This window comes from Variovorax boronicumulans (assembly GCF_029892485.1).
In the GTDB taxonomy this organism is placed as follows: domain Bacteria; phylum Pseudomonadota; class Gammaproteobacteria; order Burkholderiales; family Burkholderiaceae_C; genus Variovorax; species Variovorax boronicumulans_B.
The window spans coordinates 1-112359 of record NZ_JARXVG010000006.1; the positions used below are offsets into that span (position 1 = coordinate 1).

A 112359-nucleotide genomic window follows, 5' to 3' on the forward strand; every position below is an offset into this window, starting at 1 on the left:
CCCACCACCAGCATCTACGGCGAAGTGGGCAAGCTGTGGGCCGCGGGCGGGGCGACGGATGTGAAGTCTTCCGTGCAGGGCTCGCTGGGGTTGCGAATGAAGTGGTGAGGTGAGGTGAGGTGAGGCGCGGACACCAATCCGCGTCGCGCCCGCAAAGCCTAAACCGTGCGCCCGGCTCGCCGCGCGTCGATGCGCGGCGGGCGCCTCAGCGCGGACCGCGCTCGTCCATGCGCTCCAGCAGTTCGGATAGCAGGGCGCGTTCCGCGAGGCTCATGGGCGCCGGTCGACCGCTCTCCATGCTGGCTGCGACCGCTTCGGTCTTCTGTACCAGTTCGCGGCCCTTGCGGGTGAGGTGGATGCGACTCGACTCGCTGTCCATTGCATCGCGGTCCCGGCCCAGAAGGCCACGCGCTTCGAGTCGATCGGCGCTGAACGCCAGGCGAGGCATCGAGATGCCGAGCGCCCTGGCCAGCGGGGCGGGTGTGACTTCCTGGTTGGCGTTCACCAGCACCAGCATCAGCAACGAGTATTCGATGGTGGCCGGTTGAAGGGGTCTCACCGGCGGTCCAGCCTGGTTTCGAAATCGGGTTGGCTCGGCGGTTTCAAGAGGAAGCGGGAATGCAGAAGATTGCATGAGTTCTCCGGGTCGGCACCCGACGGTGCTGTCGTTTCCTTTTAAGCACGAGACCGGTTGTTGACCTAATCCATCAGTTCCTGCCGAAGGGATGTTGCCTCTCTGCATGGGAACAGGCGGCGTTTGTTCATGCCGTATTCATCTCCTGCTCAGCACCGCTTAATGCACGCTTCACGCCTCATGCATCTGGCGTTGGTGCAATGGAGCCCTCGGGTCAGGTATCTCCGGTGTCGATGGGAGGTATCGAGGAGAACAGCTTTGCGGACACGGTCCGCACTCCTATGCTTCGCCACTGTGTTGCATTAATCCGATAACTCCAACCACTCCAGACGGAATTGAAAATGAAGAAGATCACGCAAGTCGCCATCGCCAGCCTCCTGATCGCAGGCGCGATCCTGCCGGCTGCAGCCAGGCAGAAGGACATCGACCACAGCGTCACCGAGACCGAAGTCCTGGTGGCCCAGAAGGCCTGGTGCAAGGCGCTGCTCGACATCGGCGCCGCCAATGCAAGCGGTGGCCAGGAAGCGGCCAAGGCATTGGCCGAGAAGGTCATCGACAGCGCGTATGCCTATCAGTCGGGCGCGGTGCTCTTCAAGCCCACGCTGGCCGCATCGCCGCAGACCTTCCGCACCGCGCGCGATGGCGCACTGGCGTACTTCGTGGGCGGCAACCCTGCCTTTCCGAACGACACGGGTTTCGCGCTGAAGGGCTGGACCAAGTGCGAGATCGAGAACAGCGCCGTTCTCATCCACCGCGACACCGCCAGCACGATGGGCAACGTGCTGTTCACCGGCCCGGACGGCAAGGTCACCACGGTCGACAAGACCTGGAGCTTCGTGAAGGACGAGGCGGGCAAGCTGCGCATCGTCGTGCACCACTCGTCGCTGCCGTACGCCAGCCGCTGATCGGCACCTTCAGCCCGGCGGGGCCTGGTCCGGTTCGGCATCCATGCGCAGGACGGCTTCATGCATCAGTCCGCGCAGCCAGACCAGCCCCGGGTCCCGTGTGCGGTGCTTGTGCCACTGCTGCGTCTGTTGCATGAGGGGAATGGGCATCGGCAGCGGGAGCAGCGTGATCGGCAGCGATCGCTGGGCGATGCGAGCAAGCCTCACACGCATGGTGGCAATACGGTCGGTGCCCACCACGAGATATGGTGCGCCCATGAAGCTGAAGGTCGTGGCCTCGACGCGCCGCGCATTGCCGTGGAGCTGAATGAGCCCGTCCTCTGGCGTCGGCTTGTCCACGTCCGCAGGTTGCACCACGACATGGCCCGCCGTTTCGTATTGCTTGGCCGTCAACTCGACGGACCGCGCAAAGCGGCTCTCGTTCCAAACCGCGCAGCAGAACCCTTCTTCGAACAGCGTCTCGGCGGGATGGTCGGACAAGCCATAGGAGCGAGGAATCACCAGCAGATCCGCCTCGCCGTTCTCCAGCGCACGCTGTGGCCGTTCCAGCAACGGGATCAGGTCGAAACGCACGGTGCGAGACTGCTTCTGGGCCAGTGCGAGCACATGGGGTATCAGTGTGATCGCCGTGTAGTCGGAGACGATCAACTGGAAATTGCGATCCGACTCCGAGGGGTTGAATTCCGGCGCCGCTGCGATAGCGGTGTCCACGCGCATGAGGACGTCGCGCACCGCCTCTTTCAACACCTCGGCCCGGCTGGTGAGTTCGAGCTTGCGGCCCACGGGCACCAACAGGTCGTCGCCGAAATAGGTCCGCAACCGCGCGAGCGCACTGCTCATGGCGGACTGGCTCAGGTGCAGTTGCTCCGCCGCCCGGCTGATGCTGCGTTCCCGCAGGAGCGCATCGAGGGCGACCAACAGGTTCAGGTCCAACTTCTGAAATCGCATGCTTGTTCTTTTCTCCTGGATTCAATGGCGCGAGCTACCGGACGGCGCAGTCAATCGGTCAGGCTCTGGTCCGGTTCGGCATCCATGCGTGCAGCGGCGTCATGAAGCAGTCCACGCACCCAGATCAGCCCGGGGTCCCGGGTGCGGTGCCTGTGCCATTGCTGCACCTGCTCCAGCCGGAGCGTCGGGGCCGGCAGTGCGAAAAGCGTGACGGGCAGCGCCTTGCTGGCGAGTCGCCCGAGCCTGCGATGCATGATGGCAATGCGGTCGGTGCCCACCACGAGATAGGGCGCACTTACGAAGCTGAAGGTCGTGACCTCGATGTGCTTCGTCTTGACATAGCGATCCTTGAACCAGCTCTCCAGGCTCGGCTTGTCCATGGCCGGAGGCTGCACCGCGACATGGCCGGCTGCTTCGTATTGCGCGAGCGTCAACTCGCCGGCCCGCGCAAAGCTGCTGTCGCTGCACACCACGCAGCAAAGCTCCTCCTCGTACAGCTTCTCGGTGGGATGGTCCGTCAAGGCGTAGGGGCGCGAGATGACCATGAGGTCCGCGTCGCCGCTCTCCAGCGCCAGCTGCGGCCGGCCCGGCACCGGTATCAGGTCGAAGCGCACGGTGCGCGATTGCTTCACGGCCAGGGCGAGTACATGGGGTATCAGGGTTGCCGCCGTGTAGTCGGAGACGGCCAGCTGGAACTTGCGATCCGACTCCGACGGATCGAACTCCGGAGCCGTTGCAATGCTGGTGTCCACACGCATGAGGACGTCGCGCACGGCCTCCTTCAGCGTCTCGGCCCGGCTGGTGAGTTCGAGCTTGCGACCCACGGAAATCAGCAGGTCGTCGTCGAAATATGCCCGCAGCCGCGCCAGCGCACTGCTCATTGCGGACTGGCTCAGGTGCATCTGTTCCGCTGCCCTGCTGATGCTGCGCTCCCGCAAAAGCGCATCCAGGGCCACCAGCAGGTTCAGGTCCAGCTTTTGAAATCGCATGGTTTTCCTCCTAGTGGATCGATACACCAAGCCCGTTATGCGGGTTTGGCTGCACGACGCCTCCAAATCGATTCTCAGGTATCTCCAGCATCGATACGAGGTATCGAGCGAAACAATTTTGCGGATACATCCGGGCCTCCTATGCTTCGCCACTTTGTTGCATTACTCTTTGTTTCACATTCTCCCGCATGCGGTCTTTCCCCGATATCGCCCTTTGGCGAATCGACGGTCGACAAATCCTCTTCGCGGTTTCAGGCGATCAGGTAGCAAGTGGCACCGGCTCTTCTGAACCAGAGCTCCCGTATCCCGGTTGAGTCCGGCGCGGCGCCCCTGTTGCGCTCGCTCCGATGGCCGCCGCGTCGTGCGACACCGCCGGCGCCTGGAAGCCATCCAGAAGTCATTTCATTGCACAACGAAGAACAACAAGTGATCGATCGCCATATGCATCTCGAAGGCAACACATGCCCAGGTTGAGGCTTGGCTTGTTCAGGTTGCCGGCCGTCGAAATCGTCGTCGTCCAGACGATCGTTCGGCTGTCCGCGCAGAGCCGCTCGTTCCCATGGAAGCTGGTCGACGAGCCGCCGTTCGACGCATTGCTCGTCGACGGCACCTTGATCGAAGACCATCTGGCCGAGGTCGAGCAAATGGCCCCTGCGGTGCTGACCGTGACGCGCCTGCATTCGGAGGGCATGGCGAACACGCTGGAGCGTCCCATTCGCGCCGAGAAGCTCCAGCAGTGGTTGTTGAACACCGGGCGAGAACTGGTCGAAGCGCGGCGATGGGCGGCCCCCGCGAAGCTGGAGTCGGCCCTGTCGCAGGAGCTTCTGGACTCCGCCCGTTTCATGCTTCGCCGCTGGCCTCCAGTTGCGCTGATGGGCCGCGACGAAGACAACGACAGGATGGCGAACCTGCTCTGGCAGCGCCAGTTGAGCGCGAGCGAGTTGGCCGATCGCTGCGGTCAGTCGGTCTCCCGTTGCGTGGGATTCCTGCAGGCGTTGCGCAATGCAGGCGTGCTGGATGTGCAAGTGGGAACAACGCAGCCGGACGAGCCGCAGTCGCCGGCGACGCCGCAGTCCGAAAAGGAAAGCGCGGATCCAGAGCGGGGCGTGATCGACGGATGGGCTCGCCGGCTCGGGCTCCGCTCGGCATGACGCGGCGCAGGACGCGTGCCCACCGATCCCTCATTTGAACGATGCGTTTCAACAAACTTGATCTGAACCTGCTGGTGTCGCTCGATGCGATGCTCGTCGAGCGCAACATCAGTCGCGCGGCCGAGCGCCTGCATGTGAGCCAGTCCACGATGAGCAGCGCGCTGGGACGACTGCGGACGTACTTCGGCGATCCGCTGCTGGTTCAGGTCGGCCGCGGCATGGAGCTCACGCCGCGGGCGCAGACCTTGAAGGAAGACGTGCGCGACATCCTGAGCCGCCTCAACGCCGCGGTCGCCACGCAGCCGCAGTTCGACCCCGCGAAGTCGGACCGCGAATTTCGCCTGCTCGCTTCCGACTACACGCTGGTGACGCTGCTGCCGCATCTGCTCGCGCTGGTACGCCAGCAATCGAGCAGCGTGCGCTTTCATTTCTCCCCGCTGCCGCAACTGGACCGCCCGCACCGTGCCCTCGAAGGTGGGGAGGCGGACCTGTTGATCTGCCCGCACAACTACTGCTCGCGCGAGCACCCCACCGAGATCCTGTTCGAGGAAGAGTTCGACTGCGTGGTGTGGAACGACAGCCGCTTCGCGGAGCCCGGCGTCATGACCCTGGAGCGGTACATGGCCGCCGATCACGTGGTGACACAGCCCTCGGGGATCGACCGGACGCCGTTCGAGAGCTGGTTCATGGAACACCACGGCATCACCCGGCGCGTCGGCATCAAGACATTCAGCTTCGTGGCCGCGCCGTTCGCGGTCGTCGGTACCGAGTACGTGGCCACGGTGCAAAGGCGGCTTGCGCGATTCGCGCAGGGTGCCCTGCCGGTGACGCTGCTGCCCTTGCCCGTCTCGATTCCGAGGATGCAGCAGGCGATGCAATGGCACCGCAGCCGCACCCACGATTCCGGGATGGTCTGGCTCCGCAGGCTGCTGGGCGAGGCGGTCCGGCGGATGGATGGTGGCGAGGTCCGGGCAGCCGCCCGAACCTCGCCTGTTGGAAATGTCTGGCTTCAACCCTTCTGATTCATATGCGCGATTTTCCTGATGCGGTTGCCTTGCGCACCCCCCGTTCCATCGATGACCTGCTCCTCTACCGGATATGGCGCGCGGCGCGCGCGAGCAACGGCATGGTGACCCGCATGATCGAAGGCGGCTTCGGCATCACGCGCCGCGAGTTGGGAATGATGGGTGTGCTTGTGGAGATGGGCGAGATCACCGCCTCGCAGTTCGCGGAGCACCTGGATCTGGACCGTGCGAGCGCCTCGATCGCACTGCGCAGCCTCACCGGGAAAAAGCTGGTGGAGCGGCGACAGGACAGCGAGGACCGCCGTCTCGTGCATGTGCGCCTGAGTCCTTCGGGCCGGCAGCTTTTCGACGAACTGCTTCCTCGCCTCTCGCATCTCGATGTCGATCTTCTCGATGGCATCGACGCCGCACACCTCGAGGTTTTTCTCGATTGCCTGGAGCGTCTGGAGATGCGCGGCGACGAACTGGATGCGCGTCGCATCGCCCGCGAGAAGTGGCGCCCATCCATCGACCGGCACGTGTCATCGGCGGGCGGAGCGCAGCGTTCGGAGGCACAGGCATTCCGGTTGCGCTGAAAAATGAGTTGCTGAATTTCAGTTTAAGCACTGTTCGGAAGTACGCATGACTGAACACAATTCACGGCTTCGGCATTGCATGACATTTCCTTGCGCTCCTCATCTCTCATGAAGACCTTGCTGGTCCATCTCTCCGACCCGATGCTGGCGGATGGCGCCGATGGATGCATTCGTTGAACGCAACGCCTGCTCGACAGAGGGCTTCCCAGGGCCATCGCAGAGCCGGTTGATGCCCGAGGCCGGTGTCGAGCTCGAGCTCGCGCGTGCGGTCACGCTGGGTTATGAGCCGTCCGGGGAGGCCGGATTGATTCGCTGCCACTCCCACGGTTTTCCTTCGCCCCTGGCGCGCTGGCACTGCCATGCAGAGTACGAACTCCATCTGATTTCCGCCACCTCGGGCGAGGCCTTCGTGGGCGACTGGATCGGCACCTTCGACCCTGGTCACCTCGTGCTGTGCGGACCCCAGCTCCCGCACCATTGGCGTTCGCTCGATGCGCCGCCGGAAGGCGTGGCGCAGCGCGACCTCATCATCCACTTTTCGCAGGAGCCGATCTTCGAGGCCGCCGAGAAGATTCCGGAGTTCGTCGAGGCGGTCGACCTGTTGAAGCGTGCGCAATATGGCATCGAATTCTTCGGCATGGCCGAATCGGCCGAGAGGCACTGGAAAGCCATCGACAACGCGCGGGGACTCAAGCGGTTCAGCCTGTTCTGCGAGCTCCTCGCCAACCTTGCGCAGTGCACCGACTACCGGCTGCTGTCGGGCGTGCAGGCCAGCGGTGGCAACGACATCAAGGCCATCAACCATCTCGCGGCCCGCATCGCCCTGGATCCGTCGAGGGACATGAGCACGGCGGAGGTCGCGAGCGAACTGGGCATGGATGCGGGCCGCTTCGGCCGGCTGTTTCGCCGCGCGACCGGCTATGGGTTCGTGAATTACCTGAACCGCGTCCGTGTGAACAAGGCTTGCCTTCTGTTGATGCAGACCGAGCGCCAGGTGGTGTCGATCTGCTACGAAGTCGGCTTCAACAACCTCTCGAATTTCAATCGGCAGTTCCTCGAGATCAAGGGCATCACGCCCAAGGAATACCGCAAGCGAAGCCAGAGAAGGCTTGAAGCGGGCAGCGATCCTGCGATCTAGAAAAGGCGCCGATCTGCTGCCTGTTCAAAAGTTCGATCCCTATCAGGATCAGCAAAAAGTTTATCGGTTTAACAGGAAGCGTCCTCCTACGATTTGGGCGCGTTCCCTTCAATCAACTTCAAACTTTGAGGAGCTTTCAATGCAAGCCAATCGTCTGACAGTCATGAGCCGCCGTATTGCCGCGAAGATCAAGATCCGAGGACAGGGCATGACCGAGTACCTCGTGATCCTGGGCCTGATCGCCATCGCCGCGATTGCGGTGTTCAGCTTCTTCGGCCAGACCATGCGCAACCAGGTTGCCGGCATGGCGCAGGAAGTGGGCGGCAAGACCGGCTCGGCGGAAGTGACGAATGCGCAGGCCGCTGCCGCCAAGGCCTCCACCAACGCCGAAGTCAACATGAACATGAGCACCTACACCAAGGGCGGTGCCGACGGCGCCAAGTAAGCGCCACACAGCGTGAGACCGGCAGTGGTTGTCGCTCCAAGGTCCAACACGAACGCCGCCCGCCAGTCGGGGCAGGCGATCGTGTACCTGGTCGCGATGCTGCCGGTCATCTTTCTCAGCGTGCTCGTGGTCTACAACACAGCCCAGTCGACACGCGAGAAGATCCGGCTCCAGAACACCGCGGACGCGACCACCTACAGCGCCGGCGTCCTCACGGCGAGGACGCTCAACTACCTGTCCTATACCAACCGGGCGATGGCGGGCAACGAGGCGGGCATCGCCACGCTTGCGAGCGTGCAGACCTCCATCGGCGCCTTCGTCACCAGTGCGGCCAATATCCAGGAAGGCCTGGTCGTCGCCAAGGGGCTTCAGGGTGCCAACAACCTGGCGCGCAGCGCCAGGCCCATCGTAGGCATCGTCTACTACGCGCGCTGGCTGGGGAATGTCGGGCAGGCCTTCCGCCTGCAGCGCAAGGCCGACCGCATTGCCGACCTCGTCGAACCCCTGGCCAAGCCGACGCAGTTCGCAGTCGATGCGCTGCGTGTGCTCAACGAAGGCATTTCGCTCAGCCAGACCGCGATGCTCGCGAGCTCGGTGGCACAGATGCCGCAGCTCATTGCCGAGGTGCTGAAGTCCAACGACCCCGAGGCGTCGCTGCCGGCCAGCGAAACCGAGATCTTCGCCATCAAGTTCGTGGCCGACCTTGGCACTTATCTCGATTCCTACCATCAGTCCGGAAACGGGCCTTTCAACGAAGACGAATACAACGAGGTGATGCGCTTCGCGCACTCCGCGCAGGCCCTGCGCGACGACTGGACCAAGAAGCGCCGCTTCCTGCCCGACTGGGCCAGCTGGATCGGCGCCAGCCTCGCGGGCCCGTTGCAGGGCATCACGAAGGAGATGCAGAACGTGCCGCCCGGCTTCAGCAGCATCACCGGCCTGATCCTGAACGATCTCGTCGAGTGGAAGGGCGGCACGGAACTGGTTGCCACCGACGGCCCGGCCGGTGGCGAGATGGGCCGCATCCGCTGGCAATCGGCCGATTCCATCGAGATCAAGCTGCCGCTGGGTGTGCTCTATACCGACATCATCGGCGGCCTGGGCGACATCGCGCGGGGGCGCTTCGGCCTTGGCGCGGGCGCCGCGGCAGCGGGCGGGCCGCACTACATGAGCAGCTGGGAGGGGCAGCGCCTGACGCTGCGCAGCTATTTCCGCGAAGCGCGCGACTACGGTGGCCTCAACAGCAAGACCAACGATATCGCCCGGATCGAGCGCGGCTCCTTCCGCTATGCGGCGGACGACAGCAACGGCGGCCTGCTTCCCGCCACATGGCCGGTGCTGGTGTTCAACGCGAAGATGCACTACGGGCCGCGCACCGCGATCGGCAGCAAGCTCACGCAGGACTGGACGCTGCCGCGCTACGTGGACGTCAAGGAGCATCCGCCGATGGTGGCGCACGAGGCCGACAACTGGCTCGCGCAAAACGGCTTCAAGGGCAGCAATCCGCTCAAGTGGGGCAAGAACACCGACAAGGGGCCTGCGCTCACGCTGGTTGTGCAAAAGGGCGGCGACAAGGTGCGCACCGGCGAAGTCGCCGGCTTCGGCAATCCGAATGCGGACGGCCGTGTCGGCCTCCGCGACAACTTTGCCGGCCGGCAGATCAAGGCGGTGTCGACGGCGCAGGTGTACTTCCGCCGTCCGCAGGACCGTTGGGCGCGGCGCGACTTCTCGACGGACGATCCGCCGACCATCGGCAAATACAACGTCGGCTTCGCAGGCGGCTACATCGAGCATCGCAGCCTGTTCAGCCCCTACTGGCACGTGCACAACGTCGAGCCCTCGCTGTGGGCCCGTGCCGTCGCCGTGGGCGGAGCCGTTTTCGGCGCTTCGGCCGACGAAGACGGCGCCAATTGAGGCCGGGAGCACGCAGCTTGAAAAACAACCCGCTCTCGCGCGTGCGCTGCGCAATGCCCCGTATCCATGGCCATTCGATGACGGAGACGCTGCTCGCGGCGAGCTTTGCGGCCCTCACGTTCGCAGCGATTCCCGCCATAGCCGACTACGGCATCAAGGGCATGCAGACGGCGTCGGCCGCGAAGCTGCTCGCCTGGCAGCGCACCGTGTGGATGCCCGGCACGGACGCCATCAGCGCGGAGGAGGCCAAGGGTGCCTCCGGCGCCATCAAGAAGTCCGACGACGAAGTCACGCGCGACCTGCGGCGCCACATCTTCCGCGACCGCACGGCGCCCGGCATCTCGATCCATGCCCCCGAGATCGCGGAGTTCGAGCCGGCGCTCCCGCCCATCGACCCGAACACCGTGAGCGTGACCGCTTCGACCACGGCGGCCCCGCTGCCTTCGCTGATGAACGCCAGCGACATGCTGTGGGACCAGATCCGCACGGTGCAGGACAAGCTCGGGGGCAACGTGCTGACGGGGTCGCTCAGCAAGTTCGCCTTCGTCACCAGCGGCTACCTGCGCAATGAGGTGAATGTCACGCAGGCCAACGCCCAATTCACGCTGGTGCCGCAGATCGCGATCAGCGAGCAGGTGACCATGCTCACCGAGGCATGGAACGCCGGCGGCACCAACCGCGAAGACAAGAAGATCCAGGGCCTGATGCCGATGAAGCTGCTCGACAGCATCTACTACCAGCAGTTGCGCACCGGCCTTCACCAGACCGCCTACTCGATCAACCAGGTCTATCCCGGCTTCCCCAACTCGAATCTCAATTTCGGTTTCCTGCCGGGCGACCAGACCGAGAAGTCGCCGCTCGACCGCTTCGAGCGGATGCCGCCCACGGGCACCGCGGATGGCGAGACCGGCGGCGAGGGAGATGCGGTCGGTGCCAGCACGAAGGACAAGTTCCGGTACTACCGCTCCTTTCCACCGCCACCCGTGGTGAACACGCTGCCGTGATGCGCTTTCAGTGGCCCCTTCGATGGCTCGTCTGCCTTGCATGGCTCTGCATGGGCGGGCTCGCGGCCGCCGCGCCGCCGCCTCGCGACTGGCCGGCCATTCCGTCGCCCTCCGGTGCCAGGACCTACTGGATCGCAGAGTACATGGAGCACAACACGGTTCCGATGCAGATCCGCGGTTTCGAATCCGGCGAATCGATGCAGGAGATCTCCCGCTACTACGAGAAATGGTTCGCCGACAAGACCGGGTATGGCGTGAGCCATGTGGGTGAGACCCGCGTGCTCGGCGCCCGCTTCGGCGTGTACCAGGTGACGGTGCAGCTGCGCGCGGTTCCTTCGGGCACGGCCGGCCGGCTGGTCGCGGCCGTGGTCTATGAAGAGGGCGAGAGTGCTGAGCAGCGCGCCGAACGCGTCGGCAAGGGCTTTCCGCGACCGCCCGGCTCGCTGGTGATCTCCGACACCCTCTCCTACGACGAGGGCCAGCGCAATCGAACCATCATGGTCACCAACGGCATGAGTGTGGAGACCAATGCGCTGTACCTGCGCGAACAGATGATCCGCCTGGGCTGGTCGCTGCTGCAGGACCGCACCGTCGAAGGCGGAGAGCGCTCTGCGCTGGTGTTCCGCCGCGGCAGGGAAGAGATGGTCGTGACCATCGCCCGGCGCGACGACACCTACCTCGTCGTCGCGAGCCAGACCACCCCCGACTGACACCTTCGCCATGCATCCACGCCATCGCCATCGCCCGCTGCCGCCCCAGGCAAGACCTGCCGCGCAGCGCGGCCAGGTCATCACCGAATACCTGCTCGTCGCCGGCGTGCTGGCCTTCATGTTGTTCGCCACCTTTCCAGGCGCGGACCGTTCCGTGGTGGAGCTCCTCATCAAGGCTTACCGCGATGCCTGGTCGAGTTTTTCGTACGCCCTTTCCTTTCCTCTGTAGCCAGGCATGAAACCATCTCCGGGACTCCTGAAGTTCAAGCAAAGCCTCAAGCGGCTGTCTCCCCTGATCGGCGCGCTGCTGCTCGGTTTGATGGCCGCGGGCCTGGGCTGGTACTACCTGCGCGCCAGCGAGCGCGAGATCGCCGCCAGCCTCGAGAAGGATGCCGACAGCCAGCGCCGCGACGTGGTCGTGGCGCGCCAGCCGCTCGGCGAGGGCACGCTGGTGCTGCCGGGCATGGTGGCCAAGCGCTCGGTGCCCAACGAGTACCTGCACAACGACGCACTCACGCCCGAGACCTTCGCGCAGTTCGCGGGCCGCCAGCTCACCGTGCCGGTGGCACCGGGCAGGCCGCTGCTCGCGTCGTTCTTCTCGGCACCGCGCAAGGTCTTCGCGCAGGAGATCGAGCAGGGCGTTCGGGCCATCACCATTCCGGTGGACGAGATCAGTTCCATCTCGGGCATGCTGCGCGCGGGCGACCGTATCGACTTCATGTACGTGGTCGAGAAGTCCGCCGCCAACGATCCGTCGGTGGTGGTGCCGCTCCTGCAGGACGTGGAGGTGCGCGCCACCGGCCAGATCACCGCGGAGCAGTTCGCCGCGATGCGCAAACGCGCCGATGTCTCCGCCGACACCGATCCCTACGCGCGGCAGCGCTACGCCACCGTGACCGTTGCGATCCAGCCGCAGGATGCGCAGAAGCTCATCCTGGCGCAGCGGCTCGGAAAGATCATCGCCACGCTGCGCAATCCCGACGACCGCGCCACCATGACCACCGGTGTCGATGCGGTCGACCTGGACGCCATCGTCAGCGGCTTCCGCCCGCAGCGCGCGGGACCGGTCGCGGCCTCGCATGCGGCCGGCGGCTCCGGCGTCGAATACATCGTCGGCGGCACCGGCGGCACCGGCGGCCGGGGCGCGCCCATGGCGCCGGGCCTGGGCCAGGCCCGTCCGCTGGACGAAGCGTCTCCGCGCTGATGCACACCCAAGCCACGCTGCCCAGCCACTGGCTGCCCATTTCCTCACCTCTAGAAGAAGTTCGATGAATCTCGAGCGATATGTTTTGGCAGCCGCGATGCTGTGTCTTGTCCTGGATGCCGCGGCGCAGGATCCGCGTGCGGGACGCGGCGGCGACGGCGTCGATGCCGGCTCGTTCGTGGGTGCAGGCCGCGGCGCGGCGGTGGCACCGCCGGGCACCGCTTCGGCCTCCGGCGGCACCGAACGGTCGCCGGGCATCCGGGCCGCGGCGCCACCGCCGCAAGCCGTGAACGAGGCCGAGCTGCAGCGCATCGCCGCGCGCGCCACCGTGCTGCAGCGGCTGCCCGACACGCTCACGCTCTACGTGGGGCAGATGGTGCTGGTCAAGATGCCGGGCGTGGCCCGCGTGGCGATCGGCAGCGGCAAGGTGCTGGAGGCGCGCGTGCTCGACGGCGCCAACATGCTCATCACCGCGCAGGATGCGGGCGACAGCACGCTGCACGTCTGGGACAAGAACGGCACCGTGCGCAAGCTCAAGGTGCGCGTGAACGTGGTCGACCTGGACCGCATCGCCGACGAGTTGCGCGAGATCACGCACGGCATCACGGGCGTGAACATCCGCCGCATCGGCGAGCGCATCATCATGGACGGCAACAGCCTCGATCCCGCTGCGGTCGAGCGCCTGAACACCGTGGCGCAGCTCTATGCGCCCGCGGTGGTGTCGCTGGCCACGGCCGACCGCATCCGCGTGGACCGCATGGTGGACATCCAGGTGCGCATCGTCGAGTTCAGCAAGTCCGCGCTCGATGACCTGGGTGTGCGCTGGCAGAGTTCGGGCGACGGCTTCAACTTCGGGCTCTTCTCGGACATCGCCTCCAGCGGCAGCTACCGTGTCCTGCCCGACGGTTCCAACTTCAATACTTCCAATACCCCGAACCTGCTGAACCAGAACCGGCGCATGCCGCAGGCCTACCTGGGCATCGGCCTGAGCCTGGGCTCGCAGATCAACCTGCTGGTGCAGCGCGGCAATGCGTTCCTGCTCGCATCGCCGAACCTCTCCACGCGCAGCGGGGGCGAGGCCAAGTTCCTGGCCGGCGGCGAGATCCCGCTGCCCGCATTGAGCACGCAGGGCGCGGGCTCGGTGGAGTTCAAGCCTTATGGCGTGCGGCTGAACATCAAGCCCATTGCCGATGGCGAAGGCAACGTGTCGGGCAGCATCCTCACCGAGGTGAGCAGCATCGACCGCAGCGTGGCGGTGCAGGGCATTCCGGGTTTGCTGATCCGGCGCACCGACACCGAGTTCAACGTGAAGGCCGGCGAGACCATCGTGCTGTCGGGCCTGTTGAGCCGCGAATCCACACGCTCCAGCGATGGCCTGCCGGGCCTGCGCAACACACCGGTGATCCGCCGCGCCTTTCGCGCCGACAACGACACCGACAAGGAACAGGAAGTGGTGGTGTTCATCACGCCGCGCGTGGTCGATGCGGCCTGGAGCCGGCCGCGCATCGAGCGCGCACGCGGGATCGAGCAGGACATCGGCCGCAGCTTCGGCACGCTGACCGAGGACAGGTCCGACCCGAGCGCCTCGCGCCCGCCAGCGCCAGCGGCCGATATGGGTGGCATGGGCGGCATTCCCGCCGGCACACCCAGTCAGCCAGTCGCACCCTGAGGCCGCCGCCATGCACAAGGTCTTCGTCAATTCGCCCCAGCAGGCCGTGCGCGAGGTGGCGCTCGACATCCCCGAGGTGCAGATCGGCAAGGACGCGTCGAGCCACATCGTGCTGTCGGGCTGGAATGTCGCGAAGCTGCATGCGCAGTTCGTGGTGCACGACGAAGAAGTGTTCGTGCAGGACCACGGCAGCCTCTTCGGTACCTGGGTGGACGGCAACCGCGTGACGCGCTTCGGCCCGATGAAGGGCGGCGAGGAAATCATCATCGGCGGCCACACGCTGGTGGTATCGCTCGACGTGGCGCTGCGGCCTGCCAGTGCCAGCCCGCAGGATGCGGCCGAGGCGGCGCAGCTTGCCGAAACGGCGCTGGCCATCGAAGACCCTCTCTTGCAATGGCGCCGTTCGCTGCATCGCACGTTGCTGGAGCAGCTGGACAACCGGCGCATCGACACCGCGCAGATGAAGGATGAGGAACTGCGCTCGAACGTTCGCGCGCTGATCAGCGAGATCATTCGCGACTCGCGCGAGCTTCCGCTCGACATCGATCGCGCGCAGCTGAGCCAGCAGTTGCTGGACGAAGCCATCGGCCTGGGCCCGCTGGAAGTGCTGCTCAAGGACGAGAGCGTCTCCGAAGTGATGGTCAACCGCTTCGACGAGATCTGGGTCGAGCGCTCGGGGCGCCTGGAGCGCACCAACGTCGCCTTCACCAGCAACATCGCGGTGCTGGGCGCCATCGAGCGCATCGTGACGCCGCTGGGCCGGCGCATCGACGAGAGTTCGCCGATGGTGGACGCGCGGCTCAAGGACGGGTCGCGCGTGAACGCCATCATTCCGCCGCTCGCGCTGCGTGGCCCCAGCGTCACGATCCGGAAATTTCCGAAGAATCGCATGGGCCACGAAGGCATGATCCGCACCGGCTCCATCACGCCGCAGATGGTGGAGTTCATGCGCATCGCGGTGGAAGAAAAGCTCAACATCATCGTCTCGGGCGGCACCGGCACCGGCAAGACGACCTTGCTGAACATGGTGTCGAACTTCATCCCGCCCAACGAGCGCATCGTGACCATCGAGGATGCGGCCGAACTCTCGCTGGGCCAGCCCAACTTGGTGTCGCTGGAATCGCGGCCGGCCAACATCGAAGGCAAGGGCGCCATCGCGATCCGCGACCTGGTGCGCAACTCGCTGCGGATGCGGCCCGACCGCATCGTGGTGGGCGAGTGCCGCGGCGGCGAGGCGCTGGACATGCTTCAGGCCATGAACACCGGCCACGACGGCTCGCTGACCACGCTGCACAGCAACTCGCCGCGCGATGCGATGTCGCGGCTGGAAGTGCTGGTGACCATGGCGGGCATGAACATTCCGGTGGCCGCGATACGCGAGCAGATCGCCTCGGCGGTGGACCTGATCGTGCAGCTCACGCGCTTTCCTTGCGGCAGCCGCAAGGTCACGCAGATCACCGAGATCACCGGTTTTGCCGACGGCATGATCCAGATGCAGGACGTCTACCTCTTCCGCAAGACGGGGGTGGACGCCGAGTTCAAGACCGTCGGGCATTTCGCGGCCGCCGGCACAGTGCCCGACTTCTTCGCGCGGCTGCAGGAGCACGGGCTGAAGCTGGACCTTGAATACCTTTTCGGCACCACCGAGGCATGAAAGCGGCTCTTCTCATCGCCTCGGTGCTCTGCGGCATGGGCTTCATCATGGTGTGCGGCTATCTGCTGATGAAGCGCTCGCCCGAGCTGGTGGGCAAGATGATGTCGAAGCTGCAGGCGAGCGGCCGGCGCACGCTGAACCTCTCCGAATTCCAGGCCCAGCATGCGGTGGCGTTCGCGTCGGGGCACGCATTTCTTGTGGCGCTGTGCGGTGCGATCGGCTGGCTGATTTCGGGCAACCCGCTCGGCGGTGTGGCGGCGGCAACGGTGCTCTACCTGTTGCCCGCGCGCTGGTTCGCATGGCAGCGCAAGAAGCGCAGGCAGCAGATCGAATCGGAGCTGCCGGATGCACTGCTGTTCATTGCGAGCGCGTTGCGCGCGGGCAGCGCACTGTCGGTCGCGGTGCAGGTGCTGGTGCGCGACCAGCAGGGGCCGCTGGGCCAGGAGTTCGGCCTGGTGCTCAAGGAGCAGCGACTGGGCGTGAGCTTCGACGATGCGATCCAGAAGATGTCGCAGCGCCTGGGCATTCCGGACTTCGTGCTGGTGGTGGTGGCGCTGCGCGTATCCAAGGAAGTGGGCGGCAATCTCTCGGAGCCGCTGCAGGTGCTGGCTGAGACGCTGCGCCGCAAGGCCATTCTGGAGGGGCGCATCCAGGCGCTCACCGCGCAGGGCCGCATTCAGGGGCTGGTGATGACGCTGTTTCCGCTGCTGCTGATGGGCGTGCTCTACCTGATGCAGCCCACCATGGGGTTGCTGTTCTCCACGAAGATCGGCTGGGCCGTGCTGGTGGTGATCGGCGTGATGCTGTTCCTGGGCTACGCGATGATCCGCAAGATCGTGGCCATCGACATCTGAGGTTCCGATGCGCTCGCTGATCCTCCTGGCCATCATCTTCCTGTGCGCGACCGTGGGCGTGATCCTGCTGCTCTACATGATCTCGCTGATCCGCAAGGCCAGGCCTTCGGAGCGCACCCACATGGACCCGCTGCCGCGCATGCTGCGCCTGGTGTGGCCGGTGGTGAACATCCTGCAGTTCCATGTGTCGGAGATCGCACCGACCTCGATGCTGGTCAAGCGCAAGCGCCAGCTGCAGCTCGCGGGCCTGGAGTTCGTGCTCAAGGCCGAGGAATTCATCGCAGTGCAGGTGGTTTCGCTGGTGGTCGTGGCCCTGCTGGGGCTTTGGACCGCGGGCCTGCTCAACGCGATGGCGGGCACCAAGGTGTGGGTCACGCTGATGTCGTGCGCGATCGGTTGGTACTACCCCGTGCTGTGGATGCGCGACCGGCGCAAGAAGCGCGAAAAGAACATCCTGCGCACGCTGCCGGGCTACCTGGACATGATCACGCTGTGCTGCCAGGCGGGCCTGAGCCTGACGGGCGCGATCGCGCAGGCGGTGCAGAAGGGGCCGGGCGGCGCGCTGGGCCAGGAGTTCGACCGCATGATGCGCGAGATGCGCACCGGCGTGAGCCGCATGGACGCGCTCAACGCGATGGCCGAGCGCCTCGACAACAAGCACATCAAGAGCCTGGTCTCGAACCTCACCCAGGCCGAATCGCTGGGCGCGAGCCTGGCGGACACGCTCTCGGCCATTTCCGACCAGCGCCGCACCGAGCGCTTCCAGCATGCCGAGAAGCTCGCGATGGAAGCGCCCGTGAAGATGATCGGGCCGCTGGTGATCTTCATCTTTCCGGTGACCTTCATCATCATCTTCTTCCCGCTGGTGATGCAGTTTCTCCAAACCCAACGCTAACAAGAAGCTTCTGGCACCACCATGCGCATCGTCTCGCTCCGATCTACCCAGGACCGGCCCTTCGGCCCGGTGCGCGTGGCCGAGCGCGGCTGGGACCGCACGCGCGGGCTGCTCGGCCGGCCACGGCTGGCCGCAAACGAAGGCTTGCTGATCGCACGCTGCAGTTCGGTGCACACGGTGGGCATGCGCTATCCGATCGATGTCGTCTTCCTGGACCGGAACGGCCAGATCGTCCGCGTCGTCGAGCAGCTCAAGCCGATGCGCATGGTCTGGTGCCCGGGCGCTGCCAGGGTGCTCGAACTGGACGCCGGCCAGGCACGCCGCCTGGCGCTGCTGCCGGGCCTGAAGTTGTCGGGTTGGTAAGCGGAGCGCAGGAGAACGACATGCATCGCACCTCTCATCCCGTGCATTGTTCGGTGCAGCGCCGGCATCAGCGCGGTGTCTCGATGACCGAGACCCTGATCGCGCTGCCGGTGCTGGTCCTCTTCCTGATGTGCGTGGTGCAGTTCGGCCTCATCTACCGTGCCCGCCTCACGCTCGAATATGCGGCGCACGAGGCGGCACGCGCGGGCTCGCTCAACAACGGCATGCCGCTGCCCTTTGTCTTTCGTATCGGCAACTCGACCACGCCGGGCTTGAGCACGCTCAACAGCGCCATGCTGGAGCTCAGCACCAACGCGCTCACCCGCGGCAGCGTGTGGCAGGGCCTGGTGAAGGGCATGATGCCGCTGAACGTGATCGACCCGAGCGTCGGCGGCATGTTCAAGGGTTGGGTCGCTACCAACACCGACCTGATCGAGTCGGCTTGCATCGAATACCTGAACCCCACGCAGACGACTTTCATCGACTGGGCTTTCATCGAGAACTTCGGCGAGAACCGCTGGACCCTGCAGATTCCCAACGACACCATGCGCTACCGCAAGCCGCTGCCATACGACTACAAGGCCAAGGCCATGGGCAGCGCCGCAGGCATCAACGACCCGCTGCCGCCCGACGCCGAACTGCGCGGCAGCACCTCGAACAAGACGCTGGGTGAATCGAACGTGCTGCACCTTCGGGTGCACTACGGCTACCGGCTCGGGATTCCGGTGGCCAACAAGATCATCCTCACCGCGCTCAAGGGCTACAAGTACGTCGGCGAGGCCTGGTACAGGCTGCTGTCCACCGACGGTGCGACGGCGCCGGGCACCGACTTCCGCCTCAACCAGCTGGACGCCTACTACATCGCCAATGGCAAGATCCCGCTGGTGGCCGAGGGCGTGGTGGGCATGGAGTCGCCGATGTACTGGCATCCGTTCTATTCGTTCGGTCCCACGAGCGACCGCAGCATCGAGCTGCAGTGGGACCCGGCGTGGAGCAACAACCTGGGCAACAACGTGCTGGAGAAGCCGGGCGACGCGATGACCAACATCTTCGCCTTCGTGCGCAACAACAGCACCGAATGGGCCACGCAACTGCTGGCCCGCGGCGTCGACGCGCTGGCCGACAAGGTGGGCGACGGCAACTCCTTCTGCCCGGCGCTCTGGGACGGCGCGGTCAAGGGGCAGCTGGACAAGGTGCCGAACCCGAACCGGGAAGGGTCCTGATGACAGAAGCGAGAAGGGCAAGGGAAGGCGCCGGCGCGCTGGCGCTCTGCGCATCGACGATCTTCGTCTCGGCCTTTCTTCTCTTCCTGGTGCAGCCGCTGATCGCGCGGCAGATCCTGCCGTGGTTCGGCGGCTCGGCCGCGGTGTGGACGCTGTGCCTCGTGTTCTTCCAGGTGGTGCTGCTCCTGGGCTACTTCTATGCCGATCTTCTCTCGCGCCGGCCGCTGCGTACGCAGGCCATCGTGCATGCGCTTCTCTTGCTCGCGGCCTGCGCGATGCTGCCGGTGATCCCCGATGCCGCGTGGAAGCCGACGGGGCAGGGCGATCCCGCGACGGGCGTGCTCGCCGTGCTGGCCGCGACCGTCGGGCTGCCGTACCTCGCGGTGTGCACCACCGGGCCGCTGGTGCAGAGCTGGGTCGCGCGGCTGCATGCGGGCGATGCGCCGCGGCAGGCGAAGGTCTACCGGCTGTTCGCGCTGTCGAACCTCGCGGCGCTGGCTGCCCTCGTGGTGTATCCCTTCGTGCTGGAGCCGGTGTTCGCGCTGCGTGCGCAGGCCATCGCGTGGTCGGCGGGCTTCGGGCTGTTCGCGGTGTTGGCGATCGTGTCAGTGGTGGCTGTGGCGAAGGCGCGGCCAGTGTGGATCCGCGACGAAGCGGCCGCAACCACAGCGGCGCCGCTGTCGTGGTCCGACCAGATCCTGTGGCTGCTGCTCTCCGCGCTCGGCACGGTCGCGCTGCTCGCGGTGTCGGCCTTCATCACGCAGGACATCGCCTCGGTGCCGATGCTGTGGATCGTGCCGCTCGCGCTGTATCTCCTGAGCTTCGTGCTGTGCTTCGACAGCGACTTCTGGTACCGGCGCTGGCTCTTCTGGCCGGCCGTGCTGGTGCTCGCGCCGGTGATGGGCTGGTACCTCAACACGCCGCAGCGCTCGCTGCCGATTCCCGCGGCCATCGGGCTCTTCTGCGCCGGGCTGTTCGCGACCTGCATGTTCTCGAACGGCGAGCTCGCACGGGCGCGGCCCGGGGCGGCGCGGCTCACGCGCTTCTACCTGTTGCTCGCGCTCGGCGGCGCAGTGGGCGGCATCTTCGCGGGTGTCATTGCGCCGCACTTCTTCAACGGCTACTGGGAGCTGCCGGCGAGCCTGGCGGTGCCGGGGCTCATCGTCCTGTGGCTCGCGCGTGCACGCCAGCAGTGGGTGTGGTTTGCGTTCGCGCTCGCCGTCGTGGTGGGCTTCGCCGCGTTCCTGCGGATGGACGCGGTCGCGGTGTCGACGAATGTCTTTCACGCGTCGGTCGCCGCGCTGGCCTGCTTCGCGGCAGGCTACACCGCATGGCGCGCGCGCTCATGGGCCGCGGGCGCGGGGCTGGCGGGCGCGCTGGTGTCGGCGGCCGTGGCCTGGCTTTCCATCGCCAGCGTGCTCGAAACCGACAACCGGACGATGCTGCGCGTGCGCAACTTCTATGGTGCGCTGCGCGTGGAGCAGTTCGGCATTCCGGGCGGGTTGACCGCATCGCGCCGGCTGATGCACGGCGTCATTTCGCACGGCGAGCAACTGCAGGGTGCGGTGCAGCGGCGCCTGCCGAGCACCTACTACGGACCGGAATCGGGCGCGGGGCTCGCACTGCTCACGAACCGCGGTGCATCGCAGCGGGTGGGCGTGATCGGCCTGGGCGTGGGCACGCTGGCGGCCTTCGGGCGCAGCGGCGATACCTTCCGCTTCTACGAGATCAACCCGCGCGTGATGGCGGCGGCGCGCTCGCACTTCACTTACCTCGCCGACTCGGCTGCGACGGTCGAGATCGCGCAGGGCGATGCGCGCCTCCTGATGCAGCAGGAGCTCGATGCGCACGGCTCGCAGCGCTTCGATGTGATCGTGGTCGACGCCTTCTCGGGAGATGCGATCCCGATGCACCTGATGACGCGCGAGGCGCTGGCGCTCTATCGCAGGCACCTGCTGCCCACGGGCGTGATCGCGTTCCACATCAGCAACCGGCACCTGGTTCTCGCGCCGGTGGTCAAGCGCCTGGCCGACGATGCGGGCATGCAGGCGTTGCGCGTCCAATTCAAACCCGCGCCCGGCAATGCCACCCTGGAGCACACCTCGGAGTACGTGCTGCTGACGAACGACGCGCGCTTTCTGCAGGACCCCGTCGTCCTCGAGCGCGGCGAAGCCATCGATGCCGCCGGAGTGGCGACATGGACCGACGACCACAGCAACCTGCTGGCCGCGCTGCGGTGGACGACCAAGCCTTGAGCTGAAGCGCGGGACGCCGCCGTCATGCAGGAGACAGACGGACGGGACCGGGCCGGGCACCATGGCGCAACCGTTGCCCGACCCATCCATCCCAACCCGGAAGACATCCGCATGGAATTCGCCTACACGCCCAAGGTCCAGGATCTGCGCACCCGCCTGCTCGCCTTCATGGACGCGCACATCTACCCGAACGAGAAGCGCCAGGCCGAGGAGGCGCACCAGTCCTGGCTGAACGCGCAGAAGAGCGGCGGCTTCTACACCGGCTTGCCGCTGCTGGAAGAGCTCAAGGAGAAGGCGCGCGCGGCGGGCCTGTGGAACCTGTTCCTGCCCGAGACCGCACATGGCGCGGGTCTCACGAACCTGGAATACGCGCCGCTGTGCGAGATCATGGGCCGGCGCTACTGGAGCGCCGAGGCGTTCAACTGCAGCGCGCCGGACACGGGCAACACCGAGGTGATCGAGCGCTACGGCTCGGCCGCGCAGAAGGCGCGCTGGCTGCAGCCGCTGCTCGATGGCCAGATCCGCTCCGCATTCGCGATGACCGAACCGGCCGTGGCCTCTTCGGATGCCACCAACATCGCCTGCAGCATCCGGCGCGAGGGCGACGAGTACGTCATCAACGGCCGCAAGTGGTACATCACCGGCGCGATGAACGAGCGCTGCAAGCTCTTCATCCTGATGGGCAAGACCGACCCCGACAACGCCGATCGCCACCGCCAGCAGTCGATGGTCATCGTGCCCGCCGACACGCCCGGCATCACCGTGCTGCGCGACATGGCACTGGTCAATCACTACGACGCGCCCTTCGGACATCCGGAGGTGCTGTTCGAGAACGTGCGCGTGCCGTTGGACAACATCCTTCTGGGCGAGGGCCGCGGCTTCGAGATCGCGCAGGGGCGCCTGGGTCCGGGGCGCATCCACCACTGCATGCGCATGATCGGCATGGCCGAGTCGGCGCTGGAGATGATGTGCGAGCGCGTGGTGTCGCGCGTGGCCTTCGGCAAGCCGCTGGCCGAGCAGGGCGTGTGGCGCGAGCGCATCGCGAAGAGCCGGATGCTGATCGACCAGACGCGCTGGATGGTGCTGCACGCGGCCTGGCGCATGGACACGGTGGGCAACAAGGTGGCGGCCAAGGAGATCGCGATGATCAAGGTGATCGCGCCCAACAACTGCATCCAGGTGATCGACGACGCGATGCAGGCCTTCGGTGCGATGGGCCTGAGCCAGGACACGCTGCTGGTGAACTTCTGGGCCTACGCCCGCCACCTGCGGATGGCCGACGGCCCGGACGAAGTGCACCGCAACGCCATCGCCAAGCACGAACTCGCGGGCTATCGCCCGAAGCAGGTGGCTTGAAGCCCTTCAGATTCCCGCCAGCGCGGCGATTTCCGCCGCGCCGAGTGCGCCGCTGTAGATCCGGAAATCGTCCACGCGCCCCTGCAGATCGGGGTCGTCCGGAAACTGCGAGCGGCCGAGCCGGTTCTGCGTCGTCTCGCCGAGGTCGGCGGGCGTGAGCGTCATCTCTGCGTTGGTGCCGGCGACGATGCCGTCCACGTACAGCGTTCCGAGCGTGCCCGAGAGGGTGACCGCGACATGCACCCAGCGTCCGGTCGGAAGCGCCGCCGGACCGTCGATCACCTGCTCGTTGTAGCCGTGGACCGTGGAGATCGCGTAGCGGACCACGCCCTTTCCGTTGCGCGCCGTGAGCATCATGTAGCGGCGCGTGCCGGAGCCGAAGTCGAACACGCGCGCCCACGTCGCGGCGCTGTCCAGGAAGACCCTCACCGAGACCGTGAAGTCGGCGGCGTTCTTCGCAAGGCCCGTCGGAAGGCTGACGGGCGTGCGCGCGCCGCCATCGGGCTTCCACTGCAGCAGCAACTCGGGCGGCACGGACACCCGCGCTTCGCTGGACGGTGCGCTGTCGCCCGCGGCCGTGGCCGCGACGATCACGTAGTGGTACACGCCGGTCGCGCTGAGCGCGGTGTCGTTGAAGGTGAGCACGTCGGTGATGCCCGATGCGATCACGCTGTAGGGGCCGCCCGCCTGCTCCGCGCGGCGCACCGAGTAGCCCTGCGCGCCGGTGCAGCCCCACCATGACAGCACCACCTGCGTGCCGCGCAGGCGCGCGGTCAACCCGCTGGGCCGCCCGGCCGTCGGCAGCGGATCGCGCGTGAAGGTCAGCGTGCCGAAGCCCAGTTCATCGCCCTTGCCGCCGTCTCCCTCGGGGCGCATCTGGATGGCTTGCAGGGCGGTGTAGGGGGTCGCGATGCCCAGGCGATTGGCGTAGTGGTTGTGCACGCTTTCCCAGATGCCTCGCCGGTGGCCCAGGGCGCCCGTCGACAGCACGGACTGCGTGCCCTGCCGGTTGATGTTGGTGATGTACGGCACCGTGTAGAAGCCGCCATTGCCATTGGGAAGATTGGACTTCGCCACGTACTCGGCGCCGGCCAGGAAGCGGTTGTTCTCGTAGCCGTAGATGTCGTCGCCCTGGTTCCATGCCATCTCGCAGAAGGCGCCCGCAAGGCCGATGCCCAGCGTGCAGTGGCCCTGGTCGCGTCCGCTCTCCTGCCATTGGCCGAGGTAGCCGGGATGCACGTAGTAGACCGCCTGCAGGCCCGCACCGTTGCCCTGGCCTGCCTTGTAGTAGCTGATCGCCTCGTCGTAGATGTCCGGCCGGTCGCAGAGCACGCCAATGGCCAGCATCGAGGCCATGGTGCACTGGTCCCAGTTGGCCCAGTAGTTGGTGATGCCGGTGGCGTTGGTGCCGTTGTGGTCGGTGAGGAAGCTGTGGTTGAGCGGATAGAAGATGTCCAGCATCATGGTCTGGAAGCGCGCGAAATCGGCCGGCGCCCAGCCGTCGTAGGTGCGCATGATCTCGGCCGCGTTCGCGAACTCGTAGCCGTAGATGCCCGCTGCGAGAAAGCGGTCCGCATTGCCCGTGACCTCCTTCAGCGTGGAGGACCACTCGTTCAGGAAGACCACGGCAAGGTCGGCATAGCGCGTGTCCTGCGAGACCTTCCAGCGCAGCGCGAGTTGGTAGGCGCGCGCGACGTCGATGTAGAACTGCGCGAAGTTCTGGCCCGGGACGTCCCCCCGGATCACCGTGGCCAGCGGACGCGGCTTCGCACCGAGCTGCGCGCGGCCGTTGCCTGTCAATGCATTCCAGCCGGCGAGCCACGGTTGTGCCTGGTCCTTGACCTTCTGGCGCATGCGCTCGAAGTCGCTGTCGGTGTGAAGGAGGCCGGGGTGTACGAACTTGCGTGCTTGAGGAGACGGGGCCGGGGAGGGGGCCGGCGCGGGCGCGGGTGCGACGGCAGGTTCGCTGGAGGGATCGGCTGCCCCGGGAGGTGCTGCATCCGCTGCCGCGGTTCCCGCGGCAGTGATGCCGCCGAAGAAGCTGCCGCCTCCACCTCCGCAAGCTGTTGTGCCCAGAGCGGCAAGGCCGATCGCGCCGACGCAAAAAATTCGACGGTCCAGGGTGGTGTTGTTTTCGTTGTCCGATGAATGCATTGCAGAACCGTGTGAGTGAGTCGCGTCCGGTGCCGCAACATGCGTGCCGATCGCGCACACGGATCACGCACGGATCGCTCGCGCAGATCGATAAGGTGAAACGGTGCATGAAGCTTGCTCCGGGCGGCCAGAGCAAGTGGTCATCTGACATTTCGTGGCACATGCGCCATCGAGGCGCCACGAAATGTCAGCTCGCTCGCCCTCAGGCCATGCTGGTATGCCTTGGCCAGTGGTGGCGCGTGCCTCCTGAGCGGCGGTCGGCCTTCTCCGGAACGACCTGCCGCGCGTTCAGCACATTGCCGCGCGATTCGAGGCGGTACAGGCAATCGAGAAAGATCTCGTGATGCTCGGCATCGAGGCCCTTGAGCAGGTCGACGTTGAGATCGGCCATGCGCGGAAACAGATCCTCGAAGAGCTGCCATCCGGCATCGCTCAGTTGCACATGGACTTCGCGGCCGTCGTCTGCGTTCTGGCGCCTCTCGATCAATTGCTTCTCGAAAAGACTGCGCAGGCCGCGCGAGGTGCGCACGCGGTCCAGCTGCAACTGCTCGGCGAGGGCCGAGGGCCTGGTCTCTCCGATCTGCGCGAGCATGCCGATCATTCCCCACTCGCGATGCGTGATGCCGAAGCCTCCTTCGACGATGCGCGTCGCCATGGCCCTGCTGGTGCGCGTGGCACGCCACAGGCGAAAGAGGAGGAGGTCGTCCAGGGCGCGCGGCGCGCGCAATGCGGTCGTGTCGGGAAAGGCTTGCATGTGGATCAAGGCTCGTTGACGAGGCTGCCGGGTAGTTGATTAGGTCAATTGGTCGTTAAGTTTCTATAACCACCGAGAGCGACATGCTGCTGTAACTTGGATCGGACAGCGAGCTTTTTCTACAAAGCACATCGCGTTCCCGGGGATGTCAGCTGCTGTTCAGTGTGTGGATTGAGGGGCGTACCTCAATTCCGCCGCCGGTGGGCATCTGCAATGCATGCAATGCCCCTGATTGGTGCCTTTTGCGATATCAAAAAAGTGTTGGAGACATACCGAAAAAGAAAGCCGGCTCGAACCCGGCGATAACAACAGAAAGATTCCTTGTGCTCGATCTGAATGAAGTAGCGATGTTTGTGCAGGTGGCTCGCAGCGGCAGCTTCGCCGAGGCGGCGCGGCGGTTGAGCGTGCCCTCGGCCACGGTGAGCCGGCGTATCCAGCAACTCGAGGCGCGGCTGGGCACGCGGTTGATGCAGCGCTCGACCCGAAAGCTCACACTGACGAGCGCGGGCGAATCCTTCCACGAGCGATGCGGCCCGGCGGTCGAGGAACTCATCGAGGCCGGCCAGCTGCATGTTGCGGACAACGCCGAGCCCAGTGGCACGGTGCGCGTGGCCGCGCCCACCAGCTTCTTCGATTTCTTCCAGATGGAATGGGTCGAGGCGTTCCTGGCCGAGCATCCGCAGGTGCGGCTGGACTTCGTGCTCAGCGACCAGCTGGTCGACCTGATCGCCGATCGCATCGACATCGCATTTCGTGGCGGTCCCTTGCAGGACTCCTGCTATGTGGCGCGGCGCATCTTCGCCAGCTATGGCGAGCTGATCGCCAGCCCGTCCTATCTGGCAACGCATGGCACGCCCGCCACCCTGGAAGAACTGAGCGAGCACGAGTGCGTGGTGCAGCCCGATGCCAGCGGCAGTGCCACCTGGCGCCTGCAGGATGTGGAGGGCGTGGAGACGGAAGTGCGCGTCAGGGGGCGCTTCAACAGCAATGCACAGGAAGTGCTGCGCAAGGCCGCTTGCGCGGGACTCGGCATCGCCGCCTTGCCCTCGGTCCTGACGGCCTGCGACATCGCCGCCGGCCGGCTGGTGCGGGTGCTGCCCGAATACACGCGGGCCGGCCGTGGCCTGAGCATGGTCTATCCCAGCCGCCAGCAGCGTCCGCTGGCCGTGTCGATGTTCGCCGACATGGCGGTGGAGAAGCTCAGCGAGCAGGATTGGATGCCCTCATCTGGTGCGTAGATGGGCCGGGTGTCATTGCCCTGAAAAATGAGTGGCTTCATTTCATCCATCGATCTAGTCAAAAGCATTCATTGCTGCAAACAATTGTCACATCAGTTTCAATTTGATTCGCGTTGAAACAACATATTTGTGGCAGGGATGGACGGAATGCAAAGACTTTCGAGAACGGCAGGGCGGCGGCATGCGATGGCCGCCGCGGGCTCCAAGGGTGCCGGCTTCACGTTGATCGAAGTGATGATCACCGTGGCCATCGTGGCCATCCTCGCGTCCATCGCGCTTCCCAGCTACCGCGACTACGTGCTGCGCGGCCAGCTCGTCGATGGCACCAACGGCCTGTCGACGATGCGCGCCGACATGGAGCGCTACTACCAGGACAACCGGACCTATGACAAGGTGGGCAGCATCGTTCCGCCCTGTGTCTCCACGACGAGCAGGGCCAACGTTTTCGGCACGTTCCAGTTGTCCTGCGGCACGCCCCCCGGCGACAAGTCGACCACCTATCTGCTGAAGGCCGAAGGAAGCGGACCCACCGACGGATTCACTTTCACGGTGAACCAGCTCGGCATTCAAAGCACCACGGTCAACAACAAGACGGGCTGGACAGGCTGCGACAAGGCCTGGGTGACGCGGCGAGGCCAGTCGTGCCCCGCGTGAAGCGCCGCATGACCCGCGCGGCGGGCTTCACGCTGATCGAGATGATGGTGACCATCGCGCTCATGTGCGTCCTGATGATGCTCGCGATGCCGTCGTTCACCACCTGGGTCGCGAACAACAAGGTGCGCACCGTCAGCGATTCGCTGCAGAACGGCTTGCGCTTCGCACAGTCCGAAGCATTGCGCCGCAGCCGGCCGATGGTCTTCTCGCTCACCAACAGTGCCGCGCCAGACACGAGCCTGACTGCGGTGAGCAACGGCAGCAACTGGTCGATCAACGTGTCGAAGTCCAGCCTCGATGCGAAGAGCGTGTTCGTGCAGTCAGGTGTGCTGGGCGACGTTGCATCCGGTGTCGGCATCACAGGGCCCGCAGCCGTTTGCTTCAACGCCATGGGGCGCCTTGCCTCGAACACCGGCACCGGCGTGAACGGTGCCAGCTGCGACCCTGTTCCGCCTGTCGCTGTCTACAAGATCAATGCGACCAACTCGGACCGCCCGCTGCAGGTGCTCGTCGGATTGGGTGGGCAGGTCCGCATGTGCGATCCGGCCCGCAAGCTGGCGAATTCCCCGGACGGTTGCCCATGAGGAAAAGTCTGCGCAAAACCTACGGTAAGAGGCAGTCTGGCATCGCCTTGCTCGAGGTGCTCGTCTCCATCCTTCTTTTTTCCCTGGGCATCCTCGGGCTGATCGGCCTGCAGGCGCGGGCCATCAGCCTCTCGACCGACGCGCAGGACCGCAACCGCGCCGCCTTGCTGGCCAACGACGTTGCCAGCGCGATGTGGCTCGGCAAATCGGTGGCGGCGGTGGACACGGGCGCGGGTTCGGCCTGGCAGAAGCGCGTGAGCAATGCCGCGGGCGCTGGCCTGCCGAGCGGCTTGCTGACCATCACGCCGGTGACCGGCACCACCAACAGCGCCGAGATCCAGATCACCTGGCGAGCGCCCGATCGTGCGAGCACCGACCAGCAGCCCAGCACGCTCACCACGCGGGTGACCCTCCCATGAAGCAGCGCGGTCTCACACTCATCGAACTGCTCGTGGCGATGGTCATCGGCCTGATCGTGACGCTGGCCGTCACCAGCATCGTGGTGACGGGCGAGACGCACAAGCGCGTCACCACCTCGACCAACGACATGGAGCAGGCCGGTGCGTACGCGGCCTATGTGCTCGACCGCGCGGTGCGCAGCGCCGGCTCGAGCCTGGTCCAGTCCATCCAGCCGACCGACCGGGGCGTGTTCGGCTGCAAGCTCAACGCATCCACCAAGTTGCCGGCCAGCGACTTTCCCGCGCCGTTCAAGAAGGCCTTCCTGTCCAAGGCCGAGTCCGACCTGCGGGTGGCACCGTTGCTCATCGGCAAGAACCAGTCCGACACCGGCTCCGACGTGCTGGTCGTCATGGGCGGCGATGCCGTGGCCGGCGGCGTGCCGCGCGGCTTGACGGACCCTGGGAGCGCCAAGACGCTCGTGATGGACAACACCGTCGGCGTGTCCGTGGGCGACCTCGTGCTGGTCAGTCAGCAGGGCACGACGGACTGCCTGCTCGAGCCGGTTGCCGGCACCACGAGCAAGGCGCTGACCCTCAGCGACAAGGACTACACGGCCGGCAAGACCACCTCGCTGGAGACACTGGCGGCAAGCACCTCGACCTATGTCACGCCGCTGGGCAATCCCTCGAACGGCAATGTGCAGTTCCTGGTTTTCGGCGTGGGCGACAACCGCACGCTGGTCGGCTACGACCTGCTGCAAGGCGCCGGCGGCACCCCGCAGGCGCTCGCCGACAGCGTGGCCGAACTGCATGCGATCTACGGCGTGGACACCAATGGCGACGGCATCCTCGACAGCTGGGCGGACCCCGGCGCGAAGGGCTATGACATCGCGAGCGTCATGCAGACGCCGAAAACGATGCAAACCATCGTCGCGGTGCGCATCGCGCTGGTCATGCGCAGTGCGAGCCAGGAAAAAGAGGCCGTGTCGCCGGCCCAGCTCGAGCTGTTCGGCAACGACTTCCTCGACGCATCGAAGAACCCGATCACACAGACGGTGAAGCTGAGCGACGACGACCGGCGCTACCGCCAGCGGGTCGTCGAATTCACCATCCCGCTGCGCAACATGCTGCTGCTGCCATGAAGTTTCCCAGCGCCTCCTTTTCCTCCTCGCGGGCGCAAGGCCAGCGCGGCGTCGTGCTGCTGCTGTGCCTCATCGTGCTGGTGATCCTGCTGGCCGGCGGTGTCGCGGTGGTGCGTTCGATGAACACATCGCTCACCTCCGCCGGCAACCTGGCCTTCAGGCGCGACCTCGTGAACCAGGGTGAACGTGCCGTGTCCTTCGTGCTGGCCAACAAGATGGCCAGCGGCGGTCCGCTTGCGAACGCGACCAGCGACCTGCCCGGCGAGAACTTCAAGGCAACCAAGCTCGACACCAACACGCAGGGCGTGCCGCTCGCGCTGCTGGACGACAAGACCTTCGACACCGTAGGCAAGGCCGACAAGGACATCGTCGACGCGGCGGCGCAGGTCAGCATCCGCTATGTGATCGATCGCCTCTGCAGCAGCACCGGCCCGGCCACCAGCACCGGGTGCGTGCAGTCGTCCGCGGCCCCGGCCGGCGGCACCGGCGGAAGCGCGCGACCGTTGCCACCCACCGCAACGATCTACCGCCTGAGCCTGCGCGTTACTGGTCCTCGCGACACCCAGGTGTTCATGCAGTCGACGTTCACCAAGCCAGACTAGGAAAGATCCGCATCCCCATGACAAGCGTTTTTCGTCGACCGTCGGCCTTGGCCTCCGTTGCAGGCACGCTCGCGGGCGTGTGCCTGGGCCTGTCGTGCACCGTCGCGGTCGCGGCCACCGCGAAACTGTCGGACCAGCCGGTGTTCGCCTCGTCCGATGTGCCCGGCAATCTCGCGCTGGCGCTGTCGGTGGAATACCCCACCGCGATCAGCGTGGCGAACCTCAACGACTATGCCGATGCCACCGAGTACCTGGGCTATTTCGATCCCCGCAAGTGCTACACCTACCGGTATGTGAAGACGGCCGGCAAGAAGGGCGACGCATCCGAGAGTTACTTTCAGCCGGCAGGCGCGGCCACGGGCACCAGCAAGCACAGCTGCTCTGGCCAGTGGAGCGGGAACTTCATGAACTGGGCCACGATGCAGACCATCGACCCGTTCCGCTGGGCGCTCTCCGGTGGCTACCGCAGCGTCGACACGCTGGACGAGACCATCCTGGAGAAGGCGTGGGGCTCGAACCAGGGCACCTTCCTCAACTTTCCCTTGCGAGGGACCGACCAGCCCACCGGACACAACCTGCCCGGCGCACTGGTGTCCTCCGTCACCCCCTTCAGCAACTGGAGCAACTTCAACTCGAGCATCTGGTCGCGCGGCAATACCATGGTGTTCACCGCGACGGGCGACCCCACCGCCGCCGGGGAAGACCTGCGCAAGCTTGGCGACGCGAACAGTTCGGACAACGCGAAGTCGGTCTACAAGGTCTATGTCCGGGTGAAGGTGTGCGACACCGGCGCCGATGCCGGCGGGGTGGAGGCCAACTGCGTCAAGTACGGCAAGAACTACAAGCCCGAAGGGCTGCTGCAGCAGAACGCCAACAAGATCCGCTACAGCACCTTCTCCTTCCTCAACGCAGGCGGCGAGACGCAGCAGGGCGGCGTGATGCGCGCGCCGATGGGCTTCATCGGCCCGACGTACCCGCAGCCGCTGTCCACCTCGGTGATCGACAACGCCCGTGGCGAGTGGGATGCCACGACCGGCATCATGAATACCAATCCCGACAAGACCTCCGCCGATGCGAGTGGCGTCGCGCAGAGCGGGGTGATGAACTATCTCAACAAGTTCGGTGAGACCGCCCGGAGCTACATGACGAACGACAACGTCAGCGAGCTCTACTACGCCGCCTTGCGGTATTTCGAGAACCTGGACAACGTGCCCGAGTGGACCAACTCGGTGGCAGCCGGCGTGGAGGGCCGGGAGGCCCGGCTCGACGGCTTTCCCGCAGTGACGGGCTGGAAGGACAAGGACCCCATCGCCTACTCGTGCCAGAAGAATTTCATCCTCGGCATCGGCGACGACCACACGCACTACGACTACAACGTGGCAGGAAGCCGCGTCAGCCGGGACCGCCCCATTCCCGACGCTGTCAAGTTGGACACGTTCAACAAGGCAGATGCATGGACGAAGAACGTGCAGACGCTCGAAGGCCTGACGCTGACCCCCTGGTTGAAAAGCAGTACCGGTGCGACCAACTTCATGGCGGGCCTGGCCTACGGCGCGCACGTCAACGACCTGCGGGCGGACCTGGCGGGTTTCCAGAACGTCTCCACCTACTGGATGGACGTCATGGAGTTCCAGCGGGCCGAGGACCGGAATCCCTACTACCTGGCGGCCAAGTACGGCGGCTTCAGCCTGCCCGCGAACTACGACCCGGCCAACACCACCACGCCGCTGACGCAGGAGTGGTGGAACACCGCCGGCGACAGCATCGACATGAACGGCAACCGGCGCCTGCGGCCCGACAACTACTTCCTGGCCGGCAACGCCGGGCAGATGGTGAGCGGCCTGCGCGCCGCATTCACCGACATCGCCAACGCGATCAAGGCCTACAGCACCTCCTTCTCGCTCTCCTCCGCGCAGGCCGCCGCCACCGGAACCGCCTCGTATGCGTCGCAGTACGACACCAAGGGATGGACGGGCGTGGTCACCGCCAGCAGGCTCACCTTCGCCAGCGACGGCACGCCGTCCACCGCGCCGGTCTGGACCTCCAGCACCACGCTCGAAGCCCAACTGGCCAACGGCGGCTGGGACACGGCGCGCCGCATCGCGACATGGGACGGCAGCAAGGGCGTGGCCTTCCGCGCAGGCAGCGTGACCTCGGCACAACTGGCCGCGCTCGCGCCCGCCTACGCCACCACCACCAGCAGCACCGACTACCTCAACTATCTGCGCGGCGACCGCAAGAACGAGGCCACCTCGACGGTGGCCGAAAGCACCCGGGCGCTGCGCAGCCGCGCCCTGCTTCTGGGTGACATCGTCAACGCCAAGGTGACGCCCGTGGGCCCGCCCAGCACCGGCTATTCCGACAAGAGCAACCCGGGCTACGCGGCCTTCAAGACCAAGTGGGCCGCGCGTCCCACCATGGTCTATGTCGGTGCCAACGACGGCATGTTGCATGCGTTCAATGGCACGCTCGACGGCGCCACGGCCGGGACCGAGCAGTTCGCCTATGTGCCGGCCGCCCTGTTCCAGGGGGCGAACGGCACGCCGCAGGTGGATGGGCTCGCACAGCTGGGCAACCCCAAGTACGCCCACCGTTACTACGTGGATGCGACGCCGGTGGTCTACGACATGGACCTGAACAGCGCCGGCGGCGCATTCACCACCGCGAGCAGCGGCAACGGCGCCGACTGGCACAGCCTGCTGATCGGTGGCCTCGGCAAGGGCGGCAGGAGCTACTACGCCATCGACGTGACCGACCCCGCAAGCATGGACAGCGAAGCCGCGGTGGCAGGCAAGGTGAAGTGGGAGTTCACCGACCCCACCATGGGCTACAGCTACGGCGCGCCCACGGTGGCCAAGACCAGGAAGTACGGCTGGGTCGTGATCCTGACCTCGGGCTACGACAACAGCGACGGCAAGGGCCACCTGTACATCGTCAATCCGAGGAACGGTGCGCTGCTCGAGAAGATCGATACGCCCACGTCCTCCAATGGCCTCGCGCAGGCGTCCTCCTTCATCACCGACTTTGCCGACAACACGGCCGATGCCGTCTATGCGGCCGACCTCGATGGACAGCTCTGGCGCTTCGATCTCACAGCCGCCAAGGGCAGCAGCGCGGCCTACCCGGCGCCGACCTTGCTGGCCACGCTGGCCGATTCTTCCGGCAATGCGCAACCCGTCACCACCGCGCCGTTGATCGAGATCAACCCCGTCACGCGCAAGCGCTTCGTGCTGCTCGGAACCGGCAAGCTGCTGGACTCGTCCGATGTGAACTCGAAGGCTGCGCAGTCGTTCTACGCGATTCTCGACGGCACGGGTGGCAGCTTCAATGCAGTCAAGACCCCGATCACGCGCAGCCAACTCATGCAGGTGTCGGACCCGACCACGGGCATCACCTTGTCGAACACCTCGATGGGCTGGTATCTGGAGCTCGGCACCGACAGCACGGTCAGCTGGCGCATGGTCTCCACCCCGTCGGCCTTCAACGGCCTGGTGGCCTTCTCGAGCCTGCTGACCACGGGCGATGCCTGCAGCCCTTCGGGACGCAGCCGGATCTACATCCTCAACTACGGCTCGGGGCAGTCGGTGCTGCTGCCTGCCAGGACGGGCTATGTGGAGTCTCCCACCGCGGTCACGGAGCTGGGATTCGTCGACGTGACCCGGACCAATGGCGCAACCGGAGCAACCACTCGAGACGTCCGTGCCATCGCAGGTGCCAATGGAGGCCCCAAGGATGTGGACTACGACCCGAGCAAGGGCATCTCCCTGCGCCTCCTGAACTGGCGCGAAGTCCCGGCGGTGAACTGATGTGGAACTTGATGCGCAAAGGAGACGAGACATGTCGGTTCTGAGACTCGGGGTCTACAGGTTGCCCGCGCCCGAAGTGGCCGTGATCCGCACCATCGTCCAGCTGTATGCATGCGACCTTTCCTTTCCCTGGACGATGGTCAATGCGCCGCCCTACGACGCATTGCTGGTCGACGAGAGCGCGACGGCGAGCGAGCGCGCCGAGTGCGCCCGCATGTCCGGCGTCGTGCTTGCGCTCACGCGCATGCATTCGGGCAGCGCGCCCCATACGCTGGAGCGGCCGATACGCGCCGACAGGCTGCAGCAATGGCTCAAGAGCACCGAGCGCGCATTGCAGGCCGTGCGTCCCGCGCGGTCGATCCTGGAAGAGCGGGCCGCGCCGAAGGTCGAGGTTTCCGATTCGGTCCGCTTCACGCTGCGCCGCTGGCCCTCGGCCCTGCTGTTGCGCAACGACCCCGACAAGGTGCGCATGGCCAGCCTGCTGGCGCGCCGCACGCTGAGCGCGCTCGAGTTGGCCGAACTGGGCGAGATCCCGCTTCCACGGTGCGTCATGTTCCTGCAGACGCTGCGCTCGGCGGGCATGCTGGAACAGCACGTGGCACCGCCCGCGGCAAGGGCGTATGTGGAATCACCCGCGGCGAGGGCGTATGCGGAATCGCCGCGCGTGCAGAGACCTTCCGCCCCGGCGGGCGGCGAGTTCATGCGCGGCCTCATCGGCGGCATCCGCCGGCGGCTGGGCCTCGGAGCGGCGTCATGAAGGAATACAAGATCCTGTTCACCGGCTCCATGGGCGCCGGCAAGACCACGGCGATCGGATGCGTGAGCGATGTGGCGCCGGTCATGACCGACGTGCGCAACTCCGACGCATCGGTCGACAAGGAGCGCACCACTGTGGGCCTGGACTTCGGCATGCTCACGCTGGACAGCGGGGACCGCGTCCGCATGTACGGCACGCCCGGGCAGGCGCGCTTCGAGTTCCTCTGGAAGATTCTCGTGCGCAACGCGCTGGGCGTGATCGTCCTGACCGACAACTCGCGCCCCGATCCTCTGGCCGACCTGGCCGTCTACATGACCGGCTTTGCCGAGGCGCTTCGCACGATGCCGTGCGTCATCGGCGTGGGGCGGCTCCAGGCGCATCCGGTGCCAAGCCTGGACGACTACGCGGAAGCGCTCGCCGAGACCGGCCGGGTGCATCCGATCCTCGAAGTGGACGTGCGAAACAGGAACGACGTGGTCCTGCTGATCGACACGCTGCTGGTGCAACTCGAAGCTGATTGTGGGAGAGAGAGCAAATGATTGATCGACACGGCCTGTCCCGTACCGCAGCCGCGCACGCGCAGCGCGAGGCACGCAAGCTGATCGACGACCTGGACGGCGTGACGGCCGCGGTGATCGCGACCATCGACGGCTTCAACGTGGCCTCCGCGGTCATCGGCGATGCGGACCCCGTCCGCGTCGCGGCGATGGCCAGCTCCATCGTGGCCATTGCCAGCGTCGTCTCGGAAGAGGCGCACCTGGGCCGCCACAAGAGCGTGATCGTGCAGACGGAGTCGGGCTTCGCGGTTTTCTGCAGCGTGCCGCGGCGCGACGTCGAACTCGTCATCAATGTGCTCGCCCGCGACACGGCCGTGCTGGCGCTGGTTGCCTACAGGGCCGCGCAGCTGGCCAAGACCCTCACCGACGCATGACCCACCGAGCGGCAAGGCCGCATTTTCTTGAACCCTTTTTTTCACTGGAGAACAACTTGGCAACCATCAAACAGACCCTCGACGAAATCATGACCATCGACGGCGCCATGTGCGCGGCCGTGGTCGACTCGGCCAGCGGCATGATCCTCGGCTCGGTAGGCTCGGGCGTTGACATCGAGATCGCCGCGGCCGGCAACACCGAGGTCGTGCGCGCAAAGCTCAAGACCATGCGGTCCCTCGGGCTGAACGACGTGATCGAGGACATGCTGATCACGCTGGGCAAGCACTACCACATCATCCGCCCCTCGGCCTCCAAGGAAGGCGTGTTCATCTACGTCGTGCTGGACAAGGCACGCGCCAACCTCGCGCTGGGCCGTCGCAAGACGCAGGACGCGGACAAGCAGATGAATTTCTGAGGCCGGCGGCCTTCGATCTCATCCAGCCAACGGATCCACACATGCCCGAAAAGAATCGAACCTACCGATGCCGAACCTGAACAGGCGTTCCCTGCTGGCGTCCTGCGCCGCTGCCGCCTGCTCGCTTGTCGCGTTGCCCTCCCTTGCCAGGGACAAGGCCGCCGACGAGCCGATCGTGATCGGGCAGTCCGCGCCTTTCAGCGGCCCGTCCGCGCAACTGGGCAACGACTTCAACCTTGGCGCGCGCATCTACTTCCAGCAGGTCAACGAGAACGGCGGCGTCAATGGCCGCAAGATCGAACTGCGCGTCAAGGACGATGCTTACGATCCGGCCGTTACCGCCAGGAACACCACCGAGTTCCTGGAGCAGGACCAGGTGCTGGCGCTGATCGGCTATGTCGGCACCTCGACCACGCTGGCGGCGCTGCCCATCGTCACGGCCGCGCAGGTGCCGTTCTTCGCGCCGGTGACAGGGGCGAGCGCACTGCGCGAGCCTCTCAACCGCCATGTCTTCAACCTCAGGGCGAGCTACCTCGACGAGGCCGACTACATCCTCGATCAACTGGCGGTCACGGGCACCCGGAGCGTTGCAGTCTTCCACCAGAACGACGCCTATGGCAAGGCCGGGCTCGATGCCGTGCAGAAGGCCAAGGCCAAGCGAAGCCTGCAGGTGATCGCGACGGCGCCGGTGGAGCGGCACAGCACCGACGTGGTCGGTGCCAGCAAGACGCTGCTGGCGGCCAAGCCTGACGCCGTCATCCTGATCAGCTCCTACACGTCGAGTGCGGCGCTGGTCAAGGAGATGAAGAAGGACGGCTACACCGGGCGGTTCGTCAGCGTTTCTTTCGTCGGCGGCAAGGCGCTGGCGGACGAGCTGGGCAGCAACGGCCCGGGCGTGATGGTCGCCGAAGTGGTGCCTTTCCCCTGGAGCAAGGCCTCGCCCATCCAGAACGAATATGCCCAGGCCATGCAGAAGGCCGGCGTGCCGGGCATGAGCTTCGGCTCCATGGAGGGGTTCCTCGCGGCGAAGACCCTGGTCGAGGGACTGCGCCGGGCCGGGCGCGATCTCACGCGCGCCAGGCTGGTGACCGCGCTGGAGACGATGCGCAACTGGGATGCGGGCGGCTTCGTGGTCTCCTTCACGCCCGAGAACCACAACGGCTCACGGTTCGTCGAGATGACGATGATCGGCGCGGGCGGCCACTTCGTTCATTGAGGCCGGCGCGGCCTGCCCCTGCAGGCCGCATGTCGATCGCCGCGCATCGGCCATGGCGGCCCGATGCGCAGCCGACAGTCTCAGTTGGCGCAGCGCGCCTCGAGCGCGTCGATGAAGGCGCGGTCCCAGCGGCCTTCCTTCATCGCACGGATGGTCTCCGCTTCCGTCTCCAGGTGCGCCCGCGCCTTCTCGATCAAAAGCGCGGCCTCGTCCGGCGCGAAGGCCATCAGTCCGTCCTGGTCGCCGACCACGATGTCGCCCGGATTGACCACCATGCCGCCGACCGACACCGGCACGTTGATCTCGCCGGGGCCGTCCTTGTAGGGGCCGCGATGGGTCACGCCGCGTGCATAGACCGGAAACTCGCGCGCGCTGACCTCGGCCACGTCGCGGATCGCGCCATCGACCACGACGCCCAGGATGCCGATGTGCGCGGCGTAGAACGACAGGATGCCGCCGACCACCGCGTTGTTGAGGTCGCCGCCCGCATCGATCACCAGCACGTCGCCGGGCCGGCAGAACTCCAGGGCGCGCAGGTAGGTGAGGTTGTCGCCCCCGCGCGAGCGCGCGGTGACGGCGGTGCCCGCCATGGTCCGGGCGACCGGGCGATGGTAGGGATGCAGGCCGGTGCTGCCGATGTTGCGATGCATGTTGTCGCTCAGCGCTGCGACGGGAAGCTCCCGCAGCGCGGCGAGGATCTCGGGGGCTGCCGGTGCGGCAGACGGGTTCTTGCGGATGGCTTTGTAGGGCACGGGCGTTGTCCTCGTGGATTGTTGGGTAGCGAGCGCTTCAGCGCAGGGCAGCCACGGCCCGCGCGATGCGCGCGCAGCCTTCTTCCAGCGTCTCGATGGCGGTGGCAATGGAAAGACGGAAGTAGGGCGAGAGACCGTACGCGGTGCCTGCGACCACGGCCACGCCCTCGGTTTCGAGCAGGTACATCACCACGTCGCCGTCTTCGGCGAGGCGCTTGCCCTCGGGCGTGGTCTTGCCGATCAGGCCGCCGCAGTCGATGTACAGGTAGAACGCGCCGGGCGGCGTCGCGCAACTCAGTCCAGGGATCGCGTTGACCAGCGCCAGCGTGCGGTCGCGCCGCTGCTTGTAGACGGCCACGCTCTCGGCCACGAAGCCCTGGTCGCCGTTCAGCGCCGCGGCCGCGGCCGCCTGGCTCACCGAGCAGCAGTTGCCGGTGGACTGCGACAGCAGCGTGTCCAGCGCCTTGACAAGGTCGACCGGTCCGGCCGCATAGCCGATGCGCCAACCCGTCATCGCATAGGTCTTGGAGACGCCGTTCACCACCAGCGTGCGTTCGCGCAGCGCGGGTGCGGCCGCGAGGATGTGCGGCGTAGCCTCGCCATCGAAGCGGATGTGCTCGTAGATGTCGTCGGTCATCACCAGCACATGCGGATGGCGCAGCAGCACCTCGGCCAGCGCGCTGTACTCGGCGGCCGTGTAGCTCGCGCCGGTCGGGTTGCTCGGCGAGTTGATCAGCAGCCAGCGCGTGCGCCGCGTGATGGCTGCCTCCAGCTGCGCGGGCGTCAGCTTGAAGCCGTTGGCTTCGGGGCAGGCCACGGTGACCGGCGTGCCCTCGCAGGCCAGCACCATGTCGGGGTACGACACCCAGTAGGGCGCGGGAACGATCACCTCGTCGCCCGGCTCCAGCGTGATCGCGAAGGCGTTGTAGATCGCGCTCTTGGCGCCGCTGGTGGCGATGATCTCGTTCATCGCGTAGCGCAGGCCGTTCTCGCGTTCCAGCTTGGCGACGATGGCCTGGCGCAGCTCCACCGTGCCGGCCATCAGCGTGTAGCGCGTCGCGCCTTTCTCGATGGCGGCGGCGGCGGCCTGCCGGATGTGGGGCGGCGTGTCGAAGTCGGGCTCGCCCACCACGAGGTTCACGATCGACCTGCCCTGGCGGCGCAGTTCGTTGGCACGGTCGGCGGCCGAGGTGCTGGGCGAGGGCTTGATGCGCCGCACGCGGGCGGCAATGCGGGAGGGGGTCACATGTCTTCCTGGGTTGGAGATGGCATGGACCGAACGGTACGCACAACGCCCCGGCGAGGCCAAGACGAGATTGCACTGGTCGTATAGGCAGAGCTTATGGTGAGCCCTGATGGCTGCTGCGCGGGGGCGGTGCTAGGCTCGGCTTTTGCTTCGGGGAGAAGGCGTGAACCTGCGACGCCTCAAATATTTCGTGAAGATCGTGGACATCGGCAGCCTCACGCAGGCGGCCGAGGTTCTTTTCATCGCCCAGCCCGCGCTGAGCCAGCAACTGGCCACGCTCGAGGGCGAGGTGCGCCAGCAGCTGCTCGTGCGCACCAAGCGCGGCGTCACGCCGACCGAGGCCGGCAAGGTGCTGTACCGGCATGCGCAGATCATCCTGCGCCAGTGCGAGCAGGCGCGCGTGGACATGGAAGCGGCCGGCGAAGGCCTCTCGGGCCAGGTGTCGGTGGGCCTTGCGCCCGGCACCGCGGCCTCGGCGCTCTCGCTGCCGCTGCTGCGCACCGTGCGTGCGCGCCACCCCGGCATCCTGCTCTACCTGAACGAGAACTACGGCACCACGCTGAGCGAACTCATCATGAACGGCCGCATGGACCTGGCCGTGCTCTATGGCGACAAGGCCATCCATGGCCTGAGCTTCCAGCCGCTGCTCAAGGAGCCGCTGTTCCTGGTCGGGCCGGCCGCCATGCCGGTGCCGGCACAGCCGGTGAAGCTGGCCGACCTGCGCGACATCGAGCTCTTTCTTCCGCGCCCCTACAACGTGGTGCGCAAGCTGGTCGATGCGGCTTTCGTGCGCGCGGGCATGGTGCCGCGCGTGGTGGCCGAGATCGAATCGGCCTTCACGCTGACCGCGGCCATCGCCGACGGGCTGGGTGCCACCATCCTGCCGGCGTCGATGGCGCGCGAGGTGGTGGCGTCCTGCGGTGCCTGGCAGTTCCAGATCGTCGATCCGGTCATCGAGGCGCCGCTGGCGCTGTGCCAGTCAGACCACCTGCCGCTTTCGGAGCCCGCGCAGGCGGTCAAGAGCATCCTGCTGGAGCTCGTGGTCGACCTGGCCGGCACCTTCGCGGCAACGCCCGAGCCCGGCTTGGCCGCGCTGTCCTGAACCTTCCGTCATAAGCCGGCCTTATCCCGGCACAGTCATTCCGTCTTGGGCTTTGTGCCCGCGGCCCGTTACCTTTCATGCCTGCCGTTATGCGTTCGCGGAACGCATCGGTCACCAAGGATGTTCTGTCGCCACAGACAGCCCGGCATGAAGCAGGAACAGATCAAGACGCTCATCGACGCACTCGCCGCATCGGACCTCGCGGAACTGGAATACAGCGAAGACGGCAGCACGCTGCGGCTGGTGAAGCAGTCGGCGTTGTCGACTGCGCCCGCAGTGCGAAGCCCGGCGGTCGTGCGAAGGGCGTCTGCGGCATCCGCACAACCGGCATCGACCGTCGCAGCCGAATGCCTCGCACCGCTCTACGGCGTGGTGCACCTGCAGCCCGCACCGGGCGAGCCGCCCTTCGTGCAGCCGGGGCAGGCCGTCGAGGCCGGCCAGATGCTCTGCGTGATCGAGGCCATGAAGATGTTCAACGAAGTCCGCGCCGACACCGCCGCCACCGTGCAGGCCGTGCTCGTGCAGTCGGGCCAGGAAGTGGACGCGGGACAGCCGCTGTTCCGCTTCGGCTGAAGACGGCAGAGCGATGTTCGATACCGTCCTCATCGCCAACCGCGGCGAAATTGCCTTGCGCATCCTGCGCGCCTGCCGGGGCCTGGGCCTGAAGACCGTGGTCGCGCATTCCGAAGCCGACCGCGAGGCCAGCTACGTCGCGCAGGCCGACCAGGCGCTGTGCATCGGGCCTTCGGCGCCGGGGCAGAGCTACCTGAACCAGTCCGCGATCCTGTTCGCCGCCGAAGTCAGCGGCGCGCAGGCGATCCACCCGGGCTACGGCTTCCTGTCGGAGAACGCGGGCTTCGCGGCGCGTGTCGAAGAAGCGGGGCTCGTCTTCATCGGCCCCAGTGCCGCCTGCATCCGCACCATGGGCGACAAGGTCTCGGCCAAGCGCGCGATGCGCAAGGCCGGCGTGCCCTGCGTGCCGGGGCCCGACGAGGCGCTGCCCGAAGACCCGGCAGCCATCCAGGCCCTCGCCCGCGAGATCGGCTACCCGGTGATCGTCAAGGCCGCGGGCGGCGGCGGCGGGCGCGGCATGCGCGTGGTGCACGACGAAGCGGCGCTGCTCGATGCCATGGCGCTGACGCGCGAGGAAGCGCGCCAGGCCTTCGGCAACCCCGAGGTCTACATCGAGAAATTTTTGCTGCATCCGCGCCATGTCGAGATCCAGGTGCTGGCCGACAGCCACGGCAACGCCGTGTGGCTCGGCAGCCGCGACTGCTCGCTGCAGCGCCGCCACCAGAAGGTGATCGAGGAGGCGCCGGCCCCTGGCATCGACGATGCGCTGATGGCCGAGGTGGGCGAGCGTTGCGCGGCCGCCTGCCGGCAGATCGGCTATTGCGGCGTCGGCACCTTCGAGTTTCTCTACGAGAAGGGCGCCTTCTATTTCATCGAGATGAACACCCGCCTGCAGGTCGAACACCCGGTGACCGAGATGACCGCCGGCATCGACATCGTGCAGCAGCAGTTGCGCATGGCGCGCGGTGAGCGGCTTGGGCTGTCGCAGCGCGAGGTGCGCTGCCAGGGCCACGCGATCGAATGCCGCATCAACGCGGAGAACCCCGATACCTTCGCGCCCGCACCCGGGCGCATCACCCGCTGGCAGGTGCCCGGCGGCTTCGGCGTACGTGTCGATTCGCATGCCAACGCTGGCTACCGCGTGCCGCCTTACTACGACTCCATGATCGCCAAGCTGATCGTGCACGGCAGCACGCGCGCCGACGCGCTCGACCGCATGCGCCTGGCGCTCGCCGAGATGCGCATCGACGGCATCGCGACCAACGTGCCGCTGCACCGCGAACTGCTGTGCGACGAAGGCTTTGCCGTCGGCGGCGTGGACATCCATCACCTCGAACGCTGGCTGCAGCAACGGAGCGCGGCGTGAACACACAACGGCCATCGATCAGCCTGCTGGGCACGACCGCGCTGCTCCTGGAAGCGCCCGGCGAGATGAACCTCGGCGCGCAGCAACGCATCTGGGCGCTGGCGCGCGAGGCGCAGACCTGGCCCGAGATCCGCGAAGCCGTGCCGGGCATGAACAACCTGATGCTGACCTTCGCGCGCCCGCCGCGCGGCCCGGGCGCGCTCGAGGCCCTGGAGGCGCGCCTGTGCGATGCGTGGGATGCCGCCGTCGCGCAGCCGCGGGAAGGTCGCATCGTCGAGCTGCCCGTGGTCTACGGCGGCGGAGGCGGCCCGCACATGGCCGACGTGGTGGCGCACACGGGCCTGAACATCGACGAGATCGTCGAACTGCACAGCGCCCCGCTCTACCCGGTGTATGCGCTGGGCAGCCACCCCGGCTACTGCTACCTGGGCGGCATGGACGCGCGCATCGCCACGCCGCGCCGCAAGGTGCCGGTGCTCAGCATTCCGGGCGGCGCGGTGTCCATCGGCGGCGCGCAGACCGGCGTGTCGGCCTCGGCCGGTCCTAGCGGCTGGAACACCATCGGCAGCACGGCCATGTCCTTCTTCGATCCGGCACAGGACCCGCCTGCGATGCTGCAGCCGGGCGACATGATCCGTTTTCGCGTGGAGGGCATCGTCCGATGATCGAAGTGCTTTCATCGGCCGCCCTCGCCACCGTGCAGGACCTGGGCCGCACCGGCAGCCTGCGCTGGGGCGTAGGCACCTCGGGCGCCATGGACAACCTGGCGCTCGCGGCCGGCAACCTGCTGCTGGGCAATGCGCTCGGCGCGGCGGCGATCGAAGTGCCGGTGTTTCCCTTCAAGGTGCGCTTCGACGAGGACTGCGCGTTCGCGCTGACCGGCGCCGACTGCGCGGCCCGGCTGGACGAGCAACCGTTGCTCCCGTGGTGGGTTCACCAGGCACGGGCCGGACAAGTGCTGACGCTAGGCCTGCCGCAAGGCGGCGCCCACCGCGGCAGCCGCGCCATGCTGTGCGTGGCCGGCGGCGTCGATGTGCCCGAGGTGCTGGGCTCGCGCAGCACGCAGTTGCGTGGCGCCTTCGGCGGCCACGAAGGTCGCGCGCTGCGGCGGGGCGACGTGTTGCGCGCCGCAGGTGCGGGCCAGGCCTGCCGCACCGGTTTCGGCCTGGTGCCGCCCGCGCTCGCACTGCCGCTGGAGCGCGATGGCGTGGCCGCAGTGCGCGTGTTGCCCGCAGCCGAATACATGGGCTTCGAGCCGGCATCGCGCGACGCCTTCTGGGCCGGCGAATGGAAGATCACCTCCCAGAGCGACCGCTACGGCTACCGCCTCGAAGGTGAGGCGCTGCGCCCCATCGCACCGATGGAACTGCGCTCGCACGGCATCGTGCCGGGCGTGATCCAGGTGCCGCACAGCGGCCAGCCGATCATCCAGATGCGCGATGCCCAGCCCTCGGGCGGCTACCCCAAGTTCGGCACGGTGATCGAGGCCGACATGTGGCGGCTCGGCCAGGCGCCCATCGGCAGCCGCATGCGCTTCATCGAGACCAACTGGGACGAGGCTGTGGCCGCGCTTGACGAAGTGCGGGCCTGGCTCGACAAGGTGGCGCGGATGGTGGAACTGCATCGAGGTGCGCCTGTTTTCGTGGCGAGGCACTAGGATGAAAAGCTGCTCTTGTGTTCGTCGAGCTGTCGTGTTGGACGGTCGCTGTTCAGGGCGCGATCCCGCCGACGGGGTACCTTGCTCCGCGAATGTCCCCCGCCTTCGGCTCCTCCTTGATTTCGCTGCGCAAGGCACCCCATCGTCGTGCTCGTCACGCGCAGCGGTCGTCGATCGGCTGCGCACCAGCAGCGTGTCCGAGTGCACAGGGCATCGGGTGCTCCCCGCAGCGAAATCAAGGAGGAGGCCGAAGGCCGGGGGACATTCGCGGAGGGGAGTACCCGGTGGCCTGTGCACCCGCCCTGGACAACTGCGCCCCGAACACCAGCACCGGGAAAGAACCTGACATGCAGGACATCACCCTGCGCATCCCGCAACTGTCCGCCTGGCTGGCCGGCACCGACATCGGCCTGCTAGAACTGAACACGCCGCAAGGCACGCTGCGCCTCGGCCGGCGCGGCGACGACATCGTGGAACTGCCCGTCGAGCTGAGAGAAGCCGAGACCCTGCCAATCCGCGCCCCTTCGCTCGGCGTCTTCCTGCACAGCCATCCGCTGGCCGCCACGCCGCTGGTGCGCATCGGTGACCGCGTGGAAGCCGGCCAGACCGTGGGCCTGCTGAAGATAGGCCCGCTGCTGCTGCCGGTGACCGCGCCGCAGTCCGGCATCGTCGACGGTATTCACGCAGCCGACGGCGTGGCGGTCGGCTACGGCACGCCGCTGGTCGAACTGCATCTCCTCTGACGAGCAAGGACACTCCATGGACATCGACCTGAACGCAGACCTCGGCGAAGGCTTCGGCCCCTGGCGCATGGGCGAGGACGAGGCGCTGCTGGACATCGTCTCCTCCGCCAACGTGGCATGCGGGTTCCACGCGGGCGATCCGGTCATCATGGACCGCACCGTGCGCATGGCGCGCCAACGCGGCGTCGACGTGGGAGCGCATGTGGGCTTTCCCGACCTGCTCGGGTTCGGCCGCCGGCCGATGCAGATCGAGACGAAGGAGCTCGTCGCCTATGTGCTTTATCAGTTGAGTGCACTGGAAGGCATGGCGCGCACCGCCGGCCACCGCATGACGCACATGAGCTTCCATGGTGCGCTCGGCAACATGGCCGCGGCCGACGCCGCATTCGCCGAGCCGCTGGCGCGTGCGGTGGCGGACTTCGATCCCACGCTCACCATCAGCTCCTCCGCCAGCCGCGCCATCGAAGACGCCGCCGCGCGCTGCGGCCTGCGCGTGCGCACCACCTTCCTGGCCGACCGCGCCTGCGACGACGACGGCCTGCTGGTGCCGCGCAAGCTGCCCGGCGCGGTCATCCACGAGCGCGATGCGGTGCTCGCGCGCGTGCGCCAGCTGCTGGAAGACGGCACCGTCACCAGCAGCACCGGCAGGAAGATCCCGATGCGCGTGCATTCGATCCTGCTGCACGGCGACACGCCCGGCGCCGTGGACCTGGCCCGCGCCGTGCGTGGCGTGGTCGAGCAGGCGGGGCGCATCGTGCCCATCTCCAGGCAATCGACCTGATGCGGCCCGCATAAGGGCACGAACATGGTGCTTACCCTTACCCATATGCACGGATCGCGGGCGACATAAGGGCGCCTTATCGCTCCACAGCCAATCCGTCTTGGCGCAGCGAGGGGGCGCTCGCTACAGTGAATCAACGCAGCGACCTCCCGCTTCAACGAAAGAAAAAAGATGCCGTTTTCCGACTACAAGACCGCGCTGGTGACGGGCGCTTCATCGGGCATCGGTGCCGCCGTCGTCGAGCGCCTGTGCAAGGAAGGCCTCACGGTCCATGCACTCGCGCGCAGCGCCGACAAGCTGGCCGAGCTGGCCGCGCGCACCGGCTGCATTCCGCACGCCATCGACGTGAGCGACCTCGCCGGAATCACCCGCCTCACGCAGGAAATCGAATTCGACGTGCTGGTCAACAACGCCGGCGTGGACCGCCCCGGCTCCATCCTCAAGGCCGACGCCGAGGGCATCGACCTGCTCGTGGACGTAAACCTGCGCGCCGTGCTGCACCTGTGCCGGCTGGTGGTGCCCGGCATGGCCGCGCGCGACCGGGGCCACGTGGTCAACATCAGCTCGATTGCCGCGGCCTACAACTTCGGCGGCAACAGCACCTACCACGCGACCAAGGCGGCGGTGAGCATGCTGTCGCGCCAGTTGCGCATCGACTGCTTCGGCAAGCGCGTGCGCGTGACCGAGATCTGTCCGGGACGCGTGGCCACCGACATCTTCGCGCACGTGCACGGCGACTCCGAAGAGACCTACAAGCGCTTCGTCGAAGGCTACGAGTTGCCCCAGGCCGAAGACATCGCGAACGCCATCGCCTTCGCGATCGCGGCGCCCATCGCGGTGAACGTGGGCCACATGGAAATCACGCCGACGCTGCAGGTGCCCGGCGGCCTCTCGACCGCGCGGCCGGAAGCACCGCAGGCCTGAGCGGCCGGGCCCGCACGCCATGCAAAGGAACCGCGCATGAAGGACTTCGACCTGCTCGCGATCCTGCTGAAGCCGGAGTTCGGCGCCATGCTGCTGCACGGCGTGCAGGAGACGCTGAAGATCGCGGCCGGCTCATGGCTGCTGGCCATGGCCATGGCGGTCGTGCTGCTGGTCGTGCGCCTCACGCCGAACCGGCTGGCCGAGCGCGTGGTCGCAGGCTATGTCTCGTACCACCGCAACGTGCCGACCCTGGTGCAGCTCATGCTCTGGTACTTCGGCATCTTCAGCTTGCTGCCCGATGCGCTGCAGGGCTGGCTCTCGGTGCACAACGCCGAGACCATTCTCTCGATCGTCGCGCTCGGCCTCTGCCAGGCCGCCTACTTCAGCGAAGACATGCGCTCGGGCCTGCGCTCGATCCCGGCCGGGCAGGCCGAGGCCGCGCGCGCGCTCGGCCACGGCTACATCGGCTCGATGCGCCACGTGATGCTGCCGCAGGCCATCCGCAACGCGGTGCCGGCGCTGGTGAACCACAGCGTGTCGCTCTTCAAGAACAGCAGCCTGGCCATGGCCATCGGCGTGGCCGAGCTCACCCATGCGGTGAAGGAAATCGAGAGCCAGAGCTTTCGCACCTTCGAGGCCTACAGCGTGGCGACGGTGCTGTACCTGGTGTGCTCGCTGTTCATCATGGCCGTGGGCGGCTGGCTGTCGCGGCGCTACCGCATCGTGGGGGCGAGGTAAGCCATGTTCAGCGTCTATGAAATCCTTCGCGACAACTGGCTGTTGCTGCTCGTGGGCCAGTACCCCAGCGGTCCGCTCGGTGGCATCGTCGCCACGCTGATCCTGTCGGTGCTGGGCATCGTGCTGGCGTTTCCGTTGTCGGTGCTGCTGGCGCTCGCGCGGCTGTCGCCCTGGCGGCTGCTGCGCTGGCCGGCCACGGTGCTGGTCTACGTGGTGCGCGGCGTGCCGCTGCTCATGGTGATCCTGTGGGTCTACTTCCTGGTGCCCATCCTCATCGGGCGCGACGTGTCGGGCTTCACCACCATGCTGTGCACGCTGGTGATCTACGAGGGCGCCTACCTGTCGGAGGTGGTGCGCGCCGGCATCCAGGCGCTGCCCAAAGGCCAGACCGAGGCGGCGCGCGCGCTCGGCCACAGCCACCTGGGCACCATGTGGTTCGTGGTCCTGCCGCAGGCGCTCTACAACATGCTGCCCAGCATGCTGAGCCAGTTCATCTCCACCATCAAGGAGACCACGCTGGGCTACGTCATCAACGTGCAGGAGCTGACGTTTGCGGCCAACCAGATCAACAACCAGCTGCTGACCAAGCCGTTCCAGGTGTTCTTCATCCTTGCGATGACGTACTACGTCGTCTGCTTCAGCCTGACGCAGCTGGCGCAGTGGCTGGAGCGGCGCGTGGCCCACAAGCGCCTGGGCACGGTTGCACCGAAGACCTCTGGAGACGGCATCCCGCTGCCGCCGGCGGTCACGGCGAACCCCTGAGGCCGCGCACGACGGCCATCGACAAGAACACCCCGGAGACAGCAGCCCCATGAACCCCGTTCTACGCCCCAGAGGGGATGACACCATGATCCTGTTCTCCAACATCAACAAGTGGTACGGCGACTACCAGGCGCTCGCCGACGTCAATGCCGAGGTGAAGAAGGGCGAGGTGGTGGTGGTCTGCGGGCCTTCAGGCTCGGGCAAGTCCACGCTGATCCGCACCGTCAACCGGCTGGAAGAAGTGAAGTCGGGGCAACTGCTGTTCGACGGCCACGACATCCATGCGCCCATGGGCAGCGCGGCGTTGAACAAGCTGCGCAGCCGCATCGGCTTCGTGTTCCAGAGCTTCAACCTGTTTCCGCATCTCTCGGTGCTGGAGAACATCATGCTGTCGCCGATGCGCGTGCTGGGCGTCAAGCGCGCAGAGGCCAAGGCGAGGGCGGCGCAGCTGCTCGAGCGCGTGGGCCTGTCGAACAAGGCCGGGGCCTATCCGGCGCAGCTCTCGGGTGGGCAGCAGCAGCGCGTGGCGATTGCCCGCGCGCTGGCCATGGAGCCGCCCGCGATGCTGTTCGACGAGCCCACCAGCGCACTCGACCCCGAGATGGTGGGCGAAGTGCTGTCGGTGATGCGCAGCCTCGCCAACGACGGCATGACCATGATGTGCGTCACCCACGAGATGAACTTCGCCCGCGAGGTGGCCGACCGCGTCTGGTTCATGGACGCGGGCCGCATTCTCGAGAAGGCCGACCCCGAGACCTTCTTCAGCAGCCCGCAGCATCCGCGCGCGCAGCGCTTCCTGTCGGACCTGCGCGCGCACTGAGCCTTCGTTTTTTTCCTTGCACTTCTCCAGGAGTTCCCCATGCCGAACAGAACCGCTTTCCGTCTCACCGCCCTGGGCGCCTGTCTTTGCGCTGCGTCCTTCCTGGCGCATGCCGACCAGTGGAGCGACATCAGCCAGCGCAAGGAGCTCAAGTGCGGCACCTTCGCCGACGTGCCGCCGTTCGCGGCGCCCGATCCGAAGACGCGCGAGATGGTCGGCCACGATGTGGACCTGTGCAATGCGCTCGCCAAGGAACTCGGCCTCGCGGCCAAGGTCACGCCGCTGTCGGTGGAGGCGCGCGTGCCCGAGGTCAAGCTGGGCCGCGTCGACGTGACCGTCGCCAACCTGGCCTACACCAAGAGCCGCGGCGAGCAGATCCAGTTCAGCGATCCGTACTACGTGGCCAAGGAGATGCTCGCGGTGAAGGCCTCCGACCCCGGCACGGCCAAGGCGGACTTCAAGGGCAAGCGGCTGAGCTCGACCAAGGGTTCGACCTCGGAGCTGTCGATCAAGATGAACGGCTCGGAACCGGTCACCTTCCAGGACACGGGCTCGGCCTTCATGGCGGTGCAGCAGAACAAGTCGGTCGGCATGGTCGCGAACACCATGACCATCACCAAGCTGGTCAACCAGTCGAAGACCGACGGCGTGGCGCTGAAGATGATCAAGGACCCGATGGTGTTGCAGCCCATCGGCGTCGGCATGAAGAAGGACGAGCCGGCGCTGCTGGCCAAGGTGAACGACGCGCTCTACGCGCTGGAGAAGTCGGGCGAGCTCGACAGGATCTGGGCGAAGTGGCTCGGCCCGAACACCGAATACAAGATGGTGCGCGAAGAGAAGGTCACGCCGCTGGCGGACCTGAAGTTCGAACTGCTGCCCTGAGGAAGGGCAGCAGGATTTTTCTCAGGCCACCGGCGGCAGCCGGTCCAGCAGCTTGTCTAGCGTGATCGGATAGTTGCGCACCCGCACGCCTGTCGCGTTGTAGACCGCATTGGCCACCGCGGCCGCAACGCCGCACATGCCCAGTTCGCCCACGCCCTTGGCCTTCATCGGCGAGGAGATCGGGTCCGTCTCTTCCAGGAAGACCACGTCCTGATGGGGAATGTCGGCGTGCACCGGCACCTCGTAGCCCGCCAGGTCGTGGTTGACGAAGAAGCCGTGCCGCTTGTCGAGCGCCAGTTCTTCCATCAGCGCACCGCCGACGCCCATGGTCATGGCGCCGATCACCTGGCTGCGGGCCGACTTGGGATTCAGGATGCGTCCGGCCGCGCACACCGCCAGCATGCGCCGCACGCGGATCTCGCCGGTGGCGGCGTCCACGCCGACCTCCACGAAGTGGGCACCGAAGGTGGACTGCTGGTATTTCTTGTCCAGGTCGCCGTACTCGATGGCGTCCTCGGCCACGAGGCCGTTCGCGCCCGCCGCTTCGGCGAGCGGCACCGCGCGCTCGCCCACGCGCACCAGGCCGTCCGAGAACTGCGCCTCGGCCGCCGCAAAACCCAGCTTGCCCGCCACGGCTTCGCGCAGCTTCATGCAAGCCGCAAAGACACCCGAGGTCGAATTGTTGGCGCCCCACTGTCCGCCCGAGCCGGCCGACACCGGATGGGCCGAGTCGCCCAGGCGCACGAGCACCTTGTCGAGGGTCACGCCCATCGTCTCGGCGGCCGTCTGCGCGATGATGGTGTACGACCCGGTCCCGATATCGGTCATGTCGGTCTCCACCGTGACCATGCCCCGGTTGTCCAGTCGCACGCGCGCGGCCGACTTCGTCAGGAGGTTGTTGCGGAATGCCGCGGCGACCCCCATTCCCACGAGCCAGCGACCGTCGCGCTGCTGTCCGGGTGCCGCGTTGCGCCTGTTCCAGCCGAAGCGCTCGGCCCCTGTGCGCAGGCACTCGATCAATTTGCGCTGGGAATACGGGCGCTCCGGCTTCTCGGGATCGACCTGCGTGTCGTTGAGCACGCGGAACTCGACCGGATCGAGCCCGAGCTTCTCGGCCATCTCGTCCATGGCGATCTCCAGCGCCATCATCCCCGGTGCTTCGCCGGGTGCGCGCATGGCATTGCCTTCGGGCAGGTCCAGCACGGCCAGCCGCGTGGTCGTCAGGCGGTTGGCGCCGGCGTACAGCAGCCGGGTCTGGTTGACGGCCGTCTCCGCCTGTCCGCCCGGCAGGTCGCCGGACCAGCCTTCGTGGGCAATGGCGGTGATCCTGCCGTCCTTCGCGGCGCCGATGCGAATGCGCTGGATGGTCGCGGGCCGGTGCGTGGTGTTGTTCATCATCAAGGGCCGCTGCAGGGCCACCTTCACCGGCCGCTTCGCCGCCCGCGCACCCAGCGCGGCAAGCAACGCGTCCGCGCGCACGAACAGCTTGCCGCCGAAGCCGCCGCCGACGAAGGGCGAGACCAGGCGCACGTTTTCCTTCGGGATGCCGAGCGTCTTGGCGACATCGCCGACGCCCCAGTCGATCATCTGGTTCGACGTCCAGATGGTGAGCTTGTCGCCCTGCCATTGCGCAATGGAAGCATGCGGCTCCATCATGGCGTGCGACTCGTCGGGCGTGGTGTAGGTCGCATCGAGCTGCATGGCGGCCGCGGCGAACGCGCCCGGGAAATCGCCCGTCTTCGTTTGCGGTTCGCCGGAAAACGCATTGGGCTTGGGCATCTGCGCCGCATCCTTTTCGGCGGCGAGGTCGAACCGGCCCGGCGTGCGCGTGTACTCGATGCGCACCAGTTGCGCCGCAGCGCGCGCCTGCTCGAAGGTGTCCGCGACGACGAGCGCCACAGCCTGGTGGTAGTGATCGATGTCGGGCCCGCCCAGCAGCTTGGCCGTGTTGAAGTTGCCCTTGCCGAGCTTGCCCGCATTGCGCGCCGTGACGATGGCCAGCACGCCCGGGGCCGCACGCGCGGCATCCAGGTCCATCGCGGCGATGCGGCCTTTCGCGATGCCGGCGCCCACCACGCAGCCGTAGGCCGCATTGGGAACCTCGGTGTTGCGCTCATAGGCGTAGCGCGCCGAGCCTGTTGTCTTGACCGGTCCGTCGATGCGGTCCGTCGGCTTGCCGATGACCTTGAGCTGGTCGATGGGGTTGGTGGTCGCGGGGGTGTCGAATTTCATGATGGTCAGCTCCTCGCCTGCAGCAGCGCCGCGGCGAGCGTGCGCTCGGCCAGCGGCAACTTGAATGCGTTCTCGTGGGTCGGCCGTGCATCGGCCAGCAGCCGGGCCGTCACGGCTTTGGCACCTTGCGGCATCGCGGCCTCCGCGGCCTCGATGCGCCACGGCTTGTGCGCGACGCCGCCCAGCGCCACCCGGCCCGATCCGTCGCGCTGCACGATGGCCGCAACGGAGACCAGTGCGAAGGCGTAGGACGCGCGGTCCCTGACCTTGCGATAGATGTGGGTGCCGCCAATGGGCTGGGGCAACGTGACGCCGGTGATGAGTTCGTCTCTCTCCAGCGTCGTCTCGATGTGCGGCGTGTCGCCGGGCAGGCGATGGAAATCGGCGATCGGGATCACGCGGGTGCGTCCGTCGGGGCGTACGGTTTCGACGGCGGCATCCAGCACGCGCATCGCCACGGCCATGTCGCCCGGATTCGTCGCGATGCAGGAGGTGCTCGCCCCGATCACCGCGAGCTGCCGCGTCAAGCCGCCCATGGCGCTGCAACCGCTGCCGGGCCGGCGCTTGTTGCACGGCTGGTCGGTGTCGTAGAAGTAGGGGCAGCGCGTGCGCTGCAGCAGGTTGCCCGCCGTCGTCGCCTTGTTGCGCAGCTGGCCCGATGCGCCGGCCAGCAGCGCACGGGACAGCACGCCGTAGTCGCGGCGCACACGCTCGTCAGCCGCCAGGTCGGTGTTGCGCACCAGGGCGCCGATGCGCAGGCCCCCCTCGGGCGTGGGCTCGATCCTGTCTAGCGCCAGGCTGTTCACGTCGACCAGGTGCACCGGTGCTTCGATCTGGAGCTTCATCAGGTCCAGCAGGTTGGTGCCGCCGGCGATGAACTTGGCGCCGGGACGGCCGGCCACGGCCGATGCGGCCTGTGCTGCGGAACGGGCCCGCTCGTAGGTGAACGGCTTCATGCGCGGCTCCCGGCCACCTCGGTGATGGCATCGACGATGTTGGAGTAGGCGCCGCAGCGGCAGATGTTGCCGCTCATGCGCTCGCGCAGTTCCTCGGCCGACAGGATGGGCCGCGCGTTGAGGTCGGCGCTCACATGGCTGGGAACGCCGCGCTTGACCTCGTCCAGCACGGCCACGGCCGAGCAGATCTGGCCGGGCGTGCAGTAGCCGCACTGGTAGCCGTCGTGCTTGACGAAGGCGGCCTGCAGCGGGTGCATGTTCTGCGGTGTGCCCAGTCCTTCGATGGTGGTGACCTGTCCGCCGTCATGCATGACCGCGAGCGTGAGGCAGGCGTTGATCCGTCGTCCGTCGGCAATGACGGTGCAGGCGCCGCACTGGCCATGGTCGCAGCCCTTCTTGGTGCCGGTGAGGTGCAGGTGTTCGCGCAAGACGTCGAGCAAGGTGGTGCGGGTGTCGAGCTCGAGCGAATGCGCCTTGCCGTTGACGGTCAGCGAGAGCCTGGCGCGGGGAACGGCGGTTGCTGCTGTCGGGGCCGCGGCCGGCGCGGCAGTAGCGGGCACGTGCGACGAAACCGCCGCGGCCGTGGCGGCGCTGGCGATGAGGGCGTCGCGCCGCGAGATCAAGTGGTTCGAGTGGGGCGTGGGGCTGTCCATGTCGGATCCTTTGTTCGAGGTTCAGGGCTGTGGGCGATCCCTGCTGATAGCGCGAGCCATCGGCGATGGCAATAGGGCAACGGCTTCTGTTGGCATCGGGCGGGCGCCCGCAGGCGCGGACCGATGTCTTATTTTTCGGGAGCGAGGCGAGGATCGGTAGCGCAATCCGCTTCTTTTCTTGCCTGATCCACTGAACCGGCGCCCTCAGGCGGATGCGCTGTTCGCCGGCTCCACGGCGAGGGCGTTAGAGCCTTTGGCCGCCACCCGCAACACCTCGATGTCCCGCTTGGGCGGGGCACCGAACAACCGGCTGTATTCACGGCTGAACTGGGACGGGCTTTCGTAGCCGACCTTGAAGGCCGCGGTCGCTGCATCGACGTGTTCGTTCAGCATCAATCGTTTTGCCTCGTTCAGGCGCAGCCACTTCTGGTACTGCAGCGGGCTCCTCGCGGTGAGCTGGCGAAAGTGGTGGTGGAAGGTAGGCGCACTCATCTGCACGCGGGCCGCGAGCTCGTCGATGCGAATGGGCGAGGCGAAGTTCAGCTTCAGCCAGTCGATGGCCCTTGCGATGCGATGGCTCTGCCCATCCACGGCAGCGATCTGCCGCAGCCTGGCCGCCTGGTCGCCCATCAGCAGCCGGTAGTGGATTTCCCGATGGATCATCGGCGCGAGAACGGGAATGGCTTCGGGCTCGTGCAGCAACGCCAGCAGGCGCGCGATCGGTGCCAGCAAGGCGGGCGTTGCCTGGCCGATTCCCACGCCCACGCCGACCGGGCGGTCGCGATGGGGCGGCAGGCTGCCCTGCGCGATCAATTCGGCCAGCACGCGCACATCGAGTTTCAGGACCAGGCCGAGGCAGGGCTGCTGCGGGCTTGCCACCGTCACTTCCGAATTGGCGGGCATGTCCAGCGAGGTGATGAGGAATCGCGAGGTGTCGTACGGATAGGCGTCGCCGCCCACCCACATCTGCTTGGCGCCCTGGGCAACGAGCACGATGCCCGGTCCGACCATGCAGGCGGTGGGCGGGGTGGGGGAATCGCGCCGGAAGAAGCCGAGCCCGGCAATGGGCGTTTCGTGATCGCCCGGTTGCCCGATCCGCTCGCCGATGGCATGTGCGATCGCCTCCTGGTGCGATCCGAACTGACTTGCCGTGTCGTGGTGCCTGGGTGCCATGTGGTTGCCTTGGAGCCTTTGCGGAGGACTCTAACGGCCAGGCCGGTCTTCATCTGCAAAGGAAGCCCATCCCCAGAAGAACAGGCAAGAAATCCAGAGAAGTGCGCAACCCGCGGCACCAAGACCTTCACCATGCACAGCTTGTTATGGGTTATTACCATCAGCGAGCCCGATCACACGAACCAGCACTGTTCGAACGCATGCCAAAAGGTGTTCCCAACCCGCCCCAGATGTACGGCATCTACAGCAGGCCGTGGGGCTTCGAGGTGTCGATCGTCAGGGCCGGCGTGCGGCATGGCGCCCTGTTCGGCCGGGCCAGCTACGGCGGCACAGCAGAGGCGCTTCTGCACGCGCAGCAGTGGCGCGATGCGATGGTGAAAAGCCTGCCGCCGACCCCGCGCCGCGCCCGGGCCGAGAAGATCCGTCCCAACAACAAGACCGGCGTGCCCGGCGTGTTCCGCCTGCTGTCGGCCAACGGAAAGATGCTGGGCTGGCTTGCACGAACCTACATCGCCCACGACCAGATCCTGCGGGCCCTGTTCGTCGCGAACGGCGAGGGCCGCGCCGCACGGTCGATGGCGGTGCGCGAGCGCGAGCGGCAGCTGGACCAGATGTCGGGGCTCGCGAGGGTGCATCCGGCCGAAGAAGCGATCCGCAACGCGCCCGCTCGCCCGGTCGAGGGGCTGGCGCCTAAACGCTCGAAATCCGAGATCGTCCGCAAGAACAACAGCAGCGGCATCTCCGGCGTCACCTTCAAGAGGCCCCGGCCCCGGCATCCGGGCTACTGGATGGCCATCACCTACAGCACCGGCAAGGGCACCACGAGCAAGGCGTTCTCGGTGGCGGAGCACGGCTACGACAAGGCCAGGGCGCTCGCCGTGGCGGAGCGCCGGCGCCAGTTGAAGGAGAAGGGCCGCGAGAGCGGCGCGGCCTGAGCCGAACGCGCTCGCCTAGGCGGCGAGCGCCCGCATCTCGGCGATCAGGTCGGCCTTCCCCTCGAAGCCGATGCCCGGCAGCGGCGGCAGCGTGACGTAGCCGTCCTGCACCATCACGCCGTCGGGGAAGCCGCCGTAGGGCTGGAACAGGTCGGGATAGCTCTCGTTGCCGCCCAGGCCCAGGCCCGCGGCGATGGCCAGCGACATCTGGTGGCCGCCGTGCGGAATGCAGCGCGATGCGGACCAGCCGTGCGCCTTCAGCATGTCGAGCGTGCGCAGGTATTCGACCAGCCCGTAGCTGAGCGCGCAGTCGAACTGCAGCCAGTCGCGGTCGGGCCGCATGCCGCCGTGGCGGATGAGATTGCGCGCGTCCTGCATCGAGAACAGGTTCTCGCCCGTGGCCATGGGCCCCGCGTAGACCTCGCCGAGCTTCGCCTGCAATTCGTAGTCGAGCGGATCGCCGGCTTCCTCGTACCAGAAGAGCGGGTACTGCGAGAGCGCGCGGCCGTAGTCGATGGCGGTGGGCAGGTCGAAGCGGCCGTTGGCGTCCACCGCCAACTGCTGGCCAGGCCCGAGGATCCTGAGCACCGACTCGATGCGTTCGCAGTCTTCCGCGAGCGTGGCGCCGCCGATCTTCATCTTCACGACCGAGTAGCCGCGCTCCAGGTAGCTCGTCATCTCCCGCTGCAGCCCTTCGACGCCCTTGCCGGGGTAGTAGTAGCCGCCTGCGGCGTAGACGAACACGCGCGGGTCGGGCGTGCCGCCGCCGTAGCGTTCGGCGAGCAGCTGGTAGAGCGGCTTGCCGGCGATCTTGGCGACCGCGTCCCACACGGCCATGTCGATGGTGCCCACGGCCACCGAGCGTTCGCCGTGGCCGCCGGGCTTTTCGTTGATCATCATGCGGGCCCAGATCCTGTGCGGATCGAGGTTCTCGCCCGTCTCGTCGAGGAGCGACGCCGGCTCGGCCTCCAGCAGCCGCGGCAGGAAGCGTTCGCGGATCAGGCCGCCCTGGCCGTAGCGGCCGTTCGAGTTGAAGCCGTAGCCCACCACGGGCCGGCCGTCGCGGATCACGTCGGTGACCACGGCCACGAGGCTCAGGGTCATCTTCGAAAAGTCGATGTAGGCGTTGCGGATGTCCGACTTGATGGGACGGGTGGACTCGAGGATGTTGACGATTTTCATGGTGGGGGTGGGGGAGAATCTCCGCCGTTGGTTCAAGGTGCAGTGCAGGAAGGCGTGCATCTTTTTCCGATGGGGCGTGTACCGTCCAATACTCCAATTGCATACAACTATTCATTCACCGCGCTGCGCATGGGACCCGGCAACCGACCCCTCGATCTCGAATGGCTGGAAGACTTCCTGGCCCTGGCCGAGACCGGCAATTTCTCGCGCGCGGCAGAGGCGCGTTCCATCGCCCAACCCGCCTTCAGCCGCCACATCCGCGCACTGGAAGAGTGGGTGGGTGTCGACCTGTTCGACCGCAGCGCGCACCCGGTCGCGCTGACCGCGGCCGGCAAGCGCTTCCAGCCGCTGTTGCAGGACGTGCTGGCCGACCTTCAGGCTGCCCGTGTCGAGGCGCGCGACGCGCACGACCTGGCCGCGGCGAGCCTGAGCTTTGCGGCCACGCACGTGCTGTCGCTCACCTTTTTCCCGCGCTGGCTCGGCAGCGTGGAGGCCCGGCTGAGCACGGGCCCGATCCAGACCATCTCCGACAGCTCGCACGCCTGCGAAGACCTGATGCTGCAGCGCCGCGTGCAGTTCGTGCTGTGCCACGGCCATGCCGGCGCACCCGGCCGGCTCGACGAAGCGCAGTACCCGGTGCAGCGCCTGAGCGAGGACGTGCTGGTGCCCGTGGCGGCGCCCGATGCGGGCGGTGCGCCCCGGCATGCGCTGGGTGCGGCGCAGGCGCCCTCGGTGCTGGCCTACAGCGAGGCCTCGGGCCTCGGGCGGATCATGCGGTCGATCCAGGACAGCGAGTTCGGCAAGGGTTTCGCGCCGTCGCTCTCGGTGGTCTTCACGGCGCACCATGCGGCGCTCCTGAGGACCATGGCGCTCGACGGACGCGGCCTGGCGTGGCTGCCGATGAGCCTGGTGGCGGACGACCTGCGCACAGGCGCGCTGGTGGATGCCGGCGCGGGCGGCTGGCGGGTGCCGGTGGACATCCGGCTGTACCGGCAGCTCGCGCCGATGACGCCCGTGGCCGAGGCGCTGTGGCAACTGGTCAGCAGCGCCTGACGCGCGCTGCAAGTGGGGCGACGCAACTAGGGGCGATGTCCTGCATTCCCCATCGCCGCTGACTGGCGAGCCACGCACCGCGCATCGGGAAACTCCACGCTTCAACAGGAGATTTCCCATGAGTTCCAAAGCCGGATCCACCGCCCACGAAGAGCCAGAGGTCACGCAGGAAGAGTCCGTGCCCAGCGACGGACGCGACACCGAAGGCGAAGAGATGATGAAGCAGGTGGTCAACCGCAAGCTGGAAGACCCAGGCTCGGCGGAAGACAAGACGCCGCAGAAATCGCAGCGCTCGCCAGAGAAAAAGTCCTGACGCCGCGCCCATGAACGGCAACGCAGCCATCGCCGGCGCCGAAACTTCGCGCGCGCAGGAGGCACCCACGTCCACGGCTGCGGCATCGCTCTGGCAGCGCAGCCGCCGCTGGGTGCTGCCGCTGGTCGGCATCGCGATCCTGGGCCTGCTGCTCTCGCATGCGCACAAGGTGGACTGGGCTGGCGCCTGGCATGCGCTGCAACGCTACTCGCCGTGGCTGCTTGTCGCAGTGCTGGGGCTCGCCACTGCGAGCCATGCGCTGTACGGCTGCTTCGACCTGATCGGCCGGCGCCACACGCGCCATGCGCTGCCGCGCTGGCGCACATGGGCGATTGCGGTCACCAGCTATGCGTTCAACCTGAACTTGGGCTCGCTCGTCGGCGGCATCGCGATGCGTGCGCGCCTGTATGCACGCGCGGGTCTGGACGAGGCCACCGTGGCGCAGGTCGTCGGGCTCAGCCTCGCCACCAACTGGCTCGGCTACGGGCTGCTGGCGGGTGGCCTGTTCGCGGCCGGCGCCATCGCGCCGCCGAGCCGGGCACCGATCGGGCCGGGCGCGCTGCGCGCGATCGGCGTGGTGATGATCCTGCTGGCCGTGGCCTATGTGGTGACATGTGCCGTCCTGCGCGGCCGCGAATGGCGCGTGAGGAGCCGGCGGCTGAGGCTGCCCAGCGCGCGGCTTGCGCTGGTTCAGCTCGCGCTGTCCACGGCGAACTGGGCATTGATGGGTTCCGCGATGTACCTGCTGCTCGGCCAGCAGGTGCCGTACACGACCACGCTGGGCGTGCTGCTGGCCGCATCGATCGTCGGCGTGATCACGCCGATTCCCGCGGGGCTGGGCGTGCTCGAGGCGGTTTATCTTGCGCTGCTCTCAGGCACCGTGAAGCAGGGTGCTTTGATGGGTGCGGTGCTCGCGTACCGCGCGCTCTACTACCTGCTGCCGTTGGCCGGCGGGGTGGTGCTCTACCTGTTTCTGGAGCGCTATGCGGCGAGTCATCCGCCTGCGGATGAACTCACAACTCGATGAATGCCGACGTGGCCTTGTTCAGCACCAGCTTCCCCTTGGCGGTGATCGATTCGACCTGCGCCAGCTGGTGTATCGCGCGTTCGTCCGGCGCATGTTCGGACGGCGGGATGAAGGCAGTCACCAGGTCGGCCGCACGCAGCACACGCAGCCTGTCGATGTCTGCGGGCGTGTGGATGACATAGGGCAATCTCTGCTCGGAAATCACCCGAAGAAACTCCATGGACATGAGCCGTCTCCTTGTCGTGATGGCGGTCCGGACATTGTGCGCACAAACAATTGGCCGTGGCTAATCCCTGCGGCGGGCATGCCTTTCTGACGCGTGTACCGAAGTCTTCATTTCGCGCTTGCGACGCGGGCGCAATCGTTTGCCGAATGCGTAACAGCTATCTGCTCGCCTGAAGCGGCCAGGCGGTGGTGTCTGGTGTCAGGATGTGCCAGAGCATCGGATCGATGCCGTCGAAGGTCGCGCGATAGCGGCCGGACAGCCGGCCTTCATCGGTCACGTCGCGGATCACGATGCCGTCGATGCGCCGCGGATTCGCGCGGTACACCTCTGCATAGATCTCCGGATCGGCCTCGCCCGAATCGCCCACGAGCACGAAGCGGCGCTGCGGAAATTCGGTGAGCAGGCGGCCGATCACGCCGAACTTGTGCGCGCGCGAATCTTCGGCACCGGGAACCAGCGTGCGCCAGGTGGTGCTCTCGCGCAGGTGCATGCTGCCGGCGGGAAAGTCGTTGTCGCGAACGAAATCCGCGAGCGCCGGATAGAGCTGGATCGGGCTCGCCGAGAGGTAGTGAAAGCGCGTGTCCGGCGCCTGCGCGAGCGCCCGGTAATACGCCGCCATGCGAGGCGCCGCCTCGAAGCGCCGCGCGAAAGTGTTCAGCAGCATCTCGCGCCGTTCGCGCACCTGCGTGCGCTTGATGGTGTCGTCGATGTCCGAGATGACCGACACGCCCTGCGCGGGCACGACCAGCGCCTGGCCCCTGAAGCGGTGCAGCAGCTCGCCCGGTCCCGTCACGCCGTGGAACTGCAGCCACTGCAGCGGCGCGGTGGTGCGCGGTGCTTCGACCACCACGCGCAGGTTGCTGCGGCCGCCCGGACCCGAGGGCGGCATCTTCACGCGGCTTTGCGTGCCGTCGAACACCACGTCGATCAGCTTGCCTTCTTCCGACTCGGCATGGAACAGCGCGGTGCGCTGGTTGAAACGCAGCCGCGCCGCGGGCGAGAGGTTCTTGAGGCTCAGGCCGAGGTAGCGGGCGAGTGCGGTGTCGAGGCCCCAGCGCCGTTCGCGCTCGAAGATCCAGGCGTGGATGTCGACCTCGATCCGGCCATCGTCGGTGGGTCGCGCGGTGCCGGGCAGGAAGAGCGCTTCCTCGTCGGGTTCCAGCGGCTCGGCGGCATGCAGCGCCTGCATCGGCGCAAGGCCGGCGAGCAGTGCCGCGCCCATCACCACGGACCGGCGTTGGAGGTGCCGGTTGCCGCTCATGCGCGCGTGATGCGTTCGTAGGTCACGAAGCTGAAGGCCAGGCCGTCCTTGGCCGAGACATGAGATTCGCGCTGCGTCTCGTGCCATGCAGTACCGTCGAGCACAGGCGCGTGCGCGTCGCCTTCGTAGTCGCGTGCGATCTCGGTCACGACCGCGCGCTGCGCCAGCGGCTCGGCCTCGGCGTAGATCTGCGCGCCGCCGATCACCCACACCTCGGGCGAATCCGCCTCTGCGCAGAGCGAGAGTGCGTCGCGCAGATTGCCCACTGGAAGGGCACCCTCGGCGCGCCAGTCGGCCTGCCGCGTGACCACGATGTTCTGCCGGCCCGGCAACGGACGAAAGCGCGGCGGCAGCGAGTCCCAGGTCTTGCGGCCCATGATCACCGGCGCACCGGCGGTCTGCTGCTTGAAGTGCGCCATGTCCTCGGGCAAGTGCCAGGGGATCGTGCCGTTGGCGCCGATGACGCCGTTGGCGGCGCGGGCGTAGATGAGGTTGATGCGGGCACTCATGGCGCTCACACCGCCACGGGCGCCTTGATCGGATCGCCGTGCTTGTAGTCGAGCACCTCGAAGTCCTCGTACTGGTAGTCGAAGATCGAGGCCGGCTTGCGCTTGATGTTCAGCGTGGGATACGGGTACGGATCGCGGCTGAGCTGCAGCTTCACCTGCTCGGCGTGGTTGCTGTAGATGTGGCAGTCGCCACCGGTCCAGATGAAGTCGCCCACGTCGAGGTCGCACTGCTGCGCGACCATGTGCGTGAGGAGCGCGTAGCTCGCGATGTTGAAGGGCACGCCCAGGAAGATGTCGGCGCTGCGCTGGTAGAGCTGGCAACTCAGCTTGCCGCGTTCGCCCTCGGCCTGCGGCGGCGCCACGTAGAACTGGAAGAACGCATGGCAGGGCATCAGCGCCATCTTGGAGAGCTCGGCCACGTTCCAGGCGCTCACGATGATGCGGCGCGAATCGGGGTTGGTTTTCAGCGTCTTGATGACGTCGGAAATCTGGTCGATGTGTCCGCCATCGGGCGTGGGCCAGCTGCGCCACTGCACGCCGTACACCGGGCCCAGGTCGCCGTCCTCGCGCGCCCATTCGTCCCAGATGCTGACGCCGCGTTCCTTGAGCCAGTTGTTGTTGCTCGATCCGGTCAGGAACCACAGCAGCTCCTGGATGATGGACTTGAGGTGCACCTTCTTCGTGGTCACCAGCGGAAAGCCTTCGTTCAGGTCGAAGCGCATCTGGTGGCCGAACACGCTCTTGGTGCCGGTGCCGGTGCGGTCGCTCTTGAACACGCCGTGGGTGTCGACGTGGCGCATGAAGTCTTCGTACTGGGAGCGGACGGGGCGGGTGGGCGTGGAGGTCATGGAGGGGCGTCTGGAAGCTGGCGGAGCGGTGCTTGAATTTTAAGCGGCGGTCGCGATGGGCTGTCTTGCTCTTTCCCCCTCTGGGGGAAGGCTGGGATGGGGGCAGGCAGAGCGCCCAATGGATACGCCGCGTGCCCCCACCCCGGCCCTCCCCCGGGAGGGGAGGGAGGAAAACCAAAACCTAGACCCGGATCACGCGGCCCGGGTTCAGCGTGTTCTTCGGATCCAGCCCGCGCTTGATCGCCCGCATCATCTCCAGCGCCACCGGCGACTTGTGTTTCTCGAGCTTGTCGACCTTGAGCGAGCCCACGCCATGCTCGGCCGAGAACGAGCCGCCGAACTTCTCGACCGCGTCGTACACCAGCGTGTTGATGCGGTCTTCCTCGTTCTTCAAAAACGCCTTGGTGTCGATGTTCTCCGGCGCCTGCACGTTGTAGTGCAGGTTGCCGTCGCCCAGATGCCCGAAATTCACGAGCCGCACGCCGGCGATTTCGCGCTGCAGCAGCGCATCGGTCTCGGCCACGAACGCGGGGATGCGCGACACCGGAATCGAGATGTCGTGCTTGATGTTCAGGCCTTCCTCGGCCTGCGCGAGCGGAATGCTCTCGCGGATGTGCCAGAGCTGGTGCGCCTGGGTGAGGTTCTCGGCCACCACCGCGTCGGTGACGCAGCCGTCCTCGAAGGCGGTCTCCAGCAGCGCTTCGAAGCGTGCGCGCGCATGGTCTTCGGATTCGCTGTCGGAGTTCTCCAGCAGCACGCAGTAGGGCACGGCTTCGTCGGCGATGAAGGGCACGCGCAGCTGCGGCATGTGCTTGTCGACCAGGCTGAGCGCGAACTTGCCCATCACCTCGAAACCGGTGAGTCCCGAACCCAGGTGCTTGTGCGCGAGGCCCAGCAGGGTGACCGCATGATCGAGCGATGGCACCGCGGCCCAGGCCGTGAGCTGCGCGGCCGGCAGCGGATAGAGCTTCATGGTCGCGGCGGTGATGATGCCCAGCGTGCCTTCGCTGCCGACGAAGAGGTCGCGCAGGTCGTAGCCGGTGTTGTCCTTGCGAAGGCCGCTCGTGCCCTCCCAGATCTCGCCCTGCGGCGTGACCACTTCCAGGCCCAGGCACAGGTCGCGCGTGTTGCCGTAGCGAACCACCTGCGTGCCGCCCGCGTTGGTCGCCAGGTTGCCGCCGATGGTGCAGCTGCCTTCGGCCGCCAGGCTCAGCGGGAACAGGTAGCCCTTTTTCTCCGCAGCCTCCTGCAGCGTCTGCAGGATGCAGCCGGCCTCCACGGTCATCGTGAGGTTGGCGGCATCGAAGGTGCGGATCGCGTTGAGCCGCTGCAGGCTCAGCACCACCTGCGTGCCGCTGTCGTCGGGAATGGAGCCGACCGCCAGGCCTGTATTGCCGCCCTGCGGCACGATGGCCGTGCCGGCCGCGGCGCAGGCCTTGACCACGTCGGCCACCTGCTGCGCATTGGCCGGCCGCACCACGGCGAGCGACTTGCCGCGCGCGCGCTTGCGCCAGTCCTGCTCGTAGGCCGTGAGGTCGCCCTCGTTGAGCACATGCTGTGCGCCGACGATGGCGCGCAGCTGGTCGATCAATGCAGTGGAAGAAGAAGTCATTGGGCGGAAGCCTCCAGTTGACGGGCAGCAGCGGCGGTCTTGGCGTGACGCAGGCGAAGGCGCACATGCCACGCGCAGGCCGCGAAGAGCACCAGGCACAGCAGCACCTCGACGAGCGCGAGCACCTGCCCCACGCCGTTGGTGTCGCTCCAGGCGCGCACCACGCCCTCGGTGAAATAGAGCCAGATCATCAGGCTGACCCAGCGGTAGGTGTACATGCGGTTCTTGTAGAGCCCCGCGAGCGGAATCACGAGCGGCAGCACCTTGAGCGCCAGCAGCGAACCACCGGGACGCAGCGGCGCAAGCCACAGCTCCCAGGCCAGGCCCAGCACGATCAGGCCGACGAGGCTGCCCACGGCAAGCCATCGGGTGGCGCGGACGGAAGAGGGCGGGAGCGGCGAGTTGGGTTGCATGGGCGGACACCGCGGAACCGGCTTCGCCGGGCCGCTGGTGTTGCCCCCGGAAGGGGGTTGGCGCAGCGACACGAAGTGCGCGGAGACTGGGGGAGAGTTCAGATCCTATGATACCGGCCATGAATCGTCGGCAGCTTTGGAGGGATCTTTCGCGTTTTCCGTGGCGCAACACGGCAGCGGTATTGGGCGAGCGTTTTCGCGAGGATCGGTTGGGCCTCACGGCCAGCAGCTTGACCTTCACAACGACCATCGCGATGGTCCCGTTCTTCACGGTGGCACTGGCGCTCTTCACCGTGTTCCCGATGTTCGCGAAGATGCAGGGCCGACTGCAGCGCTGGCTCATCGAGAGCCTGATTCCCGAGAACATCGCGCGCCAGGTGCTCGGCTACCTGAACCAGTTCGCGAGCAAGGCCAGCGGCCTGGGCATCGCAGGCCTGATCGTGCTGCTGATCACCGCCATCGCGCTGATCCTCACCATCGACAAGACGCTGAACAACATCTGGCGCGTGCGAACGCCGCGGCCGTTCGCGCAGCGGGTGCTCATCTACTGGGCCACCATCACGCTCGGGCCGCTGATCCTGGCGGTGAGCCTGTCGACCACCTCGTATGTGTTCGCGGCCTCGCGCGACGTGGTGGGCGGCGCCATCGTGAAGCTGGCCTTCGACAGCCTCGAATTCCTGCTGCTGGGCGCCGGCATGGCCGCGCTCTACCACTACGTGCCGAACACCAACGTGCGCTGGTCGCATGCCTGGGCCGGCGGCATCTTCGTGGCGGCCGCCATCGAGATCGCCAAGCGCGTGCTGGGCTACTACCTGAGCCTGGTGCCGACCTATTCGGTGCTCTATGGCGCCTTCGCCACCTTTCCGATCCTGCTGGTGTGGATCTACGTGGCATGGGTGATCGTGCTGCTCGGCGCGGTCATCGCGGCCTACCTGCCGAGCCTGCTCACCGGCGTGGCGCGCCGCGGCGGCGCGGCGGGCTGGCCGCTGCAACTGGCGATGGAAGTGCTGCAGCACCTGGCGCGCGCGCAGGCCGCGCCGGCCAAGGGCATGGGAGCGACCGAACTGGTAACGCGCATGCGCGTCGATACGCTGCAGCTCACACCCGTGATCGAAACGCTGGTGGCGCTCGACTGGATTGCGCCGCTGGCCGAAGAGCCGGCCAATGCGGACCCGCGCTACGTGCTGCTTGCGGACCCATCGACGCCCATCGAGCCGCTGCTCAAAGAGCTGCTGATGCCACAGGCCGAGCCGCTCGAAGACCTCTGGCAGAAGGGCCCGCTGCGCTCGCTTCGCCTCGGCGACGTGCTGTTGATCTGATCGGGCAGCCGGTCAGATCCTGACCTTGCCCAGCCAGATGTCGCGGTACATCGCCCAGTCGCCCATGAAGGAATAGAGCGGGCGCCTGAAGGAAGCCGGCTTGTTCTTCTCGAAGCCGAAGTGCCCGACCCAGGCGAAGGCATAGCCCACCAGCACTCCCGCCAGCAGCCACCAGGGGTTGAGCGTGACCAGCAGCGCCACCAGGCACAGCAGCGACAGCGTCGATCCTGCGAAGTGCAGGCGGCGGCAGGTGCGGTTGGCGTGCTCGGTCAGGTAGAAGGGGTAGAACTCCGCGAAGCTCTTGAAACGGCGCGGATCGACGGCAGATTCCGGGGCAGTCGTGGTGTTCATTGTGCGAGTCTCCTGTGCGCTGGAGGCGCCTTGTCCATAATAGCGACGACCTTCCGGCCGCACCACCCCGGCTCCGTATTCACACCACCACCGCATCAGCCTTGAGCGCCCTGCCCACCGCCACCGATTCCGCCGATCCGGCCAGCGATGCGCTGTGGGTCGTGTGCCTGTGCGCCGAATGGTGCGGCACCTGCCGCGACTACCGGCCGCTGTTCGAGCAGGTGGCGTGCGCACATCCGCAGCTGCGCTTCGGCTGGGTCGACATCGAGGACCACGCCGACATCGCCGATGGCTTCGATGTCGAGACCTTCCCCACGCTGCTGGTCGCCGGTGCCGACGGCACCCGCTTCCTGGGTCCGCTGCTGCCGCACGCCGAAACGCTGTCGCGCATGCTCGGCGCCTTGCAGCCGCCGCAGCCTTCGAGCCTGGATGTCGATCTGCTGCTTGCCGTGCTGAACAAGAAGCCGGCGACGTTCTCGGTTTGACCGGACCCTTCCTCCCATGAACATCCTGATCTTCGGCGCCACCGGCATGGTGGGGCAGGGCGTGCTGCGCGAGTGCCTGCTGGCCGCCGACGTGGAACGCGTCGTCGCGGTCGGGCGCAATGCCACCGGGCAGCAGCATCCCAAGCTGCGGGATCTGGTCGTGAAGGACATGTACGACTATTCCGCCGTCGAGCCGCAACTGCAGGGCTTCGACGCCTGCTTCTTCTGCCTGGGCGTGTCGTCGGTCGGCATGAAGGAAGACGACTACCGCCGCGTCACCTACGACCTCACGATGGCCGCGGCCACCGTGCTCGCGCGGCTCAACCCGGGCATGACCTTCACCTACGTGACGGGCTCCGGCACCGACAGCAGCGAGCGCGGCAGCAGCATGTGGGCAAGGGTGAAGGGCGCGACCGAAAACGCCCTGCTGCGCCTGCCGTTCAAGGCGGCCTGCATGTTCCGCCCTGGCATCATCCAGCCGCTGCATGGCGCGCGTTCCAAGACGCCGCTGTACCACGGCGTCTACACGGTGATCTCGCCGCTGCTCAGCCTGGCCTACCGGTTCTGGCCCGACAAGGTGACCACTTCCGAGCAGATCGGCCTGGCCATGCTGGCCGTGGCCCGCGGCGGCGCGCCGAAGGTGCTGCTCGATCCGGCGGACATCAACGCCTTGCGTTGACCGACTCTCGCGACACGCGGCAGCGGCCCTGCGTTTCTCCTTGCCCGTGCGCGCGATGAAGCAGACCTTTCCCGGCATCTCGCGCCGCCTGCTTCTTTGCGGAGCCTCGGGCGCGGCGCTGGCGGTGCATCGAGCAGCGACAGCACAGGGCGCCTGGCCGCAGAGGCCGATCCGCCTTGTCGTCCCCTTTGCAGTCGGCGGCGGCACCGACATCGTGGCGCGGATGATCGGCCAGGCCCTGTCGCAGCACCTGGGCCGGCCCGTCGTGATCGACAACAAGCCTGGCGCCTCCACGCTCATCGGCACCGGGATCGTGGCCCGCGCCAGGCCCGACGGCTACACGCTGCTGCTCGCGGGTTCCACCAGCTACAGCGTGAATCCGGCGTTGCGCGCGGCGCGCGCCTACAACCCGTCGCGCGACCTGTCGCCCATTGCCATCGTCGCGCGGGTGCCGCTGGTGCTTTTTGCGGGCGGCACCACACCGTGGCACTCGCTGCCCGCGCTGATCGGTGCGGCCAGGGCGCTTCCCGGGCAGATCCGCTACGCCACGTTCGGCAATGCGTCGGGCTCGCACCTCACAGGCGAACTGTTCGCGCTGGCTGCAGGCATCCGGCTGCAGGACATTGCATACCGGGGCAGCAGCCAAGCGATGGTGGCGGTCATTGGCGGGGAGGTCGACCTGGGCATCGACACGGTGGCCTCGGTTGCCCCGCACGCGCGCAGCGGCAAGGTGCGCGCGCTGGGCATCGTGGGCGCCGCGCGATCCAGCCTGTTGCCCGGTGTGCGCACGCTGGCGGAGCAGGGCTTGCCCGAGGCGAGCTTCGACGCCTGGTATGGCTTTGCCGCACCGGCGCACACGCCGGCGTCCGTGCTCGCGAGGCTGACACGCGCCATATCGGAAACGCTGGGCAGCCCCGCATTGCAGGTGCAACTGCGCGCGCAGGGCATCGAGCCGACGATGGTCGGCGCGGCCGCCTTCATGGCGCAGATCGAGAGGGAGATCCCGCGGTACCGCGCGTTGGCGCATCGCGCGGGGATCGCCGCGAACGAATAGCTTGCCTGTTCAGGCCGCTGGCGCGCTCAGGAAGTCGCGCAGCGCGAACAGCGTCTCGTCCGGCGCCTCGCTCATCAGCGCATGACCGGCACGCACGGTTACCACCTTCGCATTGCGCGCCTTGCCGACCAGCGTCTTGGTGGCACGCGCCGGCGTCATCTGGTCGGCATCGCCGAGCAGGAACAGCACCGGGCACTGCACCGCTTCCATCGCGGCCTCGCCATTTGCATAGTCGTTGCAGGCCTTGAAGCCGATATGGAACACGTTGTGTTCGCGGTTGCTCGCGAGCACGCGGCGCATGAGCGCGCGCGAGCTGCCATAGAGCCAGGTGCCGGGGCCCAGCGACGAGGGCGGTGGTGCGAGCAGCGAATGCGAGAAGGTGTTCACCATCGCGATGGCGCGTTGCGGGTCGTTGAGCGCGCCGTCGAGCAGCGCGGGCGACACCACCATCGGATAGGCCGTGCCGACCAGCGCCAGGTGCGTCACGCGATCGGGCGCGCGCGCGGTCGCTTCGAGCGCGATCAGCGAGCCGAAGCTGTGGCCGATCAGCGCGGCCTTCTCGATGCCTGCTGCGTCGAGCAGCGCGATGACGAACTGCGCCGCCTCTTCCACGCTCGCCGGTGGGAAGCCTTCGCTCTTGCAGTGCCCGGGCAGGTCGACCGCCAGCACGTTCCATCCGTGGTTGGCGAACCAGCGGCTCTGCAGGATCCACACGCTGTGGTCGTTGAGCACGCCGTGGATGAACACCACGCTCGGCTTGGCCGCATCGAAGGGCTTGCCGCCGGTGTAGCAGTAGGTGCTGTGGCCATTGACGGTGTAGTGCATGTCAGGCACCTGCCTTTTCCGCGGCCTTCAGCGCGCGCTTGAGGTCGTCAATCAGGTCGGCCGGGTCTTCCAGGCCGATCGAGAGGCGGATCGTTCCTTGCGAAATGCCTGCGCCCGCAAGTGCTTCGTCGGTCATGCGGAAGTGCGTGGTGCTGGCCGGGTGGATCACCAGGCTGCGGCAGTCGCCCACGTTGGCCAGGTGGCTGAAGAGCTTGAGCGCCTCGATGAAGGCCTTGCCCTGCGTGCGGCTGCCCTTGATGTCGAAGCTGAACACCGCGCCGGCGCCGCGGGCGCCGTGGCGCAGCAGCTTCTGCGCGAGCGCATGGCTCGGATGCGATTCGATCAGCGGATGCCCCACGCGCGAGACGAACGGATGGCTCGCGAGGAACTCGACCACCTTCTGCGTGTTGTCGATGTGCCGCTCCATGCGCAGCGGCAGCGTCTCGATGCCCTGCAGGATCAGCCACGCGGTGTGTGGGCTCATCGAGGCGCCGAAGTCGCGCAGGCCTTCGCGCCGCGCACGCAAGAGGAAGGCGCCAACGGTGCTTTCCTCGCTGAACACCATGTTGTGGAAGCCGTCGTAGGCCTGCGTGAGTTCGGCGAACTTGCCGGACTTCTCCCAGTCGAAACTGCCGCCATCGACCACCACGCCGCCGATCACCGTGCCGTGGCCCGAGAGGAACTTGGTCGCCGAGTGGTAGACCAGGTCGGCGCCCCAGTCGAAGGGCTTGATGAGGTAGGGCGAGGTGAGCGTCGAATCGACCAGCAGCGGCACGCCGGCTTCATGCGCGATGTCGCTCACGGCGGGAATGTCGAGCACGTCCAGGCCCGGGTTCCCCACGGTCTCGCCGAAGAAAAGCTTGGTCTCGGGGCGCACCGCGGCGCGCCAGCCATCGAGGTCGCCGGGCTTCACGAAGGTGGTCGCTATGCCGAAGCGGCGCATCGTGTAGTGCAGCAGGTTCTGCGAGCCGCCATAGAGGGCGGTGCTCGCCACGATGTGCGAACCCGCGCCCATCAGCGTGGCGATAGCCAGGTGCAGCGCCGCCTGGCCGCTGGCGGTGGCGATGGCGCCGATGCCGCCCTCGAGCGCCGACACCCGCTGCTCCAGCACCGCATTGGTCGGGTTGCTGATGCGCGAATACACGTGGCCCGCGCGCTCCAGGTTGAAGAGCGCGGCCGCATGGTCGCTGGACTCGAAGACGAAGGAGGTGGTCAGGTGGATCGGCACCGCCCGCGCGCCGGTGGCGGGGTCGGGCGAGGCGCCGGCATGCAGCGCGAGGGTGTCGAAACCGGGGTCGGAATAACCGGGCATGAGGGCCTTTCTGTTGTCTCTCGCAATGCCCCGTTACGTCTGCAAAGCATGCGTGGGCGACAGGGGCGTTCAGGTCGGCGTCGATTGTGGGCTATATTCAAAAACGGCACGCCGCCGAGATAGCCGAGATTGAGGTCTCCAGAGGAGCACACGATGAAAGTCAGCGACATCCTTCGCGTCAAGGGCAACACGCTCTTCACCATCACGCCAGACGACCTGCTGGCAGAAGCCGCCACCACCATGGCGGAAAAGGACATCGGCTCCCTGGTGGTCATGGAACATGGCGACCTGGTCGGCATGCTCACCTTCCGCGAAGTGATCGTGGCCATCGTCGCCAATGGTGGCCAGGTCGGGACCACGCTGGTGCGCAAGGCCATGGACGACGCCCCCGTCACCTGCACCCTGGAAACCGATCTCGACGAAATCCGCCGCATCATGCTGGAGCGCCACGCGCGCTACATGCCCGTGATGGACAAGCGCATGCTGATGGGCGTGATCAGCTTCTACGACGTCGCCAAGGCCGTGGTGGACAGCCAGAACTTCGAGAACAAGATGCTCAAGGCCTACATCCGCGACTGGCCGGCCGAAGACGAGAGCAAGACCGGTTGACCTGCCGGCCCGGCCGCAGCCATCATTCTTTGATGTTGGCTGTCTGCACGATCTTCTGATTGCGGCTGTATTCGGCCTGCACGAACTTGCCGAACGCCTCCGGCGTGCCGCTCCCCGGCAGCGCGCCTTGCTCCATCAGCTTGGAGCGCACCCCTTCCTCCTGCAGCACCGCATTGAGTTCCTGGTTGATCTGCGCGACGACCGCCGGCGGCGTTTTCGCGGGCGCGAAGATGCCGGTCCAACTCACCATGTCGAAGCCCTTCAGGCCCGGCATCTCGTCGAAGGTGGGCACGCTAGGCAGCGCGGCCAGGCGCTTGTTGCTGGTGATGCCCAGTGCCTTCAGGCGCTTGCCGTTCACATGCGGAATGGCGCTGGTGCTCACCAGCATCGCGAGGTCGACCTGGTTGCCGATCACGTCGGTGGCGATCTGCGCGCCGCCGCGGTAGGGCACATGCGTGACGAAGATGCCGCTGCGTTCCTTCAGCAACTCCATCGCCAGCTGCAGCACGGTGCCCACGCCCGAGGTGGCGTAGTTGTACTGGCCCGGCTTGGCCTTGGCGAGCTTCACGAAATCGGCGAAGGTCTGCGCCTCGAGGCCGGGCCGCGCGACCAGGACCATCGGCGCCGTGTTGAGCAGACCCACCGGTGCCAGGTCCTTCAGCGGATCGAAGCGGAAAGCCGTGGGGTTCACGAGCTTGCCGATGGCGATCGCGCTGTCGGGCCCGACCACCAGCGTGTAGCCGTCGGGCGCCGCATTTACCGCCTTGGCCACGCCGATGGCGCCGCCCGCGCCGCTCACGTTGTCGATCACCACCGATTGCTTGAGCCGCTCGCCGAGCCGCTGCGCGACCAGGCGCGCGTTGACGTCCACGCTGCCGCCGGCCGTGTAGGGAACGATCAGCGTGATGGGCTTGGCGGTGGGCCATGCCTGCGCGAGCGCTGCGGTGGGCAATGCAGCGCAAAGTGCGGCGGCAAGAAGAAGGCGGCGTGGCGTGTTCATGGCGTGGTTCATTCGAAGGTGGAGGGCGTGGGTTCGGTGTCGAGGCGGGCGCGCAGCGTGTCGAAGGCCTCGCTCCACTGCGCGCGCCATTCGCGGCGCTGCGTGTCGTCTATCCATGCGCCATCGAGGCCGTTGTGCATGAAGCCGCGCAGGTCGTCCAGGCCGAAGCCGAAGTCGCGCACCATCATCAGCCAGGCCCCGGTGGGCGTGACCTTGTGCAGCGTCGGATCGTCGGTGTTGGGATGGATGCGCAGGCCCAGGCCGGGCATGCGGCGGATCGGATGGTCCAGCGCCCAGCGCTCGGGCGGCAGCGTGCGCAGGTAGTACGAGTTGGTCGGCACCACGGTGAAGAGCACGCCGCGCTCTGCGCATTCGCGCGCGAAGTCGGGCTGGTCGACCACCGTGTAGCCGTGGTCGATGCGGTCCACCTGCAGCACGTCGAGCGCGGTGCGCACGTTGGTCCAGGGCATGCCGAACTCGCCCGCGTGCGCGGTGGTCTTGAGGCCCGCCTTCTTCGCCGCGGCATAGGCTTGGGTGAACAACTCGGGCGGCCGGTCGTTCTCGCGGTAGTCAATGCCGATGCCGATCACCTCGTCGCAGCGGTGGGCGACGACCCACTCGACCATCTCCACCGCCGTCTCGGGGCTGGCCTCGCGGTCGATGGCGGCGATGAGCCGTCCGGTGATGCCGAACTCCAGCTGCGCGTCCTGGATCGCGCGCACGATCGCGGCCTGCGCCAACGCATACGGAATGCCCGAGCCGTGCACCGTGCCGGTCGGGTTCCAGAAGAACTCCGCGTAGCGCACGTTGTGCGAGGCTGCATCCTGCAGGTATTCGAGCGTGAGCTGGTACAGGTCGCCGGGGCCGCGCACCAGCTGGGCGTCGAGCGCACGCAGCACCCGCAGCACGCCGACCGGTTTTTCGCCGCGCGTGTAGAAGCCCCCGATCTCGTCGGCCGCGAGCGGCGCGCCGGCGCGCAGGTTCAGCTGCTTGAAGGTCTGGTGGCGCACCGTGCCGAACAGGTGGCAGTGCAGCTCGACCTTGGGGATCGCGCGGAGGAAAGACTCCAGGGTGAACGCAGGCGGGGTGGGGCTGGTCATGTTGACCAGTCTAGGCAGCGCCAGCCCATAAGGAAAATTTTGAATTTCTATAATTTGATTCACTGAATCGATAACCACCGGTCCCCGGAGACGCCATGGCCGCCTTGCCCCTTCGAGCGCTCACGATGCGCCAGCTGCAGTTCTTCTCGGTGCTGGTCGAAGAGGGCCAGTTCGGCCGTGCGGCCCGACGTCTTGCCATCACCCAGCCCGCGCTCAGCAACGCCATCAAGCAGATGGAGAAGCTGCTTGGCGCCGAGCTGTTGACCCGCTCCACCCACAGCCTCGAACTCACGCCGGTGGGTGCCGAGGTGCTGGCGCGCACCGACTTCCTGGTCAACACCTTCGAGGTGGCGCTGCGCGACATCGAGAGCACGGTGCAGCGCGGCCGAGCCTTCGTGCGCGTGGGCGTGATCCCGTCGGCCAGTGCGCGCGTGGCCGCGGCCGTGAGCGAGTTCCTGGCGAACGGCCAGCGCGAAGTGGAACTGGCCTGGCGCGACGCGCCCTCGACCACGCTGCTGGCCGAGCTGCGCAGCGGCCAGCTCGACATGGCGGTGGCCGCCATCACCGAGCCGCCCGGCGGCCTGACCTGCATCGACCTGTTCCGCGATCCGCTGGTGCTGGTGGTGCGGCGCGACCATGCGCTGGCGGCGGCCGGCGATGCGACCTGGGAGGCCATCGGCCGCGAGCGCCTTGTGCTGTTCGAGAGCGGCAGCATGCCGGCGCTCGGCAACCCGGCACGCGCCCAGTTCGCGCAAGGCGCACAGCCCTACCACGTGAGCTATTCCGAGACGCTCTATGCGCTGGTGCGCAGCGGCCAGGCGCTGGGGCTGATGCCCCGCCTGTACACCTCGTCGCTGCGCGACCCCGAGCTGGTGGTCGTGCCGCTGCTGAAGCCGCGCATCGAACGCCGCGTGGTGCTGGCGTATATGCCGGGGCCGATGCGCAATGTGGTGGCGCAGGAGCTCATCGCGTACCTGCGCGACAAGCTGCCGCAGGCTGGCGAAGTGACCGTGCGGCGGATGACGAAGGGGACGCGGGCCCGGCGCTGATTTCCCTCTGATTTCATGTCCCAGCTCGACGCCGCCGAGAAGGTCAAGGTGGTCACAAGCTGTGACCAGCTCTCAAATGCGTTGTGCCGGCGCGCAACCGCAGGATCAGTGCAACTCGGCCGCAGCGTGAATCGTCTCACGCACCCGCGGATAGATCTGCGTATTCCACTTGCTGCCGCTGAACACCCCGTAGTGCCCGACGCCCGCCTGCAGGTGATGCGTCTTGAGGTACGGCCGGATGCCGGTGCAGAGGTCTTGCGCGGCCACCGTCTGGCCGACCGCGCAGATGTCGTCGCGCTCGCCTTCCACAGTGAGCAGCGCGGTGCGGCGGATCGCGGCGGGGTTCACCGTGCGGTCGCCTACGGTGAGCACGCCGCGCGGCAGGTCGTAGGTCTGGAACACGCGCTCCACCGTCTCCAGGTAGAACTCGGCCGGCAGGTCGTTCACCGCGAGGTACTCGTCGTAGAAGGTGCCGATGGTCTGGGCCTTCTCGATATCGCCTTCGACGAGGTGCTGGAACATGTCCTGGAACTGCTTCTTGTGGCGCTCGGGGTTCATGCTCATGAAAGCCGAGAGCTGCAGGAAGCCGGGGTACACGCGCCGCATCGCGCCCGCATGCGGCCACGGCACATGGCTGATGAGGTTGCGGCGGAACCACTCGATGGGCTTGCTGGTCGCCAGCACGTTCACGCCGGTCGGGTTGATGCGGCAATCGACCGGCCCCGCCATCAGCGTGAGGCTGCGCGGCGTGGCGGGGTTGTCGTCTTCGGCCATGAGCGCGGTGGCGGCCAGCGCGGCCACGCAGGGCTGGCAGACCGCCACCATGTGCCCGCCGGGGCCGATGGCCTCCAGGAACTGGATGAGCTGCAGCGTGTAGTCGTCCAGGCTGAAGCCGCCATGCCAGAGCGGCACGTCGCGCGCGTTGTGCCAGTCGGTCAGGTACACGTCGTGGTCGCGCAGCAGGGTGCGCACGGTTTCGCGCAGCAGCGTGGCGAAGTGGCCCGAGAGTGGTGCAACCAGCAGCACGGGCGGGTGCACGGCCTGGATGTCCTTGCGGAAGTGCAGCAGCGTTCCGAAGGGCGCGGTGAGGGTTTTCTCTTCATGGACAACGACTTGGGTGCCGTCGACCGTCACCGAATCGATGCCGTAGGCGGGCCGCGAATGGGTCAGCCGCATGCGCGAGAACACCTCGAACTGGGCGGCCAGGCGCCGCATCATGGTGCGGTCGGTGCCGTCCTTCCAGAGGGCCTTGCCCAGGTATTGCGCCGCGAGCCGCGAGGGCGAAAAGAGGTCGGCTTGGTTCTGGTAGGCCCGGTACAGCATGCCCTGGGTGCAGGCAAGTTGCGGGCCAGTTCGTGCGCAGCGAACCAAGTGGCATGGCGCTTGCACGCAAGGCATGCAACGACCAAGGAGCTTCCCGATGGCCAAACCCGTTCTCACCATCAGCAGCAAGAACTACGGCGCATGGTCGCTGCGCGGCTGGCTGATGTGCAGGCTGGCGGGGCTGGACTTCAGCGAGAAGATCATCCCGCCCGACGATCCGGCCATGAAGGCCGAGATGCTGCTGCTCTCGTCGTCGATGCTTGTGCCCTCGCTGCAGCACGGCAGCGTGAAGGTGTGGGACACGCTGGCCATCGGCGAGTACCTGAACGAGATCAAGCCCAAGGCCGGGCTGCTGCCCGAAGAGGTGGCAGCCCGCGCCCACTGCCGCGCCATTTGCGGCGAGATGCACTCGGGCTTCAGCTCGATGCGCGGCGCGCTGCCGATGAACATCAAGGCCCACTTCAAGAGCTTCAAGGTGTGGTCGCGCGCGCAGTCCGACATCGACCGCATCGTCGCCATCTGGCGCGAATGCCTCAAGGCCTATGGCGGGCCCTATCTATTCGGCAAGCTGCCGGGCATGGCCGACGCGATGTATGCGCCAGTGGTCACGCGCTTCCTGAGCTACGACGTGGCGCTGGACAGCACCTGCGCGGCGTACTGCAAGCGCGTGATGGAGCTGCCGGCGATGAAGGAATGGGTCGCCGCCGCGAAGCAGGAGCCCGAGGAAATCGACGAGCTCGACGCGGAGTTCTAGTTGACGAGCGGCCGGGTCGCCTGAAAGCGCCCCCGGCGCTGCCGGGGCGGAGGCTGGATGTCGTCATTGCCAACGCGTTGACCGAGGTCGCTGGCGAACCATCGAAAGACGTTGGCCTGGTTTCTCCAGCCGTCGCTGAATCGCACGAAAAGAAAGCCCCGCTCTGCGTTGCCGAGTGCATCGACCGGGATGCCCGCGGCGCGCAAGGCGGTGATCTCCTTGTCGGATTCCATGCCGAACGGCAGTTTCAAGGTAATCGTCGCGCTGTGGATGGGGTGCCTTGGCATTGCTTCGCCTCCTTTTACTTCTATGGGGCCAGTTGATCCGAAGGAGGCGGTTGGTGGCATCCCTCGTTCATAGGAGGCGCATCGGGGGTTTGCCCTGTTGTCGTCAAAAGACAACCGGAGTGGGTTCGCTGCAGAAATCAACCCTTGGAGATTCATAAAAATACATTTTCCGTGAGAAAGTAGCACTTCGTCACAACTTGAATGAGTGCCGCGTCTTGAGCTTTCCTGAGAACGGGGCTTGCGCGTCGGGTCACGTTTCCGAGGACATCGCTTGCTCTACCCCTGCACAAGTCGACCCCGCGCGGTCGGGATATCCACCGGCGCGGCCAAGGACGGTTCGCAGCACCTGGTGCCGTTGCTCGCCGTCGCGCTTGTTGTCGCGGCCATGGGACGCCCCGTCGTCGCGCTCGCCGCCACGACCTACGAAGGAACCCTCACCGGTGTGCAAGCCAACGACCAGGCCGGCGGAACCGGCAACTATTCGCCGGCCTATGTCATCACGCCCTCGCCGGGCACGCTGCACTACGCCTTTGGAGCGGACGACAGCATCTACGTGCGAGGCGCCAGCGGCGACGTATACGGCGTTCTGCTGACTGCGGCTTCCGGCTCGTCGCCCGTGGTGCTCGATTCCGCCGGCGGCAGGTTGAATATCTCCTCGGCCAACAGCGCGCCGGGTTCGGCCTCGCCCTCGGTCCTGGCACTGTCGAGGGGCATCAGCGTCGATGGTGGCAGCCGCGTGCTTGTGGTCAACGGCAATGCGTCCGTGTATGCCCAAGCCGACAGCAAGGAAAGTATCGCCATCGGCGTGAACGTGTCTGGGGGCACGGTGACCTTCAACGGCGATACCTCAATACGCACCAGCACGCCGGGCTATTCGCGCGGCCTTTGGGTCTACCAGGGGCAGGTCACGTTCAACGGAGACACCACGATCGTGGTGAGCGGGAAGCGGTCGGACACCGATGGGGTCTACAACTCCGGCGGCGGCGCAAGCAGCGTCACCTTCAACGGCAACCTGACCATTTCATCCACAGGCCAGTACCCCAGCGACAACGTACACGGCATCTACAACGACAACGTGAACAGCCGGCTGCATGTGACGGGCGACCTGAAGCTCACCGCTGCGGCCAACGGCTCGACGGTCTTCGGGGTCCGCAACCAGGGGGTGCTCAACATCGACGGGGACGCCAGCTTCACCGCCACCGGAAGCCGCTCCGCGTTCGGCATTGCCAACACCCACACGACGGCCCGGATGACTTTCGGGGGCAACGTGGACATCGCGGTCACCAGCACCACCGGTTACGCCCCTTTCGGAAATCCGACGGGCATCGAAAACAAATACCCGGGCACGTCCTCCATCAACTTCGGCAAGGCGGTCACGGTCAAGGTGTCCGCCGCGGCCGAGGCCTATGCCGTCAACAACGCCAGCACGCTGAATTTCAACTCGGCAACGAACAACGTGGCGTTGCAGGTCGCCTCGTCATGCAGCACCTGCGATGTCTACGGCATCCGCAACGACGGCGGAACGGTGAAGGCCGCAGGCGGGTTGAGCATTGCGACTTCGCCCAGCGGAACGGGCAAGGGCTACGCCATATGGAACGTAGCCGCGGACGTGCGCAATGCGACGGTCACGGTCAACGCCGCGGGCGGGCAGCCGGTGAAGCTGCAGGGCGACCTGGTGACCGGCAGCGTGACGAACGCTGGCGGCACCAAGTACACCGGCGCATTGAACGTGAACCTGGACACCCCGGACTCGTACCTGCGCGGATCGGTCGGCGGCTTCGTGGACCCGAACACATCGGATACCACGGTCTTTACCGCCGGCTCGCCCAACCTGTCGTTTACCAAGGGCGCCTCGTGGATTCCCACCGGCACCGGCACCATGGCTGCCGACCTCGGATCGGGCACCCTGGCCCTGGCCAACGGCGGTGCGATCGACATGGCCGCAAGCTGGGGAAGCTTCAGTCCCGCAAGCATTCCCGCCCACTCGCCGCGCGTGCTCGATATCCAGAGTTCGACCAACGCCGCGACCGTCAACCTGGGAGACGGCGCCACCTTTCGCATCCTCAGCGATGTGCGCAACGGCGTGGCCGACCGGATCCAGTTTGGCAGCGGCGTGACGGGCTTCAACGCGACCGGAACGCAGGTGGTCAACGTGGTGTACGACCCCGCGCTCAACGACACCAGCTGGGTCAACGCCTCGACGGCGAAGACCGGCACGGTGATTCCGGCGAGCAAGCCCATCGTCGTCATCGACGCCTCGGCGGCCGGCGGCGGCACGGCGCGGCTGCAGGCCGTCCAGGGCGCGACGAGCCAATGGAGCTACGAGAACGACCTGGTGCGCTTCACGTACGCGCCCAACGTGGCGCTCAGCGCGGACGGCAGCCAGGTCGTGCTGAATGGCCTGACCATCGCGGGTTCGGGCACGGCCGCGGAGACCGGCACCGACGCAGCGGCAGGCGCTGCGAGCGCCAGTTCAGGGTTGAGCACATCCGCGGCCGGTGCTGCCGGCGCTGTGGCGCGCATCACGCCCTCGGAGTCCGTGAAGACCGCCGCCGAGGCCGGCGACAGCCTTCGCAACCTCTGGGCCCTGCGCGCCAACGGCATCGCGCGCAGGACCGAGGCGCTACGGCGCGACACCGCCCCCGAAACCACCGGCATCTGGGCCGAAGTGGACGGCGGCGGCTTCGATGCGCGCACGGCCTACGCGAGGTCCTACGGCCAGAGCTATGGCGCCCTGTCCGTCGGCGTCGACCGGCGCCTGGGCGACTTCGGCGGCTGGAAAAGCCATGCGGGCGGCTCCGTGAGCTACATCAATTCCAGCGCCGGCTATGAGCGTGGAAACGGAAAGGCGTCCGCGATCGAGCTCGCCGGCTACGGCATGTGGGCCGACGGCCTCGGCACCTACCTGCAGATCGGCGCACGCACCGCGTCGCTGGAGAACAAGTACGCGTCCACCGATTCGCTTTCGCGGCGCGTCACCGGCACCTACAAGACCCAGGGCTACGAAGTCAGTGCCGAAGCCGGGCATCGCTTCCCGCTGCCGCAAGACGTGTTCGTGGAGCCGCAGGTCGCGTTGACCGCGAGCCGCCTGGCGGCCGACAGGCACACCGCAAGCAACGGCGTGGCCATCAGCCAGGACAGCCTCGACGCGGGTTCGGTCAGGGTCGGCATGCTGCTGGGCAAGTCGGTGCGCTTTCTCGAGTTGAGCGGCGACGTGTATCTCAGGCTCTCGGCGATCAACTACTTCGGCGACAACCTGGCGGTCACGGCGGCCAAGGGCGGCGGCAGCCTTCCCGTCGAGAGCGAAAGCCGCAACGGCACTGGCGGCGAAGTCGGGCTGGGCGGTCGCTTTGCCTTTCTGCCGCGCCGGGGCTTTGTCTATTTCGAGGCGTCCAGCCTCGCGGCCAGGGGCATCCGGCGAACATGGACCCTGCGCTCGGGTCTGCGCTACGAGTGGTCCTGATGGAAAAACCGCATCAATGGGCGATTGCGCGGTGGCGTGGCCGGGGCGCGCTGGCTGCACTGCTGTTCGCAGCCGGCGTGGCTTTCATGCCTGTTCTCTCCATCGCGGCAGAGGCAGACGGCAAGAACTTCGCCTGGGGCACGCAGGTGACGCGGGACAACGTCGCCTTCGAATTCCAGGAGGCCAGGTATGCCAACCTGGTCGTGGACAGCAGCGTCGAACCGCCGAAGCAGTACAAGGGCGACTTCGTCCTGCTGCAGGTCAACATCACGAACACCGCGGAGCAGGCGCTTTTCGTGCGATTCCAACCGGTGTTCCGATTGATCGATGCCAAGGGGGCGCTCTACGAGCCGCATGAAGTGCTGACGAAGCTGGTCAACCCGCCACAGGAAGGCCAGGCCGCTTTCGGCGATCCGCTTGCCGCGGGGCAGAGCATGCAGCGGCGCGTGCTCTTTTCCGTGCCGAAGCAGCCCTACAGGGCCGTCGTGATCGTTCCACGCAGCGCCGAAAAGGCCGACGACGGTGTCGTGACGTACGCGGGCCCGTACTTCTTCTATGACCTGGCGCCGCTTCGTTCTTCGCTGCCGGCAAAGGGCGCCAGGGCGGCGCTGAAGAGCCCGTGACCAACCCAGACCCTGTCGGCCGCCGGGTGCCAGGCGGAATCGCCTGCCCGCTGTGGATGCGGACGATCTGCTGCGCCGGCGCCTTCGCGCTTCTTCTCGCGAGCGGATGCGCGGCGACAACGCCCGCACCGCAGGCGACATTCCCGAGCGCGTCATGGGAGGCAACGCCCGAGGCGGAACTCGGGCCGGCCTGTCGCCGCGACCTCGACACCACGCGCGACTACGTTCGCACGCTGGACACCACCGCCCTCATGGCCGTGCAGGATGGCCGCGTGCTGTTCAGCCAGGGCCCGGTCCAGACGGTCAGCATCGTTTTCTCGGTGCGCAAGAGCGTGCTGTCGATGCTGTACGGCAAGTACGTGGCGAACGGCACCATCGACCTCGACCGCACGCTGGCCGATCTGGGCATCGACGACACGGGCGGCCTGCTGCCCATCGAGCGGCAGGCGAGATTGCGCGACCTGCTCGCCGCCCGTTCGGGCGTCTACCACGCGGCCGCCAACGGTGGCGACGACGCGGTCGCCGCACCTGCACGCGGCTCCAAGGCGCCGGGCAGTTATTTCCTCTACAACAACTGGGACTTCAATGCCGCCGGCACCGCCTTCGAGCGCCTGACCGGGCGCGGCATCTACCAGGCCTTCGCGACGGATCTGGCGACGCCGCTGCAGCTGGAAGATTTCGATCCGGCCCGCCACAGGCGCAGCGGCGACGCCAGCCGGTCGGAGCATCTGGCCTATCCCTTCTTTCTGTCCACGCGCGACATGGCGCGCCTGGGCTACCTGATGCTGCGCCAGGGCAACTGGCGCGGACAGCAACTAGTTCCGGCCGACTGGGTGGCGCAAATCACGCGGCAGACCACACCGGCCGCGCAGATGCATCCAGCGCACACCGCGCGGCGCGGTTTCGGGTACGGCTACCTGTGGTGGCTGCTCGAAGAACCGCCGGACTCACCGCTCAGCGGTGCCTACATGGCGTGGGGCGTGCATGGCCAGTACATCCTCGTCGTGCCGAAGCGGACGATGGTGATCGCGCACAAGCGCCAGGTACCGGTGGCGGGCAACTGGGATGTCAGCTGGGTCGGCCCGACCGAGTTTCTGCGCGCCGCGCGCATGCTGGCCGCGGCACCCTGCCGGGCAGGCGAGGGGCGCTGAAGCGTCAGCGCCTGAACATCCGCAGGTCGAGCGCGCTCTCTTCGCCGAGCCACATCGCATGCGCCGTGTGGTCGGCGAGGTCGTCGCCCGTCACGCCGTGCACGAAGATGTCCAGGCCGTTGCGGTTGGCATCGAGCCATTCGATCACCTGGTCGAACTCGGCCGCATCGAAGGCCAGCTGGCAGCTCCAGTGCGGATGCGGGCCCACCAGCCGCTCGTGCACGCGGCCCACGATCACCATCAGTTCCTTGCCCGCGCGCTCGCAGAGTTCGCGCGCCTGCGCCAGCGTGGCGGGGCCGAAGTAGACGTGGGCGTGGTATTGCGGATAGAGGTTTTCGGGGCGGCGCGGCATGGTGCGCTCATTGTGGCCCCGGAAGCGCGTTCGGGCCCGGGTGCGGCGCCAGGTGAAAGCGGCCGCTGTAGCGGAACACGTCGCCGAACCAGCGGTGGCGCAGCAGCATCTTCATCGTGAAGTGGTCGGGGCTCGATGGGTCGGGCCGCTCCTCGACATACGCGGTGCCCATCAGGAGCCCGAGCGGCAGTGGAATGCGCAGGCCGCCGATGCGCCAGATGTAGCCCCGGTCGCGGAACACCAGCGCGCCGTCTTCCGCGCTCACCGCCAGGCGCATGCCGACGCCGAAGCGCACGTACTCGATCACCTCGGCGCCGTGCGCTGCCAGGTGTTCCATGTGCGAGCGGAAGTGGAAGGGCTTGCGGCCCTCGAAGTGGAAGACGCGGTCCCAATACAGGTTCGCGTCGTCGGGATCGCAGCGGTAGTGCACCTCGATCGGCACGCCGGCGCCCGTGTACGGAACGAGCGCCCCGAACAGGCGGCCGAAGGGCATCAGCAACGCAGCCCATGGCGCGTGATGGACCTCGTTCATCGTGCCGCGAACGCAGACGTAGTCATCGGAGAAGGGCGCCATCGTGTAGTGCCGGCGAATCACCTCGCCCAGGCGCTCCCACGCCGCACCGAGCGCCTGCTGGAAGACGGGTTGCCGATTCATCGTGCGGCCATTGCCAAGGCACCTTCGCTGCGCACCTTGTAGAAGTGCAGGATGTGCTCCGAGAAATCGCCGAGCAGGAACTGTGCGACGCGGTCCGCATACCAGTTGAAGCGCGTGCTCACGCGCCACGACACATCGATGCGCAGCTCGGTCCCGCCGTCTCGCGGCGTCAGGGTGAAGGCCGAGTCGCGCAGGTCGAAGTAGTGGCCGCCGATCACCACGTGGTCGTCGAGCGCGCCCGCGGGAAAGGAGTCGGGTGCGAAGCGGTACTCCCACTTCATGTGCTGCTGCGGCTGCCACTCGGTGATGAGTTCCTCGAAGTGCACGTCCTTCTGCCACCGCACCTGGCGCACGCGGCCTTCCGGCGTCTCGTGCGTCACGCCGGCCAAGGGCATCGGCACGCCGATGCGGTAGGCCCAGGCGTTGCCGACTTCGTCGGGCCGGATGTCGCGCGCCTGGTTGATCTCGTGCCATATGCGTTCGGCCGGGGCAGCGATGAAGAGCGTGCGCGAAGTGGTCGAGAAGCGGTCGGGGTTGGGCAGCTGCGGCTCGATGGCGCCGAGCACCAGCGGCAGCACCGCAAAGCCGTAGAGCGCGGGCCGGGGCCAGCGGGTGACGCGGCACACCAGCCCCATCGCAAGCCCGCCGACGCTGCCCATGACGGCGAAGAGCGGCACGATCACGACGGCGCAGATCATTCCCTCGATGAAGACCAGCAGCGTGCCGATGACGAAGAGGGCGGTCGAGACCCACGGCGCCCAGATGTAGTAGCCCCAGCTGCGCCGCTCGATGCGCTCGGCCATGTATACCGTGACAGCGCCGCACACCGCGGGCGCCAGGTAGATGAAGGCGCCGAGCATCGCCGAGAAAGGACGGCCCGGTCCGCCGCTGAAGGCGATGCGCAGCACGAGCGCGGCCGCCGCGCCGACCAGCAGCGGCCAGAACCAGGCGAAGGGCATGCGGCGGCGGGGCTCGTCTCCGGCGTTGTCCGTGGTGGCGGAGGTCAGCTCGGAGAGCCTGCTTTCGTCGGGGTCGGTGCTCATGGAAATCGCTTCTCCTCGTCTTGAATCGATCAGCCGGCGCGCCTGGCGGTCACCATGAGGTAGTCGAAGTCGCGCCAGAACATGCCCAGCGCCAGCGCGCAGTAGCTCGCGACGATGTGCTTGCGCCGCCATGGGCTCAGCCTGCCGCGCGCCTTCCAGAGCTCGACGAGCGTGAAGCGCGTGGCCAGCACCGGGATGTGCAGCGCGCTCGGTGCGACGCGCCAGCGCAGCGACTTGCATTCGATGTCCTCGAAGCCGTGGTCGCGCAGCGCCGTGGCGAAGTCGTCACGCACGGCGAGCGTGGGCACGGCCCAGCTGTCGGCCCAGAGGCGGTGCAGCCAGTCGGCGATGCGGCCGGGTTTCCTGCGCAGCAGGAAGCCATCCACCACCACGAGCCGCGCGCCGGGCTTGAGCAGGCGCGCGGCTTCGCGCACGAAGTCGGCCTTGGCGGTGCCTTCGGCATAGCAGGCGCTCTCGAGGGCCCAGGCGCCGTCGGCCTGGGCGGTGGGGAGGCCCGTGCGGGTGTAGTCGGCTTCGATGTGGGCCAGGCGGTCGGCCACGCCGGCTGCGGCATCGAGCCGTGCCGAGATGCGGTTCTGCACCGGCACGTTGGTGACGGTGACCGCGTAGAGCGAGCGGTCGTCGCCGACCAGCGTGCGCGCGGTAGCGCCGGCGCCGCAGCCCATGTCGATCACGCAGCGGCGTTGGCCTTCGGCGGGCTGCATGTCGTCGAGCCGCAGCGCGCGGCCGACGGCGCGGTTCATCTCCACCAGCATGCCTTCGCGGCGCAGCGGATTGAGCCCCGCGCGCCAGAAGCCGAAGTGCATGTTGTAGCTCGGGCTCCACGCGCTGTAGTCGACCGCGACTTCGGTGAAGTAGTCCTGCGTGTCTTCGGTCGTGATCGCCTGGGCGGCGGGGTGCGCGGGCGCTTCGGACGGCAGGCGGAAGTCGGGCTGGAAGACGTTGGGCATCGAGGCTCTTTCGGCGGTGGTTCTTGCGGTTCCCGGCGGGGCCAGACAGCGTGACCGTTTCAGAAGCGGCAGCGGTCGTCGGCACAGGTGGCCGGCGCGATCGCGCCGCGGTCTGCCAGCCGCGCGACGAGCCAGCGCGGCAGCCGGTAGCGGTTGCGCGCAAGCACCGCATAGGCGCGATCGGCGAGGGCGCCGACGAGCGGCAGGTCGAGCAGGGCACCGCCGGCCGGCAGGCCCACGGCGGCGCGGCAGGCGCGGATCGCGGCAACACCGGCGAGAACCCGGCCCGCCGCGTCGACCGTGTGCATGGCGGTCATCAGCGCCTCGCGCGGCGCCGGACCGCCGGAGAAGCCCAGGGGCGAGCAGTCGACGAGGCTCAGCCGGTCGGCCGCATCGCGTGCCCGCATCGCGGCCATTTCGGCCACGCACAGCGGGCAGGTGGCGTCGTAGTAGACGGTCAGCGGATAGGTAGCGGGAGCGATGCGAGCCATGGCGTTCTCGGTTCTCGATATTTCAGTCAAAACAGAAATAAATAGGCAAAAAAAGACAACTCAGATCATCGGCAGGCTGGCATGGTGCGCATCCGGGTCGTCGCCCTTGCCGGCAGGGGTGGCGGGTGCGGCAGGGGCTGCATCGCCGCGCACGAACTTCTGCACGCTGGCCCCGAGCGTCAGCACCTTGTCGAGCGTGCCGGGCGAGAGCCGCAGCATTTCGTCGGCCCAGGTGGCGAGCTTGTCCATGAGTTCCATGGTGGAGCGGATGCGGTCCTGCGCATCGGGCGGCTCCTTCTGGAAATCGGGGCTGGAAACGAGTTCGCGCAGCACGCGGGTGGTCGGGTCGAACTCGCGCTCCTTGCGCTCGCGCACCACGGTGCGGAACAGCTCCCACACATCGACGCTGGTTTCGAAATAGTCGCGCCGGTCGCCCAGGATGTGCGTGACGCGCACGAGGTTCCAGGCCTGCAGTTCCTTGAGGCTGTTGCTGATGTTGGAGCGCGCGACGCCCAGGGTGTCGCAGAGCTCTTCGGCATGCATCGGCTTGCCGTGGGCGAAGAGCAGCGCATGGATCTGCGAGACCGTGCGGTTGACGCCCCACATGGAGCCCATTTCGCCCCAGTGGACGACGAACTTGCGTTGAATGTCTGTGAGTTCCATGAGGCCGAGTCTAGGATTTCCAATATTTCTGTCAATAGAGAAATAGAAAAATCACCAGGCGCCCGTGAATGATGAAATACTGTATGAATAAACAGTAAATTCCAACCCGAGGATTTGCCATGCCACCCACATCCCCCATTCCGATCCACATCATCAAGGGCCGTGGCGCGTCCACGCGGCTGGCGCACCGTTTCTCCAAAGACGAGCGCAATGCCTTCGACGACGGCTGGGGCACGCTCGAAGAAGGCGTGGCCGAGGCCGACGAGCTCATGCCCCTCGCGACCGAGGTGCGCTTCGAGGATGTGAAGTCGGTGCTTACCGGAAACGAATCGCCCGACATCTACTTCGACCGGTCGCTCAACCCGTACCGCGGCTGCGAGCACGGCTGCATCTACTGCTTCGCACGGCCCACGCACAGCTACCTGAACCTCTCGCCCGGCCTCGATTTCGAAACCAAGCTCATCGCCAAGCGCAACATCGTCGAGGTGCTGCGCGCCGAACTCGGGCGCAAGAGCTACCGGCCGAGCCAGATCGCCATCGGCACCGCCACCGACTGCTACCAACCCATCGAGCGCGAGCTGCGGCTCACGCGCTCGGTCATCGAGCTGCTCAAGGAAGTGCGGCACCCGTTCGCGCTGGTCACCAAGTCGAGTGCCATCGAGCGCGACCTCGACCTGATTGCGCCGATGGCGGCCGACCACCTCGCCGCGGTGTACATCACCGTGACCACGCTCGACGGCGAACTCGCCCGCAAGCTCGAGCCGCGCGCCGCCGCGCCCCATCGGCGGCTGCGCACCATCCGCACGCTGGCCGAGGCGGGTGTGCCGGTGGGCGTGAGCGTGGCGCCGCAGATTCCGTTCGTGACAGAAGACATGGAACACGTGCTCGAAGCGGCCTGGGAGGCAGGTGCACGCAGTGCGTTCTACACGGTGGTGCGGCTGCCATGGGAGGTGGCGCCGCTCTTCAAGGAATGGCTCGCGCTGCACTACCCGCAGCGCGCGGACCGAATCATGGCGCGCATCCACGAGATGCGCGGCGGCAAGGACTACGACGGCGACTTCGCCACGCGCATGAAGGGCAGCGGCCTCTGGGCCGACCTGATCCACCAGCGCTTCCAGAAGGCGACGAAGCGCCTGGGCTTCAACCGCGAGCGCATTCCGATGGACCTCACCGCATTCCGGCCGCCGGGGGCGGAGGGGCAGGGCAATCTGTTCTAGCGACCGCGCCGATGCACGGCACCTGGTGCTGTCATTCCTTTTTCGCGAGCGGGCCGAGAGTGCCCGGCCCTTCCCAGTCACCGCCCAGTGCCTTCACCAGAAACACCGCGGTCAGCAGCCGCTGGCCTTGCAGCTGCGCGGCCTGCCGCTCGACCGTCAGCAGCGACTGCTGCGCGGTGATCACATCGAGGTACGTCGAGGCGCCGCCTTCGTAGCGGCTGGTCGCCATGTCGAGCACACGGCGCGCGGCGGCGACGGCGGCCTGCGCCTGCGTGGTGGCGCTGTCGAGCGCAGACAGGCCGGTGATGCCGTCTTCCACTTCCTGCATCGCCGTGAGCACCGTGCGGCGGTAGTTGCCCACGGTGGCGTCGTATCCGGCCTTGGCGAAGTCCACATTCGCGCGCACGCGGCCGCCGTCGAACAGCACCTGCGTGGCCGACACGCCCACCGACCACAAGAGGCTGGGCCCGTTGAACAGCGACTCGATCAGCCGGCTGTCCACGCCCACGGTCGGCGAGATGATGAAGCTCGGATAGAAGGCCGCGGTCGCCACGCCGATCTGCGCATTGGCCGCCGCCATCGAACGCTCGGCCGAAGCCACATCGGGCCGGCGCTGGAGGATTTCCGAGGGCACGCCGAGCGGCACGGCGGGCGGGCGGATCTCGCGCAGGTCCACCGGCAGCGCGAAGACCGGCGCCGGCGTGCCGGTGAGGGTGGCAAGCGCGTGCTCGTACTGCGCGCGTTGCTTCTTCAGCACATCGACCTGCGTCAGCGTGGTCTCCAGCAGCGCCTGCTGCTGCGCCACGTCGAGGCCCGAGATGGCGCCCAGGTCGTGCCGTGCGGTGACCAGCTCGAGCGCGCGGCGCTGCAGGCCGATGGAGCGCGAGAGCACGTCCAGCTCGATGTCGGTCGAGCGCAGGTTGAAGTAGTTGTTCGCCACGTCGGCGGTGAGCACGAGGCGCGTGTTCGCGAGGTCGGCGGCCGATTGCTCGGCCGATGCCGTCGCGCCTTCGACGGTGCGCTGCACGCGGCCGGCGAGGTCGAGCTCGTAGCTGGCGTTGAGCGACAGCGCGAAGTCGTTCTGCACCGTCGACGAATTGCTGGTCGCGTAGTTGGTGAGCGGCCGGTTGGCAGAGATCTTCAGGCGCGAGGCGCGTGCGCCGAGGCCCAGTTGCGGAAACCGGCTGGCCGAGCTGACATCGAGGTTGGCGCGCGCCTGGGCGAGCCGCGCATTGGCGATGACCAGCGTCGGGCTGCCGGCGAGGGCCTTGTCCTGCAGTGCATCGAGCTGCGCATCGTTGAAGCGCCTCCACCATGCGCCCTTGTCGGCCACGTCGTTCGGCGTGGCCTGGCGCCAGGGCGCTTCGAGCTTCCAGCTGACGGGCAGCGGTGTCTCGGGCGCCTTGTAGTCGGGACCGACCGCGCAGCCCGCGGCCAGAAGGGCCGCGATGGCGGCGGCAATGACCCGCAGTCTCACGCCGGTTCCTTCTTCGCGGGCGCTTTCGGGTCCGCGGGGGGTGCGTCGGGCGCCACCGTCACCACGTCGCCTTCGGCCAGCGAGTCGGAGGGATTGAGCACCATGCGGTCGTTGTTGCCCAGGCCGTCGATCACCTCGACGTTCTCGCCGTAGTTGCGGCCCAGCGTCACCGGGCGCAGGCCGATGCGGCCCTGTGCATCGACCACCGCAATGCGCGTGCCTTCGGCGCGGAACAGCAGCGCATTGGCCGGCACCGTGATCGTGCGGGCCGCGGCCAGCGGCAGCGACACCTGCACGTAGGCGCCCGGCAGCAGCGCGCCGTCGCGGTTGGGCAGCGACACCTCGACCTGCATCATCCGCGTGGTCGCGTCGATGGCGCCCGAGGTGCGCGCCACTTCGCCCTTGAAGCTCTGGCCGCGCAGCTCGGCCTGCGTCACCACCACCGGCTGGCCGGCCTTCACCAGTTGCGCGTAGGCCTGCGGCACGTTGATGTACACGCGCAGCGGATCGGTCTGCGCCAGCATGAAGAGCGCGCGCCCGGTGCCGCCGCCCGCGCCCGCATCGATGAGGTCGCCCACATCGACATTGCGGCGCGTGATGACGCCCGCGAACGGCGCGACGACGCGCTTGAAGCCTTCGGTCTGCTTCAGGCGCTGCACGTTGGCATCGGCGGCCGCCACGTTCGAGGTGGCTTGCGCGACGGCGCTGCGGCGCTCGTCCAGGTCCTGCTGCGAGACCACGTCCTTCTTGCGCAGATTTTCCCAGCGCTCGGCCGTGCTCTGCGCGAGCGAGAGGCCTGAGGCCGCTTGCGCGCGCGCGGCCACTGCCTGTGAGAGCTGTTGGTCGATTTCCGGTGTTTCGATTTCCGCGAGCAGCTCGCCCTTTTCGACGCGGCTGCCGATGTCCTTGGTCCAGCGCTTCAGATACCCGCTCGCGCGCGCCGAGATCGGCGACTGCACGAAGCCCTGCAGCGTGCCGGGCAGCGCCAGCGTCTGACCGGCAGTGGGTGTGCGCGGAAGGGCAGTCTGCACATGGAGCCTGGCGCGTTCCGTGGTGCCCGCTTCGAGCGCACGCGCGTTGGCGATGCGCACGAACACCGTGCGCGCCGCACCGAGCGCCAGCAGCACGAGCACGATCACGACGAGCCAGCGCGTGCGCTTCACGATCTGCCGGCGGCGCAGCAGTTCGCCTTCGCCCTCTTCGGCGGCGATGGGGTGGATGGCCAATGCCGAGTGGCGTTGCTCCGTCATGAAATCAGTTCTCCTGGGGCGCTGCGCCCGCTGGCGTGTGACCCGAATGGCCGGCTTCTTCGCGTGCCGCCTTGCGATGCGCAAGCCGACTGTGCACCCCCGCGAACACGGCGGGTACGAAAAACAATGTCGACACCGTGGCAAAAAGCAGGCCACCGATGACCGCGCGGCCCAGCGGCGCGTTCTGCTCGGCGCCTTCGCCCAGGCCCAGCGCCATCGGGATCATGCCGATGATCATGGCCAGCGCCGTCATCAGCACTGGGCGGATGCGGGTGGCGCCGCCTTCGAGCGCGGCCGAGAGCGGTGGAATGCCGGCCTGCAGTCGCTCTCGCGCGAACGACACCAGCAGGATGGAGTTGGCCGTGGCCACCCCCATGGTCATGATCGCGCCGGTGAGCGCGGGCACGCTCAGCGTGGTGGCGGTGATGAACAGCATCCACGCGATGCCGGCGAGCGCCGCGGGCAGGGCGGTGATGATGATGGCCGCATCGAGCCACGACTGGAAGGTGACCACGATCAGCAGGTACACCAGCACGATCGCCATCACCAGCCCCACGCCCAGGCCGATGAACGACGACTGCATCGTCTGCACCTGCCCGCGGATGGTGACCTGGCTGCCGCGCGAGAGCTTGGGCCGCATCTCGTCGACCAGCACCTGCACCTTGGAGGCCACGCTCGCGAGGTCGGTGCCCTGCACGCTCACGTAGACGTCGATCACCGGTGCGATGTTGTAGCGCGACTGGATGGCCGGCTGGCGCGAGGCCTGTGCTTCGACCAGGTTGCCCAGCAGCTGCTGTGAGGCACCACTGGCCGCTGCCGTGCCGCCCGCACCCACCGGAATGTTGAGCAGCGAATCGAGCGAGTCGATGTTGTACTGCGGCGTCTGCACCGCGATGCTGTAGACCACGCCGTTCGCCGGATTGAGCCAGAAGGCCGGCGCCGTCTGCGAACTGCCCGAGAGCGCGATCAGCACGTTCTGCCCCACGTTGGCGGCCGTGAGGCCGTACTGCTGCAGCCGCGTGCGGTCCATCTGCAGGTTGAGGCTGGGTCCGTCGAGCCGCTGGTGCACGTGCGCATCGACCGCGCCCGGGATCTGCTTGATCGCCTTGGTGAGTTCGGCCGCGCGCGCCGCGTTGCCCGCGATGTCGGCGCCGCTGAACTGCACGTCGATGGCCGCGGGCAGGCCGAAGTTCAGGATCTGCGTGACGATGTCCGCGGGCTGGAAGAAGAACTCGATGCCCGGAAAGCGCTTGGGCAGCTCGGCGCGCAGCACCGAGACGAACTCCTCCGTGGGCCGGTGGCCATCCTTGAGCGACAGCAGCAGCTCGGCGTCGAAAGTGCCGATGGTGCCGGCGTTGCTGTACGAGAGGTTGATGCCGCTGTTGGGGATGCCCAGGTTGTCGAGGATGGTCTCGAGCTGGTCGGCCGGCACCAGCTCGCGGATCGCGACCTCGACGCGGTCGGTGAGGCGCGCGGTTTCCTCGATGCGGGTGCCGGTGGGCGCACGCACATGCAGGCGGATCTGGCCGGCGTCCACGGTCGGGAAGAAGTCGCGGCCCAGCACCGGATACAGCAGGCACGACAGCAGACAGAAGCCGAGGAAGAGGCCGATGAAGCCGCCGCGCTTCGACAACACCACCGACAGCAGCAGCGTGTAGGCGCGGCGCACGCGCTCGAAGCGGCGATCGAAGCTCTGGTAGACCCGCTGCAGTGCGCTCGGCTTCTTGCCTTCGATCGGTTGCGCATGCACGCCGCCCATCAGCAGCATCACCAGCGTGGGCACCAGCGTCCGCGAGAGCAGGTACGAAGCCAGCATCGCGAACACCACCGCCTCGGCCAGCGGCACGAACAGGAAACGCGCCACGCCCGAGAGAAAGAACATCGGCACGAACACGATGCAGATGCACAGCGTGGAGACGAAGGCGGCGCTGCCGATCTCGCCCGCACCGACCTCGATGGCTTCCTTGAGCGGCGTGCCCATGTGCAGGTGGCGCTCGATGTTCTCGATGGTCACGATCGCCTGGTCCACCAATATGCCCACCGAGAGCGCGAGCCCGCCCAGCGTCATAAGGTTGAGCGTTTCGCCGAGCGAATACAAGACCAGGATCGAGGCCAGGATCGACAGCGGAATCGTGAGGCCGATGATCAGCGTGCTGCGCCAGTTGCCCAGGAACAGCAGCACCATCGCCGCCGTGAGCGCGGCCGCCAGGATGGCCTCGAACACCACGCCCTTGACGGCTGCTTTCACGAACACCGACTGGTCGAAGAGGGGCGTGACCTTGATGTCCTGCGGCATCGACTGCGTGGCAATCGGCAGCATCGCGCGGATGTTCGCCACGATGTCCAGCGTGGAGGCGCCGCCGTTCTTGAGCACCGACAGCAGCACGCCGCGCACGCCGTCCTGCCGCACGATGTTGGTCTGCGGCGAGAAGCCGTCGCGCACATAGGCCACGTCGCGCAGGTACGTGGTGGCGCCGTTCACGGTGCGCACCGGCAGGTCGTTCAGGCCCGCGATGGCGTCGGGCGAGCCGTTCATGCGCACGCTGTACTCGGTGGCGCCGAACTTGGCGGTGCCCGAGGGCAGGATCAGGTTCTGCGTGTTGACCGCATTCACCACGTCGGCCGGCGTGAGGCCGCGCGCCTGCATCGCCTGGGTGTCCAGGTCGACCGAGATGAGTCGGTTCTTGCCGCCGTAGGGAAAGGGAATCGCCGCGCCCGGCACGGTGATGAGCTGCGGGCGCAGCTGGTTGACGGTGGCGTCGAAGAGCGAATTTTCAGAGCGGGTGGGGCTGGAGAGCGCCAGCTGGATCACCGGCACGCTGGAGGCGGAATACTTGATGACCAGCGGCGGCGTGATGCCCGGCGGCAGCTGCCGCACCTGCGCCTGCATGGAGGCCACCACCTGAGAGATCGCCATCTCGATGTTGGCGGTGGGCTGGAAGAACACCTTGATGATCGACACGCCCGCCAGCGATTGCGACTCGATGTGCTCGATGTCGCTCACCGTGGTGGTCAGGCCCCGTTCGACCTGGCCCGAGATGCGCTGGCCCATCTCCTGCGCCGGCAGGCCCGTGTAGTTCCAGATGACGCTGACGACCGGGATGTTGATTTCCGGAAAGATGTCGGTGGCCATGCGCGCCAGGACAAAAGGCGTGGCCAGCACGATCAGCATCGCCATGACGATGAAGGTGTAAGGACGACGCAACGCGAGCTGGACCATGGACAGGGCTCTCTGCTTCCGGCGGAAAAAGGTTTTGCATCATAAGGAAGTAGATTTAAGTTTGCTGCGGCCTCTTCTTCGGGTGTGGTGCTTTACCAAAAGCCTGACAGGAGGCTTCCCGGGGGCGTGCGCGGGGCACGCTGTGGGTGAACGCTCCTTGGGGAGGACGCTCAGGGCTCTGAGGCCTTCAGCGCCAGACGCAATTGCGTGACGTTCGGATTGCCCGGGTCGCGCCGCACCTTGAAGCCCAGCTTGCGCGCCAGCGCGAGCATGCCGGCGTTGTCGTAGAGCGTGATGTCCGCCAGCTGCTTGACGCCGGCTTCGGCGGCCACATCGATCAGCTTGCGCATGAGCTTGAGCGCGACACCGCGGTGCTGCCAGGCATCGCCGATCACGATGGCGAATTCAGCGGTGTGCGACGTTTCCGGCGTGTCGCCGCGCACGTAGCGCGCCACGCCCATCTGCTGCTCCCCGCCATCGACCACGGTGGTCGCGATGAGCGCGAGTTCGCGGTCGTAGTCGATGTGGGTCATGCGCCAGAGCTCGTCGGGCTGGGGCTTGCGCGGCGAGAGCAGGCGGTGGTAGCCGGTTTCGCTCGACAGCCCCGCGACGAAGGCGGTGTGCATCGCGAGGTCGTCCGCGTGGATCGGGCGGATGCGCACCGGCGTGCCGTCGGCGAGGTGCCAGTCCTCGATCAGGTGACTGGGGTAGCCGGCGGCCGGCATGGCATCAGCCGATGACTTCGGGCCAGTCCGTGTGGAAGAACTGGCCTTCTGGCTTGTCCGTGCGCTCGTAGGTGTGCGCGCCGAAGAAGTCGCGCTGCGCCTGCAAGAGGTTCGCCGGCAGCCGCTCGGTGCGGTAGCTGTCGTAGTAGGCGAGCGAGGCGCTGAACGCCGGCACAGGAATGCCGTTGCTCACCGCCAGTGCCACCACCTCGCGCCAGTTCTGCTGCGTGCGGTTCAGCAAATCCTTGAAGAAGGGATCGAGCATCAGGTTGGGCAGCGCCGGGTCGGTGCGGAAGGCGTCGGTGATGCGGTTCAAAAAGCGCGCACGGATGATGCAGCCGCCGCGCCAGATCGCCGCGATGCCGGCCAGGTCGAGCTTCCAGTCCTTCTTGTCGCCCATCGTCTTGATGAGGTCGAAGCCCTGCGTGTAGCTGATGACCTTCGAGGCATAGAGCGCGTCGTGCACCTTGGCCACCAGCGCCTTCTTCTCGAGCGACAACTCGATCTTCGGCCCCTGCAGTACCTTGCTGGCCGCCACGCGCGCCTTCTTCTGCGACGAGAGCACGCGCGCCTCGACCGCGGCGTTGATGGTGCTGATGACCACCGCGTTCTCGGCCGCATTGATCAGCGTCCACTGGCCCGTGCCCTTCTGGCCGGCCTTGTCCAGGATCAGGTCGACGATGGGCTTGCCCGTTTCGGAGTCCTTCTGCTCCAGCGCCTTGGCGGTGATCTGGATCAGGTAGCTCTGCAGCTCGCCGTCGTTCCACTCGTTGAAGATCGCGGCCATCTCGTCGGTCGTGAAGCCTGCGGCCTTGAACAGGCTGTAGGCCTCGCAGATGAGCTGCATGTCGCCGTACTCGATGCCGTTGTGCACCATCTTCACGTAGTGGCCCGCGCCGCCGGGGCCGATGTGGATGACGCAGGGCTCGCCGTCCACCTTGGCCGCGATGCTCTCGAAGATCGGCTTCATCACCTCCCAGGTGGAGAGCGGGCCGCCCGGCATGATCGACGGGCCCTTGCGAGCGCCTTCCTCGCCGCCCGAGACGCCCGCGCCGATGAAGCGCAGGCCTTTGCCCGAGAGGTACGCATCGCGGCGCTCGGTGTCGGTGTAGAGGCTGTTGCCGCCGTCGATGACGATGTCGTCCTTATCGAGCAGCGGAATGAGTTGTTCGATCACCTGGTCCACCGGCGCGCCGGCCTTGACCATGATCTGGATCTTGCGGGGCTTGGCCAGGCTCTGGACGAACTCTTCGAGCGTCTTCGTGCCGACCAGCTTCTTGCCCGGGTTTGCGGCGACGAAGGCTTCGGTGGTGGCCTCGGTGCGGTTATAGACGCTGACCTGGAAGCCGCGGCTTTCCACATTCAGCACGAGGTTCTGGCCCATCACGGCCAGGCCGATCAGTCCGAAATCGCTTTTCTTGCTCACGTCGCTCATGTTCTTCGGGCCCTTCTTTCGTATGCGGTTGAGACGGTGGGTCATTGTGCCGGGGCCGAGGAGGCGCGTCGCCGGAGGGCGTCTATACCCGCTTGGCAAACGCGCCCGGGCTGGCTATGTTGGCGGGATGACCGCTGCAGCCACCATCCAGACCTGGTCCACCGACGCCGTGCCGCCGCCGCAGCGGCTGGACTACTGGATCGGCGCGATCTGCGAGGGTTTCCTTGAAATGGACGTGACCAGCACGCACAACGGGACTTTCGGCGCCACGCTCGAATCCGTGCCGCTCGGCGCCATCGGCGTGAACCGCGTGCGCGGCACCGCGCAGGACGTCTACCGCACCCGCCGCGCCATCGCCCAGAGCCGCAGCAACTATTACTACCTGCTCTGCAAGACCGATTCGCCCTGGGTGGCCGAGCAGGAAGAACGCTCCGCGCGCCTGCTGCCCGGCGATGTGGTGCTGGTCGATTCGCGGCGGTGCTATGCCTTCCACCTGCTGCAGTCGGCCGACACGCTCTCGCTGGAACTGCCGACCGCGTGGGTGGAGTCGTGGCTGCCCGACGCCGGCGATCTCGTGGCGCGCCGGATCGACGGGTGCGCAGGTTGGGGCGGGCTGCTCAGCAACTTTGCGCAACAGCTCTCGCCCGAGGTGGCCGCGAAGCCGCCGCTGCCGACCGCGCTCCTGACCGACCAGTTGGGCGGACTTCTGTCGCTGGCACTCGGGCAGAAGCCGGCGGAGCCCGACCAGGGCGCCCGCGCCGCACTGCGCCGGCGCGTGCTCGACGCCACCCGCGAGCGCCTCGCCGAGCCGGGACTCACGGCGGCGGCCGTGGCGCGCGAACTGGGCATTTCGGAGCGCAGCCTGCACCGGTGCCTTGCCGATGGCGCGACCACCTTCGCCACCGCTCTGACGGGCTTTCGCATGCAGGTGGCGCAGCGCATGCTGGCCGATGCGCGCTTCGACCGATTGAGCGTGGCCGAGATCGGGTTCCGGGTCGGGCTGAGCGACGCCTCGCATTTCGTGCGGCAGTGCCGCCGTCACCTGGGGCACACTCCGGGGGCGCTGCGACGCCTGCGCTGAGGTAGCTGGCACCAACCGGCCATTGGCCTGGCAGGCATCGGCCATCGGGGGCGCGTCGCCGTTCCTACAGTCGTTCTCCGTTCCACCCAAGAAGGAGACACCCATGTCCGACACCTACGTTCTCGTCCACGGCGCCTGGCACACCGGCGCCGAAATCGAAGCTGTGGCCGATCACCTGCGCAAAGCCGGTCACGCGGTGCATTGCCCGACGCTGGCTGGCAACCGGCCCGGCGATGACCGCGCGACGATCGGCCTGGAAGACGCCATCGCCTCGGCCGTACGCTACATCGAGGAGAAAGACCTGACCGAGGTGCGCCTGGCGGGCCACAGCTACGGCGGCATGGTGATCTCGGGCGTGGTGGACCGCATCGCGCACCGCCTGAAGCGGCTGGTCTACATCAACGCCTTCGTGCCGCTCGACGGCGAATCGCTCAACGACATGGTGCCGCCGCACTACGTGACGATGTTCGATGCCATCGCCGGGGCGAACGGCAACGCCGTGACCTTGCCGTTCGAGGTGTGGCGCGAGGCCTTCATCAACGATGCCGACCTCGCGCTCGCGCAGTCCGCCTACGACAAGCTGAACCCGCACCCGTACCGCACCTTCACCGACAGGATCCAGCTCAGGCAGCCGCTCGCGGCGCTCGCGCTCGGCAAGTCCTACGTCAACTGCCAGCAGGACATTGCGCTGCCGCACAGCCTGCCGTGGCATCCGCGCCTGTCGGAGCGGCTGGGGCTGTTCAGGCTGGTGGAGTGCCCCGGCAGCCACGAGATGTTCTTCTCGAATTCCGCGCGGCTCGCGCAGGCGATCCTGGAAGCCGGGCGCGACTGAGGCCCTGCTTGCGAACTCAGGCGCCGGCAAAGAGCGCGTCGAACACGCGAATCGATGCATAGGCATCGTTGGCCGCATAGCGGATCTGGGATTCCGTCAACTGCTTGTTGGCCCAGTTCGAGGTGGTCGCCTTGCGCGACTTCATGAAGCGGCGGTCGAACACCAGCGCGACCGCCGTCTTCACGCCCACCGACTTGCGGTAGCCGCGACGGCGGAATTCGTTGTCGATGTCGTACACCGCACCGGGCTCGATGTTCAGGCGGTTGCGAATCAGCGTGAGGTCGGTCGAGAGGCCGAAGCCGACCTTCTTGAGTTCGGTCGAGGCGATCAGCGCGGCGACCACCGGGTTGCATTCGGTGCGGTGCAGCTGGAAGAGCCAGGCCTTGTCGCGCGTCGAGAACTGCACCACATGCGGCCCGCCCGAGACCTCGTTCTTCGCGAAGGTGGGCTTGGATTCGGTGTCGAAGCCGGCGACGCCCGCGGCCAGCAAGGTGGCGGCGGCGTGCTCGGCTTCCTGCAGCGTGGTGACGACGACGATGTCCTTGAGGTCCAGGCCCTCGAAGGGCTCGAGCAGGGCGATCTGCTCGCGTTCGGGCAGGGGCTGCAACGAAGAGGTGTTGTCGCTCACCGAGGGGCTGCTTTCTTGGTCTTCACTGGGGCTTTCTTTGCGGGTGTCTTTTTGGTGGACGCCTTCTTCGCGGCGGCTTTCTTCGCTGCGGCTTTGGGCTTTGGCTGTTTCGGGGGCTGGCCCGAACGCAGGGCGGCTTCGTAGGCGAGGCGACCCCAGCGCGCGGCTTCTTCGCGGTCCTCGAAGAAGTCGGCCGGGGCTTGCCGGTACGACATCGGCATCTCCTTGCCCTGCCGCACATAGGTGAAGGGCGGCAGGTTCAGCCGGTCGAATTGCTCGGCGCTGCCGGCATCGGACTTGAGGTACAGCGTGTCCTTGAAAACGAGCGCGATCATGCGGCCCTCGTGCCACACGCCGTGGCCGCCGAACATGCGGCGCGTCTGGATGCGGCCGAGGCGCTCGAAGACCTCGTGCAGGCTCTGGACGAAATCGCTCATGCGGTGATCTCGATGCGGTTGCCGTCCGGGTCGAGCACCACGCTCTCGTAGTAGCCGTCGCCGGTGCGGCGCGGGCCGTCGAGCAGCGGGTAGCCGTCGGCCTTCAGCCGCTGCGTGAGCGCGTCGACGGCGGCATCGGAGCCCACGCTGATCGCCAGGTGCGTCCAGCCCATGCGCTGCGCGCCGGGTTCGGCCGCCACAGGTGCGAGCGTGCTGGTCGTCATCGCCTCGATGCGGGCGCCATCGCCCAGGCTCAGGAAGCACGAGGCGAAACCCTTGGCCGGATTGACGTAGCCCGCGCCGGCCGTCGCGCCGAAGTAATCGACATAGAAACGCTTGCAGCGTTCGAGATCGGTGGTCCAGAGTGCGATGTGATCGATGCGCATGGAAGAAGAAGTGGGTGGGCCGCTCAATCCACCCGCCATGGCGGGCGCGAGGGCGACCAATGGTAGGCGATGCGTTCGCGCCCGCTGGTCGGATGGTGGTCGACCGTGCCGCGCACGAGGCCGTAGCGTTCGTAGAACCGTTGCGCAGCGGTGTTGGTGGTGGCCACGTGCAGCCGCCAGCCGGTCGGTATGCGCACGCAGGCTTCGTCCAGCAACGCCTGCCCGAGGCCCTGGTTGCGCAGGTGCGGCTCGACGAAAAGCTGCGCCACGTACTCGCGCCGCTCCAGCAGCACCATGAACGCGAGTGCCTGGCCGTCGCGCTCGGCCAGCACCACCTCGGCCGGCGACACGAATTCGGTCTGCACGCGGCGCAGCCAGTGCGAGATGGGTTCGGTGAAGGCGGCGCCGCGATTGGCCGAGATCCATGCGCGGCGCCAGATGCCGGCCAGCACGATGCTCTCTTCGGCGGTGCCATCGCGCGACCGCAGGTGGAAGGCGGGGATTTGGGCGGCGGACATGCGTTTCATGATACGGCGCGTGCATCCCGCAGTCACGCCGCAGTCGATCAGGCGTGCAGCGATTGCGCGTGGTGCGCGATGTGGTCGGCCATGAAGCTCTGGACGAAGTAGTAGCCGTGGTCGTAGCCCGCGTGCCGGCGCAGCGTGAGCGGCTGGCCCGCGGCGAAGCAGGCCGCCTCGAACACCTCGGGGTGCAGTTGCTCGGCGAGGAATTTGTCGGCCAGCCCCTGGTCGATGAGGATGCCTTGCGGGTACGGCGCGACGGTCTGCGACCGCATGAGCGCGCTGGCATCGTGCGCGAGCCACTGCGCGCGGTCCACGGTGGGTGCGCCGAGGTAGCCGTCGAACGCCTTCTCGCCCCATGGGCACTGCGTGGGCGCGCAGATCGGCGCAAACGCTGAGAGCGACTTGAAGCGCCCCGGGTGCCGCAGCGCCAGCGTGAGCGCGCCGTGCCCGCCCATCGAGTGGCCGAAGATGCCGATGCGCTGCCCGTCGATGGCGAAGTGCTGCGCCACGAGCGGCAGCAGCTCGTGGACGATCCAGCTTTCCATGCGCCAGTGCGTGGACCACGGCTCCCGCGTGGCGTCCAGGTAGAAGCCGGCGCCGATGCCGAAGTCCCAGTCGTCCTTCGCACCGGGCACGGACTCGGCCGCGGGGCCGCGCGGGCTGGTGTCGGGCGCGATCAACGCAAGGCCCAGGCCCGCGGCCATGCGCTGCGCGCCGGCTTTCACCGCGAAGGTCTCTTCGTTGCAGGTGAGGCCCGCGAGGTAAAGCAGCGCCGGCACCGGCCCGTTCGCAGCCTGCGGCGGCAGGTAGACCGAGAAGCGCATCGGCAGCCCGATCTCTTGCGAGGCGTGTTCGTGAAAGCTCTGCACGCCGCCGAAGCAGGGGTGTTCGGACAGGGTCTTGGGTGTGTGGTCGGTCATGGTTTCTTGTTGCGCAGTGCGGGAACCAGTTCGAGCACCGCATCGGCGAAGGTGCGCGGTGCTTCCTGCGGCAAGTTGTGGCCCGCGCCGGGCACAAGGCGATGTGAACGCGGTCCGCTGAAGCGGTGCGCATGGGCCGAGGCATCGGCGGGCGGTCGCACGCCGTCGTCGATGCCGTCGAAGGTGATGGCGGGCACGGTGATGGCGGGTTGCGCGGCGAGGCGGCGCTCGATGTCCGCATACGCCGGGTCGCCGGACACGAGGCCGAAGCGGTGGCGATACGAATGGATCACCACGTCGACGAAGTCGGGGTGGTCGAAGGCGGCGGCGCTGCGCTCGAAGGTGGCGTCGTCGAACTGCCAGGTCGGCGACCACAGTTTCCAGAGCAGCTTTGCGATTGCGTTGCGGTCCTTCGCGAGGCCGGCACGGCCGCGTTCGCTGTGGAAGTAGTACTGGTACCAGAGGCTGTATTCGTTCTCTGCCGTGTCCGGCTCCATCGCGCGGGCGATGTCCTGGATGTTGTAGCTGTTGAGCGAAACGAGCCCCGCGCAGCGTTCGGGCCAGAGCGCCGCGACGACGCAGGCGGCGCGGCCGCCCCAGTCGTAGCCGGCGAGCACGGCGCGCTCGATCTTCAGCGCGTCGAGCAGCGCGAGCAGGTCGGCGCCGAAGGCCGCCTGCTCGCCCGAGCGCGGCGTGGCGTCTGCGAGGAAGCGCGTGGCGCCGTAGCCGCGCATGTACGGCACGATCACGCGGCAGCCCTGGTCCGCGAGCATTGGCGCGACTTCGGCGTAGGTGTGGATGTCGTACGGAAAGCCGTGCATCAGCAGCACGGGCGGGCCGTCCACCGGACCGGCTTCGTAGTAGGCGACCTCGAGGACGCCCGCCTCGACCTTGCGCAATGGCTCCATGCGGTTCATGGCCGGTGCCTCGCGAGGATCAGTAGAGAACCACGCCGCGAATCGACTCGCCGCGCTTCATCAGGTCGAAGCCCTTGTTGATGTCTTCCAGCGGCATGGTGTGCGTGATCAGGTCGTCGATGTTGATCTTGCCTTCCATGTACCAGTCGACGATCTTGGGCACGTCGGTGCGGCCGCGTGCGCCGCCGAAGGCCGAGCCTTCCCACTTGCGGCCGGTGACCAGCTGGAACGGACGCGTGCTGATCTCGGCGCCCGCTTCGGCCACGCCGATGATGATGCTGCGGCCCCAGCCCTTGTGTGTGCATTCGAGCGCCTGGCGCATCACCTTGGTGTTGCCGATGCATTCGAAGCTGTAGTCGGCGCCGCCGTCGGTCAGCTGCACGATGGCATCGACGACGTTCTCGGTGTCCTTCGGGTTGATGAAGTGCGTCATGCCGAACTTGCGGGCCATGGCTTCGCGCTCGGGGTTCAGGTCCACGCCGATGATCTTGTCCGCGCCCACCATCTTGGCGCCCTGGATCACATTGAGGCCGATGCCACCCAGGCCGAACACCACCACGTTGGCGCCGGCTTCCACCTTGGCCGTGAAGATCACCGCGCCAATGCCGGTGGTGACGCCGCAGCCGATGTAGCAGACCTTGTCGAAGGGCGCGTCCTCGCGGATCTTGGCCAGCGAGATTTCAGGTGCGACGGTGTAGTTGCTGAAGGTCGAGGTGCCCATGTAGTGGGCAATCGGCTTGCCGTCGAGGCTGAAGCGCGAGGTGCCGTCGGGCATCAGGCCCTTGCCCTGTGTGCCGCGGATCAGCTGGCACAGGTTGGTCTTGCGCGAGAGGCAGAACTTGCAATGGCGGCACTCGGGCGTGTAGAGCGGAATGACGTGGTCGCCCTTTTTCAGCGTGGTGACGCCGGGGCCCACATCGACCACGATGCCCGCGCCTTCATGGCCGAGGATCGCTGGGAAGATGCCTTCGGGGTCGGCGCCCGAGAGCGTGTAGTAGTCGGTGTGGCAGATGCCGGTGGCCTTGATCTCGACCAGCACTTCGCCGAACTTCGGGCCTTCGAGGTCGACGGTTTCGATGGTGAGGGGGGCTCCGGATTTCCAGGCGACGGCGGCTTTGGTTTTCATGGCGGGTTCGGGGGGAAAGAGGGAGAGGGAGGGGCGGACCCCAAGAATACTCAGGCAGGGCCAGCAGGGAAGATACCCGACATCCCGATGAACCCGGGCAGGTGTCGGAAATCCCACACCCAGTTCCGCAGGGCCGGAAACTCGTCGAGCGAGATGCCGCCTTCGCCGGCCAGCGCGACATACGGGAAGCAGGCGAGGTCGGCAATCGTCGGATCGGGCGCCGAGGCCAGCCAGCGCAGGCCCGCGCTGGCCTGTTCGGCGAGGTGGTCGTCGAGCATGCGGAACACGGCGCGCGCGCCGCTGCGGCAGGCGTCGATGTCCAGGTGGTGGTAGCCGAGCGCATCGTGCAGCCGGGCGGCCGATGCGGTGCGGGTGATCTCGTCGGCCGTGGCGAGCCACATCGCGACCTGGCCGCGCTGCTTGGGGTCGTCCGGATACCAGCAGTGCTGCGCGTCGTAACGGCTCGTCAGGTAGATCAGGATGGCCTGCGCATCACGCAGCACGAATCCGTAGTCGTCGATCACCGGCAGTTGGCCGAGCGGGTTGACGTTCGCCAGGAACGGGGCCGACTTGTGTGCGCGGCCGGGGTAGAAATCGACGGGCATGGTTTCATGCGGCACGCCAAGCCACGCCAGCATCTGCCGCACCTTGAAGCAGTTGCCCGAAAGCGGGTAGTCGTAGAGCTTCAGCATCGTCGTCATGCGGCCGCCCTCGTGCCGAAGCGCATGCCGCGCTCGCGCAGCCAGCGGCGATAGGTGACCGAAGACGTGTCGCCGCGCGTGGGCGTCTCGGCACGGCCCTCGAGCGGCATGCGCTTGAAGGCGTGGTTCTCCAGGATCGGCTTGTCCTGTCCGAAGATGGCCTGCTGGAAGGCGATGAGCTCGGCGTCGGTGGAGACGTCGTCGAAGCAGGCGAGGATCGTGTGCGCGATCACATGCTCGTCATCGATCGGCTGCAGAAAGAGGCCGATGGCGTCCTGCGCGTCGGGGCGCAGGCTCGACTTGTAGAGCATGGCCGAGAACGGCTGCATCACGCGGTACTTGTAGAGCACGTTGGCGCCGGTGTCGTGCGCGGCCGATGCGCGGGGCTGCCAGAAACGGCAGTCGGTCGCCCAGATCTCGCCGGTGGCGGGGTCGATGTCCACCTGGTACTGCGCCACCTCGGTGTGCGGCACCTTGCCGAGATAGTCGGCATGCACGAAGGGGAAGTGCGCCATGTCCAGGAAGTTCTCGATCACGCGCAGGCCCGACACCGCGACGCCGATGCCGCCGCAATCGACGGTGCGGCGGCCGGGTTCGGTGTATTCGGGGAACGCAAAGAGCGGGCGAGCGGGGCGGCCGCTGGGGCAGACCCAGAGGTAGCCGTACTGCGATTGCACGGCCAGTGGCTGCGTGCCGAGGCGGCATTGCGGCGTGCCGTCGGCGTTGGCCCAGAGGCCCAACGCTTCGCCGAGCAGGCAGGTGACATGCGGTTGCCGTTCGGACGTGCCGGCCAGCGCAGTCGCAGGGCCGACGATCAGCCAGTCGTCGAGCATGTTGGAGTCGTCGGTGACGAAGGGCATCGCGGTTTCCTCAGCCTTGTGTTTCGATGGCACTGCGCAGGTCGCGCGCGGCCGTGTGGAGGGTCTTCATTGCGTCGGAGCCGGGCGGCGCCTCGGTCCACAGGTGGATGAAGGTGAGTTGCGGCTGCGCATCGAGCACCAGTGCAGCGGTCTTCACTCCATCGAGTTCACCCTGAAATGCACCCTTCGCCGCGTCGGCAGTAAGGCCGTTCCTTGCGAGGGCGTTGCGCACGTCCTGCGCGCCGACACGCAGCGTCAGCGTGCGGCAGAAGTGCCAGCCGGCCGGCACGGCTTCGACCAACGATGGCATCGCAGCGGACGCGTCCTGCGCGGCAAGGTTGACCCACAGCATGCCGCCCGCATCGACCGCTCCGAAGACCTTGGCGCAGACGTTGCGCGGCGCCTGCATCGCCGGATGGGCTGGAATGCTCACGCACTGCCCGTTGCCCGCGGCGTACTGCCAGCCGTGGTACGCGCAGGCGAGCCGGTCTTCGATGACATGGCCGAGCGTGAAGCGCACGCTGCGGTGCGGGCAGCGGTTTTCCCAGGCCTGGGCCGCGCCGTCGGCCGATCGCCAGAGCGCGAGTTCCTGGCCCTCTGCGAAGCCGGCGACGATGTTGGCGCCGGGGCGCAGGTCGGCCGAAGGGGCCACAGGGTGCCAGCGGGGCGAGTCGTCAGTGTTCATGGGGCGGGGATTTCACAGGGCCGTGGGGCGAACATAATTGTCGTCTCCGCCCCGAACCCGACCTTCCGACCCCGATTCATCATGAAGAAAATCCTCGTCCTCAACGGCCCCAACCTCAACCTGCTCGGCACGCGCGAGCCCGAGCAATACGGACGCGACACGCTGGCCGATGTCGAACGCCTGTGCAAGGAAACGGGCGCGAAGCTCGGCGTGGAGATCGAATGCCGCCAGTCGAACCACGAAGGCGTGCTGGTCGACTGGATCCAGGAAGCGGGCCACGAAGTGGCCGCCGGCCACATGCTCGGCGTGGTGATGAACCCGGGTGCCTACACGCACACTTCGATCGCGCTGCACGATGCTATCAAGGGCGCGAGCGTGCCGCTGATCGAGTTGCACATCTCGAACGTGCACGCGCGGGAGGAGTTCCGCCACAAGTCGTACATCTCGCCAGCGGCGCGCGGGATCATCGTGGGGCTGGGCGTCAAGGGCTACACGCTGGCGATTGCCGCGCTGGTGCCCTGACCTGACCCGCTAGTACATCTGCTTGGGCGCCGCGGCCTTCCAGCTGCGGCTGATGCGCCCCGCGCTGTCGATGCTTTCCAGATGCACGTCGAAGCCCCAGAGCCGCGCGACGTGCTTGAGCACTTCTTCCGCCCCGTCGTGCAGCGGCAGGTTGTTGCGCTGTGTATGCCGCAGCGTGAGCGAGCGGTCGCCGCGCGTGGCCACGCTCCACACCTGGATGTCGGGCTCGCGGCTGCTGATGTCGTACTGGCGTGACAGCGATTCGCGCAGCGACTGGTAGCCGCTGTCGTCGTGGATGGCGGACACCTCGAGTTCGGCCTCGCTCTGGTAGTCGCGGATCGCGAACAGGCGAAAGTCGCGCATCGTCTTCGGGCTCAGGAACTGGCCGACGAAGCTCTCGTCCTTGAAGTTGCGCATCGCGTAGTCCAGCGTCTTCACCCAGTCGGTGCCCGCGAAATCGGGGAGCCAGCGGCGGTCTTCCTCGGTGGGGTTCTCGCAGACGCGCCGCAGGTCGGTGAACATCTTGAAGCCCAGCGCATAAGGATTGATGCCGCTGTACGCCCGGTGGCCCACCGGCGGCTGGAAGATCACGCCCGTGTGCGAGCTGAGCCATTCCATCATGAAGCCGTCGGCCAGCTGGCCGCGCTCGTACATCGTGTTGAGCAGCGTGTAGTGCCAGAAAGTGGCCCAGCCTTCGTTCATCACCTGCGTCTGGCGCTGCGGATAGAAGTACTGCGCGATCTTGCGCACGATGCGCACCACCTCGCGCTGCCAGGGTTCGAGCAGCGCCGCATTCTTCTCGATGAAGTACAGCAGGTTCTCCTGCGGCTCCGAGGGAAAGCGCCGCGAGGCATCGGACTCGGCCGCCTGCTCCGCGCGCTTGGGCAGCGTGCGCCAGAGATCGTTCACTTGCTGCTGCATGTGGCGTTCGCGGTCGGCGCGCTGGGCGCTCTCTTGTGCCAGCGAGCGCTTCTGCGGACGGCGATAGCGGTCGACGCCGTAGTTCATCAGCGCGTGGCAGGAGTCGAGCAGTTCCTCGACCGCGTCGAGGCCATGCCGCTCCTCGCACTCGGCGATGTAGTGGCGCGCGTAGACGAGGTAGTCGATGATCGACGACGCGTCGGTCCACATCCGGAACAGGTAGTTGCCCTTGAAGAAGCTGTTGTGACCGTAGGCCGCATGCGCAATCACCAGGGCCTGCATGGCCATGGTGTTTTCTTCCATCAGGTAGGCGATGCACGGATCGGAGTTGATGACGATCTCGTAGGCCAGGCCCATGTGGCCGCGCTTGTAGTTCTTCTCGGTCGCGATGAACTGTTTGCCGTACGACCAGTGGCGGTAGATCATCGGCATGCCCACGCTGGCGTAGGCGTCCATCATCTGCTCGGCGGTGATCACCTCGAGCTGGTTGGGGTAGGTGTCCAGGCCGAAGCCCTTGGCCGTCTTGGCGATCTCTGCGTGATAGGTCGCGATCAGCTCGAAAGTCCAGTCCGAGGGACTGGGCAGGCGCTCCAGCTTCAGGTCCGAAGGAGGGCTGTCGGTGGCGGCGGTGGTGTTCATGTGGTGACCCCTTCCTTCTTGAACAGGTCGCGGAACACGGGATAGATGTCCTGGGCGTCGGAGACCTTGCGCATCGCGAAGTTGGGCTGCACGCCTTCGAGCTGCGCGTATTCCTGCCACAGGTTCTGCTCGGTCTCGGCCACCTGCACGTAGGCGTAGTAGCGCACCACCGGCAGGATGTCGTTGACCAGCAGCTCGCGGCAGCGGCCGCTGTCCTGGTGCCAGTTGTCGCCGTCGCTGGCCTGCGCGCCGTAGACGTTCCATTCGCCGCTCGGGTAGCGCGCCTTGATGATCTCGTCCATCAGCACCAGCGCGCTCGAGACCACGGTGCCGCCGGTCTCGGTCGCGTGGAAGAACTCTTCCTCGGTCACTTCCTGCGCCTGCGTGTGGTGGCGCAGGAACACGAGGTCGATCGTCTCGTAGTGCCGCGTGAGGAACATGTAGAGCAGCATGAAGAAGCGCTTGGCCATGTCCTTGCGCGCCTCGTCCATCGAGCCCGACACATCCATGAGACAGAACATCACCGCCTTGGCGCTCGGCACAGGCGTCTTCACGCGGTTGCGGTAGCGCAGGTCGATGGGGTCGATGTAGGGCACGTGCCGCATGGTGCGGCGCAGTTCTGCGATGAGCTCCTCGGTCTCGCGGATCTCCTTCTCGATCAGCGCTGTCGTGGCCTGCGGATGCGCCTTCAGGTGCAGCAGGTGCGCCTCGAGGCGCTTGAGCTCCTTGCGCGGCTCGCCGCCCAGCGCGATGCGGCGCGCGAGCGCCCCGCGCATCGAGCGCACAACGTGCAGGTTGTTGGGCGAGCCGTCGCTCGTGAAGCCGGCACGGTGGCTCTTCCACTCGGGCACGTCGGCGATCTGCGTGCGGATGAGGTGCGGCAGCGCAAGGTCGTCGAAGAAGACGCGCATGAATTCCTCGCGCGTGAGGCGGAAGACGAAGTCGTCCTCGCCCTCGCCGCCATCGCCGGCCTCGCCGCTGCCTGAGCCACCGCCGCCCTGGCCGTCGGGGCGGGCGATGCGGTCGCCCTTCAGGTACTCCTGGTTGCCCGGATGCACGTACTCGCGGTCGCCGCCGCGGGCATGGCCGAACACAGGTTCGGACACATCGTGGCGCGGCAGGGTCACGTCTTCGCCTTGCTCCAGTTCGCGGATGTTGCGGCCGCTCACGGCGCGCCGCACCGCTTCCTGGATCTGCCCCTTGTAGCGCCGAAGAAAGCGCTCGCGGTTGCCAATGGACTTGTTCTTGCCCGATAGCCGGCGGTCGATGATCTGCTGCAGGATGGCCACGATGGTGTCAAAGCTCCTTGCAAAGAAGAGAACGAATGAAGGCTCGTCGTTATGAACTCTTGCGCACGCGCAGGTACCACTCGCACAGCAGGCGGACCTGCTTGGCCGTGTAGCCCTTCTCGACCATGCGCGTGACGAAGTCTTCGTGCTTCTTCTGCTCGTCGGCACTGCTCTTGGTGTTGAAGCTGATCACCGGCAAGAGCTCTTCGGTGTTGGAGAACATCTTCTTCTCGATCACCGCGCGCAGCTTTTCGTAGCTGGTCCACGCCGGGTTGCGCCCCGCGTTGCCGGCCCGTGCGCGCAGCACGAAGTTGACGATCTCGTTGCGGAAGTCCTTCGGGTTGCCGATGCCGGCGGGGCGCTCGATCTTCTCGAGCTCGCCGTTGAGCGAGGCGCGGTCGAACACCTCGCCGGTGTCCACGTCGCGGAACTCCTGGTCCTGGATCCAGTAGTCGGCGTAGGTGACGTAGCGGTCGAAGATGTTCTGGCCGTACTCGCTGTAGCTCTCCAGGTACGCGGTCTGGATTTCCTTGCCGATGAACTCGGCATAGCGCGGCGCCAGCAGTTCCTTGATGTAGCTGATGTACTTCTGCTCGACCTCGGGCGCGAACTGCTCGCGCTCGATCTGCTGCTCGAGCACGTACATCAGGTGCACCGGGTTGGCGGCGACCTCGGAGCTGTCGAAGTTGAAGACCTTGGAGATGATCTTGAAGGCGAAGCGGGTGGAGACGCCGCTCATGCCTTCGTCGACGCCCGCGTAGTCGCGGTACTCCTGGATCGACTTGGCCTTGGGGTCGGTGTCCTTGAGGTTCTCGCCGTCGTACACCTGCATCTTGCTGAAGGTGCTCGAGTTCTCGGGCTCCTTCAGGCGCGTGAGCACCGAGAGCTGCGCCATCATGCGCAAGGTGCCGGGCGCGCAGGGCGCCTGCGCCAGAGACGAGTTGCGCACCAGCTTCTCGTAGATCTTGATTTCTTCCGAGGCGCGCAGGCAGTAGGGCACCTTGACGATGTAGATCCGGTCGAGGAAAGCCTCGTTGTTCTTGTTGTTGCGGAAGGCCTTCCACTCGCTCTCGTTGCTGTGCGCGAGCACGATGCCGTCGAACGGAATGGCGCCGAAGCCCTCGGTGCCCTTGAAGTTGCTCTCCTGCGTGGCCGTGAGCAGCGGATGCAGCACCTTGATGGGCGCCTTGAACATTTCCACGAACTCCAGCAGCCCCTGGTTGGCCAGGCAGAGCCCCCCGGAGTAGGCGTAGGCGTCCGGGTCGTCCTGGGCGTAGGTCTCCAGCTTGCGGATGTCGACCTTGCCGACCAGCGAGGAGATGTCCTGGTTGTTCTCGTCGCCCGGCTCGGTCTTGGCGACCGCGATCTGCCGCAGCACCGAGGGGAAGCGCTTGACCACCTTGAACTGGCGGATGTCGCCGCCGTATTCCTCCAGGCGCTTGACGGCCCAGGGGGAAAGAATCCGATTCAGGTAGCGGCGCGGAATGCCGTATTCCTTTTCAAGGATCTCGCCGTCTTCCAGGGTGTCGAAGAGCCCCAGGGGCGATTCGTTCACCGGCGAGCCATGGATCGCGTAGAAGGGAACGTGCTCCATGAGCTGCTTCAGGCGCTCCGCAATCGAACTCTTGCCGCCGCCGACAGGCCCCAGGAGGTAAAGGATTTGTTTCTTTTCCTCCAGCCCCTGGGCGGCGTGGCGGAAATAGGACACCACCTGCTCGATGGCGTCCTCCATGCCGTAGAACTCCTTGAACGCCGGATAGATCTTGATGACCTTGTTGGCGAAGATGCGGGAAAGTCGGGGGTCGTTGCGCGTGTCGACCAGTTCGGGCTCGCCAATGGCCTTGAGCATGCGCTCGGAGGCGGTGGCGTAGGCGGTGGAGTCTCGCTTGCAGATATCGAGATATTCCTGCAGGGAGATGACCTCCTCGCGGGTGCGCTCGTAGCGGGCGGCAAAGTTGCTGATCACGTCCATGGTCACGCCTCCATCAGGTCAATGGGGCTTTTGGCCCCGAGGCCTGCAGCAAAGGCAGTGCGCGCATTGAAAGGTGCCCGCCCCCACTGCATGCGGTGAAAAAACTCTCTACAACATTCTGCTAACAATCAGGATAAAGCAAACATTCAAAGCGGCAAATCTTTTATTTATTGGGGACCCCACTCCTGAGTAAAGTTCCAAAAAAATACAAACTAGTTTTCAAAATCTCAGATAAATTAAAAGGCTCGCTTGCGTAATTCTCTCCGGGTGAAATGCCTATATCGAACGACATTGGTGTTTTCCCGAGAACACAACTCCTATTGAGCGCAGTAGCTCAATAAAAAATGCGCCCTCCTGCAATAACGCGCGATCCATCGTTTGGTTTATTGCACATCCAAAAAATATCTAAAAGCAATCCTCGCGCCACTTTTTCATGAGCGGCTGGCGCATGCCCACGTGGGAAAGCAGCGCAGCGCCCGGTCGGCGCGTACCGTCACGGTGCGGCGGGCACCGGCTCTGTGCTCTACGGCGCTTGCAAGCCACTGGATGCACCGGCTTGGCAAAAGCGGGGCCGGCGGCGCCAGGAAAGACGCCAGGACAGCAACTGCAGACGAACAAAAGCCTCGAGGCCCTGCAGCAATCGGTGCTCGCAGAGGCTCGAGGCCTGATCGTTCCCGCACGCCCTTGGTGCCGGGCGGGATCGTGCCTTTCTCTCTCAGATCAGCTGAAAAATTCCTTGGCCTTGTCGAGCCAGCCCTTGTCGGTGGGGCTGTGCTTGTCGCCGCCCTTCTTGAGCGACTCGTCCAGTTCCTTCAGCAGCTTGCGCTGGTGCTCGGTGAGTTTCACCGGCGTCTCGACACGCACGTGGCAGTACAGGTCGCCCGGATAGCTCGAACGCACGCCCTTGATGCCCTTGCCGCGCAGGCGGAACTGCTTGCCGCTCTGCGTGCCGTCGGGAATGTCGATGGCTGCCGCGCCCTTGAGCGTGGGCACGTTGATCTCGCCGCCGAGCGCCGCCGTGGTCACGCTGACCGGCACCACGCAGTGCAGGTCGTCGCCGTCGCGTTCGAAGAGCTCGTGCTTCTTCAGGCGGATCTCGATGTACAGGTCGCCAGGAGGCCCGCCGTTGGTGCCCGGCTCGCCGTTGCCGGTGCTGCGGATGCGCATGCCGTCGTCGATGCCGGCCGGGATCTTCACCTCGAGCGTCTTGTTGTTCTTGATCTTGCCCTGGCCATGACACACCGTGCAGGGTTCGGGAATGATCTTGCCGCTGCCGTGGCAGGTGGGGCAGGTCTGCTGCACGCTGAAGAAGCCCTGGCGCATCTGCACCGCGCCCGCGCCGTGGCAGGTGGTGCAGGTGATCGGCTTGGTGCCGGGCTTGGCGCCCGAGCCCTTGCAGGTGTCGCAGTTGTCCCAGCTGGGAATGCGGATCTGGGCTTCCTTGCCCTCGGCCGCTTCCTCGAGCGTGACTTCCATCGCGTAGCTCAGGTCGCTGCCGCGGAACACCTGGCGCCCGCCGCTCTGGCGGCCGCCGCGCGCGCCGCCGAACACGTCGCCGAAGATGTCGCCGAAGGCTTCCGCGAAGCCACCGAAGCCTTCCGCGCCCGGACCGCCGCGCATGTTGGGGTCGACGCCGGCGTGGCCGTACTGGTCGTAGGCCGCGCGCTTCTGGCCGTCCGACAGCATTTCGTAGGCCTCCTTCACCTCTTTGAACTTAGCCTCGGCGTCCTTGCTGGTGTCGCCGTGGTTGCGGTCGGGGTGGTGCTTCATCGCAAGCTTGCGATAAGCCTTCTTGATTTCGTCCTCGTTCGCATTCTTGGGAACGCCGAGGGTTTCGTAGTAGTCGCGTTTGGTGGCCATGGCAGGTCGATCAGGGGGCTCGGGAGACGGCGGGAACTCGGGTGACTTGAAGCGAGAAAGGCTGGAGCACCCCGTGGGGCGATCCAGCCTTGGTCAAGGGGCTGTGGATCAGCCCTTCTTGACTTCCTTGACTTCGGCGTCGACCACGTTGTCGTCGGCCTGTGCGTGCGCAGCAGCTTCCGCGCCAGCCGGACCGCTGGCGGCCGAGGCGCTGGCCGCAGCCGCTTGCGACTCGGCATACATCTTCTCGCCGAGCTTCTGGCTGGCGGTCATCAGCGTGTTGGTCTTTTCCTCGATCACGGCCTTGTCTTCACCCTTGAGGGCTTCCTCGACGTCCTTGATCGCGGCTTCGATCGCTTCCTTCTCGGCAGCCTCGAGGCTTGCGCCATGCTCGCCCAGCGACTTCTTCACGCTGTGCACCATGGCTTCGCCCTGGTTGCGGGCCTGCACGATTTCGAGCTTCTTCTTGTCGTCTTCGGCGTTGAGCTCGGCATCCTTCACCATCTTCTGGATCTCGTCTTCGCTCAAGCCCGAGTTCGCCTTGATGGTGATCTTGTTTTCCTTGCCGGTGCCCTTGTCCTTCGCGCCGACGTGCAGGATGCCGTTGGCGTCGATGTCGAAGCTCACCTCGATCTGCGGCGTGCCGCGCGATGCCGGCGGAATGCCTTCCAGGTTGAACTCGCCGAGCGCCTTGTTGCCCGAGGCGATTTCACGCTCGCCCTGGAACACCTTGATGGTCACGGCCGGCTGGTTGTCTTCGGCCGTCGAGAAGGTCTGCGCGAACTTCGTCGGGATCGTGGTGTTCTTCGTGATCATCTTGGTCATCACGCCGCCCATGGTCTCGATGCCCAGCGACAGCGGGGTCACGTCGAGC

General features: G+C 66.8%; 112 protein-coding genes (1 of these 112 only partly in view). 61 read left to right on the plus strand and 51 right to left on the minus strand.

What is annotated here, in order from left to right:
* Positions 1-205: 205 nt before the first annotated feature.
* Positions 206-559: a MarR family winged helix-turn-helix transcriptional regulator gene (locus M2282_RS15185; RefSeq protein ID WP_280809618.1), complete on the minus strand. Its 354-nt coding sequence runs from the start codon at positions 557-559 to the stop codon at positions 206-208.
* Between the two features lie 416 nt (positions 560-975).
* On the opposite strand from M2282_RS15185, the gene M2282_RS15190 reads away from it, so the two are divergent.
* Positions 976-1539 (plus strand): hypothetical protein, encoded by a 564-nt coding sequence (locus M2282_RS15190; protein ID WP_280809619.1) that lies wholly within the window; start codon positions 976-978, stop codon positions 1537-1539.
* Positions 1540-1548: 9 nt separating this feature from the next.
* Here M2282_RS15190 and M2282_RS15195 read toward each other — a convergent pair whose 3' ends face one another.
* Positions 1549-2487, minus strand: a complete 939-nt coding sequence (locus M2282_RS15195; protein WP_280809620.1) for a LysR family transcriptional regulator — start codon at positions 2485-2487, stop codon at positions 1549-1551.
* 50 nt (positions 2488-2537) lie between these two features.
* Entirely contained in the window at positions 2538-3476 is a 939-nt protein-coding gene (locus M2282_RS15200) for a LysR family transcriptional regulator (protein ID WP_280809621.1), read from the minus strand.
* 482 nt (positions 3477-3958) lie between these two features.
* Between M2282_RS15200 and M2282_RS15205 the strand changes: the two genes are divergently transcribed.
* From M2282_RS15205 to M2282_RS15290, 18 genes are all read left to right on the plus strand, one after another.
* On the plus strand, positions 3959-4627 hold the full coding sequence (locus M2282_RS15205; protein WP_280809622.1) for a hypothetical protein: 669 nt from the start codon (positions 3959-3961) through the stop codon (positions 4625-4627).
* A 41-nt stretch (positions 4628-4668) separates the two neighbouring features.
* On the plus strand, positions 4669-5649 hold the full coding sequence (locus M2282_RS15210) for a LysR family transcriptional regulator (RefSeq protein ID WP_280809623.1): 981 nt from the start codon (positions 4669-4671) through the stop codon (positions 5647-5649).
* A 5-nt stretch (positions 5650-5654) separates the two neighbouring features.
* Complete coding sequence (locus tag M2282_RS15215; RefSeq protein WP_280809624.1) at positions 5655-6227, plus strand: MarR family winged helix-turn-helix transcriptional regulator; 573 nt, start codon at positions 5655-5657, stop codon at positions 6225-6227.
* Between the two features lie 160 nt (positions 6228-6387).
* Entirely contained in the window at positions 6388-7365 is a 978-nt protein-coding gene (locus tag M2282_RS15220; RefSeq protein WP_280809625.1) for an AraC family transcriptional regulator, read from the plus strand.
* Positions 7366-7504: 139 nt separating this feature from the next.
* A complete protein-coding gene (locus tag M2282_RS15225; RefSeq protein WP_280809626.1) occupies positions 7505-7810 on the plus strand; it encodes a Flp family type IVb pilin in 306 nt (101 codons plus the stop codon).
* 24 nt (positions 7811-7834) lie between these two features.
* The gene (locus tag M2282_RS15230) at positions 7835-9724 is read left to right on the plus strand and encodes a pilus assembly protein TadG-related protein (protein ID WP_280809627.1); all 1890 of its coding nucleotides are present in this window, start codon (positions 7835-7837) and stop codon (positions 9722-9724) included.
* Positions 9725-9741: 17 nt separating this feature from the next.
* Complete coding sequence (locus M2282_RS15235; RefSeq protein WP_280809628.1) at positions 9742-10728, plus strand: hypothetical protein; 987 nt, start codon at positions 9742-9744, stop codon at positions 10726-10728.
* A gap of 50 nt (positions 10729-10778) precedes the next feature.
* Positions 10779-11438 (plus strand): hypothetical protein, encoded by a 660-nt coding sequence (locus M2282_RS15240; protein WP_280809629.1) that lies wholly within the window; start codon positions 10779-10781, stop codon positions 11436-11438.
* 10 nt (positions 11439-11448) lie between these two features.
* Complete coding sequence (locus M2282_RS15245; protein ID WP_280809630.1) at positions 11449-11667, plus strand: hypothetical protein; 219 nt, start codon at positions 11449-11451, stop codon at positions 11665-11667.
* 6 nt (positions 11668-11673) lie between these two features.
* Positions 11674-12642 (plus strand): Flp pilus assembly protein CpaB, encoded by a 969-nt coding sequence (gene cpaB / locus M2282_RS15250; RefSeq protein WP_280809631.1) that lies wholly within the window; start codon positions 11674-11676, stop codon positions 12640-12642.
* Positions 12643-12706: 64 nt separating this feature from the next.
* Positions 12707-14311 (plus strand): type II and III secretion system protein family protein, encoded by a 1605-nt coding sequence (locus M2282_RS15255; protein ID WP_280809632.1) that lies wholly within the window; start codon positions 12707-12709, stop codon positions 14309-14311.
* 10 nt (positions 14312-14321) lie between these two features.
* The gene (locus tag M2282_RS15260) at positions 14322-15965 is read left to right on the plus strand and encodes an ATPase, T2SS/T4P/T4SS family (RefSeq protein ID WP_280809633.1); all 1644 of its coding nucleotides are present in this window, start codon (positions 14322-14324) and stop codon (positions 15963-15965) included.
* Complete coding sequence (locus tag M2282_RS15265; RefSeq protein WP_280809634.1) at positions 15962-16819, plus strand: type II secretion system F family protein; 858 nt, start codon at positions 15962-15964, stop codon at positions 16817-16819. Before M2282_RS15260 ends, M2282_RS15265 begins: the two co-directional genes overlap by 4 nt.
* Before the next feature lie 7 nt (positions 16820-16826).
* Positions 16827-17714 carry a type II secretion system F family protein gene (locus tag M2282_RS15270; RefSeq protein ID WP_280809635.1) on the plus strand — a complete coding sequence of 296 codons (888 nt, stop codon included), beginning with the start codon at positions 16827-16829 and terminating at the stop codon, positions 17712-17714.
* Between the two features lie 21 nt (positions 17715-17735).
* A complete protein-coding gene (locus M2282_RS15275; protein WP_280809636.1) occupies positions 17736-18077 on the plus strand; it encodes a DUF192 domain-containing protein in 342 nt (113 codons plus the stop codon).
* A 20-nt stretch (positions 18078-18097) separates the two neighbouring features.
* Positions 18098-19300, plus strand: a complete 1203-nt coding sequence (locus tag M2282_RS15280) for a TadE/TadG family type IV pilus assembly protein (RefSeq protein WP_280809637.1) — start codon at positions 18098-18100, stop codon at positions 19298-19300.
* Complete coding sequence (locus M2282_RS15285) at positions 19300-21555, plus strand: spermidine synthase (protein WP_280809638.1); 2256 nt, start codon at positions 19300-19302, stop codon at positions 21553-21555. Before M2282_RS15280 ends, M2282_RS15285 begins: the two co-directional genes overlap by 1 nt.
* Positions 21556-21666: 111 nt before the next feature.
* Positions 21667-22911: an acyl-CoA dehydrogenase family protein gene (locus tag M2282_RS15290; protein WP_280809639.1), complete on the plus strand. Its 1245-nt coding sequence runs from the start codon at positions 21667-21669 to the stop codon at positions 22909-22911.
* Between the two features lie 6 nt (positions 22912-22917).
* Here the strand turns inward: M2282_RS15290 and M2282_RS15295 are convergent, their stop codons facing one another.
* Positions 22918-24765 carry a LamG-like jellyroll fold domain-containing protein gene (locus M2282_RS15295; protein ID WP_348541739.1) on the minus strand — a complete coding sequence of 616 codons (1848 nt, stop codon included), beginning with the start codon at positions 24763-24765 and terminating at the stop codon, positions 22918-22920.
* Positions 24766-25267: 502 nt separating this feature from the next.
* Positions 25268-25819 carry a MarR family winged helix-turn-helix transcriptional regulator gene (locus M2282_RS15300; protein WP_280809641.1) on the minus strand — a complete coding sequence of 184 codons (552 nt, stop codon included), beginning with the start codon at positions 25817-25819 and terminating at the stop codon, positions 25268-25270.
* A gap of 323 nt (positions 25820-26142) precedes the next feature.
* Here M2282_RS15300 and M2282_RS15305 point away from each other — a divergent pair, with 323 nt between their 5' ends.
* The 12 genes from M2282_RS15305 to M2282_RS15360 all read left to right on the plus strand — a co-directional run bounded on the left by M2282_RS15305 (position 26143) and on the right by M2282_RS15360 (position 37563).
* Complete coding sequence (locus M2282_RS15305; RefSeq protein WP_280809642.1) at positions 26143-27057, plus strand: LysR family transcriptional regulator; 915 nt, start codon at positions 26143-26145, stop codon at positions 27055-27057.
* A gap of 147 nt (positions 27058-27204) precedes the next feature.
* Positions 27205-27711 (plus strand): type IV pilin protein, encoded by a 507-nt coding sequence (locus tag M2282_RS15310; protein ID WP_280809643.1) that lies wholly within the window; start codon positions 27205-27207, stop codon positions 27709-27711.
* Between the two features lie 8 nt (positions 27712-27719).
* Positions 27720-28295, plus strand: coding sequence for a GspH/FimT family pseudopilin (locus M2282_RS15315; RefSeq protein ID WP_280809644.1), 576 nt, complete (start codon positions 27720-27722; stop codon positions 28293-28295).
* Between the two features lie 56 nt (positions 28296-28351).
* Positions 28352-28714, plus strand: a complete 363-nt coding sequence (locus tag M2282_RS15320) for a type IV pilus modification PilV family protein (RefSeq protein ID WP_280810037.1) — start codon at positions 28352-28354, stop codon at positions 28712-28714.
* Entirely contained in the window at positions 28711-29835 is a 1125-nt protein-coding gene (locus tag M2282_RS15325; protein ID WP_280809645.1) for a PilW family protein, read from the plus strand. The genes M2282_RS15320 and M2282_RS15325 overlap by 4 nt, the downstream gene beginning before the upstream one ends.
* Entirely contained in the window at positions 29832-30437 is a 606-nt protein-coding gene (locus M2282_RS15330) for a hypothetical protein (protein ID WP_280809646.1), read from the plus strand. The genes M2282_RS15325 and M2282_RS15330 overlap by 4 nt, the downstream gene beginning before the upstream one ends.
* Before the next feature lie 47 nt (positions 30438-30484).
* Positions 30485-34243: a pilus assembly protein gene (locus M2282_RS15335; protein WP_280809647.1), complete on the plus strand. Its 3759-nt coding sequence runs from the start codon at positions 30485-30487 to the stop codon at positions 34241-34243.
* 31 nt (positions 34244-34274) lie between these two features.
* Positions 34275-35000 (plus strand): hypothetical protein, encoded by a 726-nt coding sequence (locus tag M2282_RS15340; protein WP_280809648.1) that lies wholly within the window; start codon positions 34275-34277, stop codon positions 34998-35000.
* On the plus strand, positions 34997-35539 hold the full coding sequence (locus M2282_RS15345; RefSeq protein WP_280809649.1) for a GTP-binding protein: 543 nt from the start codon (positions 34997-34999) through the stop codon (positions 35537-35539). The genes M2282_RS15340 and M2282_RS15345 overlap by 4 nt, the downstream gene beginning before the upstream one ends.
* Positions 35536-35931 carry a roadblock/LC7 domain-containing protein gene (locus tag M2282_RS15350; RefSeq protein ID WP_280809650.1) on the plus strand — a complete coding sequence of 132 codons (396 nt, stop codon included), beginning with the start codon at positions 35536-35538 and terminating at the stop codon, positions 35929-35931. The genes M2282_RS15345 and M2282_RS15350 overlap by 4 nt, the downstream gene beginning before the upstream one ends.
* A gap of 89 nt (positions 35932-36020) precedes the next feature.
* A complete protein-coding gene (locus tag M2282_RS15355; protein WP_432422909.1) occupies positions 36021-36347 on the plus strand; it encodes a hypothetical protein in 327 nt (108 codons plus the stop codon).
* Positions 36348-36414: 67 nt separating this feature from the next.
* A complete protein-coding gene (locus tag M2282_RS15360; protein ID WP_280809652.1) occupies positions 36415-37563 on the plus strand; it encodes an ABC transporter substrate-binding protein in 1149 nt (382 codons plus the stop codon).
* A gap of 80 nt (positions 37564-37643) precedes the next feature.
* Here M2282_RS15360 and M2282_RS15365 read toward each other — a convergent pair whose 3' ends face one another.
* Together M2282_RS15365 and M2282_RS15370 are read right to left on the minus strand one after the other, a co-directional pair.
* Positions 37644-38315, minus strand: coding sequence for an RraA family protein (locus tag M2282_RS15365; RefSeq protein ID WP_280809653.1), 672 nt, complete (start codon positions 38313-38315; stop codon positions 37644-37646).
* A 37-nt stretch (positions 38316-38352) separates the two neighbouring features.
* A complete protein-coding gene (locus M2282_RS15370; protein WP_280809654.1) occupies positions 38353-39561 on the minus strand; it encodes an aspartate transaminase in 1209 nt (402 codons plus the stop codon).
* Positions 39562-39724: 163 nt separating this feature from the next.
* On the opposite strand from M2282_RS15370, the gene nac reads away from it, so the two are divergent.
* From nac to M2282_RS15430, 12 genes are all read left to right on the plus strand, one after another.
* Positions 39725-40663, plus strand: coding sequence for a nitrogen assimilation transcriptional regulator NAC (nac, locus tag M2282_RS15375; RefSeq protein WP_280809655.1), 939 nt, complete (start codon positions 39725-39727; stop codon positions 40661-40663).
* Between the two features lie 147 nt (positions 40664-40810).
* The gene (locus tag M2282_RS15380; protein ID WP_280809656.1) at positions 40811-41236 is read left to right on the plus strand and encodes an acetyl-CoA carboxylase biotin carboxyl carrier protein; all 426 of its coding nucleotides are present in this window, start codon (positions 40811-40813) and stop codon (positions 41234-41236) included.
* A gap of 13 nt (positions 41237-41249) precedes the next feature.
* Positions 41250-42602 carry an acetyl-CoA carboxylase biotin carboxylase subunit gene (gene accC, locus M2282_RS15385; protein ID WP_280809657.1) on the plus strand — a complete coding sequence of 451 codons (1353 nt, stop codon included), beginning with the start codon at positions 41250-41252 and terminating at the stop codon, positions 42600-42602.
* Positions 42599-43267, plus strand: coding sequence for a 5-oxoprolinase subunit PxpB (gene pxpB / locus M2282_RS15390; RefSeq protein WP_280809658.1), 669 nt, complete (start codon positions 42599-42601; stop codon positions 43265-43267). Before accC ends, pxpB begins: the two co-directional genes overlap by 4 nt.
* Positions 43264-44259: a biotin-dependent carboxyltransferase family protein gene (locus M2282_RS15395; RefSeq protein ID WP_280809659.1), complete on the plus strand. Its 996-nt coding sequence runs from the start codon at positions 43264-43266 to the stop codon at positions 44257-44259. The genes pxpB and M2282_RS15395 overlap by 4 nt, the downstream gene beginning before the upstream one ends.
* A 347-nt stretch (positions 44260-44606) precedes the next feature.
* Positions 44607-45002 (plus strand): acetyl-CoA carboxylase biotin carboxyl carrier protein, encoded by a 396-nt coding sequence (locus M2282_RS15400; RefSeq protein ID WP_280809660.1) that lies wholly within the window; start codon positions 44607-44609, stop codon positions 45000-45002.
* A 16-nt stretch (positions 45003-45018) separates the two neighbouring features.
* Positions 45019-45783 (plus strand): LamB/YcsF family protein, encoded by a 765-nt coding sequence (locus M2282_RS15405; RefSeq protein ID WP_280809661.1) that lies wholly within the window; start codon positions 45019-45021, stop codon positions 45781-45783.
* Positions 45784-45954: 171 nt separating this feature from the next.
* Entirely contained in the window at positions 45955-46707 is a 753-nt protein-coding gene (locus tag M2282_RS15410) for an SDR family oxidoreductase (protein ID WP_280809662.1), read from the plus strand.
* Positions 46708-46743: 36 nt separating this feature from the next.
* Positions 46744-47445, plus strand: coding sequence for an amino acid ABC transporter permease (locus M2282_RS15415; protein WP_280809663.1), 702 nt, complete (start codon positions 46744-46746; stop codon positions 47443-47445).
* 3 nt (positions 47446-47448) lie between these two features.
* Positions 47449-48207: an amino acid ABC transporter permease gene (locus M2282_RS15420; RefSeq protein WP_280809664.1), complete on the plus strand. Its 759-nt coding sequence runs from the start codon at positions 47449-47451 to the stop codon at positions 48205-48207.
* An 85-nt stretch (positions 48208-48292) separates the two neighbouring features.
* Entirely contained in the window at positions 48293-49027 is a 735-nt protein-coding gene (locus M2282_RS15425) for an amino acid ABC transporter ATP-binding protein (protein ID WP_280809665.1), read from the plus strand.
* Positions 49028-49066: 39 nt separating this feature from the next.
* Positions 49067-49909, plus strand: a complete 843-nt coding sequence (locus tag M2282_RS15430; protein ID WP_280809666.1) for an ABC transporter substrate-binding protein — start codon at positions 49067-49069, stop codon at positions 49907-49909.
* 21 nt (positions 49910-49930) lie between these two features.
* Here the strand turns inward: M2282_RS15430 and paoC are convergent, their stop codons facing one another.
* The 4 genes from paoC to M2282_RS15450 all read right to left on the minus strand — a co-directional run bounded on the left by paoC (position 49931) and on the right by M2282_RS15450 (position 54923).
* A complete protein-coding gene (gene paoC, locus M2282_RS15435) occupies positions 49931-52141 on the minus strand; it encodes an aldehyde oxidoreductase molybdenum-binding subunit PaoC (protein WP_280809667.1) in 2211 nt (736 codons plus the stop codon).
* Between the two features lie 5 nt (positions 52142-52146).
* Positions 52147-53097: an FAD binding domain-containing protein gene (locus M2282_RS15440; RefSeq protein ID WP_280809668.1), complete on the minus strand. Its 951-nt coding sequence runs from the start codon at positions 53095-53097 to the stop codon at positions 52147-52149.
* The gene (gene paoA / locus M2282_RS15445; RefSeq protein ID WP_280809669.1) at positions 53094-53750 is read right to left on the minus strand and encodes an aldehyde dehydrogenase iron-sulfur subunit PaoA; all 657 of its coding nucleotides are present in this window, start codon (positions 53748-53750) and stop codon (positions 53094-53096) included. Before paoA ends, M2282_RS15440 begins: the two co-directional genes overlap by 4 nt.
* 204 nt (positions 53751-53954) lie before the next feature.
* Positions 53955-54923: an AraC family transcriptional regulator gene (locus M2282_RS15450; protein WP_280809670.1), complete on the minus strand. Its 969-nt coding sequence runs from the start codon at positions 54921-54923 to the stop codon at positions 53955-53957.
* A 200-nt stretch (positions 54924-55123) separates the two neighbouring features.
* On the opposite strand from M2282_RS15450, the gene M2282_RS15455 reads away from it, so the two are divergent.
* Positions 55124-55858: an AP2 domain-containing protein gene (locus M2282_RS15455; RefSeq protein WP_280809671.1), complete on the plus strand. Its 735-nt coding sequence runs from the start codon at positions 55124-55126 to the stop codon at positions 55856-55858.
* A 15-nt stretch (positions 55859-55873) separates the two neighbouring features.
* Here M2282_RS15455 and M2282_RS15460 read toward each other — a convergent pair whose 3' ends face one another.
* The gene (locus M2282_RS15460) at positions 55874-57040 is read right to left on the minus strand and encodes a mandelate racemase/muconate lactonizing enzyme family protein (RefSeq protein WP_280809672.1); all 1167 of its coding nucleotides are present in this window, start codon (positions 57038-57040) and stop codon (positions 55874-55876) included.
* Positions 57041-57169: 129 nt separating this feature from the next.
* Between M2282_RS15460 and M2282_RS15465 the strand changes: the two genes are divergently transcribed.
* From M2282_RS15465 to M2282_RS15475, 3 genes are all read left to right on the plus strand, one after another.
* Positions 57170-58093, plus strand: a complete 924-nt coding sequence (locus M2282_RS15465) for a LysR family transcriptional regulator (RefSeq protein WP_280809673.1) — start codon at positions 57170-57172, stop codon at positions 58091-58093.
* A gap of 118 nt (positions 58094-58211) precedes the next feature.
* Positions 58212-58406, plus strand: coding sequence for a hypothetical protein (locus M2282_RS15470; protein ID WP_280809674.1), 195 nt, complete (start codon positions 58212-58214; stop codon positions 58404-58406).
* A gap of 10 nt (positions 58407-58416) precedes the next feature.
* A complete protein-coding gene (locus tag M2282_RS15475; RefSeq protein ID WP_280809675.1) occupies positions 58417-59433 on the plus strand; it encodes a lysylphosphatidylglycerol synthase domain-containing protein in 1017 nt (338 codons plus the stop codon).
* Here the strand turns inward: M2282_RS15475 and M2282_RS15480 are convergent.
* From M2282_RS15480 to M2282_RS15505, 6 genes are all read right to left on the minus strand, one after another.
* Positions 59420-59659 (minus strand): hypothetical protein, encoded by a 240-nt coding sequence (locus tag M2282_RS15480; protein ID WP_280809676.1) that lies wholly within the window; start codon positions 59657-59659, stop codon positions 59420-59422. The two genes, M2282_RS15475 and M2282_RS15480, sit on opposite strands and share 14 nt — an antisense overlap.
* A 157-nt stretch (positions 59660-59816) precedes the next feature.
* Positions 59817-60920 (minus strand): phosphatidate phosphatase App1 family protein, encoded by a 1104-nt coding sequence (locus M2282_RS15485; protein ID WP_280809677.1) that lies wholly within the window; start codon positions 60918-60920, stop codon positions 59817-59819.
* Positions 60917-61429: a dihydrofolate reductase gene (locus M2282_RS15490; protein WP_280809678.1), complete on the minus strand. Its 513-nt coding sequence runs from the start codon at positions 61427-61429 to the stop codon at positions 60917-60919. The genes M2282_RS15485 and M2282_RS15490 overlap by 4 nt, the downstream gene beginning before the upstream one ends.
* A gap of 5 nt (positions 61430-61434) precedes the next feature.
* Entirely contained in the window at positions 61435-62277 is an 843-nt protein-coding gene (locus M2282_RS15495) for a thymidylate synthase (protein WP_280809679.1), read from the minus strand.
* 181 nt (positions 62278-62458) lie between these two features.
* Positions 62459-63889, minus strand: coding sequence for an FAD-binding oxidoreductase (locus M2282_RS15500; protein ID WP_280809680.1), 1431 nt, complete (start codon positions 63887-63889; stop codon positions 62459-62461).
* Positions 63886-64302 carry a DUF2069 domain-containing protein gene (locus tag M2282_RS15505; protein ID WP_280809681.1) on the minus strand — a complete coding sequence of 139 codons (417 nt, stop codon included), beginning with the start codon at positions 64300-64302 and terminating at the stop codon, positions 63886-63888. Before M2282_RS15505 ends, M2282_RS15500 begins: the two co-directional genes overlap by 4 nt.
* A 107-nt stretch (positions 64303-64409) precedes the next feature.
* Between M2282_RS15505 and M2282_RS15510 the strand changes: the two genes are divergently transcribed.
* Positions 64410-65621, plus strand: coding sequence for a YihY family inner membrane protein (locus M2282_RS15510; RefSeq protein WP_280809682.1), 1212 nt, complete (start codon positions 64410-64412; stop codon positions 65619-65621).
* A 12-nt stretch (positions 65622-65633) separates the two neighbouring features.
* Here the strand turns inward: M2282_RS15510 and M2282_RS15515 are convergent, their stop codons facing one another.
* Positions 65634-65972 carry an Mpo1-like protein gene (locus tag M2282_RS15515; protein WP_280809683.1) on the minus strand — a complete coding sequence of 113 codons (339 nt, stop codon included), beginning with the start codon at positions 65970-65972 and terminating at the stop codon, positions 65634-65636.
* Positions 65973-66073: 101 nt separating this feature from the next.
* Here M2282_RS15515 and M2282_RS15520 point away from each other — a divergent pair, with 101 nt between their 5' ends.
* Genes M2282_RS15520 through M2282_RS15530 form a run of 3 tightly spaced genes read left to right on the plus strand, consistent with a single transcriptional unit; the run spans position 66074 to position 68190 of the window.
* Entirely contained in the window at positions 66074-66457 is a 384-nt protein-coding gene (locus tag M2282_RS15520) for a thioredoxin family protein (RefSeq protein WP_280809684.1), read from the plus strand.
* Positions 66458-66473: 16 nt separating this feature from the next.
* Positions 66474-67136 (plus strand): NAD-dependent epimerase/dehydratase family protein, encoded by a 663-nt coding sequence (locus M2282_RS15525; protein ID WP_280809685.1) that lies wholly within the window; start codon positions 66474-66476, stop codon positions 67134-67136.
* Positions 67137-67191: 55 nt separating this feature from the next.
* Positions 67192-68190 carry a Bug family tripartite tricarboxylate transporter substrate binding protein gene (locus M2282_RS15530; protein WP_280809686.1) on the plus strand — a complete coding sequence of 333 codons (999 nt, stop codon included), beginning with the start codon at positions 67192-67194 and terminating at the stop codon, positions 68188-68190.
* Between the two features lie 9 nt (positions 68191-68199).
* Here M2282_RS15530 and M2282_RS15535 read toward each other — a convergent pair whose 3' ends face one another.
* Together M2282_RS15535 and M2282_RS15540 are read right to left on the minus strand one after the other, a co-directional pair.
* A complete protein-coding gene (locus tag M2282_RS15535; RefSeq protein WP_280809687.1) occupies positions 68200-69015 on the minus strand; it encodes an alpha/beta fold hydrolase in 816 nt (271 codons plus the stop codon).
* A gap of 1 nt (position 69016) precedes the next feature.
* The gene (locus tag M2282_RS15540) at positions 69017-70327 is read right to left on the minus strand and encodes an O-acetylhomoserine aminocarboxypropyltransferase (protein ID WP_280809688.1); all 1311 of its coding nucleotides are present in this window, start codon (positions 70325-70327) and stop codon (positions 69017-69019) included.
* Positions 70328-70480: 153 nt separating this feature from the next.
* On the opposite strand from M2282_RS15540, the gene M2282_RS15545 reads away from it, so the two are divergent.
* Positions 70481-70936: a CBS domain-containing protein gene (locus M2282_RS15545; protein ID WP_280809689.1), complete on the plus strand. Its 456-nt coding sequence runs from the start codon at positions 70481-70483 to the stop codon at positions 70934-70936.
* A gap of 22 nt (positions 70937-70958) precedes the next feature.
* Here M2282_RS15545 and M2282_RS15550 read toward each other — a convergent pair whose 3' ends face one another.
* On the minus strand, positions 70959-71936 hold the full coding sequence (locus M2282_RS15550; RefSeq protein WP_280809690.1) for a Bug family tripartite tricarboxylate transporter substrate binding protein: 978 nt from the start codon (positions 71934-71936) through the stop codon (positions 70959-70961).
* Positions 71937-71944: 8 nt separating this feature from the next.
* Positions 71945-73036, minus strand: coding sequence for an adenosine deaminase family protein (locus M2282_RS15555; RefSeq protein WP_280809691.1), 1092 nt, complete (start codon positions 73034-73036; stop codon positions 71945-71947).
* Positions 73037-73131: 95 nt separating this feature from the next.
* Here M2282_RS15555 and M2282_RS15560 point away from each other — a divergent pair, with 95 nt between their 5' ends.
* Positions 73132-74085, plus strand: a complete 954-nt coding sequence (locus M2282_RS15560; protein WP_280809692.1) for a LysR family transcriptional regulator — start codon at positions 73132-73134, stop codon at positions 74083-74085.
* A 105-nt stretch (positions 74086-74190) separates the two neighbouring features.
* Here M2282_RS15560 and M2282_RS15565 read toward each other — a convergent pair whose 3' ends face one another.
* Positions 74191-75408, minus strand: a complete 1218-nt coding sequence (locus tag M2282_RS15565) for a polyhydroxyalkanoate depolymerase (RefSeq protein WP_280809693.1) — start codon at positions 75406-75408, stop codon at positions 74191-74193.
* A 97-nt stretch (positions 75409-75505) separates the two neighbouring features.
* Here M2282_RS15565 and M2282_RS15570 point away from each other — a divergent pair, with 97 nt between their 5' ends.
* Positions 75506-76162 carry a glutathione S-transferase gene (locus M2282_RS15570; RefSeq protein ID WP_280809694.1) on the plus strand — a complete coding sequence of 219 codons (657 nt, stop codon included), beginning with the start codon at positions 75506-75508 and terminating at the stop codon, positions 76160-76162.
* On the opposite strand, the gene M2282_RS15575 is transcribed toward M2282_RS15570, so the two are convergent.
* Positions 76159-76449, minus strand: a complete 291-nt coding sequence (locus tag M2282_RS15575) for a hypothetical protein (RefSeq protein ID WP_280809695.1) — start codon at positions 76447-76449, stop codon at positions 76159-76161. The genes M2282_RS15570 and M2282_RS15575 overlap by 4 nt on opposite strands.
* Before the next feature lie 271 nt (positions 76450-76720).
* On the opposite strand from M2282_RS15575, the gene M2282_RS15580 reads away from it, so the two are divergent.
* The 3 genes from M2282_RS15580 to M2282_RS15590 are packed head-to-tail and all read left to right on the plus strand — an operon-like array spanning position 76721 to position 81686.
* Positions 76721-79912, plus strand: coding sequence for an autotransporter outer membrane beta-barrel domain-containing protein (locus tag M2282_RS15580; RefSeq protein WP_280809696.1), 3192 nt, complete (start codon positions 76721-76723; stop codon positions 79910-79912).
* Positions 79912-80535, plus strand: a complete 624-nt coding sequence (locus tag M2282_RS15585; protein ID WP_280809697.1) for a DUF4352 domain-containing protein — start codon at positions 79912-79914, stop codon at positions 80533-80535. The genes M2282_RS15580 and M2282_RS15585 overlap by 1 nt, the downstream gene beginning before the upstream one ends.
* The gene (locus M2282_RS15590) at positions 80532-81686 is read left to right on the plus strand and encodes a serine hydrolase domain-containing protein (protein WP_280809698.1); all 1155 of its coding nucleotides are present in this window, start codon (positions 80532-80534) and stop codon (positions 81684-81686) included. The genes M2282_RS15585 and M2282_RS15590 overlap by 4 nt, the downstream gene beginning before the upstream one ends.
* Positions 81687-81690: 4 nt before the next feature.
* On the opposite strand, the gene M2282_RS15595 is transcribed toward M2282_RS15590, so the two are convergent.
* From M2282_RS15595 to M2282_RS15620, 6 genes are read right to left on the minus strand one after another with little or no spacing between them, the layout of a single operon-like run.
* Positions 81691-82038 (minus strand): DOPA 4,5-dioxygenase family protein, encoded by a 348-nt coding sequence (locus M2282_RS15595; protein ID WP_280809699.1) that lies wholly within the window; start codon positions 82036-82038, stop codon positions 81691-81693.
* A 7-nt stretch (positions 82039-82045) separates the two neighbouring features.
* Positions 82046-82693 carry a DUF4166 domain-containing protein gene (locus M2282_RS15600; protein WP_280809700.1) on the minus strand — a complete coding sequence of 216 codons (648 nt, stop codon included), beginning with the start codon at positions 82691-82693 and terminating at the stop codon, positions 82046-82048.
* A complete protein-coding gene (locus tag M2282_RS15605) occupies positions 82690-83736 on the minus strand; it encodes an SRPBCC domain-containing protein (RefSeq protein ID WP_280809701.1) in 1047 nt (348 codons plus the stop codon). The genes M2282_RS15600 and M2282_RS15605 overlap by 4 nt, the downstream gene beginning before the upstream one ends.
* Before the next feature lie 29 nt (positions 83737-83765).
* Entirely contained in the window at positions 83766-84707 is a 942-nt protein-coding gene (locus tag M2282_RS15610; protein ID WP_280809702.1) for an SAM-dependent methyltransferase, read from the minus strand.
* A 59-nt stretch (positions 84708-84766) separates the two neighbouring features.
* Positions 84767-85198 carry a thiol-disulfide oxidoreductase DCC family protein gene (locus tag M2282_RS15615; RefSeq protein WP_280809703.1) on the minus strand — a complete coding sequence of 144 codons (432 nt, stop codon included), beginning with the start codon at positions 85196-85198 and terminating at the stop codon, positions 84767-84769.
* A gap of 60 nt (positions 85199-85258) precedes the next feature.
* Complete coding sequence (locus tag M2282_RS15620) at positions 85259-85861, minus strand: GbsR/MarR family transcriptional regulator (RefSeq protein ID WP_280809704.1); 603 nt, start codon at positions 85859-85861, stop codon at positions 85259-85261.
* A 119-nt stretch (positions 85862-85980) separates the two neighbouring features.
* On the opposite strand from M2282_RS15620, the gene M2282_RS15625 reads away from it, so the two are divergent.
* The gene (locus M2282_RS15625) at positions 85981-87078 is read left to right on the plus strand and encodes a PA0069 family radical SAM protein (RefSeq protein ID WP_280809705.1); all 1098 of its coding nucleotides are present in this window, start codon (positions 85981-85983) and stop codon (positions 87076-87078) included.
* A 31-nt stretch (positions 87079-87109) separates the two neighbouring features.
* Here M2282_RS15625 and M2282_RS15630 read toward each other — a convergent pair whose 3' ends face one another.
* The 5 genes from M2282_RS15630 to gnd all read right to left on the minus strand — a co-directional run bounded on the left by M2282_RS15630 (position 87110) and on the right by gnd (position 95185).
* The gene (locus tag M2282_RS15630; protein WP_280809706.1) at positions 87110-88555 is read right to left on the minus strand and encodes an efflux transporter outer membrane subunit; all 1446 of its coding nucleotides are present in this window, start codon (positions 88553-88555) and stop codon (positions 87110-87112) included.
* Positions 88552-89805 (minus strand): efflux RND transporter periplasmic adaptor subunit, encoded by a 1254-nt coding sequence (locus tag M2282_RS15635; RefSeq protein ID WP_280809707.1) that lies wholly within the window; start codon positions 89803-89805, stop codon positions 88552-88554. The genes M2282_RS15630 and M2282_RS15635 overlap by 4 nt, the downstream gene beginning before the upstream one ends.
* A gap of 4 nt (positions 89806-89809) precedes the next feature.
* Entirely contained in the window at positions 89810-93031 is a 3222-nt protein-coding gene (locus tag M2282_RS15640) for an efflux RND transporter permease subunit (RefSeq protein ID WP_280810038.1), read from the minus strand.
* A 164-nt stretch (positions 93032-93195) separates the two neighbouring features.
* Positions 93196-93750, minus strand: coding sequence for a GNAT family N-acetyltransferase (locus M2282_RS15645; RefSeq protein WP_280809708.1), 555 nt, complete (start codon positions 93748-93750; stop codon positions 93196-93198).
* A 4-nt stretch (positions 93751-93754) separates the two neighbouring features.
* Entirely contained in the window at positions 93755-95185 is a 1431-nt protein-coding gene (gene gnd / locus M2282_RS15650) for a decarboxylating NADP(+)-dependent phosphogluconate dehydrogenase (RefSeq protein WP_280809709.1), read from the minus strand.
* Between the two features lie 127 nt (positions 95186-95312).
* Here gnd and M2282_RS15655 point away from each other — a divergent pair, with 127 nt between their 5' ends.
* Positions 95313-96266, plus strand: coding sequence for a helix-turn-helix domain-containing protein (locus tag M2282_RS15655; protein WP_280809710.1), 954 nt, complete (start codon positions 95313-95315; stop codon positions 96264-96266).
* Between the two features lie 103 nt (positions 96267-96369).
* The gene (locus M2282_RS15660) at positions 96370-97098 is read left to right on the plus strand and encodes an alpha/beta fold hydrolase (protein ID WP_280809711.1); all 729 of its coding nucleotides are present in this window, start codon (positions 96370-96372) and stop codon (positions 97096-97098) included.
* 16 nt (positions 97099-97114) lie between these two features.
* Here the strand turns inward: M2282_RS15660 and M2282_RS15665 are convergent, their stop codons facing one another.
* From M2282_RS15665 to M2282_RS15710, 10 genes are read right to left on the minus strand one after another with little or no spacing between them, the layout of a single operon-like run.
* Positions 97115-97726: a 3'-5' exonuclease gene (locus tag M2282_RS15665; RefSeq protein ID WP_280809712.1), complete on the minus strand. Its 612-nt coding sequence runs from the start codon at positions 97724-97726 to the stop codon at positions 97115-97117.
* Positions 97723-98163 (minus strand): TfoX/Sxy family protein, encoded by a 441-nt coding sequence (locus M2282_RS15670; protein ID WP_280809713.1) that lies wholly within the window; start codon positions 98161-98163, stop codon positions 97723-97725. Before M2282_RS15670 ends, M2282_RS15665 begins: the two co-directional genes overlap by 4 nt.
* Positions 98160-98549 carry a VOC family protein gene (locus M2282_RS15675; RefSeq protein WP_280809714.1) on the minus strand — a complete coding sequence of 130 codons (390 nt, stop codon included), beginning with the start codon at positions 98547-98549 and terminating at the stop codon, positions 98160-98162. Before M2282_RS15675 ends, M2282_RS15670 begins: the two co-directional genes overlap by 4 nt.
* 23 nt (positions 98550-98572) lie before the next feature.
* Positions 98573-99067, minus strand: a complete 495-nt coding sequence (locus M2282_RS15680) for a GNAT family N-acetyltransferase (RefSeq protein ID WP_280809715.1) — start codon at positions 99065-99067, stop codon at positions 98573-98575.
* A gap of 47 nt (positions 99068-99114) precedes the next feature.
* Entirely contained in the window at positions 99115-99993 is an 879-nt protein-coding gene (gene fghA, locus M2282_RS15685) for an S-formylglutathione hydrolase (RefSeq protein WP_280809716.1), read from the minus strand.
* Positions 99990-100910, minus strand: coding sequence for an alpha/beta fold hydrolase (locus M2282_RS15690; protein ID WP_280809718.1), 921 nt, complete (start codon positions 100908-100910; stop codon positions 99990-99992). Before M2282_RS15690 ends, fghA begins: the two co-directional genes overlap by 4 nt.
* Before the next feature lie 19 nt (positions 100911-100929).
* Positions 100930-102036 (minus strand): S-(hydroxymethyl)glutathione dehydrogenase/class III alcohol dehydrogenase, encoded by a 1107-nt coding sequence (locus M2282_RS15695; protein ID WP_013540323.1) that lies wholly within the window; start codon positions 102034-102036, stop codon positions 100930-100932.
* 50 nt (positions 102037-102086) lie between these two features.
* A complete protein-coding gene (locus tag M2282_RS15700) occupies positions 102087-102737 on the minus strand; it encodes a glutathione S-transferase family protein (RefSeq protein WP_280809719.1) in 651 nt (216 codons plus the stop codon).
* Positions 102734-103597, minus strand: a complete 864-nt coding sequence (locus tag M2282_RS15705) for an aromatic ring-hydroxylating dioxygenase subunit alpha (RefSeq protein WP_280809720.1) — start codon at positions 103595-103597, stop codon at positions 102734-102736. Before M2282_RS15705 ends, M2282_RS15700 begins: the two co-directional genes overlap by 4 nt.
* Before the next feature lie 10 nt (positions 103598-103607).
* Positions 103608-104282 (minus strand): Rieske 2Fe-2S domain-containing protein, encoded by a 675-nt coding sequence (locus tag M2282_RS15710; protein WP_280809721.1) that lies wholly within the window; start codon positions 104280-104282, stop codon positions 103608-103610.
* A gap of 81 nt (positions 104283-104363) precedes the next feature.
* Between M2282_RS15710 and aroQ the strand changes: the two genes are divergently transcribed.
* Positions 104364-104804, plus strand: a complete 441-nt coding sequence (gene aroQ / locus M2282_RS15715) for a type II 3-dehydroquinate dehydratase (protein WP_280809722.1) — start codon at positions 104364-104366, stop codon at positions 104802-104804.
* Positions 104805-104813: 9 nt separating this feature from the next.
* Here aroQ and M2282_RS15720 read toward each other — a convergent pair whose 3' ends face one another.
* The 5 genes from M2282_RS15720 to dnaK all read right to left on the minus strand — a co-directional run.
* Positions 104814-106364 (minus strand): SpoVR family protein, encoded by a 1551-nt coding sequence (locus tag M2282_RS15720; RefSeq protein WP_280809723.1) that lies wholly within the window; start codon positions 106362-106364, stop codon positions 104814-104816.
* Positions 106361-107653 (minus strand): YeaH/YhbH family protein, encoded by a 1293-nt coding sequence (locus M2282_RS15725; protein WP_280809724.1) that lies wholly within the window; start codon positions 107651-107653, stop codon positions 106361-106363. The genes M2282_RS15720 and M2282_RS15725 overlap by 4 nt, the downstream gene beginning before the upstream one ends.
* 49 nt (positions 107654-107702) lie before the next feature.
* Positions 107703-109625 (minus strand): PrkA family serine protein kinase, encoded by a 1923-nt coding sequence (locus tag M2282_RS15730; RefSeq protein WP_206178159.1) that lies wholly within the window; start codon positions 109623-109625, stop codon positions 107703-107705.
* A gap of 720 nt (positions 109626-110345) precedes the next feature.
* Positions 110346-111485, minus strand: coding sequence for a molecular chaperone DnaJ (gene dnaJ / locus M2282_RS15735; protein ID WP_280809725.1), 1140 nt, complete (start codon positions 111483-111485; stop codon positions 110346-110348).
* 108 nt (positions 111486-111593) lie between these two features.
* Positions 111594-112359: the 3' end of a molecular chaperone DnaK gene (gene dnaK, locus M2282_RS15740; RefSeq protein ID WP_280809726.1), read on the minus strand. It continues 1175 nt past the right edge of the window; the window shows 766 of its 1941 coding nt (coding positions 1176-1941); its start codon lies beyond the right edge, outside the window; it ends in the stop codon at positions 111594-111596.

Coding starts and splice junctions, on each gene's coding strand:
- M2282_RS15610 (WP_280809702.1), bottom strand. CDS start 84,707: ATGCCCAACGTCTTCCAGCCCGACTTCCGCCTGCCGTCCGAAGCGCCC.
- M2282_RS15515 (WP_280809683.1), bottom strand. CDS start 65,972: ATGAACACCACGACTGCCCCGGAATCTGCCGTCGATCCGCGCCGTTTC.
- M2282_RS15245 (WP_280809630.1), top strand. CDS start 11,449: ATGCATCCACGCCATCGCCATCGCCCGCTGCCGCCCCAGGCAAGACCT.
- M2282_RS15600 (WP_280809700.1), bottom strand. CDS start 82,693: ATGAATCGGCAACCCGTCTTCCAGCAGGCGCTCGGTGCGGCGTGGGAG.
- paoA (WP_280809669.1), bottom strand. CDS start 53,750: ATGGACAGCCCCACGCCCCACTCGAACCACTTGATCTCGCGGCGCGAC.
- M2282_RS15340 (WP_280809648.1), top strand. CDS start 34,275: ATGTCGGTTCTGAGACTCGGGGTCTACAGGTTGCCCGCGCCCGAAGTG.
- M2282_RS15660 (WP_280809711.1), top strand. CDS start 96,370: ATGTCCGACACCTACGTTCTCGTCCACGGCGCCTGGCACACCGGCGCC.
- fghA (WP_280809716.1), bottom strand. CDS start 99,993: ATGACCGACCACACACCCAAGACCCTGTCCGAACACCCCTGCTTCGGC.
- M2282_RS15575 (WP_280809695.1), bottom strand. CDS start 76,449: ATGCCAAGGCACCCCATCCACAGCGCGACGATTACCTTGAAACTGCCG.
- M2282_RS15450 (WP_280809670.1), bottom strand. CDS start 54,923: ATGGCACCCAGGCACCACGACACGGCAAGTCAGTTCGGATCGCACCAG.
- M2282_RS15705 (WP_280809720.1), bottom strand. CDS start 103,597: ATGCCCTTCGTCACCGACGACTCCAACATGCTCGACGACTGGCTGATC.
- accC (WP_280809657.1), top strand. CDS start 41,250: ATGTTCGATACCGTCCTCATCGCCAACCGCGGCGAAATTGCCTTGCGC.
- M2282_RS15545 (WP_280809689.1), top strand. CDS start 70,481: ATGAAAGTCAGCGACATCCTTCGCGTCAAGGGCAACACGCTCTTCACC.
- M2282_RS15670 (WP_280809713.1), bottom strand. CDS start 98,163: ATGAGCGATTTCGTCCAGAGCCTGCACGAGGTCTTCGAGCGCCTCGGC.
- M2282_RS15690 (WP_280809718.1), bottom strand. CDS start 100,910: ATGAACCGCATGGAGCCATTGCGCAAGGTCGAGGCGGGCGTCCTCGAG.
- M2282_RS15475 (WP_280809675.1), top strand. CDS start 58,417: ATGAACGGCAACGCAGCCATCGCCGGCGCCGAAACTTCGCGCGCGCAG.
- M2282_RS15500 (WP_280809680.1), bottom strand. CDS start 63,889: ATGACTTCTTCTTCCACTGCATTGATCGACCAGCTGCGCGCCATCGTC.
- M2282_RS15350 (WP_280809650.1), top strand. CDS start 35,536: ATGATTGATCGACACGGCCTGTCCCGTACCGCAGCCGCGCACGCGCAG.
- M2282_RS15530 (WP_280809686.1), top strand. CDS start 67,192: ATGAAGCAGACCTTTCCCGGCATCTCGCGCCGCCTGCTTCTTTGCGGA.
- M2282_RS15430 (WP_280809666.1), top strand. CDS start 49,067: ATGCCGAACAGAACCGCTTTCCGTCTCACCGCCCTGGGCGCCTGTCTT.
- M2282_RS15310 (WP_280809643.1), top strand. CDS start 27,205: ATGCAAAGACTTTCGAGAACGGCAGGGCGGCGGCATGCGATGGCCGCC.
- M2282_RS15555 (WP_280809691.1), bottom strand. CDS start 73,036: ATGACCAGCCCCACCCCGCCTGCGTTCACCCTGGAGTCTTTCCTCCGC.
- M2282_RS15470 (WP_280809674.1), top strand. CDS start 58,212: ATGAGTTCCAAAGCCGGATCCACCGCCCACGAAGAGCCAGAGGTCACG.
- cpaB (WP_280809631.1), top strand. CDS start 11,674: ATGAAACCATCTCCGGGACTCCTGAAGTTCAAGCAAAGCCTCAAGCGG.
- M2282_RS15605 (WP_280809701.1), bottom strand. CDS start 83,736: ATGAGCACCGACCCCGACGAAAGCAGGCTCTCCGAGCTGACCTCCGCC.
- M2282_RS15425 (WP_280809665.1), top strand. CDS start 48,293: ATGATCCTGTTCTCCAACATCAACAAGTGGTACGGCGACTACCAGGCG.
- M2282_RS15495 (WP_280809679.1), bottom strand. CDS start 62,277: ATGACCTCCACGCCCACCCGCCCCGTCCGCTCCCAGTACGAAGACTTC.
- M2282_RS15215 (WP_280809624.1), top strand. CDS start 5,655: ATGCGCGATTTTCCTGATGCGGTTGCCTTGCGCACCCCCCGTTCCATC.
- M2282_RS15465 (WP_280809673.1), top strand. CDS start 57,170: ATGGGACCCGGCAACCGACCCCTCGATCTCGAATGGCTGGAAGACTTC.
- M2282_RS15240 (WP_280809629.1), top strand. CDS start 10,779: ATGGGCGGGCTCGCGGCCGCCGCGCCGCCGCCTCGCGACTGGCCGGCC.
- M2282_RS15325 (WP_280809645.1), top strand. CDS start 28,711: ATGAAGCAGCGCGGTCTCACACTCATCGAACTGCTCGTGGCGATGGTC.
- M2282_RS15625 (WP_280809705.1), top strand. CDS start 85,981: ATGCCACCCACATCCCCCATTCCGATCCACATCATCAAGGGCCGTGGC.
- M2282_RS15225 (WP_280809626.1), top strand. CDS start 7,505: ATGCAAGCCAATCGTCTGACAGTCATGAGCCGCCGTATTGCCGCGAAG.
- M2282_RS15290 (WP_280809639.1), top strand. CDS start 21,667: ATGGAATTCGCCTACACGCCCAAGGTCCAGGATCTGCGCACCCGCCTG.
- M2282_RS15620 (WP_280809704.1), bottom strand. CDS start 85,861: ATGGAACTCACAGACATTCAACGCAAGTTCGTCGTCCACTGGGGCGAA.
- M2282_RS15265 (WP_280809634.1), top strand. CDS start 15,962: ATGAAAGCGGCTCTTCTCATCGCCTCGGTGCTCTGCGGCATGGGCTTC.
- M2282_RS15730 (WP_206178159.1), bottom strand. CDS start 109,625: ATGGACGTGATCAGCAACTTTGCCGCCCGCTACGAGCGCACCCGCGAG.
- M2282_RS15275 (WP_280809636.1), top strand. CDS start 17,736: ATGCGCATCGTCTCGCTCCGATCTACCCAGGACCGGCCCTTCGGCCCG.
- M2282_RS15195 (WP_280809620.1), bottom strand. CDS start 2,487: ATGCGATTTCAGAAGTTGGACCTGAACCTGTTGGTCGCCCTCGATGCG.
- M2282_RS15210 (WP_280809623.1), top strand. CDS start 4,669: ATGCGTTTCAACAAACTTGATCTGAACCTGCTGGTGTCGCTCGATGCG.
- M2282_RS15565 (WP_280809693.1), bottom strand. CDS start 75,408: ATGCTGTACCGGGCCTACCAGAACCAAGCCGACCTCTTTTCGCCCTCG.
- M2282_RS15220 (WP_280809625.1), top strand. CDS start 6,388: ATGGATGCATTCGTTGAACGCAACGCCTGCTCGACAGAGGGCTTCCCA.
- M2282_RS15615 (WP_280809703.1), bottom strand. CDS start 85,198: ATGGCTCGCATCGCTCCCGCTACCTATCCGCTGACCGTCTACTACGAC.
- M2282_RS15505 (WP_280809681.1), bottom strand. CDS start 64,302: ATGCAACCCAACTCGCCGCTCCCGCCCTCTTCCGTCCGCGCCACCCGA.
- M2282_RS15570 (WP_280809694.1), top strand. CDS start 75,506: ATGGCCAAACCCGTTCTCACCATCAGCAGCAAGAACTACGGCGCATGG.
- dnaJ (WP_280809725.1), bottom strand. CDS start 111,485: ATGGCCACCAAACGCGACTACTACGAAACCCTCGGCGTTCCCAAGAAT.
- M2282_RS15680 (WP_280809715.1), bottom strand. CDS start 99,067: ATGTCCGCCGCCCAAATCCCCGCCTTCCACCTGCGGTCGCGCGATGGC.
- M2282_RS15420 (WP_280809664.1), top strand. CDS start 47,449: ATGTTCAGCGTCTATGAAATCCTTCGCGACAACTGGCTGTTGCTGCTC.
- M2282_RS15270 (WP_280809635.1), top strand. CDS start 16,827: ATGCGCTCGCTGATCCTCCTGGCCATCATCTTCCTGTGCGCGACCGTG.
- M2282_RS15280 (WP_280809637.1), top strand. CDS start 18,098: ATGCATCGCACCTCTCATCCCGTGCATTGTTCGGTGCAGCGCCGGCAT.
- M2282_RS15440 (WP_280809668.1), bottom strand. CDS start 53,097: ATGAAGCCGTTCACCTACGAGCGGGCCCGTTCCGCAGCACAGGCCGCA.
- M2282_RS15200 (WP_280809621.1), bottom strand. CDS start 3,476: ATGCGATTTCAAAAGCTGGACCTGAACCTGCTGGTGGCCCTGGATGCG.
- M2282_RS15560 (WP_280809692.1), top strand. CDS start 73,132: ATGGCCGCCTTGCCCCTTCGAGCGCTCACGATGCGCCAGCTGCAGTTC.
- M2282_RS15645 (WP_280809708.1), bottom strand. CDS start 93,750: ATGCCGGCCGCCGGCTACCCCAGTCACCTGATCGAGGACTGGCACCTC.
- M2282_RS15190 (WP_280809619.1), top strand. CDS start 976: ATGAAGAAGATCACGCAAGTCGCCATCGCCAGCCTCCTGATCGCAGGC.
- M2282_RS15535 (WP_280809687.1), bottom strand. CDS start 69,015: ATGCACTACACCGTCAATGGCCACAGCACCTACTGCTACACCGGCGGC.
- M2282_RS15455 (WP_280809671.1), top strand. CDS start 55,124: ATGCCAAAAGGTGTTCCCAACCCGCCCCAGATGTACGGCATCTACAGC.
- M2282_RS15255 (WP_280809632.1), top strand. CDS start 12,707: ATGAATCTCGAGCGATATGTTTTGGCAGCCGCGATGCTGTGTCTTGTC.
- M2282_RS15315 (WP_280809644.1), top strand. CDS start 27,720: ATGACCCGCGCGGCGGGCTTCACGCTGATCGAGATGATGGTGACCATC.
- M2282_RS15635 (WP_280809707.1), bottom strand. CDS start 89,805: ATGACGGAGCAACGCCACTCGGCATTGGCCATCCACCCCATCGCCGCC.
- M2282_RS15295 (WP_348541739.1), bottom strand. CDS start 24,765: ATGCGCCAGAAGGTCAAGGACCAGGCACAACCGTGGCTCGCCGGCTGG.
- M2282_RS15700 (WP_280809719.1), bottom strand. CDS start 102,737: ATGACGACGATGCTGAAGCTCTACGACTACCCGCTTTCGGGCAACTGC.
- M2282_RS15330 (WP_280809646.1), top strand. CDS start 29,832: ATGAAGTTTCCCAGCGCCTCCTTTTCCTCCTCGCGGGCGCAAGGCCAG.
- M2282_RS15380 (WP_280809656.1), top strand. CDS start 40,811: ATGAAGCAGGAACAGATCAAGACGCTCATCGACGCACTCGCCGCATCG.
- M2282_RS15415 (WP_280809663.1), top strand. CDS start 46,744: ATGAAGGACTTCGACCTGCTCGCGATCCTGCTGAAGCCGGAGTTCGGC.
- paoC (WP_280809667.1), bottom strand. CDS start 52,141: ATGAAATTCGACACCCCCGCGACCACCAACCCCATCGACCAGCTCAAG.
- M2282_RS15695 (WP_013540323.1), bottom strand. CDS start 102,036: ATGAAAACCAAAGCCGCCGTCGCCTGGAAATCCGGAGCCCCCCTCACC.
- M2282_RS15540 (WP_280809688.1), bottom strand. CDS start 70,327: ATGCCCGGTTATTCCGACCCCGGTTTCGACACCCTCGCGCTGCATGCC.
- M2282_RS15395 (WP_280809659.1), top strand. CDS start 43,264: ATGATCGAAGTGCTTTCATCGGCCGCCCTCGCCACCGTGCAGGACCTG.
- M2282_RS15675 (WP_280809714.1), bottom strand. CDS start 98,549: ATGCGCATCGATCACATCGCACTCTGGACCACCGATCTCGAACGCTGC.
- M2282_RS15585 (WP_280809697.1), top strand. CDS start 79,912: ATGGAAAAACCGCATCAATGGGCGATTGCGCGGTGGCGTGGCCGGGGC.
- M2282_RS15410 (WP_280809662.1), top strand. CDS start 45,955: ATGCCGTTTTCCGACTACAAGACCGCGCTGGTGACGGGCGCTTCATCG.
- M2282_RS15345 (WP_280809649.1), top strand. CDS start 34,997: ATGAAGGAATACAAGATCCTGTTCACCGGCTCCATGGGCGCCGGCAAG.
- M2282_RS15400 (WP_280809660.1), top strand. CDS start 44,607: ATGCAGGACATCACCCTGCGCATCCCGCAACTGTCCGCCTGGCTGGCC.
- gnd (WP_280809709.1), bottom strand. CDS start 95,185: ATGAGCGACGTGAGCAAGAAAAGCGATTTCGGACTGATCGGCCTGGCC.
- M2282_RS15710 (WP_280809721.1), bottom strand. CDS start 104,282: ATGAACACTGACGACTCGCCCCGCTGGCACCCTGTGGCCCCTTCGGCC.
- aroQ (WP_280809722.1), top strand. CDS start 104,364: ATGAAGAAAATCCTCGTCCTCAACGGCCCCAACCTCAACCTGCTCGGC.
- M2282_RS15405 (WP_280809661.1), top strand. CDS start 45,019: ATGGACATCGACCTGAACGCAGACCTCGGCGAAGGCTTCGGCCCCTGG.
- M2282_RS15485 (WP_280809677.1), bottom strand. CDS start 60,920: ATGAGCGGCAACCGGCACCTCCAACGCCGGTCCGTGGTGATGGGCGCG.
- M2282_RS15490 (WP_280809678.1), bottom strand. CDS start 61,429: ATGAGTGCCCGCATCAACCTCATCTACGCCCGCGCCGCCAACGGCGTC.
- M2282_RS15460 (WP_280809672.1), bottom strand. CDS start 57,040: ATGAAAATCGTCAACATCCTCGAGTCCACCCGTCCCATCAAGTCGGAC.
- M2282_RS15525 (WP_280809685.1), top strand. CDS start 66,474: ATGAACATCCTGATCTTCGGCGCCACCGGCATGGTGGGGCAGGGCGTG.
- M2282_RS15720 (WP_280809723.1), bottom strand. CDS start 106,364: ATGAACACCACCGCCGCCACCGACAGCCCTCCTTCGGACCTGAAGCTG.
- M2282_RS15355 (WP_432422909.1), top strand. CDS start 36,021: ATGACCATCGACGGCGCCATGTGCGCGGCCGTGGTCGACTCGGCCAGC.
- M2282_RS15655 (WP_280809710.1), top strand. CDS start 95,313: ATGACCGCTGCAGCCACCATCCAGACCTGGTCCACCGACGCCGTGCCG.
- M2282_RS15300 (WP_280809641.1), bottom strand. CDS start 25,819: ATGCAAGCCTTTCCCGACACGACCGCATTGCGCGCGCCGCGCGCCCTG.
- M2282_RS15480 (WP_280809676.1), bottom strand. CDS start 59,659: ATGTCCATGGAGTTTCTTCGGGTGATTTCCGAGCAGAGATTGCCCTAT.
- M2282_RS15510 (WP_280809682.1), top strand. CDS start 64,410: ATGATACCGGCCATGAATCGTCGGCAGCTTTGGAGGGATCTTTCGCGT.
- M2282_RS15595 (WP_280809699.1), bottom strand. CDS start 82,038: ATGCCGCGCCGCCCCGAAAACCTCTATCCGCAATACCACGCCCACGTC.
- M2282_RS15550 (WP_280809690.1), bottom strand. CDS start 71,936: ATGAACACGCCACGCCGCCTTCTTCTTGCCGCCGCACTTTGCGCTGCA.
- M2282_RS15260 (WP_280809633.1), top strand. CDS start 14,322: ATGCACAAGGTCTTCGTCAATTCGCCCCAGCAGGCCGTGCGCGAGGTG.
- M2282_RS15360 (WP_280809652.1), top strand. CDS start 36,415: ATGCCGAACCTGAACAGGCGTTCCCTGCTGGCGTCCTGCGCCGCTGCC.
- M2282_RS15285 (WP_280809638.1), top strand. CDS start 19,300: ATGACAGAAGCGAGAAGGGCAAGGGAAGGCGCCGGCGCGCTGGCGCTC.